General features: G+C 57.2%; 114 protein-coding genes, 4 tRNA genes, 1 CRISPR repeat array and 1 riboswitch (2 of these 120 only partly in view). Of the genes, 77 read left to right on the forward strand and 41 right to left on the reverse strand.

The genetic code is table 11. From position 1 onward, the window contains the following. Window positions 1-1796: the 3' portion of a putative bifunctional diguanylate cyclase/phosphodiesterase gene (locus tag HZS81_RS03040; RefSeq protein ID WP_179929093.1), read on the forward strand. The gene continues 70 nt to the left of window position 1, outside the view; only the last 1796 of its 1866 coding nucleotides appear in the window; its start codon lies off the left edge, out of view; its stop codon occupies window positions 1794-1796. Between the two features lie 10 nt (window positions 1797-1806). On the opposite strand, the gene HZS81_RS03045 is transcribed toward HZS81_RS03040, so the two are convergent. From HZS81_RS03045 to HZS81_RS03085, 9 genes are all read right to left on the reverse strand, one after another. After that, entirely contained in the window at window positions 1807-2322 is a 516-nt protein-coding gene (locus HZS81_RS03045) for a DUF2878 domain-containing protein (protein WP_179929094.1), read from the reverse strand. After that, window positions 2322-3650: an SAM-dependent methyltransferase gene (locus HZS81_RS03050; protein WP_179929095.1), complete on the reverse strand. Its 1329-nt coding sequence runs from the start codon at window positions 3648-3650 to the stop codon at window positions 2322-2324. The genes HZS81_RS03045 and HZS81_RS03050 overlap by 1 nt, the downstream gene beginning before the upstream one ends. Continuing rightward, window positions 3650-4438 carry a DUF1365 domain-containing protein gene (locus HZS81_RS03055; RefSeq protein WP_179929096.1) on the reverse strand — a complete coding sequence of 263 codons (789 nt, stop codon included), beginning with the start codon at window positions 4436-4438 and terminating at the stop codon, window positions 3650-3652. The genes HZS81_RS03050 and HZS81_RS03055 overlap by 1 nt, the downstream gene beginning before the upstream one ends. Next, on the reverse strand, window positions 4435-5808 hold the full coding sequence (locus HZS81_RS03060; protein WP_179929097.1) for an NAD(P)/FAD-dependent oxidoreductase: 1374 nt from the start codon (window positions 5806-5808) through the stop codon (window positions 4435-4437). The genes HZS81_RS03055 and HZS81_RS03060 overlap by 4 nt, the downstream gene beginning before the upstream one ends. Next, window positions 5805-6590, reverse strand: a complete 786-nt coding sequence (locus HZS81_RS03065) for an SDR family NAD(P)-dependent oxidoreductase (RefSeq protein ID WP_179929098.1) — start codon at window positions 6588-6590, stop codon at window positions 5805-5807. Before HZS81_RS03065 ends, HZS81_RS03060 begins: the two co-directional genes overlap by 4 nt. A gap of 29 nt (window positions 6591-6619) precedes the next feature. Beyond that, on the reverse strand, window positions 6620-7051 hold the full coding sequence (locus tag HZS81_RS03070; RefSeq protein ID WP_179929099.1) for a nuclear transport factor 2 family protein: 432 nt from the start codon (window positions 7049-7051) through the stop codon (window positions 6620-6622). Window positions 7052-7089: 38 nt separating this feature from the next. After that, a complete protein-coding gene (gene phrB / locus HZS81_RS03075) occupies window positions 7090-8499 on the reverse strand; it encodes a deoxyribodipyrimidine photo-lyase (RefSeq protein WP_179929100.1) in 1410 nt (469 codons plus the stop codon). A 41-nt stretch (window positions 8500-8540) separates the two neighbouring features. Continuing rightward, window positions 8541-9461: a MerR family transcriptional regulator gene (locus tag HZS81_RS03080; protein WP_179929101.1), complete on the reverse strand. Its 921-nt coding sequence runs from the start codon at window positions 9459-9461 to the stop codon at window positions 8541-8543. Window positions 9462-9596: 135 nt separating this feature from the next. Next, window positions 9597-10697, reverse strand: a complete 1101-nt coding sequence (locus HZS81_RS03085; protein WP_179929102.1) for an NAD(P)/FAD-dependent oxidoreductase — start codon at window positions 10695-10697, stop codon at window positions 9597-9599. 134 nt (window positions 10698-10831) lie between these two features. Between HZS81_RS03085 and HZS81_RS03090 the strand changes: the two genes are divergently transcribed. Further along, entirely contained in the window at window positions 10832-11737 is a 906-nt protein-coding gene (locus HZS81_RS03090) for a TIGR01777 family oxidoreductase (RefSeq protein ID WP_179929103.1), read from the forward strand. Here the strand turns inward: HZS81_RS03090 and rapA are convergent. Both rapA and HZS81_RS03100 read right to left on the reverse strand, forming a co-directional pair. Beyond that, window positions 11734-14691 carry an RNA polymerase-associated protein RapA gene (gene rapA / locus HZS81_RS03095; protein ID WP_179929104.1) on the reverse strand — a complete coding sequence of 986 codons (2958 nt, stop codon included), beginning with the start codon at window positions 14689-14691 and terminating at the stop codon, window positions 11734-11736. The genes HZS81_RS03090 and rapA overlap by 4 nt on opposite strands. A gap of 125 nt (window positions 14692-14816) precedes the next feature. Then, entirely contained in the window at window positions 14817-15620 is an 804-nt protein-coding gene (locus HZS81_RS03100; protein ID WP_179929105.1) for a redoxin family protein, read from the reverse strand. A gap of 74 nt (window positions 15621-15694) precedes the next feature. On the opposite strand from HZS81_RS03100, the gene HZS81_RS03105 reads away from it, so the two are divergent. The 3 genes from HZS81_RS03105 (at window position 15695) to HZS81_RS03115 (ending at window position 18739) form a co-directional block, all read left to right on the forward strand. Further along, window positions 15695-15928, forward strand: a complete 234-nt coding sequence (locus HZS81_RS03105; RefSeq protein ID WP_179929106.1) for a hypothetical protein — start codon at window positions 15695-15697, stop codon at window positions 15926-15928. Next, window positions 15925-17388 carry an SLC13 family permease gene (locus tag HZS81_RS03110; protein ID WP_179929107.1) on the forward strand — a complete coding sequence of 488 codons (1464 nt, stop codon included), beginning with the start codon at window positions 15925-15927 and terminating at the stop codon, window positions 17386-17388. The genes HZS81_RS03105 and HZS81_RS03110 overlap by 4 nt, the downstream gene beginning before the upstream one ends. Window positions 17389-17530: 142 nt before the next feature. Further along, the gene (locus tag HZS81_RS03115; RefSeq protein WP_179929108.1) at window positions 17531-18739 is read left to right on the forward strand and encodes an ABC transporter substrate-binding protein; all 1209 of its coding nucleotides are present in this window, start codon (window positions 17531-17533) and stop codon (window positions 18737-18739) included. A 146-nt stretch (window positions 18740-18885) separates the two neighbouring features. Here HZS81_RS03115 and HZS81_RS03120 read toward each other — a convergent pair whose 3' ends face one another. The 6 genes from HZS81_RS03120 to typA all read right to left on the reverse strand — a co-directional run bounded on the left by HZS81_RS03120 (window position 18886) and on the right by typA (window position 26314). Then, window positions 18886-20193, reverse strand: coding sequence for a branched-chain amino acid ABC transporter permease (locus HZS81_RS03120; RefSeq protein ID WP_179929109.1), 1308 nt, complete (start codon window positions 20191-20193; stop codon window positions 18886-18888). After that, window positions 20193-21197 (reverse strand): ABC transporter permease subunit, encoded by a 1005-nt coding sequence (locus HZS81_RS03125; RefSeq protein WP_179929110.1) that lies wholly within the window; start codon window positions 21195-21197, stop codon window positions 20193-20195. Before HZS81_RS03125 ends, HZS81_RS03120 begins: the two co-directional genes overlap by 1 nt. 16 nt (window positions 21198-21213) lie before the next feature. Continuing rightward, window positions 21214-21918: an ABC transporter ATP-binding protein gene (locus HZS81_RS03130; protein ID WP_179929111.1), complete on the reverse strand. Its 705-nt coding sequence runs from the start codon at window positions 21916-21918 to the stop codon at window positions 21214-21216. Between the two features lie 44 nt (window positions 21919-21962). Then, a complete protein-coding gene (locus tag HZS81_RS03135; protein WP_179929112.1) occupies window positions 21963-22733 on the reverse strand; it encodes an ABC transporter ATP-binding protein in 771 nt (256 codons plus the stop codon). Between the two features lie 28 nt (window positions 22734-22761). Continuing rightward, window positions 22762-24204, reverse strand: a complete 1443-nt coding sequence (locus HZS81_RS03140; RefSeq protein ID WP_179929113.1) for a sodium-dependent transporter — start codon at window positions 24202-24204, stop codon at window positions 22762-22764. Window positions 24205-24487: 283 nt separating this feature from the next. Beyond that, window positions 24488-26314: a translational GTPase TypA gene (gene typA, locus HZS81_RS03145; protein ID WP_179929114.1), complete on the reverse strand. Its 1827-nt coding sequence runs from the start codon at window positions 26312-26314 to the stop codon at window positions 24488-24490. A 144-nt stretch (window positions 26315-26458) separates the two neighbouring features. Here typA and HZS81_RS03150 point away from each other — a divergent pair, with 144 nt between their 5' ends. From HZS81_RS03150 to HZS81_RS03385, 48 genes are all read left to right on the forward strand, one after another. Further along, window positions 26459-27445, forward strand: a complete 987-nt coding sequence (locus HZS81_RS03150) for a biotin--[acetyl-CoA-carboxylase] ligase (protein WP_179929115.1) — start codon at window positions 26459-26461, stop codon at window positions 27443-27445. Next, entirely contained in the window at window positions 27442-28281 is an 840-nt protein-coding gene (locus HZS81_RS03155; RefSeq protein ID WP_179929116.1) for a type III pantothenate kinase, read from the forward strand. The genes HZS81_RS03150 and HZS81_RS03155 overlap by 4 nt, the downstream gene beginning before the upstream one ends. A 132-nt stretch (window positions 28282-28413) precedes the next feature. Then, window positions 28414-28497, forward strand: a tRNA-Tyr gene (locus HZS81_RS03160). Between the two features lie 89 nt (window positions 28498-28586). Next, window positions 28587-28660: transfer RNA gene (locus tag HZS81_RS03165), tRNA-Gly, on the forward strand. 62 nt (window positions 28661-28722) lie between these two features. Beyond that, window positions 28723-28797: transfer RNA gene (locus tag HZS81_RS03170), tRNA-Thr, on the forward strand. A gap of 173 nt (window positions 28798-28970) precedes the next feature. Continuing rightward, window positions 28971-29046: transfer RNA gene (locus tag HZS81_RS03175), tRNA-Trp, on the forward strand. A gap of 70 nt (window positions 29047-29116) precedes the next feature. Beyond that, complete coding sequence (gene secE, locus HZS81_RS03180) at window positions 29117-29500, forward strand: preprotein translocase subunit SecE (RefSeq protein ID WP_179929117.1); 384 nt, start codon at window positions 29117-29119, stop codon at window positions 29498-29500. 8 nt (window positions 29501-29508) lie between these two features. Continuing rightward, window positions 29509-30042 (forward strand): transcription termination/antitermination protein NusG, encoded by a 534-nt coding sequence (nusG, locus tag HZS81_RS03185; protein ID WP_179929118.1) that lies wholly within the window; start codon window positions 29509-29511, stop codon window positions 30040-30042. A gap of 101 nt (window positions 30043-30143) precedes the next feature. Further along, window positions 30144-30575: a 50S ribosomal protein L11 gene (gene rplK / locus HZS81_RS03190; protein WP_179929119.1), complete on the forward strand. Its 432-nt coding sequence runs from the start codon at window positions 30144-30146 to the stop codon at window positions 30573-30575. Between the two features lie 2 nt (window positions 30576-30577). Next, the gene (gene rplA / locus HZS81_RS03195; protein WP_179929120.1) at window positions 30578-31270 is read left to right on the forward strand and encodes a 50S ribosomal protein L1; all 693 of its coding nucleotides are present in this window, start codon (window positions 30578-30580) and stop codon (window positions 31268-31270) included. Window positions 31271-31569: 299 nt separating this feature from the next. After that, window positions 31570-32073 carry a 50S ribosomal protein L10 gene (gene rplJ / locus HZS81_RS03200; protein WP_179929121.1) on the forward strand — a complete coding sequence of 168 codons (504 nt, stop codon included), beginning with the start codon at window positions 31570-31572 and terminating at the stop codon, window positions 32071-32073. Between the two features lie 97 nt (window positions 32074-32170). Continuing rightward, window positions 32171-32542 carry a 50S ribosomal protein L7/L12 gene (gene rplL / locus HZS81_RS03205; RefSeq protein WP_179929122.1) on the forward strand — a complete coding sequence of 124 codons (372 nt, stop codon included), beginning with the start codon at window positions 32171-32173 and terminating at the stop codon, window positions 32540-32542. 205 nt (window positions 32543-32747) lie between these two features. Then, window positions 32748-36824, forward strand: coding sequence for a DNA-directed RNA polymerase subunit beta (rpoB, locus tag HZS81_RS03210; RefSeq protein ID WP_179929123.1), 4077 nt, complete (start codon window positions 32748-32750; stop codon window positions 36822-36824). A 10-nt stretch (window positions 36825-36834) separates the two neighbouring features. After that, a complete protein-coding gene (rpoC, locus tag HZS81_RS03215; RefSeq protein ID WP_179929124.1) occupies window positions 36835-41052 on the forward strand; it encodes a DNA-directed RNA polymerase subunit beta' in 4218 nt (1405 codons plus the stop codon). Between the two features lie 157 nt (window positions 41053-41209). Continuing rightward, window positions 41210-41584, forward strand: a complete 375-nt coding sequence (rpsL, locus tag HZS81_RS03220) for a 30S ribosomal protein S12 (protein ID WP_009098973.1) — start codon at window positions 41210-41212, stop codon at window positions 41582-41584. A 155-nt stretch (window positions 41585-41739) separates the two neighbouring features. Next, a complete protein-coding gene (rpsG, locus tag HZS81_RS03225; protein WP_179929125.1) occupies window positions 41740-42210 on the forward strand; it encodes a 30S ribosomal protein S7 in 471 nt (156 codons plus the stop codon). Between the two features lie 123 nt (window positions 42211-42333). Continuing rightward, the gene (gene fusA / locus HZS81_RS03230) at window positions 42334-44457 is read left to right on the forward strand and encodes an elongation factor G (protein ID WP_179929126.1); all 2124 of its coding nucleotides are present in this window, start codon (window positions 42334-42336) and stop codon (window positions 44455-44457) included. A 29-nt stretch (window positions 44458-44486) separates the two neighbouring features. Continuing rightward, a complete protein-coding gene (gene tuf / locus HZS81_RS03235; protein WP_179929127.1) occupies window positions 44487-45680 on the forward strand; it encodes an elongation factor Tu in 1194 nt (397 codons plus the stop codon). A 157-nt stretch (window positions 45681-45837) separates the two neighbouring features. Continuing rightward, a complete protein-coding gene (rpsJ, locus tag HZS81_RS03240; RefSeq protein ID WP_009098983.1) occupies window positions 45838-46149 on the forward strand; it encodes a 30S ribosomal protein S10 in 312 nt (103 codons plus the stop codon). A gap of 155 nt (window positions 46150-46304) precedes the next feature. Beyond that, window positions 46305-46943 carry a 50S ribosomal protein L3 gene (gene rplC, locus HZS81_RS03245; RefSeq protein ID WP_179929128.1) on the forward strand — a complete coding sequence of 213 codons (639 nt, stop codon included), beginning with the start codon at window positions 46305-46307 and terminating at the stop codon, window positions 46941-46943. Between the two features lie 14 nt (window positions 46944-46957). After that, window positions 46958-47563: a 50S ribosomal protein L4 gene (gene rplD / locus HZS81_RS03250; RefSeq protein WP_179929129.1), complete on the forward strand. Its 606-nt coding sequence runs from the start codon at window positions 46958-46960 to the stop codon at window positions 47561-47563. Further along, window positions 47560-47856 (forward strand): 50S ribosomal protein L23, encoded by a 297-nt coding sequence (gene rplW, locus HZS81_RS03255; protein WP_179929130.1) that lies wholly within the window; start codon window positions 47560-47562, stop codon window positions 47854-47856. The genes rplD and rplW overlap by 4 nt, the downstream gene beginning before the upstream one ends. A 17-nt stretch (window positions 47857-47873) precedes the next feature. Continuing rightward, window positions 47874-48701, forward strand: coding sequence for a 50S ribosomal protein L2 (rplB, locus tag HZS81_RS03260; RefSeq protein ID WP_179929131.1), 828 nt, complete (start codon window positions 47874-47876; stop codon window positions 48699-48701). A gap of 33 nt (window positions 48702-48734) precedes the next feature. After that, a complete protein-coding gene (gene rpsS, locus HZS81_RS03265; protein ID WP_013330996.1) occupies window positions 48735-49010 on the forward strand; it encodes a 30S ribosomal protein S19 in 276 nt (91 codons plus the stop codon). An 18-nt stretch (window positions 49011-49028) separates the two neighbouring features. Next, on the forward strand, window positions 49029-49361 hold the full coding sequence (gene rplV / locus HZS81_RS03270; protein ID WP_179929132.1) for a 50S ribosomal protein L22: 333 nt from the start codon (window positions 49029-49031) through the stop codon (window positions 49359-49361). 11 nt (window positions 49362-49372) lie between these two features. Then, complete coding sequence (gene rpsC, locus HZS81_RS03275) at window positions 49373-50074, forward strand: 30S ribosomal protein S3 (protein ID WP_179929133.1); 702 nt, start codon at window positions 49373-49375, stop codon at window positions 50072-50074. 15 nt (window positions 50075-50089) lie between these two features. Continuing rightward, window positions 50090-50503, forward strand: a complete 414-nt coding sequence (gene rplP, locus HZS81_RS03280; RefSeq protein ID WP_179929134.1) for a 50S ribosomal protein L16 — start codon at window positions 50090-50092, stop codon at window positions 50501-50503. Beyond that, entirely contained in the window at window positions 50503-50694 is a 192-nt protein-coding gene (gene rpmC / locus HZS81_RS03285) for a 50S ribosomal protein L29 (protein WP_016915779.1), read from the forward strand. The genes rplP and rpmC overlap by 1 nt, the downstream gene beginning before the upstream one ends. 1 nt (window position 50695) lies before the next feature. After that, the gene (gene rpsQ, locus HZS81_RS03290) at window positions 50696-50956 is read left to right on the forward strand and encodes a 30S ribosomal protein S17 (RefSeq protein ID WP_179929135.1); all 261 of its coding nucleotides are present in this window, start codon (window positions 50696-50698) and stop codon (window positions 50954-50956) included. A gap of 50 nt (window positions 50957-51006) precedes the next feature. Continuing rightward, window positions 51007-51378 (forward strand): 50S ribosomal protein L14, encoded by a 372-nt coding sequence (gene rplN / locus HZS81_RS03295; RefSeq protein ID WP_179929136.1) that lies wholly within the window; start codon window positions 51007-51009, stop codon window positions 51376-51378. 14 nt (window positions 51379-51392) lie between these two features. Next, on the forward strand, window positions 51393-51707 hold the full coding sequence (gene rplX, locus HZS81_RS03300) for a 50S ribosomal protein L24 (protein ID WP_179929137.1): 315 nt from the start codon (window positions 51393-51395) through the stop codon (window positions 51705-51707). Window positions 51708-51725: 18 nt separating this feature from the next. Beyond that, a complete protein-coding gene (rplE, locus tag HZS81_RS03305; protein ID WP_179929138.1) occupies window positions 51726-52265 on the forward strand; it encodes a 50S ribosomal protein L5 in 540 nt (179 codons plus the stop codon). A 10-nt stretch (window positions 52266-52275) separates the two neighbouring features. Continuing rightward, window positions 52276-52581, forward strand: a complete 306-nt coding sequence (rpsN, locus tag HZS81_RS03310; protein ID WP_179929139.1) for a 30S ribosomal protein S14 — start codon at window positions 52276-52278, stop codon at window positions 52579-52581. A 33-nt stretch (window positions 52582-52614) separates the two neighbouring features. Continuing rightward, window positions 52615-53007: a 30S ribosomal protein S8 gene (rpsH, locus tag HZS81_RS03315; RefSeq protein ID WP_179929140.1), complete on the forward strand. Its 393-nt coding sequence runs from the start codon at window positions 52615-52617 to the stop codon at window positions 53005-53007. A 9-nt stretch (window positions 53008-53016) separates the two neighbouring features. Next, window positions 53017-53547 (forward strand): 50S ribosomal protein L6, encoded by a 531-nt coding sequence (rplF, locus tag HZS81_RS03320; protein ID WP_179929141.1) that lies wholly within the window; start codon window positions 53017-53019, stop codon window positions 53545-53547. Between the two features lie 9 nt (window positions 53548-53556). Next, entirely contained in the window at window positions 53557-53907 is a 351-nt protein-coding gene (gene rplR, locus HZS81_RS03325; protein WP_179929142.1) for a 50S ribosomal protein L18, read from the forward strand. Window positions 53908-53919: 12 nt separating this feature from the next. Next, complete coding sequence (gene rpsE, locus HZS81_RS03330; RefSeq protein ID WP_179929143.1) at window positions 53920-54420, forward strand: 30S ribosomal protein S5; 501 nt, start codon at window positions 53920-53922, stop codon at window positions 54418-54420. A 5-nt stretch (window positions 54421-54425) separates the two neighbouring features. Then, a complete protein-coding gene (gene rpmD, locus HZS81_RS03335) occupies window positions 54426-54608 on the forward strand; it encodes a 50S ribosomal protein L30 (RefSeq protein ID WP_179929144.1) in 183 nt (60 codons plus the stop codon). Between the two features lie 3 nt (window positions 54609-54611). Continuing rightward, the gene (gene rplO / locus HZS81_RS03340) at window positions 54612-55046 is read left to right on the forward strand and encodes a 50S ribosomal protein L15 (protein ID WP_179929145.1); all 435 of its coding nucleotides are present in this window, start codon (window positions 54612-54614) and stop codon (window positions 55044-55046) included. Continuing rightward, a complete protein-coding gene (gene secY, locus HZS81_RS03345; RefSeq protein WP_179929146.1) occupies window positions 55047-56378 on the forward strand; it encodes a preprotein translocase subunit SecY in 1332 nt (443 codons plus the stop codon). It begins immediately after the preceding gene. 62 nt (window positions 56379-56440) lie between these two features. Then, window positions 56441-56554: a 50S ribosomal protein L36 gene (gene rpmJ / locus HZS81_RS03350; protein WP_009099023.1), complete on the forward strand. Its 114-nt coding sequence runs from the start codon at window positions 56441-56443 to the stop codon at window positions 56552-56554. A gap of 191 nt (window positions 56555-56745) precedes the next feature. After that, a complete protein-coding gene (rpsM, locus tag HZS81_RS03355; RefSeq protein ID WP_179929147.1) occupies window positions 56746-57102 on the forward strand; it encodes a 30S ribosomal protein S13 in 357 nt (118 codons plus the stop codon). A 39-nt stretch (window positions 57103-57141) separates the two neighbouring features. After that, window positions 57142-57528: a 30S ribosomal protein S11 gene (rpsK, locus tag HZS81_RS03360; protein WP_096276490.1), complete on the forward strand. Its 387-nt coding sequence runs from the start codon at window positions 57142-57144 to the stop codon at window positions 57526-57528. Between the two features lie 12 nt (window positions 57529-57540). Beyond that, window positions 57541-58161: a 30S ribosomal protein S4 gene (gene rpsD / locus HZS81_RS03365; RefSeq protein ID WP_179929148.1), complete on the forward strand. Its 621-nt coding sequence runs from the start codon at window positions 57541-57543 to the stop codon at window positions 58159-58161. Window positions 58162-58276: 115 nt separating this feature from the next. Further along, on the forward strand, window positions 58277-59272 hold the full coding sequence (locus tag HZS81_RS03370) for a DNA-directed RNA polymerase subunit alpha (RefSeq protein WP_179929149.1): 996 nt from the start codon (window positions 58277-58279) through the stop codon (window positions 59270-59272). Between the two features lie 39 nt (window positions 59273-59311). After that, entirely contained in the window at window positions 59312-59698 is a 387-nt protein-coding gene (gene rplQ / locus HZS81_RS03375; protein ID WP_179929150.1) for a 50S ribosomal protein L17, read from the forward strand. A gap of 333 nt (window positions 59699-60031) precedes the next feature. After that, on the forward strand, window positions 60032-61288 hold the full coding sequence (locus HZS81_RS03380) for a D-alanyl-D-alanine carboxypeptidase (protein ID WP_338401806.1): 1257 nt from the start codon (window positions 60032-60034) through the stop codon (window positions 61286-61288). 79 nt (window positions 61289-61367) lie between these two features. Continuing rightward, entirely contained in the window at window positions 61368-62243 is an 876-nt protein-coding gene (locus HZS81_RS03385) for a DMT family transporter (protein ID WP_179929152.1), read from the forward strand. Here the strand turns inward: HZS81_RS03385 and thiE are convergent. The 3 genes from thiE to HZS81_RS03400 all read right to left on the reverse strand — a co-directional run bounded on the left by thiE (window position 62221) and on the right by HZS81_RS03400 (window position 64174). Further along, window positions 62221-62871 carry a thiamine phosphate synthase gene (thiE, locus tag HZS81_RS03390; protein WP_179929153.1) on the reverse strand — a complete coding sequence of 217 codons (651 nt, stop codon included), beginning with the start codon at window positions 62869-62871 and terminating at the stop codon, window positions 62221-62223. The genes HZS81_RS03385 and thiE overlap by 23 nt on opposite strands. After that, window positions 62861-63673, reverse strand: coding sequence for a hydroxyethylthiazole kinase (thiM, locus tag HZS81_RS03395; RefSeq protein ID WP_179929154.1), 813 nt, complete (start codon window positions 63671-63673; stop codon window positions 62861-62863). Before thiM ends, thiE begins: the two co-directional genes overlap by 11 nt. Window positions 63674-63698: 25 nt before the next feature. Further along, a riboswitch (TPP riboswitch) is annotated at window positions 63699-63805 on the reverse strand. 24 nt (window positions 63806-63829) lie between these two features. Further along, window positions 63830-64174, reverse strand: a complete 345-nt coding sequence (locus tag HZS81_RS03400) for a hypothetical protein (protein WP_179929155.1) — start codon at window positions 64172-64174, stop codon at window positions 63830-63832. A 163-nt stretch (window positions 64175-64337) separates the two neighbouring features. Here HZS81_RS03400 and gloA point away from each other — a divergent pair, with 163 nt between their 5' ends. After that, window positions 64338-64871, forward strand: a complete 534-nt coding sequence (gene gloA, locus HZS81_RS03405) for a lactoylglutathione lyase (protein WP_179929156.1) — start codon at window positions 64338-64340, stop codon at window positions 64869-64871. Window positions 64872-64873: 2 nt separating this feature from the next. Next, window positions 64874-65239 (forward strand): DUF6164 family protein, encoded by a 366-nt coding sequence (locus HZS81_RS03410; protein ID WP_179929157.1) that lies wholly within the window; start codon window positions 64874-64876, stop codon window positions 65237-65239. Here the strand turns inward: HZS81_RS03410 and HZS81_RS03415 are convergent. The 5 genes from HZS81_RS03415 to HZS81_RS03435 all read right to left on the reverse strand — a co-directional run bounded on the left by HZS81_RS03415 (window position 65236) and on the right by HZS81_RS03435 (window position 68905). Then, window positions 65236-65901: a cupin domain-containing protein gene (locus HZS81_RS03415; protein ID WP_179929158.1), complete on the reverse strand. Its 666-nt coding sequence runs from the start codon at window positions 65899-65901 to the stop codon at window positions 65236-65238. The genes HZS81_RS03410 and HZS81_RS03415 overlap by 4 nt on opposite strands. A gap of 138 nt (window positions 65902-66039) precedes the next feature. Beyond that, window positions 66040-67059: a metal ABC transporter solute-binding protein, Zn/Mn family gene (locus HZS81_RS03420; RefSeq protein WP_179929159.1), complete on the reverse strand. Its 1020-nt coding sequence runs from the start codon at window positions 67057-67059 to the stop codon at window positions 66040-66042. Window positions 67060-67147: 88 nt separating this feature from the next. Then, on the reverse strand, window positions 67148-68038 hold the full coding sequence (locus HZS81_RS03425) for a metal ABC transporter permease (protein ID WP_179929160.1): 891 nt from the start codon (window positions 68036-68038) through the stop codon (window positions 67148-67150). Continuing rightward, window positions 68022-68759: a metal ABC transporter ATP-binding protein gene (locus HZS81_RS03430; protein ID WP_179929161.1), complete on the reverse strand. Its 738-nt coding sequence runs from the start codon at window positions 68757-68759 to the stop codon at window positions 68022-68024. The genes HZS81_RS03425 and HZS81_RS03430 overlap by 17 nt, the downstream gene beginning before the upstream one ends. Further along, window positions 68756-68905 carry a hypothetical protein gene (locus tag HZS81_RS03435; RefSeq protein WP_179929162.1) on the reverse strand — a complete coding sequence of 50 codons (150 nt, stop codon included), beginning with the start codon at window positions 68903-68905 and terminating at the stop codon, window positions 68756-68758. Before HZS81_RS03435 ends, HZS81_RS03430 begins: the two co-directional genes overlap by 4 nt. 228 nt (window positions 68906-69133) lie before the next feature. On the opposite strand from HZS81_RS03435, the gene cas3 reads away from it, so the two are divergent. Further along, window positions 69134-71800: a CRISPR-associated helicase Cas3' gene (gene cas3 / locus HZS81_RS03440; RefSeq protein ID WP_241697353.1), complete on the forward strand. Its 2667-nt coding sequence runs from the start codon at window positions 69134-69136 to the stop codon at window positions 71798-71800. 13 nt (window positions 71801-71813) lie between these two features. Here cas3 and HZS81_RS03445 read toward each other — a convergent pair whose 3' ends face one another. Further along, on the reverse strand, window positions 71814-72245 hold the full coding sequence (locus tag HZS81_RS03445; RefSeq protein WP_179929163.1) for a DUF29 domain-containing protein: 432 nt from the start codon (window positions 72243-72245) through the stop codon (window positions 71814-71816). Window positions 72246-72702: 457 nt separating this feature from the next. Here HZS81_RS03445 and casA point away from each other — a divergent pair, with 457 nt between their 5' ends. The 7 genes from casA to cas2e are packed head-to-tail and all read left to right on the forward strand — an operon-like array spanning window position 72703 to window position 78892. Further along, entirely contained in the window at window positions 72703-74415 is a 1713-nt protein-coding gene (gene casA / locus HZS81_RS03450) for a type I-E CRISPR-associated protein Cse1/CasA (protein WP_179929164.1), read from the forward strand. Continuing rightward, on the forward strand, window positions 74412-75077 hold the full coding sequence (gene casB / locus HZS81_RS03455) for a type I-E CRISPR-associated protein Cse2/CasB (protein WP_179929165.1): 666 nt from the start codon (window positions 74412-74414) through the stop codon (window positions 75075-75077). The genes casA and casB overlap by 4 nt, the downstream gene beginning before the upstream one ends. A 48-nt stretch (window positions 75078-75125) precedes the next feature. Then, window positions 75126-76217 carry a type I-E CRISPR-associated protein Cas7/Cse4/CasC gene (gene cas7e / locus HZS81_RS03460; protein ID WP_179929166.1) on the forward strand — a complete coding sequence of 364 codons (1092 nt, stop codon included), beginning with the start codon at window positions 75126-75128 and terminating at the stop codon, window positions 76215-76217. A gap of 9 nt (window positions 76218-76226) precedes the next feature. Further along, complete coding sequence (gene cas5e, locus HZS81_RS03465; protein WP_179929167.1) at window positions 76227-76979, forward strand: type I-E CRISPR-associated protein Cas5/CasD; 753 nt, start codon at window positions 76227-76229, stop codon at window positions 76977-76979. Then, a complete protein-coding gene (gene cas6e / locus HZS81_RS03470; protein WP_027958941.1) occupies window positions 76979-77668 on the forward strand; it encodes a type I-E CRISPR-associated protein Cas6/Cse3/CasE in 690 nt (229 codons plus the stop codon). Before cas5e ends, cas6e begins: the two co-directional genes overlap by 1 nt. A gap of 9 nt (window positions 77669-77677) precedes the next feature. Next, entirely contained in the window at window positions 77678-78598 is a 921-nt protein-coding gene (gene cas1e, locus HZS81_RS03475) for a type I-E CRISPR-associated endonuclease Cas1e (RefSeq protein WP_179929168.1), read from the forward strand. Next, window positions 78599-78892 (forward strand): type I-E CRISPR-associated endoribonuclease Cas2e, encoded by a 294-nt coding sequence (cas2e, locus tag HZS81_RS03480; RefSeq protein ID WP_179929169.1) that lies wholly within the window; start codon window positions 78599-78601, stop codon window positions 78890-78892. It begins immediately after the preceding gene. 110 nt (window positions 78893-79002) lie between these two features. Next, window positions 79003-81412: direct repeats of the CRISPR family, unit length 29 nt; unit sequence CAGATCCCCGCGCCTGCGGGGATGAACCG. A 542-nt stretch (window positions 81413-81954) separates the two neighbouring features. Here cas2e and HZS81_RS03485 read toward each other — a convergent pair. Together HZS81_RS03485 and HZS81_RS03490 are read right to left on the reverse strand one after the other, a co-directional pair. Continuing rightward, the gene (locus HZS81_RS03485) at window positions 81955-82266 is read right to left on the reverse strand and encodes a hypothetical protein (protein WP_179929170.1); all 312 of its coding nucleotides are present in this window, start codon (window positions 82264-82266) and stop codon (window positions 81955-81957) included. Between the two features lie 15 nt (window positions 82267-82281). Then, window positions 82282-82857, reverse strand: coding sequence for a hypothetical protein (locus tag HZS81_RS03490; RefSeq protein ID WP_179929171.1), 576 nt, complete (start codon window positions 82855-82857; stop codon window positions 82282-82284). Window positions 82858-83408: 551 nt separating this feature from the next. Here HZS81_RS03490 and glnA point away from each other — a divergent pair. The 5 genes from glnA (at window position 83409) to HZS81_RS03515 (ending at window position 89590) form a co-directional block, all read left to right on the forward strand. After that, entirely contained in the window at window positions 83409-84815 is a 1407-nt protein-coding gene (gene glnA, locus HZS81_RS03495) for a glutamate--ammonia ligase (protein WP_179929172.1), read from the forward strand. A 155-nt stretch (window positions 84816-84970) separates the two neighbouring features. Further along, the gene (locus tag HZS81_RS03500; RefSeq protein WP_179929173.1) at window positions 84971-85495 is read left to right on the forward strand and encodes a DUF4124 domain-containing protein; all 525 of its coding nucleotides are present in this window, start codon (window positions 84971-84973) and stop codon (window positions 85493-85495) included. Between the two features lie 285 nt (window positions 85496-85780). Further along, the gene (gene glnL / locus HZS81_RS03505) at window positions 85781-86866 is read left to right on the forward strand and encodes a nitrogen regulation protein NR(II) (protein WP_179929174.1); all 1086 of its coding nucleotides are present in this window, start codon (window positions 85781-85783) and stop codon (window positions 86864-86866) included. Next, window positions 86859-88289, forward strand: a complete 1431-nt coding sequence (glnG, locus tag HZS81_RS03510; RefSeq protein ID WP_179929175.1) for a nitrogen regulation protein NR(I) — start codon at window positions 86859-86861, stop codon at window positions 88287-88289. The genes glnL and glnG overlap by 8 nt, the downstream gene beginning before the upstream one ends. Before the next feature lie 125 nt (window positions 88290-88414). Continuing rightward, complete coding sequence (locus HZS81_RS03515; RefSeq protein WP_179929176.1) at window positions 88415-89590, forward strand: GGDEF domain-containing protein; 1176 nt, start codon at window positions 88415-88417, stop codon at window positions 89588-89590. 4 nt (window positions 89591-89594) lie between these two features. On the opposite strand, the gene HZS81_RS03520 is transcribed toward HZS81_RS03515, so the two are convergent. The 9 genes from HZS81_RS03520 to phnD form a co-directional block, all read right to left on the reverse strand. Then, window positions 89595-90527 carry a ChaN family lipoprotein gene (locus HZS81_RS03520; protein WP_179929177.1) on the reverse strand — a complete coding sequence of 311 codons (933 nt, stop codon included), beginning with the start codon at window positions 90525-90527 and terminating at the stop codon, window positions 89595-89597. A 38-nt stretch (window positions 90528-90565) separates the two neighbouring features. Next, on the reverse strand, window positions 90566-90736 hold the full coding sequence (locus tag HZS81_RS03525; protein WP_179929178.1) for a DUF6435 family protein: 171 nt from the start codon (window positions 90734-90736) through the stop codon (window positions 90566-90568). 116 nt (window positions 90737-90852) lie between these two features. Continuing rightward, window positions 90853-91377: a YqiA/YcfP family alpha/beta fold hydrolase gene (locus HZS81_RS03530; protein ID WP_179929179.1), complete on the reverse strand. Its 525-nt coding sequence runs from the start codon at window positions 91375-91377 to the stop codon at window positions 90853-90855. A gap of 68 nt (window positions 91378-91445) precedes the next feature. Further along, window positions 91446-91985 carry a phosphatase PAP2 family protein gene (locus HZS81_RS03535; RefSeq protein WP_179929180.1) on the reverse strand — a complete coding sequence of 180 codons (540 nt, stop codon included), beginning with the start codon at window positions 91983-91985 and terminating at the stop codon, window positions 91446-91448. Beyond that, complete coding sequence (locus tag HZS81_RS03540) at window positions 91948-93117, reverse strand: glycosyltransferase family 4 protein (RefSeq protein ID WP_179929181.1); 1170 nt, start codon at window positions 93115-93117, stop codon at window positions 91948-91950. Before HZS81_RS03540 ends, HZS81_RS03535 begins: the two co-directional genes overlap by 38 nt. A gap of 98 nt (window positions 93118-93215) precedes the next feature. Further along, window positions 93216-94031 (reverse strand): phosphonate ABC transporter, permease protein PhnE, encoded by an 816-nt coding sequence (gene phnE / locus HZS81_RS03545; protein WP_179929182.1) that lies wholly within the window; start codon window positions 94029-94031, stop codon window positions 93216-93218. 31 nt (window positions 94032-94062) lie between these two features. Beyond that, entirely contained in the window at window positions 94063-94896 is an 834-nt protein-coding gene (phnE, locus tag HZS81_RS03550) for a phosphonate ABC transporter, permease protein PhnE (protein WP_179929183.1), read from the reverse strand. Next, window positions 94893-95768, reverse strand: coding sequence for a phosphonate ABC transporter ATP-binding protein (phnC, locus tag HZS81_RS03555; RefSeq protein ID WP_179929184.1), 876 nt, complete (start codon window positions 95766-95768; stop codon window positions 94893-94895). The genes phnE (HZS81_RS03550) and phnC overlap by 4 nt, the downstream gene beginning before the upstream one ends. 77 nt (window positions 95769-95845) lie before the next feature. After that, window positions 95846-96802 (reverse strand): phosphate/phosphite/phosphonate ABC transporter substrate-binding protein, encoded by a 957-nt coding sequence (phnD, locus tag HZS81_RS03560; protein ID WP_179929185.1) that lies wholly within the window; start codon window positions 96800-96802, stop codon window positions 95846-95848. A gap of 239 nt (window positions 96803-97041) precedes the next feature. Between phnD and HZS81_RS03565 the strand changes: the two genes are divergently transcribed. Further along, entirely contained in the window at window positions 97042-97707 is a 666-nt protein-coding gene (locus HZS81_RS03565; protein WP_179929186.1) for an SDR family oxidoreductase, read from the forward strand. 9 nt (window positions 97708-97716) lie between these two features. Here the strand turns inward: HZS81_RS03565 and HZS81_RS03570 are convergent, their stop codons facing one another. Next, window positions 97717-99093: a CHAD domain-containing protein gene (locus HZS81_RS03570; protein WP_179929187.1), complete on the reverse strand. Its 1377-nt coding sequence runs from the start codon at window positions 99091-99093 to the stop codon at window positions 97717-97719. A gap of 135 nt (window positions 99094-99228) precedes the next feature. Between HZS81_RS03570 and argE the strand changes: the two genes are divergently transcribed. Next, entirely contained in the window at window positions 99229-100407 is a 1179-nt protein-coding gene (argE, locus tag HZS81_RS03575) for an acetylornithine deacetylase (protein WP_179929188.1), read from the forward strand. A gap of 92 nt (window positions 100408-100499) precedes the next feature. Here the strand turns inward: argE and HZS81_RS03580 are convergent, their stop codons facing one another. Next, window positions 100500-100811 (reverse strand): hypothetical protein, encoded by a 312-nt coding sequence (locus HZS81_RS03580; RefSeq protein ID WP_179929189.1) that lies wholly within the window; start codon window positions 100809-100811, stop codon window positions 100500-100502. 392 nt (window positions 100812-101203) lie between these two features. On the opposite strand from HZS81_RS03580, the gene HZS81_RS03585 reads away from it, so the two are divergent. From HZS81_RS03585 to HZS81_RS03610, 6 genes are all read left to right on the forward strand, one after another. Further along, window positions 101204-105226 carry a sensor domain-containing phosphodiesterase gene (locus tag HZS81_RS03585; RefSeq protein WP_241697354.1) on the forward strand — a complete coding sequence of 1341 codons (4023 nt, stop codon included), beginning with the start codon at window positions 101204-101206 and terminating at the stop codon, window positions 105224-105226. Next, window positions 105223-105543: a GIY-YIG nuclease family protein gene (locus HZS81_RS03590; protein WP_179929190.1), complete on the forward strand. Its 321-nt coding sequence runs from the start codon at window positions 105223-105225 to the stop codon at window positions 105541-105543. Before HZS81_RS03585 ends, HZS81_RS03590 begins: the two co-directional genes overlap by 4 nt. After that, on the forward strand, window positions 105521-106561 hold the full coding sequence (locus tag HZS81_RS03595; RefSeq protein ID WP_179929191.1) for a histone deacetylase family protein: 1041 nt from the start codon (window positions 105521-105523) through the stop codon (window positions 106559-106561). Before HZS81_RS03590 ends, HZS81_RS03595 begins: the two co-directional genes overlap by 23 nt. Before the next feature lie 70 nt (window positions 106562-106631). After that, entirely contained in the window at window positions 106632-106949 is a 318-nt protein-coding gene (locus HZS81_RS03600) for a hypothetical protein (RefSeq protein ID WP_179929192.1), read from the forward strand. Between the two features lie 114 nt (window positions 106950-107063). After that, complete coding sequence (thpD, locus tag HZS81_RS03605; RefSeq protein WP_179929193.1) at window positions 107064-108041, forward strand: ectoine hydroxylase; 978 nt, start codon at window positions 107064-107066, stop codon at window positions 108039-108041. 107 nt (window positions 108042-108148) lie between these two features. Then, window positions 108149-108814, forward strand: coding sequence for a fumarylacetoacetate hydrolase family protein (locus tag HZS81_RS03610; RefSeq protein WP_179929194.1), 666 nt, complete (start codon window positions 108149-108151; stop codon window positions 108812-108814). Window positions 108815-108870: 56 nt separating this feature from the next. Here HZS81_RS03610 and speA read toward each other — a convergent pair whose 3' ends face one another. Next, a complete protein-coding gene (gene speA / locus HZS81_RS03615) occupies window positions 108871-110790 on the reverse strand; it encodes a biosynthetic arginine decarboxylase (protein ID WP_179929195.1) in 1920 nt (639 codons plus the stop codon). After that, a complete protein-coding gene (locus tag HZS81_RS03620; RefSeq protein WP_179929196.1) occupies window positions 110787-111746 on the reverse strand; it encodes a homoserine kinase in 960 nt (319 codons plus the stop codon). The genes speA and HZS81_RS03620 overlap by 4 nt, the downstream gene beginning before the upstream one ends. 205 nt (window positions 111747-111951) lie before the next feature. Here HZS81_RS03620 and polA point away from each other — a divergent pair, with 205 nt between their 5' ends. Then, on the forward strand, window positions 111952-112658 hold the 5' portion of the coding sequence (gene polA, locus HZS81_RS03625) for a DNA polymerase I (RefSeq protein ID WP_179929197.1). It continues 2059 nt past the right edge of the window; 707 of the gene's 2766 nt are visible here — the first part of the coding sequence; its start codon is at window positions 111952-111954; its stop codon lies off the right edge, out of view.

Genomic DNA, 112658 nt, shown 5'->3' on the forward strand with positions numbered 1-112658 from the left:
TGTGGATTCCCGATGCGCTTTTACGCTTGGTTGCGACAGTATTTGTCGTGTTGGGTATATGGGATGCGTGGCGCCTAGTGCGCCAGCAGCGCGTATACATGCGGCTGTCGCAAGATGTGATTAGCCTCACCGGCGATGCTGTGGTGGTCAGCGATGCGGAGAATCGTGTGATGGCGGTAAACCCGGCGTTTACCGAAATTACCGGCTTCGAGAGCCCAGAAATAGTTGGGCGAAAGCTCGAAACCTTAGCCGCGCCACGCCACGATAAAGCGTTTTACCAAAGCTTTTGGAGCACATTGAAAAGCACCGGCCGCTGGGAAGGGGAAATGTGGAACCGGCGCAAGCACGGCGACGAATACCCCGAGTGGCTGAAGGTGCGTGCGGTGACCGATAAGCGCGGCGAGATCACGCATTTTATCAGCCTCTTTACTGACATTTCAGCGCAAAAAGCCCGCGAGCAGGATTTACGTCGTATCGGCTATGAAGACCCGCTGACCGGATTGCCCAACCGCCGCCGTCTGCACGATTTAATGGCTTCGCGCCTGCGCCATCTGCGCGCCGGTGAGAGCCTGGATTTGGCCCTGATCGATATCGACGGTTTAAAAACCGTCAACGACGGGTTAGGCGTTGAACAAGGGGACCGCTTGCTGGCGCGTTTCGCTCAGCGCTTGGCAGGTTACGCGGCGGGCGGCGTGGTAGGGCGCCTCGGCGGCGATGAGTTTTTGGTCATCCGCACCACCACCTTTGATGATCACGATAAGTGGGTGGCAGAGCTTCGCGAGCACATGTGCAACCCGTTTGAAATCAATGAACAGTCGCTACGGTTGGGGATTACCGTGGGTAGTTGCCGCGCCCCGGAAGATGGACGCGATTCCGGCGTGCTGTTCCAGCGCTTAGAGTCAGCGCTTTATAGCGCCAAACGCTTGGGGCGTAACCATAGCCTGCGCTTTCGCCCGGCGCTGGATAAGCAGGATAACCCGCAGTTGGCGCTGGTCAGTGATCTGCGCGCGGCATTGGTCTCGGGAGATCAACTGGAGCTGCACTACCAGACGCAGCACAACCCCAGTTCAGGCGAACTCGCCGGGATGGAGGCGCTGTTGCGTTGGCGCCACCCGCGCGATGGCATGATTTCCCCCGGTGATTTTATCCCCCTCGCGGAGCGCCACGGCCTGATGGCGGAGCTCGGCACCTGGGTAATCGAGAAAGCCTGCGCGCAGCAGGCGCACTGGCAAAATAGCGGAATGCCGAATACCACGGTGTGGATCAATATTTCTGCGTTACAACTGTTCCAAGGGGACTTGGAAAGCCAGCTCGCCGGTTGTTTAAAGCGCTACCGCTTGCGCCCAGCGCAAATCGGGTTGGAGCTCACCGAATCGGTGCTATTAGATGAGCGCGCTGGCGATATGGGCCCAAGGCTGAAAGCGCTGTCCGATCAAGGCTTTCCGATTGCGATCGACGATTTTGGCACCGGCTATTCCTCGTTGGGATACCTCAAGCGCCTGCCGGTGGATAAGGTGAAGCTGGATCGCGCTTTCATCCGCGAGCTACCCGAAAGCCAAGCCGACTCGGCGATTGTCAAAGCCGTGCTCGCGATGGCGGAAGGCATGGGGTTGGATGTGGTCGCCGAGGGTGTTGAGACCAAGGAACAGTGCCAGTTTCTGGTCGATGCAGGCTGCGGTATCGTGCAGGGGTTCTATTTTGCTCGCCCCCTGCTGGTACCGGAGCTGGAGGCGCAATGGCTGCGCGATTCGCCAGGGCGCGCTGAGGCTTCGCTGGCCGCCCAGTCAACCTCTTAAGCTTAAGCGTTTACGGTTTGGCAACTAAGCGTGGGAAACCGCGCGCTATCGCCGCGCACATGATGCCCCAAATAACTGCTTGCGTGGGCAACAGCCAGGGCGCGAGCGTCACATCGGCGAGCATCGCGCCGCCGTAATAAGACAGCGGGCCGCTTGTCGCGCCACCCAAGAATGCCAGCAATGGGTAGCGCCATAGCCATCTCAGCGAATGCAGAACCAACGTGGCGAATAGCGGCCACAGCATCCATAACCACAGCGGCATCACGCCAAATAACCGGATATGACCGCTGAAATCAAACCCGCCGAGCAGGCTTAAAACGCCGTCGAGCAGAAGCCCGAGTAGCGCAAAACCCAATAGCAAACGCCACTCCCCCGGCACCGCCATCGTGCGCAAGTGCCAAGCAATCAGCGCGCTGCCGCCAGCAAGGGCTAGCCAAGAGCCGCCTAGCACACACAAGAACCAGCCCGCTTGAAAGCGCAAGATGTTGGCGAGCAGCGCGTGCCACGATGAAGCAGGGCTCGCCATTACAGCGCGCCGGTGAGCGGTGCTGGCTTGGCTTGGGGTTTCGCCAGCAATAAGTGGCAGGTACCAATTGAGCGCTCCAAAAAACCGCCTTCGCAATAACACAGATAATAGCGCCACATGCGCACAAAACGTTCGTCGTAGCCCATTGCGTGGACGGCTTCCAGGCTGGCTTCAAAGCGGTGGCGCCATTCGCGCAGGGTGCGCGCGTAGTGCTGGCCAATCTCATCGAGTGCCACCATATTGAGCGACGTTTTGCGCGTCACGCTTTTAAGCATGGCGTGGTGCGAGGGCAGAAAGCCGCCGGGAAAAATATAGCGCTTGATGAAATCCATCTCGCGTTTTGCCGCTTCAAAGCGTTGGTCACGAATGGTGATGGCCTGCAGCATGGCTTGGCCATCCTCGGCGAGCAGGCTGTCGATTTTGGCTAGGTAGGTATCTAAGTACTGATGCCCCACGGCTTCGATCATCTCCACCGAGATCACGCGGTCGTAGGTGCCGGTGAGTTCGCGGTAATCCTGTTTGAGCAGGGTGATTTTATGTTCTAACCCTTCCGTTTTGATGCGCGCCGCCGTATGGGCGTATTGCTCTTCCGAGATCGTGGTGGTGGTGACGTGGCAGCCACGGGTTTTGGCTGCATGCAGGGCAAGCCCGCCCCAGCCGGTACCGATCTCCAACAACTGGTGCTCGGGGCGAACGTCGAGCTTCTCCAGCATCAGGTCGAGCTTATAGGTGGAGGCCTCTTCTAGGCTCGCATCCGGGTAAGGGAAAACGGCACTGGAGTACATCCAGTGTTCACGATCCAGAAACGTCGAGAATAGGTCGTTGCCGATATCGTAATGGGCGGCGATATTACGCTTAGAGCCTTCGACGCTATTACGTTGAAATCGGTAGGCGGTATTGAGCAGCCAGCGGGTAAAGCGCGCGCTGCCGGTTTCCAGCTTACCGTTGACCTGCTCTAGATTAGCGGCAAAAAGGCGCACCAGCGCGACAAGGTTGTCAGCGTCCCAATCGTGTTCCATGTACGATTCCGCCGCCCCTATGGTTCCACCGAAGGCCAGGCGCTTCCAGGCACGCGGGTGGCGAATGACGACCGTTGCTTGAAGCGGCCCTCCCCGGCCGAGGTGGTGGCGTTTCGTGCCTTCAATCAAGGTGATGTAACCACCCTGAAAGGTGTCGAGCTGCTTGAGCAAGCGCGGCTTTAACCAGCGCGTCACGCGATCCGTTTGCGCGGCGGATGGGCTCGCTGCCGGTGCAGCCGTGCCTTTTTTTGCCAGCGAAGAGGCCGTGGCGGATGCCGTCGACGAGCGGGATGTACGCAGGGTTGTCATTATGGTATCTCCTTGCGTTGAGAATGGTCGTAGAGAGGGACGCGCTTGAGCCACAGCTTGAGCGCTTGGAAGTGAATACCTGCCAGTGTTTTCAGGCTGAGCCACGGTTGGCGTGCCAGCGTGCGCAGCAGCACGCCGCGTGTGGCTGGCGCGGCGGTGAGCGTCAGCGTGGCGTCAAACTGGCGCGGCGGTGTATCGGGAGCCGGGTCGTTGTGCCAATTCTCCATGTGCACGAGCAGCTGCTCGCCCGGGGTGTTGAAGCGCCAGCGGTAGGTCATGTCCATGGGGTTAAACGGCGAGACGTGCATGCGCTTGGCAAATATCGCCGCGTGGCTATGGCGTTTGGGGTCGACCGTGCAGGCGTAGGCGGTACGCTCGCGCCACGGCATGTTGGTGACTTCTCCCAATACGGCGGCGAGCCGGTCATCGCAGTCGTAAACGTAGTAAAGCGTAATGGGATTAAAAACGACGCCGAGAGTCCTCAGCTGGGTGAGGATAAAAATCCGCCCGTCAGGGGCGCTGCCTAGCTGGCGGGTGAGCTCGGCGCGCACGGCGTCTTTCAGCGGGATATCCGTCGGGCCGAGGTAGTCTTCACGGCGAAAGCGCGCTAATGCCGTACGGCGGGCGCTAAAACCGGGCACGCCGTCAAATAGCGCGGGCAGCTCGTCAAGGTCCAGCCATGCCATCCATATTTGGTAACTAAAGGCATGATGGCGCGGCGTAAAACGACGGTGGCGCAGTGTGCCACGATAAATACGCGAGCTAACCGCCTCTGTTGTAATGCTCATCCGAGTCCATCTCCCACGCCTGCGTGGGGCACGAGTTCATGCGCGGGTAGAGCGGTGGGGCCGTTTAGCGGCGGGGCGGCTTCGTCGCAGCCTAAAGCGCGGGCGACGCGCAGCGCGCTCCAAACGCCGTCTTCGTGAAAACCGTTACGCCAGTAAGCGCCGCAGAAGTGGGTGCGGCCAAAAGTGGCGGGCGCGCCGGAAATTTCGCCGTGGCGCTGCTGCGCGGCGTAGCCCCCAAGGGTGAACTGCGGGTGAGCGTAGGTGAAACGCCCAAGCACCTTGGCGGGGTCTATGCTCTCGCTGTCGTTTAAGGTCACACAGAACGTGGTGTCGGCCTCTAGGCGCTGCAGAATGTTCATGTCGTAGGTGACCGAAACGCGCGCTTGCGCGTCGCGCTGATCGAGGCGGTAGTTCCAGCTGGCCCAAGCGCGCCGACGCCGTGGCAGCAGGCGCGTATCGGTGTGCAGCACGACGTCGTTGTCTTGATACGGCATGGCCCCGAGGATATCGCGCTCGGCGGGCGAGGCATCGCTTAGCATCGAAAGCGCCTGGTCGCTATGGCAGGCCAGCACCACCTGATCAAAGCGTTCTTCGCCTGATGGGGTAGTCAGCGTGACCCCGGCGCTATCGCGCTGGATGGCGCTGACCGGTGTGTTCAACCGAATACGCGAGGCGTATGGCGCGGTGAGCGCGGGGATATAGGCCCGAGAGCCGCCAACCAAGGTGTACCACTGTGGGCGGTCGCTAACGCTCAACAGCCCATGGTTGCGGAAAAAACGCACGAAGAAGGTCAGCGGAAAAGCGCGCAGATCAATGATGCTGGCCGACCAAATCGCCGCGCCCATGGGCAGTAAGTAACGGCGCTGAAACGCGTCGCTATAGCTATTGCGGTCCAGGTACTCACCGAGCGTCATATCGGCGTGTAGGTGTTCGCTGTCGAGGTCTCGGGTCGCCTCGCGGTTAAAGCGCATTATATCGCCAAGCAGCCGGTAGAACGCCGGGCGCAGCAGGTTGCGCCGCTGGGCGAACAGTGAACCTAGTGTGTGGCCGTTGTATTCGAAATCGACCTCGGTTTCGTGCACCGAGAAGCTCATTTCGGTGGGCTGCACGGCCACGCCCAGGGTTTCTAGCAGGCGCTGAAAGTGCGGGTAGGTCCAGTCGTTAAAGACGATAAAACCGGTATCGATGGCATACGGCTCGCCGCCCACCGCCACATCGATGGTCGCGGTGTGGCCGCCCAAGCGCTCGGCGGATTCAAAAAGTGTCACTTCGTGCTGCGCTGAGAGATACCAAGCAGCGGCCATGCCGCTTATGCCGCTGCCGACGACGGCGATGCGCTGCGAAGCGTGAAGCGGAGCAGGCTGGATCATGCATGCTCTCCTTGCGAGCGGGCCATGCGCAGGCCAATGGCGTGTCGCAGCCCCGGCGGCAGAATGCCGAGCAGCTTGACCAGGTACGTGAAACGGCGCGGGAAGTGAATATCCAGCCTGCCTTTGGCCAGTCCGTTAAGGATGGCCTCTGCGGCGTGGTCAACGCTTACGCGCATCGGCATGGGGAAGTCGTTACGCTCGGTAAGCGGTGTTTTCACAAACCCGGGGTGAATGAGGCTGACGCCGATTCCTTCTTGATGCAGATCAAGGCGCAGCGATTGCAAAAAGTAGCTCACCGCCGCTTTGGAGGCGCCGTAAGCTTCGGCGCGGGGCAAGGGCAGATAGGCGGAGGCACTAGACGTGGCGGCAAGGCGTGCCGGGCGGCCTTCTTTACGCGCGGCGCGCAGCAGCGGCAGGGCGGCTTCCACCCCGTAAAGCGTCCCGTACAGGTTGGGTGTGAGGACTCGCTCGATCAGCGCCATGTCGAAATCAGGCATGTCCACGTACTCGCAGGTGCCCGCGTTGAGCAGCACCAAATCCAACGCGCCGAGCCGCTCGCGGATCGTTTCGCCAGCGGCAAGTACGGCGTTGCGGTCGCTGATATCCAGCGGCAGCGCAATGGCGTTGGTGTGGTTCGCGCACAGCGCGTCGAGTTTGTCGGCGCTGCGGGCGCTTAACACCACTTGGTGGCCTTCATCGAGCAGTTTTTTTGCTACCGCTTCGCCGATCCCGGAGGTGGCGCCGGTCAACCAAATGCGTTGCGGCGTTTGCCATCGACTCATGTGACACTCCGTTAACTGACGTCTTGCCGTTAATTGACTCGCCGTTTAAGCAGACGGACCAAGCGGCCTAAAACGGGGACGTGCTCGTACAGCATGGCGCCCGCATCAAAATAATCCCGGTGGTGCGCGACGCGCCCGTCATCAGCGAAGGTCAGGTGCGAGCACCCCGCTACCACGATGACCTTGCCGCTTGCCAGTGACGGGTGCGCAAAGTGCATGGTCCACGTCACAAAGGCGGTATCGCCTTGGCATACTTTCTGGTGATAGCTGAAACGACACTCGGTGACGTTTTCGTACATCGCCGTAAAGTAATCCTCCAACGCAGCACGCCCTTCGATGCGGTGCAACGGATCGCTAAAAACGACATCGTCAGTATATACCTCGTATAGCTTTTCTGTACAGGTGTTGTCTAGTTTATTAAAAAAAGCACAGAAGGTCTCTAACGCTGTTTCGTGAGGCATATGGATTTCCTAGTGTCGGCAGGCTCAGGGCGAACGGCCTACTTCAGCGCCTTGAACGCCTCCAGCGCGCGTTGGCGTGCGGCTTTGTGCTCGACAATCGGGGCGGGGTAGTCGAGCTGAGTGAGCAGGTCGCGCGGTGGCGCATGGCGTGCTTTTGCCGGAAGCTCGGCGAGCTCGGGCAGCCAGTGGGCAATAAAGTCGCCCGCCGGGTCGAAGCGGGTGGACTGGGTTGTGGGGTTAAAAATACGAAAGTAGGGCGCGGCATCGGTGCCGGTGGAGGCGGCCCATTGCCAGCCGCCGTTGTTGGCGCAGAATTCGCCGTCGATGAGGTGGCGCATAAAAAACGCCTCGCCCCGGCGCCAGTCGATGAGTAAGTGTTTACTCAAAAACATCGCGGTCACCATGCGCAGGCGGTTGTGCATCCAGCCGGTGGTTACCAGCTGGCGCATGGCGGCATCCACCAATGGGTAGCCAGTGCGCCCTTCGCACCAGGCGTGAAAGCTTTCGTCGTCATCGCGCCAGGCGAGTGCCCGGGTATGATCCTGAAACGGCTGGTGACGGCACACCTTGGGAAAGCCCACAGCCACGTGCTGGTAGAATTCGCGCCAGATCAGCTCATTCACCCAAGTGATTAAGCCCGCATCGCCGTCGGCTAAGTGGCCGCCGTTTTCGCTCATCACCGCCTGTAGGCACTGGCGGTAAGAGATCATCCCTAGCGCCAGATAGGGCGAAAGCCCGCTGGTGCCGCGCACGGCAGGAAAGTTGCGCTGATCACTATAGTAGCGACCGCGAAAGCGTAAAAACCGCTCCAGATGATCCGCGGCGGCGTTTTCACCCGCTGGCCACTGGCGGCCATCGACGGGGGTGTCGTCAAGCTCGGGAAGTGCCGGTAGCGGGTCGCTGTCGATATTGAGCGGCGATTGCGGTGAAGGCGTATCGCGCAGGGTGAGCTGCTCGGGTTGCACGTTTTTATGCCAGGCTTTCGCGAACGGGGTAAACACCCCGTAATAGTCGCCTTTGCCGGTGAGTAGCGTGCCTGGGGCAAAGGCGACGGCGTCGTGGTAGCCGTTGGCGGCAATATCGGCTTGATGAAAGGCGTCAAAGACGGCTTGGTCGCGGCGTTGCTCGTCGAGCGGGTACTCGTAATTAACGTGCAGGGCTGAGATACCTTGCTCGCGGGCGATCTCTAAAAGCGCTTGAGGCGCGTTGTCGAAGGTGCCGATGTCGCGGTGCAAAAGGGGAATGTTCAGCCCTTCCAGGGCCTCTTTTAGCGCGCTAACGCCACGGGCGTAAAAATCGAGTTTATTGGCGCCGTGGTCGTGGGCTTGCCACTGTTTGATACTGCGCAAAAACACTGCAACCACGGGCCCTTTCGCCGCTGCTGCCGCAAGTGCGCTGTTATCGTGAATACGTAAATCGCTGCGAAACCAAACCAGCTGCCGTGCCATATTGCCTCCATTAACGCGAGATAGCGCCGCGAGATGCAGTGCTATAGCACGCCCGACTCGCGCAGCAGCGGACGCAAGCGCGAGATCGCTTGCGGCAGGTCATCGCCTAGCACATGGACCGAATCATCGGTGAACGCTTGCTCACGTAGGCGTGCCACTTCTCCGCACACGCCAAGTGGCACGTTGAGGGTTTTAGCCGCGTGGGGTAGCGCTTCGCGAATGTAGCTATCGCTCTCTTTTTGGCCGCTGGCCAGCAATACCATCGACGAGTGCAGGCGAGCCACGGCTTGGGGGAGGTCTTCTAGCGGAAGGTTGCGGTCTAACAGTTGCACGCGATAACCCTGTTCACTGGCCATCAGGGCGGCCATGAGAATCCACAGCGGGCCGGGATCGTCGGGCATCACATTAAGTAGTATCAGCGGCCCGCGCGTGGCCTGGTTGGCGTAATGCAAGCGGATGCCGATTTGACTGCGCAAAAATGCTTCTAAGGTGCGCCGAACCAGGGCATCGGGTGCGTTGGCCCATTGGGCTTCCAAACTGAGAATCACCGGTTGCCACAGCTCGTTAATCGCCACGCTAACCGGGTAGATAGAGAGACTTTGGTAATACAGTGATTCAAGCTTGGGCAGGTTCAGCGCTTCGATGGTGGCCTGCAACTGCTGGCGCTGGCTCTCCCAGTCACCGCTGGCCGGTGTCGGGGTTTCGACCTTTTCTGGCTGGTCGAGCAGATCGCCGACTTGGCTGACCGGTACGCCACGGTTTAGCCACTGGAGGATACGTTCCACCCGAGTGATATCGTCCTGCGCGTAAAGGCGATGCCCTTTTGGCGTGCGTTGGGGGCGAATGAGACCGTAGCGCCGCTCCCACGCGCGCAGAGTCACCGAGTTCACACCCGTTAAGCGGGAAACTTCCCGGATCGGATAAAGCGGAGTATCGGGTGGATGGGTCGCCTTGTGACTCATGGGCGCGAATGCCTCTTGATTGTCTTAACGATATGTCGTCGTGAAATATTGTCGTAATACGCGATAACTGGCGTAATGTTACCACGTATTATACATGATCCCTTTGTACAACTTGTTGCCCCCGGGTACAACCGCTCAGCGTGGCGACACCGTGGATCCCCTTTCTTCTAGCAGCGCTTGGGCTAGCGTGTAGCCTGAAAGCCAGGCGTCTTCAACACGGCCTCCACGTAAGCTGTCGCCACAAAGCGCCAAGCCATCGCGGCCGATGGCAAAGCCCTCAGTCGGCATATCGACATCCTCGGCGGGCTGAGAGTAACGCCAGCGATGAGCGCCAATGTCGGATACCCTGGGAAACGCCAACAGCGCGGGAAATAAGCTTTTTAGTGCGTCAAATAGCTGCTGTGCGACCGCATCGCTTTGTTCTTCCAAGTGTGCTGCGCTCCAGTCGAGCTGGGCGATGAGGCTTACGCTTTCGGGCTCGGTCTCACGCCCCGGTTTGGTGGCATTGCGCGAGATAAGCCGTAGTGCCGGGTGCTGGGCGCGTGCCATTTGCCAGTCGGGCGCAACGCCGGGCAGCGTCGGGAGGGGAGTCTCAAATACCGCCCAACCCGCCCAACAGCTTTGCTGGGGCAGGTGCTTACAGAGCGAAGACAGCGTGTTATCCCAGGGTTGTACCAGCGACTCGGCTTGCGGCGGTGGTGCGGTGATCACCACCTGTGTATAAGGGCCGAAAACATCGCCATTTTGGCAGCTTAACTCCCAGCCATCCGCCGTTTTGGTTAGCGCTGTGATGCGTGTGGCGCTATACAGGATGGCGCCTTGTGCCGTGAGCGTCTCGGCTAAGTGGCGCGTGATCGCGCTCATTCGCGGAGCGCCGGTATAGCGCGTTTGCCCATCGTGATATGGCTGCCAGCCACTTGGGCTAGCCTGATAAACAGCGTTCGGCCATTCGGCGATACAGCCGGCGCCGCGCCAGCGCTCGACTTCCGCGGCAAAGTCGTCGTCGCGGACGGTAAATGCCTGGGCGCCGAGATCCACCGTGGCATCAGGGCGGCGCTTGCTTGACATGCGCCCACCCGCCCCACGCGCTTTATCAAACAGCGCAACGCGTTGGCCCGCTTGCGTCAGGACGTTAGTACAGGCAAGGCCGGCAATGCCGGCGCCAATTACGGCAACACTGGAAGCGTCGGTGAGAGGGCCAGTGTGAGGGTCTGTATGAGAGTGGTTTGCCGACATGACGAACATCCTTCAATAAACTCACCCTATTGTAACAGTGTGGTATAAATATTGTTCAATAAAAATGTACGACATTTTCGTCATCTATTTTTATCATCTATGGCGCCCAACGCGGTGTGGCCAAGGAGATCTCAATGCGTGTACTAATCACCGGTGGTAGTGGGTTTGTCGGCCAGCGGCTATGTGAGCGGTTAGTGGCTGAGGGGCACGAGCCTCAAGTGGTATCGCGCTCGCCGAATGCGGCGCGCGGCCAGTTGCCGAAAGCATGTGATGTGCGCGAGAGCGCTCAGGCATTTCTTGATTCACCGCCTGAGGTGCTAGTGAACCTGGCCGGCGAGTCGATTGCGGCGAAGCGTTGGAGCGATGAGCAAAAAGAGGCGTTGATCCAATCGCGGCTGAAAGCGACACAGCAACTGACCGTGCTTTGCGAGCAGCTAAAAGATAACGGCCAGCCGCTGCCCAAGGCCATGGTGTCGGCCTCCGCTATGGGCTACTACGGCGATCAAGGCGACAATACCGTCACCGAAGACACGCCGACGAACGATGAGTTTGCCCATCGCTTGTGTGCCAAGTGGGAAGCAGCTGCCAAAGAGGTCGAAGCCTTCGGTGTGCGCTTGGCGATCTTGCGGATTGGCTTGGTTCTTGATGCCGGTGGCGGCAGCCTGCAGAAAATGCTGCCGCCGTTTAAACTCGGCCTAGGCGGGCGCTTTGGCGATGGCACGCAATTCATGCCGTGGATTCACCGCGAAGATCTGGTCGAGGCGATTGTGTTCCTGCTCAAGGAGGAAAGCCTAAGCGGGCCGTTTAACGCCAGCGCCCCTCACCCGGTCACCAACGCCGAATTCACCAAGACGCTGGCCAAAACGCTCAATCGCCCGGTGATATTCCCCGTGCCCGCGTTTGTGCTCAAAGCGATGCTGGGGGAGATGTCGCGGCTGTTGCTAACCGGCGCCGATATGCGCCCGGCTCGCTTGGAAGCAGCCGGGTTCACCTTTCAATACCCGACGCTCGACAAGGCGCTGGGCGCGATTCTGCGCTAACGCTCGGCATCGACGGTAATCACCACCCGCACGGCGTCTAACCGCAGGCGGGTGTTTTCGATGGCGTCGCTAAGAGCGGCTCGCTCGGCTTTTAGCGCTTGAACTTCCGTGTCGCGTACCGCCGGGTTGTGCTCGGCCAGTGCCGTTAAGCGGGCAAGCTCGTTATCGAGTTGGGCGCGCATGCGGGTTTCTGCGGCTTCGATGATGCTCGGCAGCTCGCGCTCGGCTTCACCTTCGCCCTGGGTTAAAAGCGCGCGCAGCTGCTCGTGGCGGCTTTTGATCAAATCCCGCGCCATCGACTTGTTGACTTTCTGCACGTTCTTGGAAAGCCCGGTGAACGAGATTTTGTCGGTCAAGTTGGCGCCGGACTCATCGAGCAGTACGCGCACCGCTGTCGGCGGTAGAAAGCGGTTCAGGTGCAGCCGTTTCGGCGCCGGGCAGTGGGTACGGAACACCAGTTCCGCCATCAGCCGTCCGCTCGGAATGGCCGGGTGGCGAAGTAGCGCCAGCGCGCTGTTACCCATGGTGCCGTCGATCACCCGCCCCATCATCTCGCGCAGCAGCGGGTGCTCCCAGGAGAGGCGCTGAATATCGTCGCGGGCGAGCGCGACATCGCGGCGGTAAGTGGCGGAAAAGCCCTCTTCGCCTTTTGCCAGCCCCGGCAGCCCGTCGAGCATTTGCTGGCTGGGCGAGAGCAGCATGACGTCTCCGCCTAAGTCTTGGCTATCCACGCCGAAAATATCCAGCGCGCGCTCGACAAAGCGCGGTAACGCCTTGTCGTCGTCCAATTCACTAACGGCGTCGATCACCGCTTTGGCGCGGGCTGGGCGGCAGGCGTTAAGTTCGAGCAGGCGGTTGCGCCCGGCATCCCGCTCGGCAAGCTTGGCCGAGAACATTTCGCGAGTTTCTTCGACGATCTCCGTGAGCATCTCGTCGTCGAGCAGCGCATCGGCGAGGGCGTCGCCAAAGGCATCGAACAGGTCGCTACCGACGCCGTGGGGCGCGCTGAACGCGTCCATGCCGTCGTGGTACCAGCGCAGCAGGCGCTCGCCGGGGCTGCCTTCGAAGGTGGGCACGTGAATCTCAATGGCGTGTTGCTGACCAATGCGGTCGAGCCGGCCAATGCGCTGCTCAAGCTGATCCGGATGCTGGGGCAAGTCGAACATCACAAGGTGGCGGCAGAACTGGAAGTTGCGCCCTTCCGAGCCGATTTCCGAGCACACCAGCACCTGGCAGCCGTCCTCTTCGTCAGCAAACGCGGCGGCGGCGCGGTCGCGCTCGATCAGCGAGAGGTCTTCGTGGAACACCGGGGCGTGGTAACCCCCCAGCACGCGCAGGCCCTCGGCGATGCCCTCGGCGGTTTCGCGGTGGTGGGCGATCACCAGTACCTTCTCAAGCCCTTTTTTATTGGCAAAGCCGCTTTCGCTGTCGTCGCTGAGTTTTTCTAGCAACCAGTTGATACGCGGGTCGATGTGCCACCAGTCCTCGGCGTTGAGCGGGTCGTTGGAGAGCTCGCGGTACATGGCGTCCGGGTAGATCAATACATCCGGGTGATCCATACCGGTTTCGATCAGAAGCTCATCGAGGTAGTCCTCGTCGCGCGCCAGGCGGCGCACCACGCGGCGATAGGCCGAAGGCAGCGCCAGCGGCACCGGGTGATAACGCCGCTCGGGGAAGCCGCCCACGTGGCGGCGACTGTTGCGAAACATCACCCGCCCGGTGCCGTGACGGTCGAGCAGGGCATCGCGAAGCTGCACACGGGCGGCGTCGTGTTGTTCCGCGCTGGCTTCGAGGTTGGTCAGCGTTTCGAGCAGCGCTTGGCTATCGCGATCATCCGCGACGGCATCCACTTTGGTGCGCGCCTGCGTATCGCCGGGCAAGGCGTCTAGCGCATCAATGGCGCCGGCGACCTCGACGTAGTGGCGCTCTTCTTGTTTAAAGCGTTCTAGGTCATGGTAGCGCTCGGGGTCGAGCAGGCGCAGACGGGCAAAGTGGCTTTTTAGGCCCATTTGCTCCGGGGTGGCGGTGAGTAGCAACAGCCCGTCGATTTCGGCCGAAAGGCTCTCCACGCATTGATACCCGGCGCCGCTGCCTTCTTCGTGCCAGTCGAGGTGGTGCGCTTCATCGACAATCAATAGATCAAAGCGGCTTGCCAGCGCCTGCTCTTGGCGCGCGGGGTTGGCAAACAGCCAGTCTTGGCTGCCGAGAATCAGCTGGCCGCTGCCAAACGGGTTGTCGCTGCCGTGGGCTTGGCTCTGGCTTTCATCGAGCAACGTGACGCTAAGCGAGAAGCGGCGCAGAAGCTCCACCAGCCACTGGTGGGTAAGGCTATCCGGTACCAAAATCAGCGCGCGCTCGACGCGGCCAACGAGCAGCAGGCGATGAAGAATCAGCCCGGCTTCGATGGTTTTGCCCAGGCCGACCTCGTCGGCAAGCAGTACGCGCGGGGCGTGGCGGCGGGCAACTTCATCGGCAATGTAAAGCTGATGCGGGATCAAATCGATACGCGGCCCGGAAAAGCCTAGCGCGCTGTGCTGTTCGATGCGTTGATGGTGGTGCAGGGTGCGAAAGCGCAGATCGAACCAGTCATTGCGGTCGACTTGGCCGGTCAGTAAGCGATCACGCGCCTGGTCGAACTGCATGGTATCGGCAAGCTTGGCTTCGGGCAGCTCGCGGACCTCGCCGCTGTCGTCTTGGCCGATGTAAGTGATCAGCCCATCATGCTCTTTGCTGTCATCGACAAGCATCTGACAGCCATCGGCAGAGAGAATGCGGTCACCACTGCCAAACTGCACGCGGGTAAGCGGTGCCTGGCGGGTGTTGTAGGTGCGGGTTTCCTGGCTGGCACTGAACAAAATCGTCACACTGCGGGTGTCGCAGTTAAGCACGGTGCCAAGCCCAAGCTCAGCCTCGCCGTCGCTGATCCAGCGTTGGCCGGGAGAAAAGTCGCTCATGGTGCCTCAAAGGATGCTAGAAACGGGTCAACGACCGCCGAGTGGGTGGCCCGGCGGTTAGTGGGGCGGGGGATTCTAACGCAAAGGGGCTGGGGGATTAAGCGCTTGTCGCGTTAATCGGGTTTTCATTCGTTAAGCCACTGATCCAACTGCGCGCGGGTGAGCTCGCCCACGTGCTGGGAAAGCGCGCGGCCGTCGCCGTCAAACAAAACCGTGGTGGGTAAGCCGGGGGCGTCGAATGCCACCATCAGCTGTTGGTTCGGGTCGCGTAGCGCGTAGCGGAAGTCGAGCTCCTGTTCGTCGAGGTAGCGGGTGATGGAGAGTAAATCTTCGCCCTGGTTGGCGACGACGACGGTGATGCCCTCGCGCTCGGCGGCGTCGGCAAGCAGCGGCATTTCGCGCAGGCAGGGCGGGCACCAGGTGGCCCATAGGTTGACGATGATTTTGCCCTGGCCATCGGCAAGCGCGGGCAAGTGCACCGTGTTGCCGTCAAGGTCTTCTAGCGCGACCTCAGGTAAGGCCGTTACCGTGCTGCCACCGCCAAGCGGTGAGAGTGTGACGAGCACCAGCCACAGGCTGGAGGCGCCGATAAGCAGCGCCATCGCCCCGCCCATCGCGATGAGCCGCTCGCGCAGCGCCCAGGCGCTCCAAATAAGCCCCGCGAGCATGCCCCATAGGCCATGATACCCCGGCTGCCAGAGCTTTATGGCGTCCCACGGGGCGGCGGCATAGCTCTCGGCGTTGAGGGCGATATGCCCCACGCGGGCGCCAATGAGCCAGGCAATCATTAGCCCGGTAAACCAACGCTGGTAAACCGGCTTGGGTAGGCCGAGTAAATAGCGCGCAGCGATGATCAGCAAAAGCGCACTGGCAAAGGCGTAAAGGCGCGGTAGAGACAGCAGCACAGGGCCTAAGGCGATAGCATTCATGGTTATCCTAAATAATCGTTACACTAGAGGCTGATACAAACCCTATCACGCCATCACATACATTCGGAGACATTATGCCCCAGCCAACTTTTGATCCGTTGCGGGCGCTGGCGATTGGCTCGCAGGCGATTGGGCTGATGGTGATCATCACCTTAGATACCGTGCTACGTGATGCCGCCCGGCCCTGGCAAGGCGTGACGCTAGCCGTGATGTTGGCATTTGCGCTGGGTATTGCGCTTATGCGGCTTTACCGGCGCAACAAAGCACGCAAACGCCAAGCCGAACGCGCTCAGGAGGAGGACGGATGAAGGATGTCGCACGGACAAAAGTGACGCTAGGGCTCTTTCTAGGGCCGCTTATGGCCGTGTTGCTTTTGCTGATGGAGGCGCCCGCGGATATGCCGCCTGCCGCCTGGAGTGTGGTCGCGCTGACGGCATGGATGGCGGTGTGGTGGATTCTGGAGCCGGTCCCGATGGCGGTTACCGCGCTGCTGCCGGTAGCGCTTCTGCCATTGCTGGGCGTGGGTGATATCAGCGAGGCGGCGGTGCCTTACGCTAATCCGCTGATTTTTCTCTTTCTGGGCGGCTTTATGCTGGCGGAGGCGATCCAGCGCTGGAATTTGCACCGGCGTATCGCGCTGGGTGTGCTGTCGGTGGCGGGTAAGCGGCCCGATCACTTGGTGGCGGGCTTTATGGCGGCGACGGCCTTTCTCAGCATGTGGGTGAGCAATACGGCCACGGCGGCACTGATGGTGCCGATTGGCATGTCGGTGTTGGCGCTTTTGGAACGTGACGAAGAGCTAAGTGTCGAGCAACAGCGTGCGCTTTCGCTGTGTATGCTGCTGGGGATTGCCCTTGCGGCAAATATCGGCGGCATGGGGACGCTGATCGGCACGCCGCCCAATGCGTTATTGGCCGGGTTTATCGGCGATAACTACGGCATCCAGATCGGTTTCGCCCAGTGGATGCTGGTCGCCATTCCCCCGGCGCTGCTTATGTTGGTCGCGGCCTGGTGGCTTTTGACCTTTAGCATTTTTCCGGTATCGCACGCCCCGCTGCACGGTATCAGCGCCATGTTGAGCCAGCAGTCAGAAGATTTAGGCAAGATGAGCAACCCCGAAAAGCGGGTAGCCGCGGTGTTTGCGTTAGTCGCGGTGGCGTGGATTACTCGCCCACTGCTACAGGACGTGACAGGGCTAACGCTCAGCGACGGTGGCATTGCCGTGATGGGGGCGCTGCTACTCTTCGTTGTGCCGGCGCGCTGGCGTCAGCGCCAGTTCTTGCTTGATTGGGATAGCGCGAAGAATTTGCCCTGGGGCGTGCTGCTGTTGGTGGGGGGCGGCTTGAGCCTGGGAACCGCGATTGAAAGCTCAGGGCTTGCGGCTGTGGTCGCCAACGGGCTGGCGGTGTTCGGCAGTTGGCCGACGTGGGCGATGATTTTGATGGTGGTGGTGATCGTGATGTTGATGAGTCACGTCACCAGCAATAGCGCTACGGCTGCGGCGATTTTACCGCTGACCGCCGCGCTCACGGTGAGTCTCGATGCGAGCCCGTTGCTGCTGGCGATACCGGTGGCGATGGCCGCCTCGTGCGCCTTTATGCTGCCCGTGGCCACGCCACCTAATGCGGTGGTGTTCGGCAGCGGCAAAGTCAGTGTGATGGATATGCTGCGCGCCGGGGCGGTGATGAGCGTTATCGCTGTGGTGATGATTTGTCTGGCCATGTTTGCGCTTGCCATGCCGATCTTGGGCTTTGGCTGGGCGGCATAGCGCGTGAGCATGGCAGACGATAGCGTTAAAAGCGGTGATTTGTATTTTTGCCGGTTTGGTTCCAAATTGTAAGTGGGTCTTTTTATTATAAAGCCCTAATGCGGGACATTTAGGGGTCCATTTATCGGGAGTACCAAATAACATGATCAATAAACGCATACTCGCCAGCGCCGTGGCCGTGTCTTCGCTGGCCTTAGCGGGGGTGGCCAACGCTGAAGTGAAAGTGGGGTTTTTAGGGGGCTTCACCGGTGGGATTGAAAGCTTAACCCCGCCGATTTTCGATGGCGCGCGCTTGGCCGTGCAGCAAATCAACGCGCAAGGCGGCATTTTAGACGGGCAAGAACTGGTCATGCCGTCGGGGGATACGACCTGCTCTGACGCCTCGGCAGCCTCGAACGCCGCTGACCGTATGGTGAACACCGAGCAGGTGACGGCTATCGTGGGCGCGCTGTGTACCGGCGCCACGATTGCGGCGGCCAACAACGCCGCCATCCCTGGTGGCGTGCTGATGGTATCGCCCGCCTCGACGGCGCCAGCGGTCTCTGAGCTAGACGATAACGACCTTGTCTTTCGCACCGTACCCTCGGATGCGTTTCAGGGCGAAATGCTAGCGAAGCTTTTGTTGGATAAAGGCATCGATTTCGTCGCTGTCACCTACGTCAATAATGATTATGGCCGTGGTCTTTCCGAGGCGTTCGTTGACGCGTTTGAAGCCGGTGGTGGCACCGTGGCGGATAACCTCGGCCACGAAGATAATCGGGCTGACTACCGCGCGGAGCTCGGTTCCCTTTCGGCGACCGGTGCCGATACCTTAGTGGTGCTGGCGTATGCCGATACTTCTGGGCAAACGGTGATGCGCCAGGCTTATGAGAGTGGGATGTTCACTCAGTACGTCGGCGCAGACGGCATGGTAGGGGATAGCCTGGTCGACGCGATTGGTGCCGATGTACTCGACGGTATGATCGCAACGCGGCCGGGTAGCCCTGACCTGCCGGGCTCCGATATCTTCAACGCCGCCGCAGAAGACGCCGGTTTTGATCCTAGCGCGGTATTTGCCGCCCAGGCGTATGATGCGGCGTTTCTAGTGGCTCTGGCGATTGAACAAAACGGCAGCGCCGAGCGCGAAGGCCTGAGTGATGCCCTGCGGAGTGTAGCAACCGCCCCGGGTGAAGTGATCTTGCCCGGTGAGTGGGAAAAGGCCGTCGAGTTGATCGCTCAAGGCGCTGAGATCAACTACGAAGGCGCTTCGGGCACCCACGAGTTTGATGACAACGGCGATGTGCCAGGCGTTGTGGTGGAAATGACGGTGGAAGACGGCAGCTTTGTCAGCAAGGGCTTGGTCGATCTCTGATTACGGCCTGCGCCGTGGTTATTAACCGCGTTTAGCACACTAAAAACCGCTCCCACATGCCACTCCCACACACATGGCATGGGGAGCGGTTTTTTACGTGGCGTCATTGCCGATGGTGGCTGATAGCCAAGACGGTCACAAGTGGCTCAATCGTGGTGGCGTATCTTTTCCGGTAGCAGCCCTTTGGGCGCGAAGCGCAACACTGCGGTAATCAACACACCAATCACCAATACCCGTGCCTGCAAGGCTCGGCTATCCATATTGCTAGGGGCATCCCAGCCGAAGGCGCCTTCACCAAACGTGACGATCAGCTGCATCAACCAAAGCGCCATTGGCCCCGACATGATCCAGATGATGTACACAGCCACCGCGCCGAAAATTGTCCCCAGGTTGTTGCCCGGTCCGCCGAGGATCACCATGACCAGCACCAGGAAGGTGTGGTTGAGGGGCAGATAGCCGTTAGGGTCAAACAGGCTGTTGAACGATGTCAGCATGCCGCCGCCGAGGCCCATCAAAATACAGCCGAGGACGAAGATTTCCAAACGCCGCCGGTTGATATCCTTCCCCATGGCCGCTGCGGCGACTTCGTTATCGCGAATGGCGCGGATCATACGCCCCCATGGCGCGTGATAGGCGCGGTGGAGCAAAAAGAAGAGCACGGCAATCACCACCGCAGTCATCGACAAGTAAAGCGCACGCGCAAGCGTAAACCCAACCTCAGAGGGGCCGGGGGTTGGCCACGGCAGCGGTGATACGGTGGCGGTGCCGCGGGTCAACCAATCAGAGTTTTTCAAAAACGCTTTGATGATCTCAGCAATGCCCAAGGTGGCAATGGCGAGATAGTCGCTGCGAAGCCCCAAACAAATATGGCCGATGAAATAACCCACACCGCCGGCGAGCGCCCCACCGACGATCCAGCCGACCCATGCAGGTAAGCCAAAACCCCCGATAAAGCCAGCGCGTGACTCAATCTCGCCGGTGACCTCACGCAGCAGGCTAATCACGACGAGATAGAGGATCAGCCCCACCACCACAGCAATCACCGTGCGCAGCGTCTTTGGAACACCCAGGCGGTCTAACCGCGTGACGCCTATCACCACCAGCGTGGCGGCAATGGCGTAAAGCAGTACGCGTCCGAGCTCGCCGGGCAGCTCAGTTCCCCAGAAAGCATCGTTGATCGGCACGCTAAAGAGCATGGCGCAGAAACCGCCTAAGGCCACAAAGCCCATCACACCGGCGTTGAACTGCCCGCCATAGCCCCATTGAATGGTCAAGCCCAGGGCTAAAATGGCGTAGCAGGCCGCTTCGACCAGCATCCGCGTGCTGTAGGCCGCGCCCATGGCCGCATAGACCCCCAGAACGGCGAGCATCAGCGCGGCAAAAAGCAACACTTCGCGTAGCGGGAAACGCGAGGGAGCGGCGACCAGATCTTCTCGTTTAGGCTGTGTGCTCATCAGATCACCTTACCTTTGAACAACCCGGTGGGGCGCCATATCAAGATAGCGACAAGAATAAAAAATGGCACCACAATTTTGTACTCGGTGCTGACGAACGCGAGGTCGGTAGGCAGCTCAAGCCACGCAGGGAAGCTATCGCGGAAGGGGCGCAGGAGAATATTCCAATTGAATACCGCTAGTGATTCGGCAAAACCCACCACGAAACCGCCGGCAATGGCTCCATAAGGGTGGCCGACCCCGCCGACAATCGCTGCGGCGAAAATGGGCAGTAGCAGAAAGAAGCTCAAATCCGGTTTGAAGGTGACATCCAGCGACAGCAGCGTACCGGCAATGGCCGCGAGCCCCCCGGCAATAACCCAGGTAACGGCGACGATTAAATTGGTGTTGATGCCTGACGCTTGAGCGAGTTCGGGGTTATCCGACATGGCCCGCATGGCTTTGCCCAACCGCGAGCGGTTTAAGAATAGATGTAGGGCAATCACGGCCACCAGGGTAATAACGAATAGGTAGAGTTGCGGCTCGGTGATTACCACCGGCACACGCACATCTTCAAACGGCAGCGCCAGGCGAAATATCTCTTTGCGATCATCGACATACAGGCTTTGTCCGCCAGTGCCAGCGAACAGACGAATCAAGCCCTGCAGAATCAGCGTCACGCCAAGCGAGCCAATGACCATGACAATCGGTTTGACGCCATGGGCGCGCAGAGGCTTATAAAATACCTTATCGATACCGACGGCGAGGGCGGCGGTAAGCACCATTGCCAGCGGCAGCATGATAAGCGCAGTAGGTATGCCGATGCTGGCCCCGGCGGCAGGAAACGCCGTGGAGAGCAGCAGCACCATCAAAGCGCCGAATGTCATCACATCGGCATGCGCGAAGTGGGCGAATCGCATAATGCTGAAGATCAGCGTCACGCCCACCGCCCCGATGGCGTAGATGGAGCCGGACACGCTGCCAGCGACCACCACGTTATTAATAAAGAAAACCAGTTCGTTCACGCGTTTCTCCCTCGGGCTAGCCGCCCAAAAAGCTTTTCGCTACCTCAGGGTCGGCCAGCAAGGCTTCCCCGGTATCAGTAAAGCGGTTTTGACCGGCGGCGAGGACAAAGCCCTTATCGGCAATCGCCAGCGCCTGCTTGGCGTTTTGTTCGACCATCAAAATGCCCACCCCGGCAGCATTGATCTCTTTTACCCGGTCGAAAATGTCGTTCATGTAAAGCGGCGAAAGCCCGGCAGTCGGCTCGTCAAGCAGCAGAAGGCTTGGCTCGGCCATCAGCGCACGGCCCATGGCGACCATCTGACGCTGGCCACCGGAGAGCTCGCCGGCGGGCTGGCGGCGCTTCTCATAAAGCGGCGGGAAGAAGTCATACACTTGGGCGAGCATCCGCTTGACGTTGTGCGGCTTGAGAAACGCGCCCATTTCCAGGTTCTCCTGCACAGAGAGGCTGGGGAAGATGTTTTTCTCTTGAGGAATAAACCCCATGCCGCGCTGTACCAGTTTGTTAGGCGGAAGGTTATGAATTGGCTCGCCCAACAACAGGATCTCGCCCTGGTTGACGTGCAACTGGCCAAAAATGGCTTTCAGCATGGTCGACTTACCGGCGCCGTTGGGGCCAACGATCACCCCGACTTCATCGGCTTCCAGCGTCATGTTGACGCCGTTGAGAATGTTCATGCTGCCGTAACCGCCGTGCACGTCGCGTGCTTCAAGTAGTGGCATGGTCGTGGTGTCTCAAAGTGGTATCGCAGAATGGTTTTTTGGCGTTAGGCAGCGCTGCCGCCGAAGTACGCTTCTATCACCTCGGGATTATTCTGAACGTCATCAATGTGGCCCTCCATCATCACGCTACCTTGGGCCAGCACGATTACCGGGTCGCATAGCTGCGCGATCATGTCCATATCGTGCTCGATGACCAAAAAGGTATAGCCCATCTCCTGATTTAGGCGCTTGATATTGCCAATTAAGTCACCCAAAAGCGTGCGGTTAACGCCGGCGGCGATCTCGTCGAGCAGCACAACCTTGGCATCGGTCATCATGGTGCGGCCAAGCTCAAGAAGCTTTTTCTGACCGCCGGATAGGTTACCGGCGAGCTCGTTGCGCACGTGATAGAGGCCGATGAAGTCGATGACCTCAAGCGCCCGGCGGCGCACCTCGGCATCGTGCGCCCGGACGCGCCCCGGCTTGAACCAGGTCGTAAATAAGGTCTCACCGGGCTGGTCGGGGGGCACCATCATCAGGTTTTCCAGTGCGCTCATGTGGCTGAACTCATGGGCAATCTGGAAGGTGCGCAACAGGCCCTTATGAAAACGCGCGTCAGGGCTGAGTGCAGTGATGTCTTCGCCTTCGAGCAAAACGCGGCCGCTATCGGGCATTAGCGCACCGGCAATTAGGTTGAACAGGGTCGACTTACCCGCGCCGTTTGGGCCAATCATGCCGGTGATGGAGCCTTTAGCGACCTGTATCGAGCAGTCATTGATCACCCGCAGGCCGCCAAACGCTTTGTTAACCTGTTGCACCTCGATAATGGGTGTCATGATGCGACCTCATTGGTATGGATGAGAATTATGGACGCGCGCTATTGGCCATAAAGGTGCGTCCGGCGGCAAAGGCACCCACGATAACGACAGCGCCAATCGCCGGGATCCAATAGCCTTCCACTTGCGGCAGGGTGCGCAGGAACACAAACGCCACGGCTGCCGGCGCGATAAAGCGCACGAGAAAACGCCAGACGCGGAACCAGGTATCGTGCCCGCCGAGTTCTTTGGCCACTTCGCTTTGTGTCAACGCCCAGCCGGCGAACAACGCAATCAATAACCCACCGAGCGGCATAAAGATATTGGTCAAAAGCTCAATAAACTCAAAGGCGCTGCGGCCAAAGAGCGCGTGGAAAATCGTGCCTTCCGCCCACACATTAAAGCTCACCACGGTAAGAAGCCCCAGCGTCCAGCTGGCAATGACCATGATGGTGACGGCCTGCGGGCGGGTGAGATCAAAGCGCTCGACCAGAAAAGCGGCCACCGGTTCAATCAACGAGATAGACGAGCTAAGGGCGGCACCCAGCACCAGGATAAAGAACACGCCGCCTACCAGGGCACCAAAAGGCATCTCGGCAAATGCCATGGGTAGGGTGACAAACATCAACCCCGGCCCTTGGCCGGTCTCAAGCCCCGCGCCAAAAACCAGCGCGAAAATGGCAAGCCCGGCCACCAAGGCAACGGCAGTATCCACGAACGCTACCGACAGGGCCGTGCGGGTGAGCGAGGCATCGCTCGACATGTAAGCGCCGTAGGCCATGATCGCGCCCATACCCAAGCTTAAGGTGAAGAAGGATTGCCCCATAGCCTGCAACCAGCCTTCTAGGCTCAAATCGGCAATATTGAAGGTAAACAAAAAGCGCGCTGCCGCGCCGATATCGCCATTGACAACGCTATAGCCCAGTACCACCAGCAAAATGACAAAAAGCGCCGGCATAATGATGCGCAGGCCCGCTTCAATGCCCTTGTGAATCCCCAAGCCGACAATGAGCGCGGACAGCGCGATAAACAGGGTGTGGTAGAGCGTCATCAGCCCGGGCGAGGCCAGCAGGTGACTAAACCCAGCATTGATGGTCTCGGCATCGGCGCCGGCGAGCGAGCCGCTGAGCATCTGCCAGGTATAGTGCAGTGACCAGCCGGCGACCACCGAGTAAAAGCTCAAAATAAGAAATGCCGAGGCGGCACCCAGCCAGCCAATGGTTTCCCACGCCCGCGACGTTTGGTGGGTTTTGGTCAGATGGCGCATGCCCATGATTGGGCTTTGACGGCTCGTGCGGCCGAGCATGATTTCCGCGATTAAAATAGGGATGCCCACGGCAAAAATCGTTAAGGCGTAAACCAGGATAAAGGCACCGCCGCCGTTTTCGCCGGTAAGGTAAGGGAAGCGCCAAAGGTTACCCAAGCCCACGGCAGAGCCAACCGCCGCGAGTAAAAATGTCCCCTTGTGTGTCCAGACGTTGTGACCGCTCATGTAAGGAGTATCCGTGTTGATTCGGTGTATGAGTGCTTGCCAAGCAGCGATTAAAACACCCGTATTGCACGCTACTTTGCGTGACTCGCGCGCGGCTTTCTAGCTGTTTTGCGTTTAGGCTGCGTTTAGAGGCAGGGCTTGGCAAATGGCTGCGGGAGTATCATCGGGAGAAAATTGCTGGCTCATAAAAAAAGCCCGCATTAAGCGGGCTTCTTGGCGACGTTTGCACCGGCGTCGACGACGCCGTTTATGCTGCGGTATTTACGCAGCGCTGCAAAAGCGCTTACTTTTTGTTGGAGCGTTTGCGTTCGTTTTCTTTGAGCAGCTTCTTGCGTAGACGAATATGGCTCGGCGTGACTTCGACTAACTCGTCGGAATCCAGGAACTCGATGGCCTGTTCCAGGGTGAAGTTAATCGGTGGCGTCAGCACGATGTTTTCATCGTTACCCGTCGAGCGCATGTTATCCAGCTTTTTACCCTTGGTCGGGTTAACCACCATGTCGTTGGCACGGTTGTTAATGCCGATCAGCATGCCTTCGTAGACCTCGGTAGCGTGATCGATGATCAGCTTGCCGCGTTCCTGAAGCGCAAAAAGGGCGTACGCCAGGGCCTTACCGTCGACCATCGACACCAAGACGCCGTTACGGCGCTCGATAGAGGCCTCTGGCTTCAGCGGGCCGTAGTGGTCAAAGCGGCTGGTCAAAATGCCGGTACCCGATGTCAAGGTGAGGAACTGGCCGCGGAAACCAATCAAGCCGCGCGCCGGGATGATGAAGTCCAAACGAACGCGGCCTTTGCCGTCCGGGTTCATGTTGGTCATCTCGCCCTTGCGATAGCCAAGCTCTTCCATGATGGCGCCTTGGTGCTGCTCCTCACAGTCGATAATGACTTCTTCGTAGGGTTCCTGCTTCTCGCCGTCGATTTCTCTAATGATCACTTCGGGGCGGCCCACGGCCAACTCAAAGCCTTCACGACGCATGGACTCGATTAAGACCGACAGATGCAGCTCGCCGCGTCCGGAAACGGTAAATTTCTCCGGCGTTTCGCCCTGCTCAACCCGCAATGCCACGTTGTGAATCAGCTCTTGTTCCAGACGGTCTCGAATGTTCCGGCTGGTAACGAACTTGCCTTCTTTACCGGCGAACGGCGAGTCGTTGACTTGGAACGTCATCGATACGGTGGGTTCGTCAACGGTCAGCGGCGGTAGGGCTTCAACCGCAGAGGGGTCGCAAAGCGTATCGGAAATCGCTAGGTCTTCGATGCCGGTGATGCAGATGATATCGCCCGCGGTGGCTTCGTCGGTTTGGACCCGATCTAAACCCATGTGGGTCATGACTTGGCCAATTTTGCCTTTGCGGGTATGACCTTCTTTGGACACCACAGCAATTTGCTGATTGGGTTTCACGCTGCCACGGGAAATGCGGCCTAGGCCGATAACGCCTACGTAGCTATTGTAGTCCAGCGCCGAGATTTGCATCTGGAAAGGACCGTCGCTCTCGACCTTGGGCGCGTTAACGATATCGACGATCGACTGAAACATGGGGGACATGTCGTCAGCCAGTTCGTCGGGATCGGGGCCGGCGATGCCGTTGAGCGCCGAACAATAAATGATCGGGAAATCGAGCTGCTCATCAGACGCGCCGAGGTTATCGAACAGGTCAAAAATTTGGTCGATAACCCAGTCAGGGCGTGCACCGGGGCGGTCGATTTTGTTGACCACCACAATCGGCTTCAAGCCGCGGTCGAAGGCTTTTTGCGTCACAAAGCGGGTCTGCGGCATTGGGCCGTCAACGGCGTCAACGAGCAATAATACCGAGTCCACCATGGACATCACGCGTTCAACTTCGCCGCCGAAATCGGCGTGTCCTGGCGTATCCACGATATTGATGTGGTAGTCAGTGCCTTTAGGGTCTTGCCACTTAATCGCCGTGTTTTTGGCCAGGATCGTGATGCCACGCTCTTTCTCCTGGTCGTTGGAGTCCATAATCCGCTCTTGGCCTTCGGCCTTACGGTCGAGTGTTCCAGACTGGCTTAACAATTTGTCGACCAAGGTGGTTTTACCATGGTCAACGTGGGCGATAATGGCAATGTTGCGAAGATTCTCGATCACGAAGCGATCCTGCTAAAAAAATAGGGCAACATTATAAGGGCTGGGGGCGGTCGACTGCCAGTGTTGTCTTGATTATGGTGCAGGTTTGTTTTCGCGCCGTGAATGCTTCCGGTAAGATGTGGCTTTTCCCAGGTGGGGCAGACTATGACCATCGGCAATCTGATGCGTTTATTAAGCGATGGCGATGTCCACTCCGGCGAACAGTTAGGTGGGGCGCTGGGTATCTCTCGCGCGGCCGTATGGAAGCAGCTGAAAAGACTAGAGGCGCTAGGCGTTGAGGTGGAAGCGGTCAAAGGTCGCGGCTACCGTCTGTCACAGCGGTTAGAGCCGCTAGACGGCGCGAGCGTGGTGGCGCATCTGCCGGCAAGTGCTCGGCATCATTTATCACGGCTGTTCGTCGAAGATCAGCTGCCCTCAAGCAATGCGTATCTGCGCGAGCGCTTTCAGCAAGGCGCCGGTCACGGTGAAGTGTGTTTGGTAGAGCTGCAAACGGCAGGCCGCGGACGTCGTGGGCGCGCCTGGACGACCCCTTGGGGGCAAAGCCTGATGCTTTCCGTCGGGTGGCGCTTTGAAAGTGGCGTGGTTGCGCTTGAAGGGTTAAGCCTTGCCGTTGGGGTGGTCGTGGCGCAAGTGTTAGAGCGGCACGGGGCAGCGCCAGCACTCAAATGGCCCAACGATGTACTGCTTAAAAATCGCGACGATGAGGTGGCGAAGCTAGCCGGTATTTTAGTGGAAGTCACCGGTGATGCGGCTGGTCCCTGTGAGGTGGTGATCGGTATCGGCATGAATCTTTGGCTGCCTGACGCGCTACGCGAAGCGATTGATCAGCCGGTCGCCGCTTTAGCGGACACCTGCCCGCATATTTCGCGTAACCAGTTGGCGGCCGATATGGTGGCGGGGCTTTTGGATATGCTCGCGACATTTGAGGCGCGCGGGTTTGGCGCTTGGCAGGCGGCATGGAACCAGCGTCACGCCTTTGCTGATCAGCCTATCTATGTGCTTCAGGGCGAGAAAAAGCATGAGGCGACGGCCGGTGAAGTAGATGCTAGCGGCAATCTCTGGATAACAGAAGCAACAGGACAGTCTCGGCGTCTTGTCGGTGGTGAGATCAGCATACGCAGGCGCTTATGATTCTGGATCTGGATATTGGTAACACGTTGTCTAAATGGCGTCTCAAAGAGACGCAAAGTAGTGAGATTCGCTCACGCGGGGCTGTGTGGACGCGTGAAGAGTGGCGCCCTGGGGCGGATATTCCCGACCTGGATGTGGTGGAGTCGGTACGTATTTCCAGCGTCGCGCGGGCAGCGGTGCTCGATGAAACGGTCAACCTATTGCGTCACCGAGTGCCTCATGTCTACGTGGCGCGTTCAACGCGGGAAGCGCTCGGCGTAGTTAATGGCTATGACGAGCCAGGGCGCCTGGGAGTTGATCGCTGGATGGGGGCGCTGGCTGGATATCAATTAGTCGGCGGTTGCTGTGCGGTGGATTGCGGTAGCGCGATCACTGTGGATTTTGTCCTTCCCGGCGGCAGTCACCTGGGCGGCTATATTATCCCCGGCTTGCGTTTGATGAAGGAGAGCCTAAAGCTAGGTACTCGCAACGTGGCCATCGACCCTGAAAGCGAGGCCGAAGAGCTTTTAGAGCCGGGGAGGCGGACCGTCGAGGCGGTGAATCACGGCATTTACATGGCGGCAGTGAGCGCCATCAATCGTATCTACAGTGAGGTGTGCGACCAACAAGGCGTGGCGCTACCCATGCTGCTAACCGGTGGCGATGCGCGAGTCGTATCCCGAGGCGTGCAGGTGCCGCACGCGGTATGGCCGGATATGGTCTATGGTGGGCTGGAGGCGTGCTTTCCATTAACGCTTGCCGAGCGTGCCGGGAAAATGTCGGGTGCGCCAAATGTGCCCGAACCGGTATCGCTAGAAAAAATACGGGCAGGGCTTGCATTCTCTATGCTGCTTTGACAGAATGCAGCGCGTTCCAAGGCGGAAGCGCAGGTGCGTCCTGTATAGCAAGTTGATGATTTAATTGCTTAATGTAAATTCAATCTTCGCTTGACACTGCTTTGGAGGCTGGCATAATGTGCCGCCACAGACGGAGGGGTTCCCGAGTGGCCAAAGGGAGCAGACTGTAAATCTGCCGCGAAAGCTTCGAAGGTTCGAATCCTTCCCCCTCCACCAGATTTATTGATTAGCAGCCGTAAGTTGCTGAGCGGGTAACGGGTCTGGTTTTGAAAAGCTCTGCGGGCATATTTTGCGGCCATGGTTCAGCGGGCATAGTTCAATGGTAGAACCTCAGCCTTCCAAGCTGATGATGCGGGTTCGATCCCCGCTGCCCGCTCCAAATAAGTTTATGTGCAGTTTTGTGTGGTGGGTGGTTTGTATGACAAGGCTGTACAGCAAGTTGCTCATGTAGCTCAGGGGTAGAGCACACCCTTGGTAAGGGTGAGGTCGACGGTTCAAATCCGTCCATGAGCTCCACATTGCGATAAAGGCGAGCGAAGCTCGCTTTTTTTGTCTCTGCTTTTAGGTAAAGTGGTTTAATGTCTAAAAGTAGGAAAAGGGTTGTCAAGTAGAGGTGTTTTCGCTACTATGGCGCCCGCTGTTGCGTAGAGCCAAGCAAATTAATGCTAAAGGCAGCGTAAACACGATACAGGCCAGTAGCTCAATTGGCAGAGCAGCGGTCTCCAAAACCGCAGGTTGGGGGTTCGATTCCCTCCTGGCCTGCCAACCTTCCCCAGGTTGGTGTGCCCTCTAAGAATTCCTTTATCGTTCGCTGCACCCTGAGGAGTCTCGTTTTATGAAGCCTAGTCCTGTAAAGCATGGCGCTGAAGTACAACAGTCGCGCCATGACGGGCTCAAGTGGGCAGCGGTCGTAGCGCTATTGGTTGTTGCTGTTGTTGGTAACACCTATTTTGCCGATTTGGCTCTTTTGTATCGCGTATTAGGCGTGGTTGTGCTGTGTATCGTTGCCGGCGCGATTGCGTTGGTCACCACGAAAGGGCGTAATCTGGTTATCTTGGCGCAAGAAGCTAAGAAAGAGATTCAGCGTGTCGTCTGGCCGACTCGTCCCGAGACAGTGCAGACCACGGCGATTGTGCTGGCGGCTGTTTTTATTGTTGGTTTGGCGTTGTGGTTGATTGACACGCTTCTCAGCTGGGCGATGTCCGGCGTCATTGGTTAGGAGTTTTCATGTCCAAGCGTTGGTACGTCGTACACGCCTACTCCGGTTTTGAAAAGCATGTCATGCGCTCGTTGCTTGAGCGCGTGAAGCTTTATGGTAAAGAAGATCGCTTTGGCGAAATTCTTGTGCCGACCGAAGAAGTGGTTGAAATGCGTGACGGCAAGCGCCGCAAGAGTGAGCGCAAGTTCTATCCTGGCTACGTGTTGGTCGAGATGGAAATGGCCGACGATACATGGCACTTGGTCAATGAAACGCCGCGTGTCATGGGTTTTATCGGCGGTACTAAAGAGAAGCCTGCGCCGATCACTACCCGCGAGGCAGAAGCTATTCTGCGCCGGGTGAAAGATGGCACCGATAAGCCGCGACCCAAGACCGTTTTCGAGCCGGGTCAGTCCGTTCGAGTGGTCGATGGTCCGTTCGCCGACTTTAACGGTGTCGTTGAAGAAGTTAACTATGAGAAGAGTCGCCTTCAGGTGAGCGTGCTGATCTTTGGTCGCGCAACGCCTGTCGAGCTTGAGTTTGCTCAGGTTGAGAAAGAATAGTCGTTAAAAAGTAGTCATTAATCGTATTTCGCGAGTCGGTTATATGCCGGCTGGTTGTCACCGGGGAGCCGTAAGGCGTTACCACCCAATTGGAGTAAAACATGGCCAAGAAAGTACAGGCTTACATCAAGCTGCAGGTTGCTGCAGGTAAAGCCAATCCAAGTCCGCCCGTTGGCCCTGCGCTGGGTCAGCACGGCGTGAACATCATGGAATTCTGTAAGACGTTTAACGCTGAGACTCAAGATATTGAGCCTGGCCTGCCGACGCCGGTTGTGATTACCGTTTATTCGGATCGCAGCTTCACCTTCGTCACCAAGACGCCGCCAGCGGCCGTGCTGCTGAAGAAAGCAGCGGGCATCAAGTCCGGTTCTGGTGAGCCGAACAAGAAGAAGGTCGGTACGGTAACTCGTGAACAGCTCGAAGAGATCGCCCAGACTAAAGAGCCGGATCTAACGGCTGCTGATCTCGATGCCGCTGTGCGTACCATTGCCGGTAGCGCTCGTAGCATGGGCTTAAACGTGGAGGGTCTCTGATTATGGCTAAACTGTCTAAACGCGCTCAGCAAATTCGCGCAAAAATCGACCCGAACAAAGCCTACACGGTAGAAGATGCCGTGGCGCTGCTGTCCGAGCTGTCAACGGTTAAGTTTAAAGAGTCTGTTGATGTGTCGATCAACCTGGGTGTTGATCCGCGTAAATCTGACCAAGTTGTACGTGGCGCTACCGTAATGCCGAATGGCACCGGTAAAGACGTTCGTGTAGCGGTTTTTACCCAGGGCGCAAATGCCGATGCGGCGAAAGAAGCCGGTGCTGATATCGTCGGCATGGAAGATTTGGCTGAGCAGGTTAAGAAAGGCGTGATGGATTTTGACGTCGTCGTTGCCTCGCCTGATGCCATGCGTGTCGTGGGTCAGCTGGGTCAGATTCTGGGTCCGCGCGGCCTGATGCCGAACCCGAAAGTGGGTACCGTCACGGCAGACGTGGCGACCGCCGTGAAAAACGCCAAAGCCGGTCAGGTGCGTTTCCGCACAGACAAAAACGGCATTATCCATACTACTGTGGGTAAGGTGGATTTCGATGCCGACGCTATTAGAGGTAACCTTGATGCGCTCGTTGCTGACCTGAAAAGGCTCAAGCCAAGCACTTCAAAAGGTATCTACTTTAAGAAAATGACACTGTCCACCACGATGGGGCCAGGTCTGACTGTCGATCATACTGCCTATATTTAAGGCGTGATCGAAAAGAGGCGCAACTTCTTTGCGAGTGCGCCTATACAGAGCAAGAACTTTGCGGTCCCCGCGCAGATGAGACATCAGGGCGGGGCGCCGTCAAAGACCGCAGGTGCCGAGCCCATAAGCCCGGCTTAATGAATAAAACGCCTGCGCAGATGGTGTCGCCGCCAGTTGGTTGAATGTCTAGCTTTCTGGTGAGCACCATCCCCTAGGCTTCTTGGCAGCAGTTATCGGCCAAGAAGAGATGGTAACCACCGGGACCTGACTTTAGGTTTCGGCACGAAGGAGTGATCACTGTGCCACTAGCACTTGAAGGCAAGAAAGCGATTGTTGCCCAGGTCAGTGAAGCGGCTAAAGACGCTCTCTCCGTCGTAGTTGCCGATTCTCGCGGTGTGGCGGTCAGCAAAATGACCGATCTGCGTAAGCAGGCACGTGAGAATGGTGTAGAGTTGCGTGTTGTTCGTAACACGTTGGCTCGCCGCGCTTTGGAGGGCACGAAGTGGGAGTGCCTGAACGAAAGCTTTGTTGGTCCTACTCTGCTGGCCTTCTCTAACGAAAACCCGGGCGCTGCCGCGCGGTTGTTCAAAGAGTTCGCAAAGCAAGATCAGAACTTCGAAGTAAAAGCGCTGGCCTACGAAGGTGAGCTGATTCCGGCTGCTGACATCGACCGTCTGGCAACGCTGCCGACTTACGACGAGGCAATTGCCAAGCTGATGTCGGTCATGAAAGAAGCCTCTGCTGGCAAGCTGGTTCGTACTCTGGCCGCACTGCGCGACCAGAAGCAAGACGAAGCGGCATAAGCCTCTTCACTTGTTGGCAGCGTGAAGCTGCCTAATACGAGCAATGAATCCTGAGTCCTCGGGCGACCGAGACTCCCGCAAAGTTAGGAATGAAACAATGGCACTGACCAAAGACGATATTATCAACGCCGTCTCCGACATGACCGTGATGGAAGTTGTCGAGCTGATCGAAGCGATGGAAGAAAAATTCGGTGTTTCTGCCGCCGCAGCCGTTGTGGCTGGCCCAGGTGGTGGTGAAGCTGCTGTTGAAGAAGAGCAGACTGAATTTGACCTGGTGCTCACAGGCGCTGGTGACAAGAAAGTTAACGTCATCAAAGCCGTTCGTGAAATTACCGGCCTTGGCCTGAAGGAAGCGAAGGGTGCTGTTGACGGCGCTCCGGCGACCATCAAAGAAGCAATGTCCAAGGAAGACGCTGAAGCAGCGAAGACAAAATTGGAAGAAGCAGGCGCAAGCGTCGAGCTCAAGTAATTCTTGTGCCGATGGCTTTACGCGCTGCGTAAGCTTCCACGGCTGGCGGCGGGCAATTCCCGCTGCCGGCCTTTTTCTGTTGAAACAGATCAAAGAATTTTGACGGCGAGCTGCCCATTCAGGAGCTTGCTGTCTGCGTCTGACACGCCCGCGGGGAAGATGACCATACATCGGTCACCCATGGTGAACAAGCTGGGGAAAACAGATGGCTTACTCATACACTGAGAAAAAACGCATCCGCAAGGATTTCGGCAAACTGCCCCAAGTGATGGATGTGCCTTACTTGCTGGCCATCCAGCTTGATTCCTATTACGACTTTCTCCAGCAAGACCGTTCGCCCGATGAGCGCCACGAAATTGGCCTACACGCGGCGTTCAAGTCAGTGTTCCCGATTGAGAGCTTCTCCGGTAACGCGGCGCTGGAATATGTTAGTTATCGTTTTGGCACACCTGCGTTTGATGTGAAGGAGTGTCAGCTTCGCGGCGTGACCTACTCTGCACCGCTGCGCGTTAAGGTGCGTTTGATTATTTATGATCGCGATTCGTCGAATAAAGCGATCAAAGATATCAAAGAGCAAGAAGTCTACATGGGGGAGATTCCCCTGATGACGGAGAACGGTACCTTTGTGATTAACGGTACCGAACGCGTTATCGTGTCGCAGCTGCACCGCTCGCCGGGCGTGTTCTTCGACCACGATAAGGGCAAGAGCCACTCTTCTGGCAAGCTGCTCTACTCGGCACGCGTCATTCCTTATCGCGGCTCCTGGCTCGATTTCGAGTTTGATCCCAAAGACAACGTCTTTGTGCGTATTGATCGCCGCCGTAAATTGCCGGCATCGGTATTGATGCGTGCTCTGGGCATGAGCACCGAAGAGATCCTCGACGAGTTCTTCGAAACTAGCGTGTTCCACATTGAGAAGTCTGGCTTCTCTGTGGAGCTCGTGCCTTCGCGCCTGCGCGGTGAAACCGCTACGTTCGATATCAAGGACGGCGACGGTAACGTCATTGCGGAAGAAGGTCGACGCATCACCCAGAAGCATATTCGTCAGCTGGAAAAAGCCGGCCTTGAGCGTCTGGATGTGCCGATGGAATACCTTTTCGGCAAAACGCTAGCCAAAGATCAGGTGGATACCAAAACCGGCGAGCTAATCGTCCCGTGTAACACGGAGATCACTCCGGAAGTGTTAGAGCACATGGCGCAGGGCGGCATCCAGCGCGTTGAAACGCTCTACACCAACGATCTCGACTGCGGTTCGTTTATCTCCGACACCTTGAAGCTCGATACCACGGGTTCGCCGCTTGAAGCGTTGGTCGAGATTTACCGCATGATGCGCCCCGGTGAGCCGCCGACCAAAGAAGCCGCCGAGACGCTGTTCCACAACCTGTTTTTCACCGAAGACCGCTACGACTTATCCAACGTCGGCCGGATGAAGTTCAACCGCCGCTTGCGCCATGAGTCGGATACCGGTTCTGGGGTGTTGGACAAGAAAGACATCCTCGATGTGCTGCGCGAGCTAATCAATATCCGTAACGGTTTCGGTGATGTCGACGATATCGACCACCTGGGTAACCGTCGTATTCGCTGTGTCGGTGAAATGGCGGAAAACCAGTTCCGCGTCGGTCTTGTGCGCGTTGAGCGCGCGGTGAAAGAACGTCTGTCCATGGCCGAAAGCGAAGGCTTGATGCCGCAGGATTTGATCAACGCCAAGCCGGTCGCGGCAGCGGTGAAAGAATTCTTTGGTTCCAGCCAGCTGTCCCAGTTCATGGACCAGAACAACCCGCTGTCTGAGGTCACGCACAAGCGCCGTGTCTCAGCACTCGGTCCGGGTGGTTTGACCCGTGAGCGTGCAGGCTTTGAAGTGCGCGACGTACACGCGACGCACTACGGCCGTCTGTGCCCGATCGAAACGCCGGAAGGCCCGAACATCGGCCTGATCAATTCGCTTGCGACCTACAGCCATACCAACAGCTACGGTTTCCTGGAAACGCCGTACCGTAAGGTCAATGCCGGTCAGGTGACTGACGATATCGTGCACTTGTCGGCGATTGAAGAAGGTGACTTTGTTATCGCTCAGGCGTCGGCCGCGGTTGATGAGTCCAACAAGCTAAGCGATGATCTGGTACAGGTGCGCCACCGTGGTGAAACCACGTTTATGCGCCCTGAGCAAGTGACGCTGATGGACGTGTCGCCGCGCCAGGTAGTGTCAGTGGCGGCCGCGCTGATTCCGTTCTTGGAGCACGATGACGCCAACCGTGCCCTGATGGGGGCTAACATGCAGCGCCAGGCGGTGCCGACGCTGCGTGCGGACAAGCCGCTGGTAGGGACGGGCATGGAGCGCTTCGTGGCACGTGACTCCGGTGTTTGCGCCGTGGCGAATCGCGGTGGTGTGATCGACTCGGTCGATGCGCGTCGTGTCGTGGTCCGGGTCAATGAAGATGAAATCATCGGCGGTGAAGCCGGGGTGGATATCTACAACCTGACCAAGTACACCCGCTCGAACCAAAACACCTGCATGAATCAGCGTCCGATTGTGCGGCCTGGCGATAACGTGGCGCGTGGCGATATTCTCGCTGACGGCCCGTCGGTGGATATGGGTGATCTGGCCCTGGGTCAGAACATGCGCATCGCGTTTATGCCCTGGAACGGCTACAACTTTGAGGACTCGATTCTGCTCTCGGAGCGTGTCGCGCAAGAAGACCGTTTCACCACGATCCATATCCAGGAACTGACCTGTGTGTCTCGCGACACCAAGCTTGGTTCGGAAGAGATTACCTCGGATATCCCCAACGTGGGTGAGTCCGCACTGGGCAAACTGGACGAGGCCGGCGTGGTCTACATTGGTGCCGAAGTCGGTCCAGGCGATATTCTGGTGGGCAAGGTAACGCCGAAGGGTGAAACCCAGCTAACGCCGGAAGAGAAGCTGTTGCGTGCCATTTTTGGTGAGAAAGCGTCGGACGTGAAAGATACCTCCCTGCGTGCCCCTACCGGCATGAAAGGAACGGTCATCGACGTTCAGGTCTTTACCCGTGACGGTGTCGAAAAAGATTCGCGCGCGCTTGCTATCGAGCAAATGCAGCTTGATGAGGTGCGTAAAGACCTGCAAGAAACCTACCGTATCGCTGAGGAAGCCACCTTTGAGCGCCTTAAGCGCACGCTAGATGGCCAGGTTGTGAACGGTGGGCCGAAGCTTAAAAAAGGTGACGCTCTCGACGAAGAGTACCTGGACGAGTTACCGCGTCAGCAGTGGTTCAAACTGCGCATGCAGGATGAAACTTACAATGAGCTACTGGCTCAGGCAGATGAGCAGCTGGAAAATCGCCGTAAAGAGATGGACGAGCGCTTTGAAGATAAGAAGCGCAAGCTGACCCAGGGCGATGACCTCGCGCCGGGCGTGCTCAAAATCGTCAAGATCTACATGGCGGTTAAGCGTCGTATCCAGCCGGGCGACAAGATGGCCGGGCGTCACGGTAACAAGGGTGTTATCTCGGCGATTATGCCGGTGGAAGATATGCCGTTCGACGAGCAAGGCGAGTCGGTTGATGTTGTTCTCAACCCGCTGGGCGTACCGTCGCGTATGAACGTCGGTCAGGTTCTGGAAACCCACCTGGGAATGGCAGCACGCGGGTTAGGCTTCAAGATAAATGCCATGCTGCGCGATGCTCGCGAACAGCAAGTGGCGGAAATCCGCGACTTCCTCGGCGAAATTTACAACACACCAGGCACTCGCGTAGAGGACATTAGTTCGCTGTCAGATGACGAAGTTATCGCGCTGGCAAAAAACCTGAAAGGCGGTGTGCCGATGGCGACGCCGGTGTTTGACGGTGCTCAAGAGCATGAAATTAAGCACTTGTTGCGCTTGGCGGATATACCGGACTCCGGCCAAATGACGCTTTACGACGGTCGTAGCGGCGATGCTTTTGATCGCCCGGTCACCGTTGGCTATATGTACATGCTGAAGTTGAACCACTTGGTAGACGATAAGATGCACGCGCGTTCTACCGGCTCTTACTCGCTGGTTACCCAGCAGCCGCTGGGCGGTAAGGCGCAGTTCGGTGGTCAGCGTTTCGGTGAGATGGAAGTGTGGGCGCTAGAAGCCTATGGTGCCGCGTACACGCTACAAGAGATGCTTACCGTCAAGTCGGACGACGTTGAAGGCCGCACCAAGATGTACAAGAGCATCGTGGATGGCGACCACACCATGCAGGCAGGCATGCCGGAATCCTTCAACGTACTCGTGAAGGAAATCCGCTCGCTGGGCATCGATATCGAGTTAGAGAGCTAGGAGCCGTCCAATGAAAGATTTGGTGAAAGTCCTCAAATCGCAGTCTCAGACCGAAGAGTTTGACGCGATTAAGATTACCCTGGCATCGCCGGATATGATTCGCTCCTGGTCTTTCGGCGAGGTGAAGAAGCCCGAGACCATCAATTACCGTACCTTTAAACCGGAGCGGGATGGTCTGTTCTGCGCCAAAATTTTTGGCCCGGTGAAAGACTACGAGTGTTTGTGCGGCAAATATAAGCGCATGAAGCACCGCGGTATCATCTGCGAAAAGTGTGGCGTAGAAGTGACCAAAGCCGCCGTGCGCCGTGAACGCATGGGGCACATCGAGCTCGCTTCGCCGGTGGCACACATTTGGTTTTTGAAGTCACTGCCGTCGCGTATCGGCATGTTCCTCGATATGACCCTGCGTGATATCGAGCGCGTGCTGTACTTCGAAAGCTTTGTGGTGATCGACCCCGGCATGACCACGTTAGAGCGTGGTCAGCTGTTGAACGACGAGCAGTATTTTGAAGCGCTGGAAGAGTTTGGCGACGACTTTGACGCTCGTATGGGGGCTGAAGCCGTTCAAGAGCTACTCAAAGACATTGATCTGGAAGAAGAGATTAACCACCTGCGCGAAGAGATTCCGCAGACTAACTCCGAAACCAAGATCAAGAAACTTTCTAAGCGCTTGAAGCTGCTGGAAGCCTTCTACAACTCCGGTAATGCGCCGGCGTGGATGGTCATGGAAGTGCTGCCTGTGTTGCCGCCGGACCTGCGTCCGCTGGTACCGCTGGATGGTGGCCGCTTTGCGACCTCTGATCTCAACGATCTTTACCGTCGCGTGATCAACCGTAACAACCGCCTGAAGCGTCTTTTAGACCTCAATGCGCCAGATATCATCGTGCGCAACGAAAAACGCATGCTTCAGGAAGCGGTCGATGCGCTGCTGGATAACGGCCGTCGTGGCCGCGCAATCACGGGCTCCAACAAGCGCCCGCTGAAATCGCTCGCCGACATGATCAAAGGTAAGCAGGGTCGTTTCCGTCAGAACCTGCTGGGTAAGCGCGTCGACTACTCGGGCCGTTCGGTCATCACCGTGGGTCCGACCCTGCGTCTGCACCAGTGCGGTCTGCCCAAGAAAATGGCGCTGGAGCTGTTTAAGCCATTTATCTACTCCAAGCTGCAGTCGTTGGGCTATGCCTCGACGATCAAAGCCGCCAAGAAGATGGTCGAGCGCGAGCTGCCCGAAGTGTGGGACATCCTCGCCGATGTTATCCGCGAGCACCCGGTACTGCTTAACCGCGCGCCCACGCTTCACCGTCTGGGTATCCAGGCGTTCGAGCCGCTGTTGATCGAAGGTAAAGCGATTCAGCTTCATCCGCTGGTGTGCGCTGCCTATAACGCCGATTTTGACGGTGACCAGATGGCGGTCCACGTACCGCTGACCCTGGAAGCTCAGCTCGAAGCGCGCACGCTGATGATGGCGACAAACAACGTCTTGTCACCGGCAAACGGCGAGCCGATCATCGTGCCGTCGCAAGACGTTGTGCTGGGGCTTTATTACATGACCCGGGAAAGGATCAATGCGCCTGGGGAAGGCATGGTGTTCTCCGGTCTCGATGAAGTCGAGCGCGCCTTTGGTACCCAGTCAGTATCCCTGCACGCCAAAGTCAAAGTGCGCTTTGACGAAGTGGATGTCGATGAAGAAACCGGCGAGCGCACTGAGCATCGCCGCCTCTACGACACCACGGTCGGTCGTGCTCTGCTGTTCCGCATTCTACCGGATGGCGTGCCGTTTGACTTGATCGATCAGCCGATGAAGAAAAAGGCGATTTCGGGTTTGATCAACGAAGTGTATCGCCGCGCCGGGCTTAAACCGACCGTCATCTTTGCTGACCAGTTAATGTACACCGGTTTCCGCTGGGCAACTTGGTCGGGTGCCTCGATCGGTGTGAATGACTTTGTTATCCCAGACGCCAAAACCGAGATCGTCGATGCGGCGGAAGCGGAAGTCAAAGAGATTGAAGACCAGTTCTCCTCGGGCCTTGTGACCGCGGGCGAGAAATACAACAAGGTCATCGATATCTGGTCCAAGGCCAACGATAAAGTCGCCAAGGCAATGATGGCCGGTATCTCGAAAGAGAGCGTGATTGATCGCGATGGCAACGAAGTTGAGCAGGATTCGTTCAACAGCGTCTTCATCATGGCTGATTCCGGCGCGCGTGGTTCGGCGGCCCAGATTCGTCAGCTCGCCGGCATGCGTGGCCTGATGGCCAAGCCGGATGGCTCGATCATCGAAACACCGATCGTGGCCAACTTCCGTGAAGGCTTGAACGTGCTTCAGTATTTCATCTCGACTCACGGCGCGCGTAAAGGCCTTGCCGATACGGCATTGAAAACGGCCAACTCGGGTTACTTGACGCGTCGCCTCGTTGACGTGGCGCAAGACTTGGTGATTACCGAGAGCGACTGTGGCACCGAAAATGGTTTGACACTGCACCCGATTATCGAAGGCGGCGATATCATCGTACCGCTTTCCCAGCGTGTGCTAGGACGTGTTGTCGCGCAGGATGTGATCGATCCGGGTAGCGAAGAGGTGCTGATTCCGCGCGGCACGCTGCTGGATGAAAAATGGTGCGCTGAGCTGGACACCATGGGTGTCGATGAGATCATCGTACGTTCGACCATTACCTGTGATACACCGCACGGTGTCTGCTCGGCCTGTTATGGCCGTGATCTGGCGCGGGGTCATCAGGTCAATATCGGCGAGTCTGTCGGTGTTATTGCCGCGCAGTCAATCGGTGAGCCAGGTACCCAGCTGACCATGCGGACGTTCCACATCGGTGGGGCGGCATCGCGCTCATCAGCAGTGGATAGCGTGCAGGTCAAGCACGGCGGCAAGGTGCGCCTGCACAACATCAAGCACGTCGAGCGTACTGACGGCAAGTTGGTCGTGGTATCGCGCTCTAGTGCGCTAGCCGTGGCCGATGATCATGGTCGTGAGCGTGAGTACTACAAGCTGCCCTACGGTGCTGAGCTTGCCGTACGTGATGGCGACGTGGTCGATGCCGGTGCGACGGTAGCGAAGTGGGATCCGCACACCCACCCGATCGTCGCCGAAGTCGAAGGCCAGGCACAATTCCTCGATCTCGACGAAGGTGTCACCATGCACCGTAGCGTTGATGAAATGACCGGTCTCTCGTCTATCGAAGTGATTGAATCAGCGGCGCGCCCGATGGCGGGTCGCGACAAGCGCCCGATGATCATGCTGAAAGACGCTAGCGGCGAGTATGTCGCGGTGTCAGGCTCCAATACACCGGTACAGTACCTGTTGCCGGGTAAATCGATCATTTCCGTGGATGACGGAGCGACCATTGGCGTCGGTGAAGTCGTCGCGCGTATTCCGGTCGAGGCCTCGGGCAACAAAGATATTACCGGTGGTCTGCCGCGTGTAGCGGACCTGTTCGAAGCGCGTAAGCCGAAAGAGTCCTCGATTCTGGCGGAAATCAGCGGTGTGCTCAGCTTTGGTAAAGAGACCAAAGGCAAGCGTCGTTTGACGATCACGCCGGAAGATGGTGATCCGTTTGAGATGCTGATTCCGAAGTGGCGTCAAATTGCCGTCTTCGAAGGTGAAACCGTCGAGAAAGGCGAAGTCATTTCCGATGGGCCGAGCAACCCGCACGATATTTTGCGCTTGCTGGGTGTCGCGGACTTGGCCAAATACATCACCGCTGAAGTTCAGGACGTTTATCGCCTACAGGGTGTTGGCATCAACGATAAGCACATCGAAGTCATCGTGCGCCAGATGCTGCGTAAGGTCGAGATTACCGATTCGGGTGATTCTGACTTTATCACCGGCGATCAAGCCGAGCTTGTCCGCGTGCTGGAGCAGAATGAGCGCTTGGAAAAAGACGGCAAATTCCCGGCCAAGTATCAGCGCCAACTGCTGGGTATTACCAAAGCAAGCCTCGCCACCGAGTCGTTTATTTCCGCGGCCTCCTTCCAGGAGACGACGCGTGTACTAACTGAAGCGGCGGTAACCGGTAAGCGTGATTACCTACGCGGCCTGAAAGAGAACGTGGTGGTGGGTCGATTGATCCCTGCGGGTACCGGTCTTACTCACCATGCCGAGCGTCGTCGTAAGCGAGATGACGTTGATAGACTGCTCAACCCATCGGCGATGGAAGTCGAGCAGGAGCTTGGAGCTCAGCTAACGGCGTTGGATTCCGACGACGAAGAGCTCTAACCCTCGTTAGCCCCAGCGTTAGGCCATGGTGATAAAACCGTCGCCATGACTTGACGATGGCTGGGGCAAACTATTAGAATGCGCAGCCTTTAACAGTGGGGCGGGTGCGCCCGCATCCATTGGAAGGTAAGGCAACCATTGGAGTCAGCTACAGACTATGGCAACGATTAATCAGCTAGTGCGGAAGCCGCGCAAGCGCCCCGTCACCAAGAGTGACGTGCCAGCGCTGCAGGCCTGCCCGCAAAAACGCGGCGTATGTACGCGCGTTTACACCACTACCCCGAAGAAGCCGAACTCGGCGTTGCGTAAGGTTTGCCGTGTGCGCCTGACCAACGGCTTTGAAGTGTCTTCTTATATCGGCGGTGAAGGCCACAACCTGCAAGAACACTCAGTCGTGCTAATCCGCGGCGGTCGTGTGAAGGATTTGCCAGGGGTGCGTTACCACACTGTTCGCGGTGCCCTGGATACCTCAGGTGTTCAGAACCGTAAGCAGGGTCGTTCTAAATACGGTACCAAGCGTCCGAAGTCTTAATTCGGTTGCGTTGGTTCGAGTAGTGCAGCTGCGTAAGTGCTGCCAAGCGGTCAACACGAATATGATGGTCTGATAAGAGTAAGGTCGAGCGGCGCTGTGGTATCACGGGGCGAGTCTTGGGTTTACCTGAAGGATCCTTAAATTGAGGGCTTATCATGCCTAGAAGAAGAGTTGTAGCGAAGCGCGAGATTCTGCCGGATCCGAAGTTCGGAAGTGAGCGCCTAGCCAAGTTCATGAACCACCTGATGTTCAGCGGTAAGAAGTCCGTAGCTGAGCGCATCGTGTATGGTGCGCTGGACAAGGTTGCCGAGCGCAGTAAAGAAGAGCCGCTGGAAATCTTCGATAAAGCGCTGGAAGCGATTCAGCCGATGGTCGAAGTGAAATCGCGCCGCGTCGGCGGTGCGACTTATCAGGTGCCGGTAGAAGTTCGTCCGTCTCGTCGTCAAGCGCTGGCTATGCGCTGGTTGGTTGACGCGGCGCGTCGTCGCGGTGAAAAAACGATGGTGCAGCGTCTGGCGGGTGAAATGCTGGACGCCGCAGAAGGTAAGGGCTCTGCGGTTAAGAAGCGCGAAGACGTACACCGTATGGCAGAAGCCAACAAGGCGTTTTCTCACTATCGTTTCTAAGCTCGAATGTTCTTGAGGTGCTGCTTGGATGGATGGTGTTGGTTGTTTCACAATCGGTACGCCTGAGTTCGAGCACACCTCTTCGTGCATTTCGCGCATTGCCAACTAACGGGAGTTACCACCGTGGCACGCAAGACTCCATTAAATCGTTACCGTAATATCGGTATCGTCGCTCACGTTGACGCGGGTAAAACCACGACAACAGAGCGCGTATTGTTTTACACCGGCCTTTCGCACAAGGTAGGTGAAGTACATGATGGTGCGGCCACCATGGACTGGATGGAGCAGGAGCAGGAGCGTGGTATTACCATCACCTCGGCTGCGACGACCTGTTTCTGGCAGGGTATGAGCAAGCAGTTCCCTGAGCACCGCATCAACATCATCGACACCCCGGGGCACGTTGACTTCACCATTGAAGTTGAGCGTTCTTTGCGCGTACTTGATGGCGCGGTCGTTGTGCTGTGCGGGTCTTCCGGCGTTCAGCCGCAGACCGAAACCGTATGGCGCCAGGCCAATAAGTACGAAGTCCCGCGTATGGTCTTCGTCAATAAGATGGATCGCACCGGTGCTGATTTCTTCATGGTGGTTGACCAGTTGAAGGAGCGCTTGGGTGCTAATGCTGTGCCAATTCAGATCAATTGGGGCACGGAAGAAAACTTTAAGGGCGTTATCGACCTGATTCAGATGAAGGGTATCCTGTGGGACGAGGATAACTTGGGTATGAATTACGACTTGGTCGATATCCCCGAAGAGCTGCAAGAAACCGCTGAGAAATACCGCGAGCAAATGGTTGAAGCGGCTGCCGAAGGCACCGACGAGTTGATGGATAAGTATCTCGAAGGCGGTGAGCTGACGGTCGAAGAGATCAAAGCGGGTCTTCGTGCACGTACACTGGCGAACGAAATCGTTCTCGTAACCTGTGGTTCTGCGTTTAAGAACAAGGGCGTTCAGGCTGTTCTCGATGGCGTTATCGAGTACATGCCGTCGCCGACAGAAGTTAAGGCGATTGAAGGCGAGCTTGACGATAAAGACGGCACCGTCGATACCCGTGAAGCGGATGACAGTGCGCCCTTCTCAGCGCTGGCGTTTAAGATTGCTACTGACCCCTTCGTGGGTACCTTGACCTTTATTCGCGTCTATTCTGGCGTGTTGAACTCCGGTGACGGGGTGTACAACTCGGTCAAGAGCAAAAAAGAGCGTGTGGGTCGTATCGTTCAGATGCACTCCAACTCGCGCGAAGAAATCAAGGAAGTCCGTGCCGGCGATATCGCCGCTTGTATCGGTCTGAAAGATGTTACCACCGGCGATACGCTGTGTGATATCAACCACAAGATCGTACTTGAGCGCATGGAGTTCCCGGATCCGGTTATCTCGGTTGCCGTTGAGCCGAAGTCAAAAGCCGATCAGGAGAAGATGGGTGTTGCACTGGGCAAACTCGCTCAGGAAGATCCGTCCTTCCAGGTGAAAACCGACGAAGAGACTGGCCAAACGATCATCTCCGGTATGGGTGAGCTTCACCTGGATATTCTTGTTGACCGTATGCGTCGCGAGTTTAAGGTGGAAGCCAATATCGGTAAGCCGCAGGTGGCCTACCGTGAAACTATCCGCGGCAGCGTCGAGCAGGAAGGTAAGTTTGTACGCCAGTCCGGTGGTCGCGGTCAGTACGGTCACGTTGTGATGCGCATCGAACCGCTGACTTATGAAGAGAAAGGCGAAGGAGACGACGAAATCTTCTTCAAGTTTATCTCTGAAATCGTGGGCGGCGTGGTTCCCAAGGAATACGTCCCGGCGGTAGAGAAAGGGGCTTACGAGCAGCTGAAAAACGGCGTCATCGCGGGTTACCCGATGATCGACGTTAAAGTCACGCTGTTTGATGGCTCCTACCATGACGTAGACTCCAACGAGACTGCGTTTAAGATTGCTTCTTCTATGGCAGTGAAAGAAGGTGCCAGGAAGGCCAAGGCCGTGCTGCTGGAACCGGTGATGAAGGTCGAGGTCGTGACCCCCGAAGAGTTTATGGGTGACGTCATGGGCGACCTGAACCGTCGTCGCGGTCTGGTGCAGGGCATGGATGACTCTTCTTCTGGCAAGGTCATCCGCGCAACGGTGCCGCTGGGTGAGATGTTCGGTTATGCAACCGATCTTCGCTCTCAGACCCAGGGCCGTGCGAGCTACTCCATGGAGTTCGCGAAGTACGACGAGGCGCCCTCCAGCGTCGTAGAAGCCGTCATCAACCAAAACGGTTAACCGTTAGCTAACGTAAAGAGGTTATAGCAGTGGCTAAGGAAAAATTTGAACGCTCCAAACCGCATATCAACGTCGGTACCATCGGTCACGTTGACCATGGTAAAACGACCCTGACTGCGGCCCTGACTCGCGTTTCCGCTGAAGTGTTCGGCGGTGACTGGAGCGAGTTTGACGCCATCGACAATGCTCCGGAAGAGCGTGAGCGCGGTATTACGATCGCCACCTCGCACGTTGAGTATCAGTCCGAGACGCGTCACTACGCTCACGTCGACTGCCCGGGGCACGCCGACTACGTCAAGAATATGATCACCGGTGCTGCGCAGATGGATGGCGCGATCCTGGTATGTTCTGCCGCAGATGGCCCGATGCCGCAAACTCGCGAGCACATCTTGCTTTCTCGCCAGGTTGGCGTTCCGTACATCGTCGTGTTCCTGAACAAAGCGGACATGGTAGATGATGAGGAGCTGCTCGAACTGGTAGAGATGGAAGTTCGCGAGCTTCTCGACCAGTACGACTTCCCGGGCGACGACACGCCGATCGTTACAGGTTCTGCGTTGATGGCGCTTGAGGGTAAAGATGACAACGGCATGGGTACGACTGCTGTTGCCAACCTGATCAAAGCGCTGGACGAGTACATTCCGGAGCCGGAACGTGCTATCGATCAGCCGTTTTTGATGCCGATCGAGGACGTATTCTCTATCTCTGGCCGTGGTACCGTTGTTACCGGCCGTGTAGAGCGTGGTGTTATCAAGGCGGGTGAAGAAGTGGAAATCGTGGGTATGCGCGATACCACCAAAACCGTCGTGACCGGTGTTGAAATGTTCCGTAAGCTGCTCGACGAAGGTCGTGCAGGCGAGAACGTTGGCGCGCTGCTTCGCGGTACCAAGCGTGACGACGTTGAGCGCGGTCAGGTTCTGGCGAAAACTGGCACCATCACGCCGCACACCGTCTTCGAAGCTGAAGTCTATGTGCTGTCCAAAGAAGAAGGTGGTCGTCACACGCCGTTCTTCAAAGGCTACCGTCCGCAGTTCTACTTCCGTACTACTGACGTAACCGGTACCTGTGAACTGCCGGAAGGCGTTGAGATGGTCATGCCGGGCGACAACGTGAAAATGGTTGTTACCCTGATCGCTCCGATCGCCATGGACGACGGTCTGCGCTTCGCAATCCGTGAAGGTGGACGTACTGTCGGTGCTGGCGTTGTCGCCAAGATCGTTAAGTAAGTCGATCCATTAGGATCAAAGGGGGCTCTTAGAGCCCCCTTTTCTACGCATCAGCGAGAAGTGTTTGACATGCTTCGCTGGCGTGCCTATAATGCGCATCCTTTGAATGCGTGGGTAGACGGCTCGCGCCGTCGACATCCATTGGAGTTTAGGGCAAATGCAGAACCAAAAGATTCGCATTCGGTTGAAAGCATTCGACCATCGCCTGATCGATCAGTCCACTGCGGAGATTGTAGAAACCGCAAAGCGTACTGGTGCTCAGGTTCGTGGGCCGATTCCGCTCCCGACCAATCGCGAGCGCTATACCATACTGATTTCACCGCACGTCAACAAAGATGCGCGCGACCAGTATGAGATTCGCACTCATAAGCGTGTGCTCGATATCGTTGAGCCCACTGAGAAAACAGTTGACGCGCTGATGAAGCTCGATCTCGCTGCTGGCGTAGACGTGCAAATCAAGCTCGACTAATCACACTAGACACTCGCGGCCTAGCGCTTTTCAGGTTTTAACAGAGAAAAGCAGCAGCCGCCGCGCCGTGAGGCGCCACACAATGTGCTAGTGGAATGCTCTGGAAAGGGCAGCCATAGCGGGTGATAGCCCCGTACACTATAGGAGAACTGAGAATGACTATCGGTTTGGTCGGTAAAAAGGCCGGGATGACCCGTGTCTTTACCGAAGACGGAGCATCCGTGCCCGTAACCGTTATTGAGGTTGATCCTAACCGTGTTACACGCGTTAAGTCTGTCGAGTCTGACGGCTACGCGGCGGTTCAGGTTACAACTGGCTCTCGTAAAGCTAAGCACCTCACCAAAGCGCAAGCGGGTCAGTTTGCCAAGGCAGGTGTTGAAGCTGGTCGCAAGCTGATGGAGTTTCGTCTGGAAGAAGGCGAAGAGGCTCCTGAAGTAGGCGGCGAACTCACCGTATCCCTCTTCGAAGCTGGTCAGATGATCGATGTGACCGGCACCTCTAAGGGTAAAGGTTTCCAGGGCGCTGTTAAGCGCTGGAACTTCCGTACCCAAGACATGACCCACGGTAACTCTCTGGCGCACCGCGCACCGGGTTCCATCGGTATGTGTCAAACTCCGGGTCGCGTATTTAAAGGCAAGAAAATGGCCGGTCAGATGGGCAACGCCCGCTGCACCGTGCAAAGCCTTGAAATCGTCCGTGTCGACGCCGAGCGCAATCTGCTGCTTATTAAAGGTGCCGTTCCGGGAGCAACCGGTAGCGACGTTGTCGTTCGCAGCGCCGTGAAAGCTGGCTGAAGGGGATATTACCAATGAATCTGAATCTTGCTGCAGGCGCGGGTACCGTTGAAGTAGCCGACGCCACCTTTGGCAAAGAATTCAATGAGGCGCTGGTTCATCAGGTTGTCACCGCTTATTTAGCCGGTGGTCGCCAGGGAACACGCGCACAGAAAAACCGTTCTGAAGTACGCGGCGGTGGTAAGAAACCGTGGCGTCAGAAGGGTACCGGTCGCGCACGCGCCGGCACGATCCGTTCTCCGCTGTGGCGCAGCGGCGGCGTTACCTTCGCGGCTCGTCCGCAAGACTACACCCAGAAGGTAAACCGTAAAATGTACCGCGCGGCGATGCGTTCCATTTTGTCAGAGCTAGTGCGTCAAGAACGCTTAGTGGCAGTGGATGAGTTTGCCGTTGAAGCGCCGAAAACCAAGCAGGTCGCTGCCAAGCTCAAAGAGCTGGATCTGGAAAAAGTGCTGATCATCACTGAAGAAGTTGATGAAAAGCTCTACTTGGCCGCGCGCAATCTTCCCCACGTTGACGTGGTGGATGTTGCAGCCGCTGATCCGGTGAGCCTGGTTGCCTTTGATAAGGTGTTGGTCACCGTCTCCGCCCTGCGTAAATTCGAGGAGAAGCTGGCATGAACCAAGAACGCGTATTCAAGGTTCTGCTTGGGCCGCACGTGACCGAGAAGGCCGCGATGGCAGCAGAGCGCAATCAGTACGTTTTCAAAGTCGCGAGCGACGCTACTAAGCCCGAGATTAAAAAAGCAGTTGAAGCGCTGTTCGGCAAGAAAGTCGATCGCGTTCAAGCGCTAAACGTCAAAGGTAAGACTAAGCGTACCGCAAACGGCGTTGGCATGCGTAAAGGGTATCGCAAAGCGTATGTCACCCTCGCCGCAGGTGAAACGCTCGAAGACTTCTCTGGCGCCGAATAAGGGCAGGAGTACGGATAATGGCAATCGTCAAGACCAAACCCACATCCGCCGGTCGTCGCCACGTCGTTAAGATTGTTGGCGAAGCGCTTTACAAAGGCCGTGCCTATGCACCGCTTTTGGAAAAGCAGTCCAAGTCCGGTGGACGTAATAACTACGGTCGTATCACTACCCGTCACATGGGGGGTGGTCACCGTCAGCACTACCGGTTGATCGATTTCAAACGCACCAAAGATGGCATTCCGGCCACCGTTGAGCGTTTGGAGCATGATCCCAACCGTAGCGCGCACATCGCGCTGTTGAAGTATGCCGATGGCGAGCGTCGTTACATCATTGCGCCGAGAGGCGTCAGCGCGGGTGACGTGCTGGAATCTGGTGTTAACGCGCCCATCAAGAAAGGCAATGCCTTGCCGCTGCGCAACATCCCGCTGGGTTCTACCGTTCACGGTATTGAACTCAAGCCGGGTAAAGGCGCGCAGATTGCTCGCAGTGCCGGCACAAGCGCCCAGCTGGTCGCTCGTGAAGGTAACTACGCGACCCTGCGTCTTCGCTCTGGCGAGATGCGTAAAGTCCTGGCGGAATGTCGTGCGACCTTGGGTGAAGTGAGCAACTCCGAGCACAGCCTGCGTCAACTTGGCAAGGCCGGTGCGAAGCGCTGGAGAGGCGTGCGCCCAACCGTTCGCGGCGTTGCAATGAACCCGGTGGATCACCCGCACGGTGGTGGTGAAGGTCGCTCTAGCGGCGGTCGTCACCCGGTTACACCTTGGGGTGTGCCGACTAAGGGTCATAAGACGCGTAAGAACAAGCGCACCGACAAGCTAATCGTCCGTCGCCGTAAGGCACGGTGATTAAAATCGCCAAGATATTAAGGGGTAACGGCTGTGCCACGTTCACTTAAGAAAGGTCCCTTCATTGACCTTCATCTTTTGAAGAAGGTCGAGGTAGCAGTGGAAAAGAACGATCGTAAACCGATCAAGACCTGGTCGCGTCGTTCGATGATCCTGCCGAATATGGTAGGTCTGACCATTGCAGTACATAACGGTCGCCAACACGTCCCGGTGCACGTCTCCGAGGAAATGGTTGGTCACAAGCTAGGCGAATTCGCTGCCACCCGCACTTATCGTGGGCATGCGGCGGACAAGAAAGCCAAACGGTAAGCCAAAGAGGATTGAGAGATGGAAGTCACAGCTAAGCTGCGTGGCGCTCGTTTATCCGCCCAGAAGGCCCGTTTGGTGGCTGACCAGGTGCGCGGTAAACCTGTCGCCGAGGCACTTGACCTTCTGACCTTCTCGCCGAAGAAGGCTGCTACGTTGGTCAAAAAAGTGCTGCAGTCCGCCATTGCAAACGCGGAAGAAAACGAAGGCATGGATATCGACGAGCTGCGTGTCTCGACCATCTGCGTCGATGAGGGCATGACGCTCAAGCGTATCAAGCCGCGTGCCAAAGGGCGTGCGGATCGTATCTTGAAGCGCACCTGCCACATCACCGTTAAGGTAGCCGAGAAGTAGGAGTCGACCAGATGGGTCAGAAAGTCAATCCAACAGGCATTCGACTGGGCATCGTTAAAGACCATGCTTCTGTCTGGTATGCCGAGCGCGGCGCTTACGCCGATAAGCTCAATAATGATCTCGCAGTGCGTAGCTTCTTGGAGCAGCGTCTCAAAAACGCCTCCGTAAGCCGCATTAACATCGAGCGTCCAGCGAATAACGCCCGCATCACCATTCACACTGCCCGTCCGGGTATCGTGATTGGTAAAAAAGGGGAAGATGTCGACCGTTTGCGTCGTGATCTGACCGAGATGATGGGTGTCCCCGTGCATGTGAACATCGAAGAAGTTCGCAAGCCGGAGCTGGATGCCAAGCTGGTAGCTGCTAACGTTGCGGGTCAGCTAGAGCGTCGCGTCATGTTCCGTCGTGCGATGAAGCGCGCGGTACAAAACGCCATGCGTCTAGGTGCCGGCGGCATCAAGATTCAGCTGTCAGGTCGCTTGGGTGGTGCTGAAATCGCACGTACCGAATGGTATCGCGAAGGTCGCGTTCCGCTGCACACACTGCGTGCGGATATCGACTACGCCACTTACGAAGCTCACACCACCTACGGCGTCATCGGCGTCAAAGTGTGGATCTTCAAGGGTGAAATCCTCGGCGGTATTGAGGAAGTTCGTGCCAAGGCTAAGCAACAGCCTTCCGGCAACGCACCCAAGAAGAAAGGTTCCAGGTAAGGGGAGAGCGAGTCGATGTTACAGCCCAAGCGTTTAAAATTCCGCAAGGTGCAAAAGGGCCGCAACCGTGGCCTAGCACATCGCGGAAGCAAGATTAGCTTTGGGGAGTATGGCCTCAAAGCGACTGGCCGCGGACGTATTACCGCGCGCCAGATCGAAGCAGGCCGTCGTGCGATCACACGTCACGTAAAACGTGGCGGTAAGATTTGGATCCGCGTATTCCCGGATAAGCCGATCTCTAAAAAGCCGCTCGAAGTTCGTATGGGTAAGGGTAAAGGTTCCGTCGAGTACTGGGTCGCCCAGATCCAGCCGGGTCGGGTCTTGTACGAGATTGAAGGTGTGTCCGAAGAGCTTGCGCGTGAAGCGTTTGAGTTGGCCGCCCAGAAAATGCCCATATCCACCACCTTTGCGAAACGGACGGTGATGTGATGAAAGCCCAGGAAATTCGTGAAAAGTCAGTCGGCGAGTTGCAAGAGCAGCTCCTCGAACTCCTCCGCGAGCAGTTTAACCTGCGCATGCAGAAGGCCACCGGCCAACTGAGCCAGACTCATCTGCTCAAGCAGGTCCGTCGGGATATCGCCCGCGTGAAGACTGTGCTTAACGAGAAGGCAGGTGATTGAGATGGCCGAAGAAAAGAAAACTCGTACGCTCACCGGTAAAGTGGTGAGTGACAAGATGGATAAATCCATCGTCGTAATGATTGAGCGTCGTGAACGTCACCCGATCTACGGTAAATACGTAAAGCGCTCCACCAAGCTGCACGCCCATGATGAGGCGAATCAAGCGAAGGCTGGCGATACGGTCTCTATTGAAGAGTGCCGTCCGCTGTCCAAGATGAAAGCTTGGACGCTAGTCGAGGTGGTCGAGCAGGCCAAGGGTTAATTCCTGCGTCTGTTCAACCAGTGCAGTCAGATTAGGTTTGGAGAAAACCGATGATTCAGACTCAGACAATGCTGGATGTCGCTGACAACAGCGGAGCGCGCCGGGTGCAGTGCATCAAGGTGCTAGGCGGCTCACACCGTCGTTACGCTCGCGTTGGTGACATCATTAAAGTATCGATAAAAGAAGCGATTCCGCGTGGCAAGGTCAAAAAAGGCCAGGTCATGAAAGCGGTAGTCGTTCGTACAAAGAGCGGCGTCCGTCGTCCTGACGGTTCGCTGATCCGTTTCGACGGAAATGCGGCGGTTCTGTTGAACAACACCAACGAACAGCCGGTCGGCACCCGTATTTTCGGGCCGGTCACTCGTGAACTACGTAATGAAAAGTTCATGAAGATCATTTCCTTGGCGCCTGAAGTGCTGTAAGGAGCGAGGCGGATATGCAAAAGATCAAACGTGACGATGAAGTCATCGTCATCGCCGGGAAGGATAAAGGCAAGCGCGGTACGGTTAAGCGTGTGTTAGACAATCGCTTCGTCGTATCCGGTGTGAACATGATTAAGCGTCACACCAAGCCAAATCCCATGGCGGGAAATCAGGGCGGTATCGTGGAGCGTGAGGCTCCGATTCACGCGTCCAACGTAGCCATCTTCAATTCGGAGACCGGTAAGGCGGATCGCGTCGGCTTCCAAGTGAGCGAAGACGGTACCAAGGTACGTATCTACAAGTCGACGCAAACGCAGATCGACGCCTAACGTGAGTCGGGTAGCAAAATGGCGAACTTGAAAGAACGTTATCAAAACGAGGTAGCAGCTCAACTCAAAGAAGAGTTCAGCTATGCCAACGTAATGCAGGTGCCGCGGATCACAAAAGTGACCCTGAACATGGGCATCGGCGATGCGGTCAGCGATAAAAAGCTGATCGATAATGCCATCGGCGACCTGGAGATGTTGTCCGGTCAAAAGCCGTTGGTGACCAAGGCACGCAAGTCCATCGCGGGCTTCAAGGTTCGCGAAGGTTGGCCGATCGGTATCAAGGTGACCCTGCGCGGTGAGCGCATGTGGGACTTCCTTGACCGCCTGGTCAACATCGCGATTCCTCGTGTGCGTGACTTCCGTGGTCTCAACCCGAAGTCTTTTGACGGTCGCGGCAACTATTCTATGGGTGTGCGTGAACAGATCATCTTCCCGGAGATCGAGTATGATAAAATTGATCGCATCCGTGGGCTCGATATCACCATCACCACTACCGCCAACACCGACGAGGAAGGCCGTGCGCTACTGCGCGCGTTGAGCTTCCCGTTCAAAAAATAGGGCTGAGATCATGGCAAAGAAAAGCATGGTAGAGCGTGAGCTCAAGCGCACTAAGTTGGTCGAGAAGTACGCGGCCAAGCGAACTGAACTCAAAGCGGTCATTTATGATGTGAACGCTTCCGACGAAGAGCGCTTCGAAGCGCAGCTTAAGCTGCAGCAACTGCCGCGCGACTCAAGTCCGGTACGTCAGCGTAACCGCTGCCGCATTACCGGCCGTCCGCACGGTTTCTACAACAAGTTCGGTCTCGGCCGTAACAAGCTGCGTGAAGCCGCCATGCGTGGCGACGTCCCTGGTCTGAAAAAGTCCAGCTGGTAAGTGCCACGTAGCATCATCAGGAGCGCACATTAAATGAGCATGCAAGACACTCTGGCGGATATGTTTACCCGTATCCGCAATGCGCAGATGGCCACCAAGGAGACGGTCACCATGCCGTCCTCCAAGTTGAAAGTGGAAGTGGCCCGCGTGTTGAAAGAAGAGGGCTATATCACCGATTTCGCGGTGGCTGAAAGCACCAAGCCCGAGCTGACTGTGACTCTCAAGTACTTTGAGGGTAAGCCGGTTATCGATCACATCCAGCGGGTTTCCAAGCCGTCTCTGCGCCAGTACAAAGGCAAAGACAATTTGCCCAAGGTCGCCGATGGTCTGGGTATCGCGATTGTCACTACCTCCAATGGGGTAATGACTGATCGTGCCGCGCGCCAGGCGGGTGTCGGTGGCGAAGTCATCTGCACCGTATTCTAGGAGGCTGGAATGTCCCGCATAGCGAAATATCCGGTTAAAGTGCCTGCCGGCGTCGACATCAAAATTGATGCTGACCAGCTGACCGTAAAAGGCAGCCAAGGCACGCTGTCGATGACGATCCACGCGGATGTCGTGGTGGGTCAGGAAGACGGCCAGCTAACCTTTGCCCCGAGTGAGTCGGCGAAGAGCTGGGCGATGGCCGGCACTACCCGTGCGTTGGTTCAAAACCTGGTCACGGGCGTATCCGAGGGCTTTACGAAGTCCCTCGAAATTGTTGGCGTCGGTTATCGTGCTCAAGCGAAGGGCCAGACGCTCAATCTTTCACTGGGCTTCTCGCACCCGGTCGACTACCAACTGCCTGAAGGTGTCTCAGCGGAAACGCCGAAGAACACCGTCATCGTGCTGAAAAGCGCGGATAAGCAGAAGCTCGGTCAGTGCGCCGCGGAAATCCGCGCCTTCCGTCCGCCTGAGCCGTATAAGGGCAAGGGTGTTCGGTACGCCGACGAGCTGGTGCGTCGCAAAGAAGCCAAGAAGAAGTAAGGCAGGGTTATGAACGCGAAGAAAGAATCTCGTCTCCGTCGTGCCCGCCGTGCTCGCGCCAAAATTCGCGAGCTAGGCGCGTTCCGCCTGTGCGTCAACCGTACCCCGCGTCACATCTATGCGCAGATTATCTCGCCGGATGGTGGCAAAGTGCTTGCCAGCGCTTCTACGCTGGATAAGGCGCTTCGCGAGGGTGCAACCGGTAACACAGAGGCAGCCACGCAAGTGGGCACCCTGATTGCCGAGCGCGCAAAAGAAGCAGGCATCACCCAGGTGGCCTTTGACCGTGCTGGTTTTAAGTATCACGGTCGCGTCAAGGCTTTGGCCGACGCCGCGCGTGAAGGCGGCCTGGAATTCTAAAGGGTTTTTACGATGGCGAAGAACGAACAGCAAAACGGTGATTTGCAAGAGAAGTTAGTGCAGGTCAACCGTGTCGCCAAGGTGGTCAAAGGTGGTCGTGTTTTCGGCTTTACCGCACTGACCGTCGTTGGTGATGGTAAAGGTCGTGTCGGCTTTGGTCGTGGTAAGGCGCGTGAAGTGCCGATTGCGATTCAAAAGGCGATGGATCAAGCACGTCGCAACATGGTCAAGGTGAACCTCTCAGGCCACACGCTGCAGTACCCGGTGAAAGCCCGTCATGGCGCTTCTAAGGTTTACATGCAGCCGGCTTCTGAAGGTACCGGTATCATCGCTGGCGGCGCTATGCGCTCTGTACTAGAGCTCGCTGGCGTCCACGATGTACTGGCCAAGTGCTACGGTTCCACCAACCCGGTCAATGTTGTACGCGCTACCGTAAACGGTCTCGCGTCCATGCAAGCACCGGAAGACGTGGCCGCTAAGCGCGGTCTGTCTGTCGAAGCGATCACGGGGTGAGCACCATGGCAGCAACGATCAAGGTTACCCAGATCCGCAGCACCATCGGCGTTCTACCCAAGCACAAGGCTAATATCCAAGGCCTGGGTTTGCGTCGCATCGGTCACACGGTTGAGCTGGAAGACACCCCCGCCGTACGCGGCATGATTCACAAGGTTAACTACCTTGTGCGCGTTGAGGGAGAGTAATCCATGAAACTCAATACCCTGAGCCCGGCACCGGGCTCCAAACAGGCTGAAAAGCGTGTTGGTCGTGGTATCGGTTCCGGTCTAGGCAAGACCGGTGGCCGTGGCCATAAAGGCCAGAAGTCACGCAGTGGCGGTAGCGTTAAGCCAGGTTTCGAAGGCGGTCAGATGCCGTTGCAGCGTCGCCTGCCGAAGTTTGGTTTCACGTCTGCCAAGTCACTGGTGTCTGAAGAAGTACGTCTGGCGGAACTGGCGAAAGTTGCCAGCGACGAAGTTACTATGCAGACGCTGAAAGATGCCAACGTGCTGAAGGATGGGACGCGTCACGCGAAGATCATCCTTTCTGGCGAATTGAACAAGGCAGTTACTGTTCGTGGTATTAAGGTCACCAAAGGTGCCCGTGCTGCGATCGAAGCTGCTGGCGGCAAGGTAGAGGACTAAATGGCCAAGTCAGGAAATATGCCGGCGACGGGCAGCGGTCTGGGTGAACTTTGGGCGCGGTTGCGCTTTGTGCTCATCGCCATCGTGGTGTACCGCATCGGTGCCCACATCCCCGTGCCCGGTATCAATCCTGACCAGCTTGCTGCCTTGTTTAGGGAGCAACAGGGCACCATCCTGGGCATGTTCAACATGTTCTCAGGCGGTGCTCTGGAGCGCATGAGTGTCCTCGCCCTGGGTATTATGCCCTACATATCGGCGTCGATTATCATGCAGCTGATGACTGCGGTTTCGCCCCATCTTGAGCAGCTCAAGAAGGAAGGCGAGGCCGGCCGCCGCAAGATTAGCCAGTACACTCGCTACGGCACGGTGCTACTGGCCCTTGTACAGGCCACCGGCATGTCGGTGGGCCTGGCTAGTCAAGGTATCGCTTACAGCGCTGACTTTAGCTTCTTTTTCACTGCCGTGGTGACATTTGTCGCCGGCGCAGTGTTTATGATGTGGCTAGGTGAGCAGATCACCGAGAAGGGGATTGGCAACGGCATTTCGCTGCTAATCTTCTCGGGGATCGTCGCTGGGCTACCCAGCGCCGTGGGGCAAGCGTTTGAGCTTGCTCGCAATGAAGGGGCTTGGAATGTTCTGCCGCTGTTAGCGTTGACCGTGCTGGGTGTTGCTACGGTGGCGTTTGTGGTCTTCATTGAGCGTGGCCAACGCCGGCTCAAAGTGAACTACCCACGTCGCCAAGTTGGCAACAAGATGTATGCAGGTCAGAGCAGTTATCTGCCGCTGAAAGTCAACATGGCCGGTGTTATTCCCGCCATCTTTGCTTCCAGCATTCTGCTCTTCCCTGCCTCAATCGGCCAATGGGTCGGTGCAGGGGACGGTATGGAGTGGCTCCAGCGCGCCTCACAGGCGTTAGGGCCCGGTCAGCCGCTTTACATCTTGCTTTTCGGCGCGGCGGTGGTATTCTTCTGCTTCTTTTACACAGCGCTGGTCTTCAACCCCAAGGACGTAGCTGACAATTTGAAAAAGTCAGGTGCTTTCTTACCGGGTATTCGCCCTGGTGAGCAGACCGCTCGCTACATCGACAAAGTCATGACGCGTTTGACGTTGTTCGGTGCACTGTACATTACTGCCGTCTCCTTGATGCCTCAGTTCCTGATCGTGGCGTGGAACGTACCGTTCTTTTTCGGCGGGACCTCGTTACTGATTGTGGTGGTGGTTATTATGGATTTCATGGCACAGGTGCAGTCGCATCTCATGTCGCACCAGTATGACTCGGTGATGAAGAAGTCCAACCTGAAAGGCTATGGTAGCGGCGGTATCATGCGCTGACGCGCGCCGTCCACTCCTATCAAGGGAAGGGCGCGCCACGAGCCGTTTTTGGAGAAAGAACGATGAAAGTTCGAGCTTCCGTAAAGAAGATGTGCCGTAACTGTAAGATTATTCGTCGCAATGGCGCTGTCCGCGTCATTTGCATCGAACCGCGGCACAAACAGCGCCAGGGTTAATCTCTGGGCTGACGTTTAAGCCGGTGCTGGCATATCCCTAGCACAGCATGCAAAGCAGTTCTTACGAAACAGTTCTTATGAACTAGCTCGTATGTATATATGTATTTGCATCTGTGCGCTGAAAGGGATATGCTGTTGCGCCTTTTGTAGATGAACACACGAGCAAGCCGCTCAAACTTCGGAGTAAGCTGATGGCCCGTATTGCAGGCGTCAATATCCCGGATAACAAGCATGCGGCGATCTCGCTGACCTATATCTTCGGAATCGGTCGTACCCGCGCTGAGCACATCTGTGCTGCTGCTGGTATTGCACCGACTGCCAAAGTTCAGGACCTGTCTTCTGAAGAAGTTGACACACTACGTTCTGAAGTTGGTAAGTACACCGTAGAAGGTGACCTTCGTCGTGATGTGACGCTTAACATTAAGCGTCTCATGGACTTAGGTTGCTACCGTGGTCTGCGTCATCGCCGTAGTCTTCCGCTGCGTGGTCAGCGGACTAAGACTAACGCGCGTACCCGTAAGGGCCCGCGTAAGCCGATCCGCAAATAACACGCACGTTCTGGCGTAAAGACAGGAATAGACATCAACATGGCTAACCCGCGCAGTAACCGTAAAAAGGTTAAAAAGCAGGTAGTGGATGCCATCGCGCATATCCATGCCTCTTTTAACAACACGATCGTGACGATCACAGACCGCCAGGGCAATGCTCTTTCTTGGGCAACTGCCGGTGGTTCGGGTTTTCGTGGTTCTCGTAAGAGCACCCCGTTCGCTGCTCAAGTGGCAAGCGAACGTGCAGCAACTGCTGCAGCCGAGTATGGTGTGAAAAACGTCGACGTGCTGGTCAAAGGCCCCGGTCCTGGCCGTGAATCCGCCGTGCGCGCACTGAATGCCGCCGGCTTCCGCGTGCAAAGCATCACCGACGCGACGCCCATTCCCCATAATGGTTGCCGTCCGCCGAAGAAACGCCGCGTTTAAGGAGACAGATTCATGGCCCGTTATATTGGACCGAAGTGCAAATTGTCTCGTCGTGAAGGCACCGACCTCTTTTTGAAGAGTGGTGTGACTCCCTTCGAGAAAAAGTGTAAATCCGAGCAAATCCCGGGTGTACACGGCCAGCGTCGTCAGCGTCTTTCCGACTACGGCTTGCAGCTTCGCGAGAAGCAGAAAGTACGCCGTATGTATGGCGTACTCGAAAAGCAGTTCCGCAACTATTATAAAGCCGCTGCTCGCCTGAAAGGCGCTACCGGTGAAGTATTGTTGCAGTTGCTCGAATCCCGACTGGACAACGTCGTCTACCGGATGGGCTTCGGCTCGACTCGCTCTGAAGCGCGTCAGCTGGTCAGCCACAAGGCGATTGTCGTGAACGGAAAAACCGTTAACGTGGCTTCTTATCAAGTGAAGCCGGGTGACGTGGTTTCTATTCGCGAAAAGGCGAAGAACCAAGCTCGCATCCAAAACGCATTGGCACTCGCTGCCAACCGCGGTGATGTGGTGTGGATTGAAACCGACGCCAAGAAGATGGAAGGCACTTTCAAGGCTCTGCCTGAACGCGGTGACCTGTCTGCCGACATCAACGAAAACCTGATCGTCGAGCTGTACTCGAAGTAAGCCTTTAATAGCTTCTTCAAGCCCGGGCGGAGTAGCGCTGCTTCCCGCCCGGTTACTCTTGAGTTAAACCCTCTTGAGTACTCAGTATCCGTTTGGCAGCCTGAAAGGTGTTCTTATGCAGCGTTCAGTGACCGAGTTTCTCCGTCCTCGCGACATCAAGGTCGAAGAAATCAGCGCACATCACGCCAAAATCGTTCTCGAACCGTTCGAGCGCGGCTTTGGCCACACCCTGGGGAATGCACTACGTCGCATTCTGCTTTCATCCATGCCCGGCGCTGCCGTGGTAGAGGCTGAAATTGCTGGTGTCGAGCACGAATATAGTGCGCTCGAAGGGGTGCAGGAAGATGTCATTGAAATCCTCCTGAATTTGAAAGATGTTGCGATCAAGATGCACAGCCGCGATGAGGCGGTGCTCTCGCTGAACAAGCAGGGCCCAGCCGTCGTCACCGCTGGCGACATTGCGCTTGATCATAGCGTCGAAATCGTTAATCCGGACCATGTGATTGCCCACGTCAATGAAGGTGCCGAGCTGAAAATTCAGCTAAAGGTAGCGATGGGTCGTGGTTACGAGCCGGCAGACGTTCGTGGCTCTGACGAAGAGTCTCGCACGATTGGGCGCCTGCAGCTGGATGCCACCTTCAGTCCTGTGCGTCGTGTTTCCTACGCGGTCGAAGCCGCTCGTGTTGAGCAGCGTACCGATCTCGATAAGCTGATTATCGATCTGGAAACTGACGGTACTTTGGATCCGGAAGAGGCTATCCGCCGCAGCGCGACCATTCTGCAAGAGCAGCTGGCCGCCTTCGTCGACCTGGAAGCGGATAAAGAACAGGAAGTCGAAGAAGAAGAAGATCACGTTGATCCGATTCTACTGCGCCCCGTAGACGATCTTGAGTTGACCGTTCGCAGCGCTAACTGCCTAAAAGCCGAGAATATCTACTATATTGGCGATCTGATCCAGCGCACAGAAGTTGAGCTGTTGAAGACCCCCAATCTCGGTAAAAAATCTTTGAATGAAATCAAAGACGTTTTGGCAGCGCGCGGCTTGTCCCTCGGCATGCGGCTAGAGAATTGGCCGCCCGCTAGCCTGAAGGACGACAAGGCCTCTGCGTGAGCGTCGACTTGAGTCCCAGTTTGGTAAGGAATCACAACCATGCGTCATCGTAAGAGTGGTCGTCAATTAAATCGTAACAGCTCGCATCGTCAGGCCATGTTCAAAAACATGTCCGTGTCGCTCGTCGAGCACGAAGTGATTAAGACAACCCTACCCAAAGCCAAAGAGCTGCGTCGTGTCATCGAGCCGTTGATCACTTTGGCCAAGCAAGACAGCGTTGCCAACCGTCGTTTGGCGTTTGCCCGCACGCGCTCTAAAGAAGCCGTCGGCAAACTGTTCAACGAACTAGGACCGCGTTACGTCGAACGTCCGGGCGGTTACGTCCGTATTCTCAAGTGCGGTTTCCGCACTGGCGACAACGCGCCAATGGCATACGTTGAGCTTGTGGATCGTCCGGTAATTGAAGAAGCTGTTGCTGAAGAGTAATTTTTAGCAACACGTCTTCACTGCCGGTAAAACCGGCCTTATCCTTTTGCGTTAACAGCGCTTGGGTAAGGCCGGTTTTTTTTGCTTTATTGATTAGTTGAAACTTATTTAAGGTTTTATTTTGTGCTAAATCATAATCCGCGTATTTACGCTTGCTTTGTTATGGCATTTAAGGCGAAGCTGACCATAATAAAAAATTGAGCCGTTAAATTGGCATCGTTACGGGGGCATCACATGCAAGGGGCATCGGCATACGCATCCCAGCTACGCGTTTATCCGCGTAGCTTGTGTTTGGTCTGGCTAGTTTTATTTGTTTCATGCTTGGCACTTTTTGTGTCTTCAAACGCCCACGCGAATCCGCGTTATGCTGGCATCGTAGTTGATCTTGAAAACGGCGAAGTGCTCTACGCAGAAAATGCCGATGCGCGGCGTTATCCTGCCTCGTTAACCAAGATGATGACGCTCTACTTAGCATTTGAAGCGCTGGAAGACGGTACCCTTCGTTTAGATCAAGCTCTGCCCGTCTCGCGTTATGCAGCCGCTAAACCTGCGGTAAAACTATGGCTTGCCGCGGGTAGCTCGATTCCGGTCGACACCGCTATTCGGGCGCTGGCGGTACGCTCGGCGAATGACGTCGCTGCGGTGGTAGCCGAAGCGTTAGGCGGCAGCGAAGTGCGTTTTGCGCAAATGATGACCACTAAAGCGCGCGAGCTGGGCATGCACGCCACTACCTTTCGCAATGCCTCAGGCTTACCAGATAACGCTCAGGTTACGACGGCGCGGGATATGCTGACGCTCTCAGTACGCGTCATGCAGGACTTTCCCCAGTATTACCATTATTTTGGCCTGCAAGAATTTACCTATAGAGGAAAACGTTACACCAGTCACAACCGATTGGTGAGTGACTACCCGGGTGCCGATGGGTTAAAGACCGGCTTTATTCGCGCCTCGGGTTTTAACGTCGCCACCACGGCTAAGCAAGGCGGACGTCGGTTGGTGGGTGTGGTGATGGGCGGGTTTAGCTCCCAATCCCGCGATACGCACATGGCGGATTTGCTCAATCGCAGCTTTATGCGCGCCGATTTGCGTGACCAGGGCACATGGTTAGCCGATGCCAACTTCTCGCGTGAATTTATGCGCTTTGGTCAGCCGCAGGTATCTGAGCCCGTAGAGCCCGCGCCTGCCGCGCACTCGCCTCAGCTGCTAGCGTCGCTGGAAACGTCTGTTAATACGGCTCAAGGTAGTCGTGCTGATATAAACGCGTTTGAGACCCCGATCATTGAGCGAAATGACCCGTTGCGTGCGTTGATTGAGCGCGAAACGACACTTCCCGACCCACCTGCGGCGGGGACTTGGGGAATTCAGGTGGGGGCCTTTAGCTATATTGACCAAGCGCAGCAGTTTGCACGGCTTGCCGCTGAGCGTTTGCCCCATGAGATGAATGGCCGTATTGCGGTTGATACGCTGGACAGTCAGCGCTCACTTTTTCGCGCCCGGCTGATGGCACTACAAGAAGGCCAGGCGCGACAGGCTTGCCAGCAGCTCAAGGCCCAAGGGATGGATTGTATGGTGGTTAACGCAAGCCTCTAAACATCGCATCGTCACGACACCTCGTCAGGGCAACTTGGCGGGGTGTTTTTTGTAACAATCAACACCTGCGGGGGAGACGATGAGTTCATCGTTAAAAGGGATCGGCTGTATGTGCCTGGGTGTGCTATTTCTCGCCTTAGGGGATGCCGTTTCGAAGTGGTTAGGCGAGGTACATTCGCCACTGCAAATCATCTTTTTTCGTACGCTTGTGTCGCTGCCGTTAATTGCGCTATTGGCTTACTTTGCTGGTGGGATGCGTAAGCTACACACCAAAAGGCCTAAAGTTCACTTGCTGCGTGGGATAATCTATACCGGCACAATGGGGTTTTTTGTGTTGGGGCTGACGATGCTACCGCTGGCGGAGGCCACGGCGATTGCGTTTGTCGCGCCGCTTTTTGTCACGCTGCTGTCGGTGCCGCTGTTGGGTGAACGCATCGAGCGGCCCGTGCTGGCGGCGTCGCTGGTCGGTTTTCTCGGGGTGATCATCGTCGTGCGACCCGGCGGCGATGCCTTTGGTATGGGCGCTTTGGTATTGATAGCCGCTGCTCTGTGCTATGCCTTGATGATGATTACCGCCAGGCGCTACGGTGGCCGCGAGCATCTTTGGGCGATGGTGTTTTATATGACCGTGGTGCCGCTTGTATTAACCGCCGCCGCCTTGCCGTGGGTGTGGCAAACGCCGCAGCCGTGGCACTGGTTGGGGTTTCTCGGCTCGGGGGTGTTTGGCGTCGGCGCGACGGCGTTTATTACCTTGGCGTTTCGCTTTGCGCCGGCGGCTATCGCCGCACCGTTTGACTATAGCGCGATGCTTTGGGCAGTGCTCTTAGGCTGGTGGTTCTGGGGCGAGCTGCCCGACATTTGGGTATGGGTGGGGAGTGTGCTGATTATCGGCAGTGGTTTGGCGATCGCCTATATGGAACGCCGCACCAGCCTCAAGCGCCGCCCGAGCGCATGACCTCGCGTTGGCGCCATCGCGTCGCAAGTTCCCGCGCGGCATTTTGTGGCGAGGCCTGGCCGCAAATGGCTGAAATGACGGCCATGCCGTGCGCGCCACTGCGTTGCACTGCGTCAATATGCTGAGCTTTTAATCCGCCAATCGCCACGCTAGGAACAGCGCTTGCCTCTACCAAGGCGGCCAAGCCATCAAGACCCAGGGGCGCGGCGTGATCCTGTTTGCTAGCGGTGGCAAACACAGGCCCTAAGCCAACGTAATCCAGCCCTTCAATGGGAATACTGTTGAGTTGTTCCAGCGTATTGATCGACAAGCCGACAATGGCATCCGGTCCAAGCGCGTCTCGCGCCTCGCGCGCGGTGGTGTCGCTCTGGCCGACGTGCACGCCTTCGGCGCCGCTGGCGAGGGCAACTTCTAAGCGGTCGTTGATGATCAAAGGAATACCCTTTGGCTTCAGCATCGCGTTAAGCCGTTTGGCCTGCTCAATCATCGCTTTGTCGCTAGCGTGTTTATCGCGCAACTGCACCATTGTCACACCCCCGGCCACGGCGTCTTCCACGGTGCGCTCGAGGCCGTAAGATTGGCACAATGTGGCGTCGGTGACGAGATAAACCGAGAGGTCAAAGCGCATTGATAAGCTCCAGCGAGAGATGTTGGTCAAGGTCTTGCGGGGTTAGCTGGTAAAGGGCATCCAGGAACGCGGGCATAAAGCTGCCGGGGCCCTCGGCCTTGGTGCCCGCACGTGCACCCGCCAGCGCAAAACAGCCAAAAGCGGCGGCAGTTCCTTCAAGCGGCTGTTCTTCAGCTACGGCCGTAAACGCGGCCACGGTGGCACTTAGTGCGCAGCCGAGTGTCGTCACCCGGGGCATCAGCGCATGGCCGCCGGTCACGCGCAGTGTGCTTTCGCCGTCCGTAATCAGGTCGATATCGCCACTAACCCCCACGATACAGCGCTGTCCGCGCGCTAATTGACTGGCGGCCGCGTGGGCATGTTCGGCGCTTGCCGTGCTATCAACGCCGCGCCCGGGATTGGCGATGCCGTTAAGAGTGAGGATCTCGGATGCATTCCCACGGATGACGCGGGGTCGATGCTTCAGCAGGTCAGCGCAGAGACGCTGACGGTATGTCGTGGCACCGACGGCTACCGGGTCGAGCACCCAAGGGGTGTTGTGTGAGTTGGCAGTGCGCGCGGCACAATGCATGGCGCCTGCCCAAGGGGATGAAACGGTGCCGATATTGATCGATAATGCATCGCTAAGCGAGACGAATTCGTCGACTTCTTCTATGGCATGCAACATGGCCGGCGAGGCGCCGAGCGAAAGCAAAGCATTTGCGCTACTGTTCATCGCCACGTAATTGGTGATGCAGTGCGTCAGAGGGGTGCGTTGGCGCAGGCCGGTTAAGTAGTGACTCAAAGTGGGTGCTGGTGGCATGACATCCTCCCGGACGGGAGGCAATGGGGCGAGACCCACGACTCCCTACGCCGGTATTATCCAGTTCAGGTGATGAGGGTGCGTCTCAGCCCGGTTTTCCGCAGAAAAACACGAGCGCCCCTGTCGTATTCGATAAGCGCTATCGTAGCGGATCTGTTAGCGAAAGGCGATCCGCGTGCCGTAGGCAAGCATTTCGTTAGGCGTTAAAGCGTGCCCGGGAACGCCGATCATTTCATCCCCGCATTGATCGCTGAAAGTCAGAATGCCGTGTTTCAAGCCTAGATGACCCAGCTTGTCGCGAATTTCACCGGTGCCAAGGAAGGTGCACGTCTTGCCCTGTTCGTCGCTCAATTCGGAAACCCCTTGCGGGTGGTGAAAGCGCACCGTGTAGATGCCATCCATCGACTCCACTTCCACAAGAGGCGAAAAGCCATTGTGAATCGCATGGGAAAGTTGTTTGTAGGTAATACGATCACTCAGGGCATAATCATTGTTTGACATGACATTATCCTCGCCAGATTCGCTGCTTGTATAGCCTGCGATATTTAACTGTAGAGGGTTTGTGACATTTTTCCATCCTGGAACATGCGAAAGCGACGTTTGTACCAAGGGCGTAGACTGATAAAGTCATAACTCTCGACGCATCATAAAAGGAGCTACCACGATGACTTTTCAAGGAGAGCAGTACCCCGGCGTAAAAGCCGCCCCCGCCGAGACACAGGGGTTTCGTCTTAACCATACGATGCTGCGGATCAAAGACCCCGAGCGTTCGTTGGCGTTTTACTCGCGTGTATTCGGTATGCAGGTGATGCGGCGGCTAGATTTCGAAGAGATGAGCTTTTCACTCTATTTTCTCGCCAAGCTGGAGGATAGTGACAATGTGCCGGAGGAGACCGAGGCACGCACGGTCTGGACATTCAGCCAAAAAGGGCTGTTAGAGCTAACGCATAACTGGGGCACGGAGGATCAGGACGACTTTGCCTATCATGACGGCAATGCCGAGCCGCAGGGCTTTGGCCATATTTGCTTCAGTGTCCCGAATGTCGAAGCGGCTCAGGCGTGGTTCGACGAGCACGATGTCACCTTCGTCAAACGCGCCGATCAAGGCAAGATGAAAGATGTCATTTTCGTGAAGGACCCCGACGGCTACTGGATCGAAGTGATCCAAGCCGACCGCATGGCGACCATGGGCGACTAACAATGGCGCATCTGCTGTTTCGCCTGCGCCATGTGACCGAGGAAGAGGCCATGGAAGTTCGTCAGCTGCTAGCGGCCCATGGCATGGATACCTACGAGACGCAGGCAGGTTTTTTCCGGCTGGGTGTGGATGCCATTTGGTTACGCGATTCAGGCCAGCTTGATGAGGCGAAGGCACTGCTTGCTGATTACCAAACGCAGCGCCTGGCGAACGCGAGGCGTGAGCACCAAGCCGCCATTGAACGTGGTGAGGCGCCGAGCCTATGGAAGCGCTTCGCCGCTCACCCGTTACAAGTCATCTTGGTATTCGTGGCGGTGGTGGTAATTGCCCTCCTCACGCTGCTGCCGTTCATCGGCTTGGGGCGTTAAGCCGCCGCTAAATGTCCACGCTTTAAATAGAACATGACGCCCTCTTTGCCGGCGCGAAGTTGAGGCGATGCGCCCACGGGGTAACGACACCAACTGCCCGCCGGGTACTCGGCGTCGTTATCCCATAGCGTCCCTTCCAGCACGAAAACTTCTAACCCCCCGCTGAGCGGCGGATATTCGACCGTCACATCTCCTTCCCAGCGCTCTAGGCTCACCCGCTCCTGGCCAAAGGTGTGCAGCATTTTATAGGTGACGCCGAGGCGCCGGTCGGGCTGCCAGGGCAAGCGATGGGCGGGAACGGCGAGCTGTAACTTATCGTTCGGATCGAACTGATGAAGTTTGACCAGGATTAACGCCCCCTCCTCGCCAATGCGCGGTGTGTGGCCGGTGCCGATGGGGTTGCGGAGGTAACTTCCCGCCGGGTAGGCGCCATGCTCATCGGCGAAGACGCCCTCCAACACCAGAATTTCCTCGCCACCATCGTGAGCGTGGCGGTCGAAATGGCTATGCGGGGCATAGCGCACCAAGCTAGTCGCACGCGCCACTTCATCGCCAATGCGGTCTAGCATCATGCGTTTCACGCCGGGGCTAGGGGAGTCCACCCAACGGTATTCGTCGGGCGTGATGGCTGCAAATTGAGAAAAATCTGCGTTTAAACGCATAAGTGCGGCTCTTGCTAGGAAAGTGGAGACCCTTAGTTTCTCTGATCGGTGGTTCAAAATGCAATGCAAACAGCGCTTTGACACACCGCCGATAAAAAAATACCGCCTATACGGCGGTATCGATTTGGCCAAGCAATATCAGTGAGAATGATCGTCGTGGTCGTGGTCGTGGTCGTGGTCGTGGTCGTCGTGATCATGATCATCGTGCCCGGGCTGTGCCAAAGCGTCGTTCAACGCGTGGGCATTGTGGCGCATCATGCCTAAGTAAGTGCTTGCTTCGCCTTCCGCTTCTAGAGCATCCGCATAGAGCGTGCCGGCAATAGGGATGCCGGTTTCTTCGGCTAGCTGTGTGATCATCGATTGGTTAGTCATGTTTTCATGAAATAGCGCTTTGACGTTTTCTTCGTCGATCACATCCACCAGCCTAGCCATATTCGCGGCGCTGGGTTCGGTTTCAGTGGATAAGCCAGTGGGCGACAGAAAACGCACGCCGTACGCATCAGAGAAGTAACCAAAGGAGTCGTGACCGGTAATTACACTGGTGGAGGCAGGGATCTCGTCAATGAGCGCGCGAATCTCTGCGTCTGTCTGGTCAATTTCCGCTAAATAGCGCTCGGCGTTATCGCGATAGGCATCGGCGTTGTTCGCATCAGCGTCGATTAGGCCGTCGCGGATATTGGTGACGTAAACCTTGGCTTGACGCAAATCCTGCCAAGCGTGCGGATCATCGCTTCCATGGTCGTGTCCGTCATGTGCATCATCATGTGAGGGCTCATCATAGCCATGATCCTCGTGCCCGTGAGCATCGCGGCGGCCTAGCTTCTCGATACCGTCGGTGGCGGTGACGAGTACGCCATCGTAGTCGCTGGCATCAATCAAGCGCTCCATCCAGCCCTCAAACAGCAAGCCATTAAAAATCACCACATCCGCATCGGACAGGGCGCGGGCATCGCCGGGGGTGGGCGAATAAACATGCGCGTCGCCATCGGCGGCGACGAGCGATGCTACCTCAACGTGCTCGCCACCCACGTTTTCCACCATATCGGCGAGAATCGAAAAGCTGGTGACGACCTGAACGCGCTCATTTGCCATGGCGGCGGGCAGCGCGAGCAGGGCGGAAACACCGACTAGCCAGCGGGAAGAGGATGGCAATAGCATCACAAGGCTCCTGTTAATTAAGACTGCTGATAAAGACAATTGATTAAAACGGCACGAGAGTAAAGCGACACAAGAGTAACACCACGCATTACGTACTCGGGTCTGCCGAGAGTGGTGCCGTTTTGCGCCGCCACTTTGCTGCCAGGCTGTGGTAACGGCCAAACAGCGCCGAAAAGAAGTAACCCGCCCCCGCGAGTAAAATAATGCTCGGCCCGGACGGAATATCGAGATGAAACGACAGCAAGAGTCCACCGGTGCTGGCGATCATAGCCAGCACCACCGCAATGCCAATCAAGCCTTCCAGCCGCTTGCTCCAAAAACGTGCCGATGTCGCGGGTAGCATCATCAGCCCCACCGCCATCAGCGTGCCGAGCGTTTGAAACCCAGCGGTCAGGTTGAGCACCAAAAGCCCTAAAAACACACTATGTACCCAACCGCTGTGGCGGCTCTGGCCGCGTAAAAAAAGCGGGTCCAAACACTCCACCACCAAAGCGCGGAAAATCACCGCCAGCGTGATCACAATCAGCGTGCTGATGCTGGCAATTAACAGCAGCGCGGTGGAGTTAATGGCCAACACCGAGCCAAACAGCACATGGGTGAGATCGACACTACTGCCGCCAATCGAAATCAGCATGACGCCCGCCGCCAGCGAAATAATAAAAAAACTCGCCATCGCCGCATCTTCGCGCTGGCCGCCCATCTTGGACACCGCCCCGGCCAGTAGCGCGACCAATATGCCAAACACCACGCCGCCGATACTCATCACCGGCAGTGAAAAACCCGCGAGCAAAAAGCCCAGCGCTACCCCAGGCAGAATGGCGTGGGCCATGGCATCGCCGATCAAGCTCATCCCGCGCAGCACCAGAAACACCCCAAGTGGCGGAGCAGCCAGCGAAAGCGCCAGACCGCCCACCACCGCGCGGCGCATAAAACCGTAGTCAAACGGCGCAACCAGCCAGGCATTAAGCAGTTCCCACATGGTGCTCTCCTAACGTAAATGGCACCACGTGGGCAGGAGCCTGCGAGTGGGTGAGGGCGCTCGGCGCCATCCAGCGGCAGTGCCCCCCGGTGAGCATTAGCACGTCATCGGCCAAGCGCTGTAGGTGGTCCATATCGTGCAGCACCACAATAATCGTCGCGCCTTCATCCGCCATCTGACGCAGAATGCGGATCAAAATCTCCACGGTCTCGCTATCCACGTTGGCGAAAGGTTCATCGAGCAACAAAAGCTCGGCTTCCTGCATCAGCGTGCGGCCAATTAACGCGCGCTGGCGCTGCCCGCCGGAAAGCTCGCCCAGTGGGCGGTGAGCCAAGTGTGAAATCCCCAGCCGCGCCATGATCTCGCGGCCTTTACGATAATGGGCCGCACAGTAGCCCTTCAGCGCCCCGTGGCTTGGCCAGCTGCCGGTCATCACCAGCTCTTCGACACTCATCGGGAAGGTCAAATCCAACGCCAACTGCTGCGGTAGCCACGCCCGGCGCTTTTTGGGGACGGTACACACCACCTCCCCACTGATCGGGCGAAGCTCACCCATCAAGGCCTGAATTAGAGTGCTTTTACCCGCGCCGTTAGCGCCAATCAGCGCTGTAATCGCGCCGGGCTGAAAGCTGCCGTCTACATGCTCCAGCACCGTGCGCTCGCCTTGGGCCAGGTGCAGGTTATGTAGCTGCAAGCGTGCCGGTGATGTTTCTTTCTTCATAGCGACCACCCACCGGCCCAAACCACCAATAGCCACAGTGCGGCCAGCGGCAGCATCACAAGACACAAGCGTTTTACCGCCGACAGCGACATCAAGGAGAAATGACAAGGACCTTCCTTGTTATGGCGGTGCGTATACTCACTCATAAAGCGGCCTCGTTTAATATAAAATAGGTTATAACATAACAACTGGAAAAACCGAAAGTTTGCGAAATATTTTACTCGCTCAGAGGCATAGGGCAACGCTGAGAACGCCGCGGCGCGTTCAAATGTGCTGATGCATTCATCCTGGAGAAAACTGATGAGTGTCAATGGTCATTATTAATGAAGAATGCTTAGATGGGTTAGAGACAACTGCGCAGGGATACAATGGTGATGTACTACCACTACTGGGGCAAAGCGCAAGCTAAGGGTGGGGCTGTAGAGTGCCATTTATTGCCGTATCACAACCTGGATGTCGCCGCCGTGGGCTGGCTGCTGCTTTCGCCTGATAGGCCGCTAACACAACGCCTGGCGGCGCAACTCAGTCTTGAGCCCAAAGCACTGCGTCAGCTATTGGTTTTTTGGCTGGGGCTGCACGATATTGGCAAATTTGCTAGATCTTTTCAGGGGCTCTTTCAATCAACAAACAGCGACTTGGTGCCTCCAGTTTCACAATATGCTTATACCGTACGCCACGACTGCTTAGGTGATGTGTTATGGCAGCGCAAGTGGACTGCGTGGTTTCGCGACGGCACCGTGCAGTGGCCCTGTGAATTCACCAAGGTTGAAAGCAGGGCCCTGAATGAATCTAAAGCGCTTGCTGTGCTTACGGCACCCTTTTTTGGCCACCACGGCCAACCCGTGGCGGCAGGAACGCATTCGCTAGATGAGTTTTTTGCTAATGACGAACACGCTGATGATGTGGAAGCGGCGCGGCAGTTTATTGCTGATTGGGCCAAGGTTGTTCTGCCAGAGTGGCCGGTAGAGCAGCTACTGTCTGAAGAGTGGGTTTATGCGTTGCAAACGCTAAGCTGGTCAATCGCTGGATGGGCGACCTTAAGTGACTGGTTAGGCTCCAACCAGGATCACTTTCCCTACCGTCAAAAGAGAATGCCACTCGCAGATTATTGGAAAATAGCGTTAGCCAAAGCTGAAAGTGCGCTGCAAGAAACGGGGTTTAATCAACTTCCCGAACCGCTCCCTTACGCTGGCATGGCAAGCTGGTTTGGTCAACAATCCATCACACCTACGCCCCTGCAGCAGGCTGCAGAAACAGTAGAAATCATGGATGGGCCGCAGCTGTTTATATTAGAAGACGTAACAGGTGCAGGGAAAACAGAGGCCGCTTGTATTCTTACCCAGCGCCTATTAGCAGCAGGCCATGGCGATGGGCTCTATTTTGCACTGCCCACGATGGCAACCTCTAACGCCATGTATTCACGGCTGGGTAATCTGCATCGCCGGTTTTATACCGCTGAATCCTCTCCCTCTTTTGTCCTCGCCCACGGAGCCAGAGACTTAAACGACGATTTTATCGCCGCCGTTGCCGCACCTCAGCCGTCCGATCTTGATTACACCGCTAGCGAACTTTCGGCCACGAGCAGATGTAACCAATGGCTAGCAGACTCGCGTAAAAAAGCGCTGCTGGCGGAGGTAGGCGTAGGCACCATCGACCAAGCCTTAATGGCCATTTTACCGTTTCGCCACCAGTCGCTGCGCTTGTATGGGCTGGCGCGCAAGGTATTAGTGATTGACGAGGTTCACGCCTACGACAATTACATGCAGACCCTGCTGAGCCAACTGCTGAGCTATCACGCTCGGCAGGGTGGCAGCGCGATTCTGCTAACGGCCACGCTGCCCCGTGCGATGCGCAGTGCTTTGATGGCTGCTTGGCAAACAGGGCTTGGGCAGTTGGAAACGAAACCACAAAAAGATGATTTTCCGTTACTGACCCATGTGAGCCAAGGTCAGCCGTTGGAGTTGCCGTTAGGCTCACGCGCGGAAGTTTCCAGAAGTGTCGATATTGATTGGTTTACCGAAGAAGAGCAGGCCATTGACGCGGTATTGGAAGCGGTAGAAGCCGGTGAGTGTATCGCCTGGGTGCGCAATACCGTGGATGATGCCATTCGCGCGTTCGAAGCCATCGCTGCCCGCCACCCTGACCCCGAGTGTTGTCTGCTGTTCCACAGCCGCTTTGCCATGGTCGATAGGCAGCGTATTGAGTCCCAGGTCATTGAGCGATTAGGCAAAGATTCGACCCCTGAAGTGCGCAAGGGACAGGTGTTGATAAGCACTCAGGTGTTCCAAGAATCTCTGGACTGCGATGTAGATGTGATGATCAGCGATATAGCGCCCATTGATCTGCTTATCCAGCGGGCCGGACGTTTGCAGCGTCATGAGCGTGGGCCGCGCGACCTACCGCGTCTGCTGGTGCTGGCACCACCCTGGGCGGATGATCCCGACGAAAAGTGGTTGCAGCGCACAATGCCGGGCACCCAAGCGGTTTACCGCGACACCTCGCTTAGCTGGCTAACCCACCGAGTATTGCGCCGCCTTGGCGCGATCCGTATGCCCGAAGAGGCGCGGGCTCTTATTGAAGGCGTTTACGGCCAGGGTATCGACGATATTCCCGATGCGTTGCAACAAGCTCGCATTGAACAAGGCAGTATACGGAGAAGATCTGGTTCAGTCGCAACGTACAACGCGCTCGATCTGAAAGAGGGTTATACAAAAAGTGATCAGTGGCAGGAGGAGCAAGAAATAGGCACAAGGCTGATGGATGAGCCAACGCTCAATGTCGTTCTGTTGGCGTGCTCTGCTGAGGGCGAGCTGGCGCTATGGGCAGGTGACCGTTGGCATGCCGATATGCTCAGCCAAGTAAAGCTTCGCCAGAGCCAAGCCGCCAAACTGACACCGCTTCCGAGCCGCTATGAAAGCCGTTGGCTTGCCCTTCAAGAGCGCTATAAAGCACTGAAATATACCCAGCCCTGGCTGCCCAGCGATGACCCTGACTGCGGCTACGATACCCAGTGGGGCGTTCGGCTTAGCAATAAGGAGTAATGCCGAGATGCGTTCAATGTTCGCTGGGCTGAAAGCTAATGGCTTCCTCAATGCTATACAGGCACTGGTCAGGAAATTCCTGCGGTTCCCGGTCTGTTTCGATGGCCGCCGCACGGCGAGCATCCTCGTAAGCCTCATTCATCAGATCAGGCAGCGATGCTTTCAAGCTAGGGTTATCGTTGAGCAAGCGATTCACCTTGGTTTGAGCATCTTCAATCGTCAGCCGCCAGCTGCGCGAGCGGCGTTCCGGCTGGTGATCCCATTTCAGGAGGTGCATCAGCAAGCGGGCCAGTTGGCTAATCAAGGCGCGTCGCTCGCTTTTCCCCATGCTTTCAATCTCCTCGGCGAGATGCTCAATATCCAGTTTATCCAGTTTGCCGGCCCGCAGCAGCCCCGCCTGTTCAAGCGCCCAGGCGTAGGCATCCTGCTCATAATGAATTGCCATTGTCTTATACCTCCCAACCAACTGGCTGATTGCCTGTATATCAGTAAACGGTGCGCTGGTGCTGCAAATGATCGGCTAGGAAATCCCCGCTAGCGCGGGGAACTGATCCAGGCGACTTGTTGAGTCAGCCTAGTTTACGGTTCATCCCCATGTGTATGAGGAGCTAGAGACTTAATTGTGCACTGCAAGTTGGTTTATGCCTAGCGTATTGCGAGGTGATAAGTTTGGCTTGTTTACTTTAATTGGTAAGTTAGGATTGTTTACTTGTAATTTATTTTTCATGCTCCTATGCTCAGCTTCAGCAAGCTTTGAATGCTCTGTATTCTCGGCGGGCTAAAAAAGCTGTTTGAAAGATTGGGTGAGTGGGATTGGGTCAGCATCGTAGAGCGTTTGGCATGGCTGTTCCTTTGAAAGCTCATTAAACGGATAGCTCACATGCTGAGCAGGAGGTAAATGCTTGAACCTACTAACAGACCCTTGGCTACCGCTTCTGCTGAAAAACGGCAAGGTGGACTACCGCCCGCCTTCGGCGGTGGCTGACCCTGATGTAATTAACCTCGCTCTACCGCGAGCGGACTTTCAAGGAGCTGCCTACCAATTTCTGATTGGGCTTCTGCAAACCGCGCTGCCGCCAAAGAGCCACGGCGATTGGCTGGATCAACTGACTGCCCCACCCAGCGCCGAAGCACTTAACACGGCGTTCGCTCCTTTTAGCAGTGCCTTTGAGTTGGATGGCGACGGCCCGCGTTTTATGCAGGACCTTGATCCACTAGACGATGTGCAAAACGCCACCATTAGCGGCCTTTTGATTGATGCCCCTGGCGCTAACGGGATTAAAAACAATACTGATTTTTTTGTGAAACGGGGCCGCGTTGAGGTGATGTGCGAGTCCTGCGCGGCGATAGCGCTGTACACCATGCAAATCAACGCCCCGGCGGGCGGTGCGGGTATCCGGGTGGGCCTGCGAGGTGGTGGCCCCTTGACCACGCTGGTCATGCCCGAGTCATCTACCGCAAGTCTTTGGCAGCGGCTATGGCTGAATGTCGTAACAACGAAGCGGGTTACTCAGAAAGGTCAGCAGTGGTCGACGCCGCACCCTGAAGAACCCTCGCTGTTTTTCTGGATGGCCAATACGCGGGTGAGCGACAAAAAAGGTACCGAGGTACTGCCTGAAGACACTCACCCGCTGCATGCGTACTGGTCAATGCCGCGCCGCTTCCGGCTGCAATTTGAAAACACCCAAGATTGCCAGTGTGATATTTGCGGACGGAAAACGCAGCGGGTGGTGCGCGAGCTACGGGCAAAAAAACAGGGGGCCAATTACGACGGCCCATGGCTGCACCCGCTAACGCCTTATCGGCGCGACCCTAAAAAGCCCAATGAGTTGCCGCTTTCCAGTAAAGGGCAGCCGGGCGGGCTGGGTTACCGCCATTGGGCAGGCTTTGTGCTAAGCGATGCCGATGATAGCGGTGCTGTCCCCGCTGCTGTGCTACAGGATTATGTCAGCGACAAGCAACGCATCGCAGCGGATGAGCGCAGCCTGGGCGAGGACGTTCCCGCGCTTTTAGCGCATGCCCGTGTATGGGCATTCGGCTACGATATGGACAACATGAAACCTCGCGGTTGGTACAGCACCGAAATGCCCCTGGTGGATATTCCACAAGGTCAGCAGGAAAAGTTACGCAAGTGGGTTCAGCAGTTGACCGAACTGGCACGCAACATCGCTTGGATGGTGCGCACCCAGGTGAAAAATGCCTGGTTCTCCCGCCCAGCCGATGCCAAGGGCGATATGAGTGCGATTGATATCCAGTTTTACGATGCCACTCAGCCGGCGTTTTTCAACGCCCTGCTGGGCATTCAGCACGCACTGCAACACGATCCTTCTAAACCCCATATTCCTTCCCACGTTGCTGAGGATTGGTACTTCGCCCTAAAGCGCGAAGCTATGCGCGTGTTTGAAGACCAAGCGCTAAGCGGCGCGCTAGAAAGTGTTGACCTTGAGCGCGCTACCGCCGCCCACCGACAGTTGCAACGTTATTTAGGCGGCAAAAGCAAAGGCAAAGGCAGCAACGTGGTGAGCGACTTTATTGAGCAGGGAGCTTTTGACCCATCCGGGCAGGCCAAGCGCAACGCCGCCTCTGCTGCAACAACGACAGGAGACGCCCGATGAGCGATGTGGAAACGCCGGAAACAGCCGAAAAAGAAGAGTTATTGACCGAGGCGGAGAAAAAGGCGCTGATTGCTTTGAGGCGTGATGAAGCCGCCGCCTTGCGCCGTTGGTGGCAGCGATTAACGCTTACACCACACGAGCTGGAAAAATTAACCAAGCAGCGGTCGTTGCCCCGTGGCGTCCGTGCAGTACTGCGCCGCTGTGATAGCGCCGAAGCGGCGATGTTAACCCAAGGCTTTCGCGAGCTGTGGGCGATGCTGCCAGAGTCGACGAAGCAAACCGACTACCGTGATGAACAGCTGCAAGTCTGGTCGTGCATCGCGCTGGTCGCCGCGGAATTACGTAAAGAAGAGAGCGGCGTTTCGTTAGCAAAACGCCTTGGCCAGCAAAAAGAGCAAACCGGCAAACCCTTGATGAGTGAGCTTCGCTTTCAGCAGCTTCTTTCTTGTCGAACGCCCGAGGAGTTTATCCAACGCTTACGCCGAGCGCTGGCGCTTGCAGACAAGAAGGGTGTCAGTGTCGTCTTGCTAGCCAGTGTGATTGCCCTGTGGTGGCGCGAGCACCGTGGGCGCTTATCTGCCAAGCCTACCCAGCGGCTTGGCTTCGTCTTGGCGAACGACTATTTCGCCGCAACGTCTGGCTACAGCCACCGTAAAGATTAATCGCTGCCAACTTCATCGGCACTTTCTACACGACTAACGGAGTTAATAATGAGCCACTTTATTCAATTACACCTGCTGACCTCTTATCCGCCCGCCAACCTGAACCGCGATGATTTGGGCCGCCCCAAAACCGCTTTGATGGGGGGGGCGAAGCGTCTGCGAGTTTCATCGCAAAGCCTCAAGCGCACTTGGCGTACTTCTACATTATTTGAAGAGGCGCTGGCCGGGCATGTGGGCACGCGCACCAAGCGTTTAGGCAAAGAAGCTTACGATCAGCTGGTCGAGAAGGGCGTTGATCAAAAAATGGCGGGGGCTTGTGCAGAAAAAATAGCGGGCGTATTTGGCAAACTGCGTAAAGTCGAAAAAGGTGAAGCCAAAGAGTTTGAAATTGAGCAGCTAGTACACGTTGGCTTAGAAGAACGCCAAGCGATTAGCGACCTGGTCGATAAGCTGGCAGAAGAAAAACGCGAACCCAACGATGATGAGCTGAAGCTTTTGCGCCATAAACCTGCTGCGGCTGACGTAGCACTATTTGGCCGCATGCTGGCCGCCGTTCCCGAATATAACGTCGATGCCGCCTGCCAAGTAGCCCATGCTATCACCGTGCATGCCGCCGAAGTGGAAGACGATTACTTCACGGCGGTAGACGACTTAAATAGCGGCGACAAAGACCGTGGTGCTGCGCATATCGGCGAATCTGGCTTTGGTGCCGGGCTGTTCTACCTCTACATCTGCATCGACCGCCAGCAGCTGGTGGAAAATCTGCAAGGTAACAGTGAATTAGCCGACCAAGCGATTGCCGCACTGGTGGAAGCGGCGGTTAAAACGTCTCCCAAGGGCAAACAAAACAGCTTTGGTTCCCGCGCTCATGCGAGCTACGTACTGGCGGAAAAAGGCAACCAGCAGCCGCGCTCACTCTCCACCGCTTACCTGCGCCCGGTGACGGGTCAAGACCAAGCACTCGATGCCATTAAGCGTATCGAAGAACAGGCTAATGCTTTTGATAGCGCCTATGAAGTTGGCGCAGACAGCCGCTTTGTCACCAGTGCCGAGCCCGCCTATGAAGAACCGCAGCTAAAAGGCAATGTTAAAAAAGGCAGCCTAACGGAACTGATCGCTTTCTTAAAAACCGACCAGTAAGGGGGCAGCATGACCGACTATGTTATTTTTCGGCTCTATGCGCCCCTAGCTAGTTGGGGGGAAGCCGCCGTGGGTGAAACGCGCCCTACTGCGACTTATCCTGGCAAAGGGGCTGTTTTGGGGCTGCTTGGGGCCGCACTAGGTATTCGTCGCGACGACGATGCAGGCCAAACGCAACTGCGTGACAGCATTGCCATAGGCGTAAAGCAGTACACGCCGGGCTTACTGATGCGCGACTACCACACGGTGCAGATGCCCGCCTCTCAGTCAAAAGTGAGCTATCGCACCCGTAAGGAAGAGCTAAGTGCGCCGCGCGATACGCTGAAAACGATACTTTCCAGCCGCGACTATCGCTGCGATGGCCTATGGACGGTGGCCGTATGGCTAACGCCTGCGGCAAGCCTCACGCTTGGCGAGATTGAGCAAGCACTGAAAACGCCCCATTACCCGCTTTATTTAGGGCGCAAATCCTGCCCGCCTGCTGCGCCGCTTGCACCCCAGCGGCGCGAATGCAGCACGCTTAAAGAAGCGCTCGATATTGACTTCCCCTCTTTAGACGAACGCTACGGCAATGACAAAGTGGCGCTGCGCTTTCCCGATGAAGCGCTATACGCCTGGGAAGGAAAAGCCAGCACGTTAGATGGCGATGACCAAGCGGCAGAGTACAACGATGTGTGGGATTTTCCGCTGAACCGCCGACGCTGGCAGTTTGGCCCCCGGTTAGAGTTTCGCCGGGCCATAGCAGCAGAGGAGGCGCGCTAATGTATCTCTCACGCGTACGCGTTGACCTGAACGGGCTTTCCCGCGAAAAGTTGTTTGATGTGATGAACGCCGAAGCCTACGCGGGTCATCAGCTTCTATGGCAGCTATTCCCCGACTATGAAGGACCAAGGCCGTTTATTTTCCGGCAAGAACTGGAAGAAACCGAGGAAGGGCGAGGCCCCAAAGGACTACCGCTGTTTTACCTTCTTTCAGACCGTGAACCCACCTCGGTGCCGGGCCTGCTTGAAGCCGAGTGTAAACCCTTTACACCCGAGCTGAACGTGGGCGATAGGCTGGCGTTCCGCCTGCGTGCTAACCCCACCATGGCGGTTCCGGTGCCGGGAAAACGCGGCCAGCGCGCCGATGTGCTGATGGCGGCCAAAAAGCCATTTCCACCAGGGCAGCGCACCAGCCAAGCCTGTGTTGATGCGATGAATGGCAAGGCCCGTGAATGGCTCGAAAGTCGCGCTGAAACATGGGGCTTTAGCTTGCCGGTTACGCCAGAGCTGGGTGCCTACCGCCAGCATGTGCTGAATAAAGGGAGAGGCAAGCCGGTTCAGTTCTCAACGGTGGATTACGAAGGCCTGCTGGAAGTTACCAATCCAGGAAAGCTGATCGAAACAATGGCCCACGGCATCGGGCGGGCCAAGGCATTTGGCGGTGGTTTGCTACTACTGCGCCGACCTTAGGAGACCAACATGGGCTTTATTCCGCTAAAGCCCATCCCCGAAAAAGATCGTATGTCGATGATCTTTATCGGGATGGGGCAGATAGATGTACGCGATGGTGCCTTTGTTGTGGTCGATGATGTGAACGGCGAGCGCATGCACATTCCGGTGGGTTCGGTGGCGTGCCTGCTGCTGGAACCGGGCACCCGGGTTTCACATACCGCCATTAAGCTGGCTGCTGCGGTAGGTACGCTACTGATTTGGGTCGGGGATGCGGGCGTACGGCTATATAGCGCTGGCCAACCCGGAGGCGCGCGGTCAGACAAATTACTCTACCAAGCGCAGCTGGCGCTGGATGAAAAGCTGCGCCTAAAAGTGGTACGCAAAATGTTTGAGCTACGTTTTGGCGAAGAGCCGCCTTCTCGTCGCAGCATTGAGCAACTGCGGGGGATGGAAGGTGCCAGAGTTCGCAAAACTTACCAGCTGTTAGCCAAACAGTATGGCGTTAAATGGAACGGACGTCGCTACGATCCTAAACAGTGGGATGCCTCTGATGTGGCCAACCAATGCCTGTCGGCAGCCACTGCCTGCCTATACGGAATTACCGAAGCGGCTATTTTGGCGGCAGGCTACGCCCCGGCGATTGGGTACCTGCACACCGGCAAACCGTTGAGTTTTGTTTACGATATTGCCGACATCGTGAAGTTTGAAACGGTGGTGCCCGCGGCTTTTCGAGTTGCGGCACGCAATCCGCCTATGCCGGAAAGGGAAGTCCGTATCGCCTGCCGCGATGCCTTCAAGCAATCCCGCATACTCCAGCGCTTAATTCCCATGATCGAAGATGTACTTGCCGCTGGCGATATTCAGCCGCCACCGCCAGCCCCCGACGCAGTGCCACCTGCGATTCCAGAGCCACCATCGGTCGGCGATGCCGGGCACAGGAGCGGATAAATGGCGATGCTCGTAGTTATTACAGAAGCTGTACCACCGCGCCTACGCGGTAGATTAGCGGTATGGCTTTTGGAGATTAGAGCTGGTGTCTACGTGGGCGACGTTAGCAGACGCATCCGTGAAATGATCTGGGAACAGGTAGAAGCGTTAGCCGAAGATGGCAACGTGGCAATGGCCTGGGCCAGTAGCCATGAATCCGGTTTTGAATTCCAGACTTACGGCGAAAATCGCCGAGAACCCGTAGACCATGACGGGTTACGTTTGGTGCGCTTTTTACCGCCACAAGTTAACTAGCTGATTTTATTGGATCTTTAATAATTTAGCTTGATTAAAAAGTAAGCAAAATAGCTGGTAGATTTTTTATCTGCTATTTTCTTCTTGTAGATCAACTGTCTACAACAAGTCAGATCCCCGCGCCTGCGGGGATGAACCGCCGGTCTGTCCGGTGCCAGCAGTTGCCGCATTCAGATCCCCGCGCCTGCGGGGATGAACCGGTTCCAGCCGCGAGCTAACCGCCATTTGGGAACAGATCCCCGCGCCTGCGGGGATGAACCGTCATGGTGATCTGGCCCGAGTTCACCGGCTGGCAGATCCCCGCGCCTGCGGGGATGAACCGCGACCCGCTGAGCGTAGCCCCAAACACCAGACCAGATCCCCGCGCCTGCGGGGATGAACCGCTTTCATCAGGGCTTGTCTCCACCAACTCCGCCAGATCCCCGCGCCTGCGGGGATGAACCGAATTGGAACACCTGAATAGCTGGACTGGGCATCAGATCCCCGCGCCTGCGGGGATGAACCGCTTCCATTCCTTCCGCTGATTCGTTGCTTACGCAGATCCCCGCGCCTGCGGGGATGAACCGCGATGACCCGCCTGTGCGGTGGTAGCCTGCACCAGATCCCCGCGCCTGCGGGGATGAACCGCATCTACGGCTTTTGGGGCACCTCTGTTCCATCAGATCCCCGCGCCTGCGGGGATGAACCGATAGACTTTGACTACATAGCGGCCAACAGCAGCCAGATCCCCGCGCCTGCGGGGATGAACCGTACGACGACATCGGCGAAGAACTAACTGAGCTCAGATCCCCGCGCCTGCGGGGATGAACCGTCGGCATCATCCAGAGTAAACGGCGGCAAGCCCAGATCCCCGCGCCTGCGGGGATGAACCGCTACTACCAGAACTACTTTACCGAAGCCGAGCCAGATCCCCGCGCCTGCGGGGATGAACCGCGAAAGGACTGAAGATCATGACGCAAAGATGACAGATCCCCGCGCCTGCGGGGATGAACCGACGATTGGTAAACACCACACCCGCCCACCGAGCAGATCCCCGCGCCTGCGGGGATGAACCGTACCAATTGATACCCTCGCCCGCGAGTGGAATCAGATCCCCGCGCCTGCGGGGATGAACCGCGTTTGCATCTGCGTGTTTGCAGCTCAGCGAACAGATCCCCGCGCCTGCGGGGATGAACCGGGAGAGCGTTTGCCCGCCAGACAGACGAACAGCAGATCCCCGCGCCTGCGGGGATGAACCGCTCGATACCATCAATATCGGAATAGACAGGGCCAGATCCCCGCGCCTGCGGGGATGAACCTGCCGGCGTGCAAACCACTTATGAGCATCGTTATCAGATCCCCGCGCCTGCGGGGATGAACCGGATGGCTACGTGGTCGCATTTTGGTCGCAGATCAGATCCCCGCGCCTGCGGGGATGAACCGAATGGGGCCAGCTACAAGAAGAATTGATGATGCAGATCCCCGCGCCTGCGGGGATGAACCGGCGATGTCGATATCCCGAAAAAGGTCAACGGTCAGATCCCCGCGCCTGCGGGGATGAACCGGCAGCGGTACCGATAACCAGCCGTTAGGGCTGCAGATCCCCGCGCCTGCGGGGATGAACCGTGACGGCAATAAGCGCAACGGTGACATTAGCTCAGATCCCCGCGCCTGCGGGGATGAACCGCACTGGGTACGGATCGGGATAGGCGCCTTCATCAGATCCCCGCGCCTGCGGGGATGAACCGCTGATCCACAAAATCTTTGAAGAAGCTGAATACAGATCCCCGCGCCTGCGGGGATGAACCGCACAAAGGGCCTGTTCTACGCTCCGACAGCGACAGATCCCCGCGCCTGCGGGGATGAACCGTGGGTTACTGCGAATCCAAGGTTTACGCCATGCAGATCCCCGCGCCTGCGGGGATGAACCGACCCGGCAACTGACCCTTACGGCAACCCATCGCAGATCCCCGCGCCTGCGGGGATGAACCGAACTGGCTGTTAAGACCCAGCAGGATTATGAACAGATCCCCGCGCCTGCGGGGATGAACCGATCACAGGCGCCCAAGGCAATACCGGGCTGTTCAGATCCCCGCGCCTGCGGGGATGAACCGTTCGTCAGCCAGTGGGGCGCGTTCGATGAAACCAGATCCCCGCGCCTGCGGGGATGAACCGCGGCGGGCGGGCGCTGATGTATCGCCCCGATTCAGATCCCCGCGCCTGCGGGGATGAACCGATCATCGAAGGCGACTACCTCGGAAAGCAGACCAGATCCCCGCGCCTGCGGGGATGAACCGCCTTTGAAGAGCGTCAGCGGCAGATCAGTGAACAGATCCCCGCACCTGCGGGGATGAACAGCTCGCGGTACAGCGCCCGGCTTTGCTTATAGACCGATCCCCGCACCTGCGGGGGTGAACCGCCGAAGCCCTGCGAGGCACCGCCCACCACGGCCCGATCCCCGCACCTGCGGGGGTGAACCGGCGTTCGAGATTCTTATGCCGAGAACGGGAACCCGATCCCCGCGCCTGCGGGGATGAACCGTTTACGAACCTTGAAAAGCACAGCGAGGACGTCTTTAATCAGTGCTTTTTAGAACCTTAACAAAGTCGAAAGTGGCAATGCCTATACAGTTTGCGCCAACGCAACTGGATGTCTCCGCTGACTATTGCGCTGCTTGGTATCTAACAGTCAAGATCGGAAGGTTAATATGCGGGACCCTTTGTCGCTGATCGCGTGTTTGCTAGAGACGTTCCTGGCTATCCTCTACGCCCTCCCGCGTAGACACGGTTGGCTCATAGGCGGTATCGAAATATTCCTGATGGCCGCGTCAGTTATCCTTGTCGTCTCGTATCTTCTGCGATGAAATTGAAATCCGCGCCCGACTTAGATGGATCGCCTTAATAAGAAAGGGCATAAACATGTTGTGTTCTGGATGCGTATGCCGCAGAAAGGCGGCGAGAGAGCGTGATTAAAGCGCAAGAAATCCCGCCATTGAGCGGGTTTTTTTATGGGTGATGAGATGACGAAAAAAGGCTGCAACAAGACGGCTCTAGCCCTCGGTTGGGGCTGAGTGGTGTCTTTACCTAATCCTCGTCGTCTTCGGGCGAGGGTTCGAAGGCGCGCTTGTCATCAGGTAGCCGGACGTAGTCGTTCAATGTGAGCTTGCCGAGTTGCTCTAGCCTTTGGCCATTGGCGTCGATAATGGCGATGACTTTGCCGATGCTGAGTTCGTCATCCTCGCGGTAGGCTTCTACTTCCACGCGTATGATGTGCTGTTGGTAGCGTGCGGAGAGAACGTCGCCCGGGCCTGTTTGAGCATGTTGGGCGTCGTCGTTGGAAAAAAGCGCCATCACGCTTAGTTGGCCGGGGTCGTCCCATTCAATATGTTGATGCATCGTTTATCTCCTTGCTTACGAAAGAATATTGTCGTTGGCGTGGTTTTTACGCGGGTTTAAAGGATGCCAGCGCGTTGGGCAGGCATTGAGCCGATGGAGGAAATCGTTGATCGCATCGTCATCGAGCTCGGGGTCAAAGCCGCCCAACTTCTCTAACCAGCTGCGGCGAATGACGATATAGGGCGGGTGCGCCTGGGCAGAGGTGAGAAAACGCTGCAGTAGTCGCGCAGGCAGCGCGGGCGGCGTGAGCCCAACTTGCATGGCATCGAAAAAGTAAGCCTCTAACTTTGGGGTTAATCCCGCCCATGTGTCAGGTGCTAACGACTTTGTCTGCAGCGCGATAATCACCCATTCGGTTTTTAATTTGGCAATGGCGTAGTTAAAGCGCGCCCCTAGTGTAAGCGTAGGCGTTACCAAAAATTGTGCGTGATAATGATGTTGAAGGCGCATTGAGCGCGGGTCAGGCTGTAACGCGGTAATCACGATGGGGGCATTTGCCATTTCATTGTAGGGCGAGCGTATATTCGCCAAGTGGCGTGGTAGCTGGGCACCGGTCACTAGAGCATCAAGGATAAAGCAAGCAGGCCCCATTAACCGATCCTCTCAAAGGCATTCAGCCTCTACGAATGTTTTAAGCAGCTATGTTTTAAGCAGCCAAGTTTTCAGCGGTTAGCCGCGATGTTAGTCGCCGTGGCGTTTATCACGAGAAAATGAGCCCTCATAGTCTATTTGTAATCAAGTGTAGTTGTTAGTTCATTTTTGTATCAATCGCATTTTAGTGTGAAAATACGCAGCGTTAGCGTTGGATGCTCTTATTTGGTGCATATAGTTTTGCTGTTGCGTTATTTCGGTGCAGATTATGTGTATAAGCGACGGCTGTGGCGGATATATCGCCTCCCTGCAACATAAGGGCGCATAATGGTATGAAATTAAATATAATAAAAACAGGTGTTTGCGTTTTTGTTTTCTTTTGTGGTGCAAGGTTGGCATATTCCCTGCATGGTTGTTACCAGCGGCTAATGACGTAGGCAGGCGCTGCCTTGACGTGCTAAAACAGTAGCCGATTTACCCTTTGCGCCAAGTCATTGCCTCGGCAATTCGGGCGCGCAGAAATGCTAATTACGTTTACACCGGAGGACACCATGTCAGCCAAGACGCTTGCACTGATCGAAGAACACGACATTAAGTGGGTCGACCTACGCTTTACCGATACCCGCGGTAAAGAGCAGCACGTCACCATCCCGGCGCGCGATGTCGATGAAGAATTTTTTGAAAACGGCCAGATGTTCGACGGCTCTTCCATCAACGGTTGGAAGGGTATCAACGAGTCTGACATGATCCTGAGCCCGGAAGACGGCAGCGCCTATCTCGACCCCTTCACCGAAGACGCCACGCTGGTGCTCCGCTGCGATATCATCGAGCCAGCGACCATGCAGGGCTATGATCGTGATCCGCGCTCCATCGCTAAGCGCGCAGAAGCGTACTTGCAGTCGACTGGCTTGGGCGATACCGCTTTCTTTGGCCCAGAGCCTGAGTTCTTTATCTTTGACGAGGTGCACTGGAAGTCGGATATCGAAGGCTCCATGTACAAAATCTCCTCGGAAGAGGGCGCTTGGTCGACGGATCGTCAGGTCGAAGGCGGCAACCTAGGCCACCGTCCGCGCGTGAAAGGCGGCTACTTCCCGGTGCCGCCGGTCGATAGCTTCCACGATATGCGTGGCGCGATGTGTAACACCCTGGAAGCGATTGGTCAGTCCGTTGAGGTTCACCACCACGAAGTGGCGAATGCCGGCCAGAACGAAATCGGCGTCAAGTTCAACACGCTGGTGAAAAAGGCCGATGAAGTACAGGAAATGAAGTATGTGATCCACAACGTGGCGCATGCTTACGGCAAAACCGCGACCTTCATGCCGAAGCCGATTGTGGGCGATAACGGTTCGGGCATGCACGTTCACCAGTCGTTCTGGAAAGATGGCCAAAACCAGTTCGCTGGCGATGAATACGCCGGTCTGTCTGAAATGGCGCTTTATTACATCGGCGGTATCATCAAGCACGCCCGTGCGCTGAATGCGTTCACCAATGCCTCGACCAACTCTTACAAGCGTTTGGTGCCGGGCTTTGAAGCGCCGGTTATGCTCGCCTACAGCGCCCGTAACCGTTCGGCGTCGATTCGTATCCCTTATACCGCAAGCCCGAAAGGCAAGCGTGTGGAGCTGCGCTTCCCTGATCCCACCGCTAACCCGTACCTGTGCTTCTCGGCGATGCTGATGGCGGGTATCGATGGCATCAAGAACAAGATCCACCCGGGCGATGCGATGGATAAAAACCTCTACGACCTGCCGCCGGAAGAGGGTAAGTCCGTACCGACCGTGGCTCACAGCTTGGATCAGGCGCTGGAAGCGCTCGACGCTGACCGCGCCTTCTTGACCGAAGGTGGCGTGTTCTCCGACGAAATGATCGATGCCTACATTGAGCTTAAGATGGAAGACGTGGACCGCCTGCGCATGGCCACGCACCCGCTTGAGTTCGATATGTATTACAGCTGCTAAGTACCGGTTGCTAAGTACCAGCTGTTAAGCACTGCGGTTAAAATCTCTCATCAAAGGTGAGACGATCAGAAGCCCCGCCTTGGCGGGGCTTCTGCATTTTAATGGCGGTGTTTATGACCAGTCGCTTTTCACGCGTCTGATGTAGGGAGATAGCCATGCAACATATACAAGCGGTAAGAATAGCGGCTCTCCTGTTAGGCGCGCTGCTGGCCGCTCCGCTGTCGGCGCAGACCGTCTACCGCGTGGTGGACGAGCAAGGGCGTGTGACCTATACCGATAACCCCGCTAGCGGCGGGGATGAAGTGGAGGTGGCACCGTTGCCGAATGTGTCCTCCTCGCGCGCTGTTACGCCAAAAGCGTCGACCGAGGCGCCTAAACGTAGCGCCCCTGGGCGACCGTTTATGCCCTACGACCGCTTTATGATCGAAAAGCCCAGCGACAACGCGCGCTTGGCGAGCCCGACCACGGCGGTAGAACTTTCGGTGAGCCCGAGACTGCGCGATGACCATCAGGTGCGCCTGCGTGTTAACGGTGAGGTAAGCCAGTCGGCGCTGCACAGCGAGGCGTTTTGGTTGGCGAATTTACCCGCCGGCACTCATCGGTTGCAGGCAGAGCTACTCGATAGCCAAGGGCGCGTGCGCCATCAAACGCCACCGGTGCATCTCACGATTGAACCTTAATGCACACTATTGGTGCATTATGAGTTAGGCAACGTAAGGGCTATGCGCCGTCAGTGCGCAAAGGCATCGGCGTCGTGCGCGCCAAGCGTGCAGCCTGGATGCGTTTTTTCACCCCCATCGCGATAGCTGGCGTACTTTTTGCAGGTACTTTTACAAGTACTTTGACAAGTGCTTTGACAGGTACTGCTTGCAGCTATTTTTGTCATCGTTTTTGTAAATACGTTTTCGGGTAGCCTATCGATGCGTTGATAAGGCAATTTTTCCGGCGAAGGCCCAGGACACTTCATGTATCAGCGTTTACTCGAACATCTCACCACAGCGGTGCTGCTATTGGACGGCAAACTCACCGTGCGCTGGATGAATCCGGCAGCAGAGGCGCTTTTGGCCGTGAGCATGAGCCGCGTGAAGGGCGCAAGCCTGGATGCCTTATTGGGCGGCGGCGCGAGTGCTAGCGCGGGCGTCGGTGACAGCATTGATAGCGTGCTCGCCAAAGCCCGCGATGCGTTCCACCCCTATACGAAGCGGGAGGCGCGCATTGTGCCGCTTAACGGTGAGCCGTTAACGGTGGATTACACCGTGACCCCGCTCTCCGCCGATGAGCTACTGTTAGAGGTAGAGCCGCGCGACCGGCTGATGCAGATTTCCCGCGAGGAAGCGCTTACGACGCGCCAAGAGACCATTAAAGTGCTCGCCCGCGGGCTGGCGCACGAAGTGAAAAACCCGCTCGGTGGGATTCGCGGCGCCGCGCAGCTTCTAGAGCGCGATTTGGATGACCCCGCCCTCAAGGAGTTCACCCGCATCATCGTCGAAGAGGTCGACCGGCTCAAAGACTTGGTTGACTCGATGCTAGGCCCCAACCACATCGTCAGGCACGAGCCGGTGAATATCCATAAAGTGCTGGAGCGGGTGCGTTCGTTGCTCATCGCCGAACATCCGCAGGTGGAGATGATTCGCGACTACGATCCGAGCCTGCCGAATCTCTACGGTGATGAAGCGCAGATGATTCAGGCGGTGTTGAACGTTGCGCGTAACGCCGTGCAAGCGATGACGGATGCTGGCACGCAAGCGCCAACGTTAATGCTGCGCACCCGCGCGAAGCGCCAATTCACCCTGGGGGCGGAGCGCCACCGGCTGGTGAGCGAGGTCAGCATTATCGATAACGGCCCCGGGATCCCCGAACCGCTGCAGGAGACGCTGTTTTACCCCATGGTCTCCGGGCGCGCTGAGGGCAGTGGGCTGGGGCTTTCGATTGCGCAGTCGATCCTGCATCAGCACCAGGGGTTGATCGAGTGCGAATCGTACCCCGGCCATACCGAATTCCGTTTATTGATCCCCTTATTTGTTGATTCATCGGAGACGCGCGATGACTGAGTCAAGCCGTAACGACGTTGCCCGCGTGGTGATTGTCGATGATGACCGTGCCATTCGCTGGGTGTTAGAGCGCGCCCTGGCGCAACCGGATTTAGCGGTTGAGTGCATCGAACGCGCCGACACCGTACTGGAGCGTTTGATCAATGACCCGCCCGATGTGCTGGTGACCGATATCCGTATGCCGGGTATCGACGGGTTGGATCTTATGGCGCGTATCCGTGAGGCGCACCCGGATTTGCCGGTCATCGTGATGACCGCGCACTCGGATCTGGATAGCGCCGTGGCTTCTTACCAAGGCGGCGCCTTTGAGTATCTGCCCAAGCCGTTCGATGTGGATGAAGCGCTGGCGCTGGTGCGCCGGGCGGTGGCGCATGCGCGTGAACGCCAGCGGCCCATCACCGCCCCGGAGGGGATCAACGCTGAAATCATCGGTGAAGCCCCGGCGATGCAGGAGGTGTTTCGCGCCATCGGGCGGTTGTCGCATTCGCACATTACGGTGCTGATCAACGGCGAATCAGGCACGGGGAAAGAGCGCGTGGCGCAAGCGCTGCACCAGCACAGCCCACGCGCGGGCAAGGCGTTTATTGCGCTTAATATGGCGGCCATCCCACGGGATTTGATCGAATCCGAGTTGTTTGGCCATGAGAAGGGCGCCTTTACCGGCGCGACCGCGCAGCGCCAAGGGCGCTTTGAGCAGTCCAACGGCGGCACGTTATTTCTGGATGAGATCGGCGATATGCCCGCCGAAGCGCAAACGCGCTTGCTGCGGGTGCTGGCCGATGGTGAGTTTTATCGCGTGGGGGGCCATACGCCGGTCAAGGTGGATGTGCGTATCATCGCCGCAACGCACCAAAACCTGGAATCGCTGGTGGAGGAAGGGGGCTTTCGTGAAGATCTGTTTCATCGCTTGAACGTGATTCGTATTCACCTGCCGCGACTTTCCGAGCGACGCGAGGATATCCCCCGGTTGTCCCGCCACTTTCTCGCCGAAGCGGCCAAAGAGCTTTCCACCGAGATCAAAGTGCTCACCCCTGAGGCCGAAGCGCACTTAACGCGGTTGCCGTGGCCGGGTAACGTGCGGCAGTTGGAAAACATCTGCCGCTGGCTGACGGTCATGGCGTCTGGGCGCGAAATTCTGGTGGAAGACCTGCCCCCCGAGCTTCGAGCCGTGAGCCCCGCCGAAGGCTCAGCGTTCGGCGATTGGCGCAGCGCTTTTCGCGAATGGGCCGACCATGCCCTGGCGGAAGGCCATACGCACTTACTGGAAGAGGCGGTACCGGATTTTGAACGCATTCTGATCGAGACGGCGCTCAAGCACACCGGCGGGCGCAAAGGCGAAGCGGCGGAGCTTTTGGGGTGGGGGCGCAATACGCTCACCCGCAAACTTAAAACGCTGCTGCCAGCGCTGGCCGATGATGTCTAGCGGGTGCGCCATTGTTCGCCGTTGGCATGACAGTATGACGTATATCATGACGCCATAGAGGAAAGCGCGTTAGCGTATCGCTCTTGTTTAGCCCCCGTCCGTTAATGACAAAAAGAGCCAACGATATGCCAAGCCCGATGCCAGCACACTCCGAACGTCGAAGCGACCCGAGTATTGCTAAGCCGGCCGAGACATCATGGGTTTCCAACACTGTAAGTGCCTTAAGCGATACGTTGACGACCCGCCACCATAGCCGCGATTTTATCTTTGCCCATGGTCATTATCTGCGCAGCCGCGTGATGGCCGTGGGGTTTATTTTTTTACTCCTTTCGCCGCTTTGGCTATTAATTGATACGTTGATGCTGCCCCGAAGCGTACAAAGCTACACGCTGACCGGGCGTGTCGTGATGATGCTCGGCTTTGCCGCTGTGGTGTGGTGGGCTTGGCGTAGCGAAGAGAGCATTCGTCGCATCCGCTTTAGCGCCGGCGCTTTGATCGCGCTGCCCGCGCTCTTTTATGCGCTGGTGTTGAGCGTCCTCCCCAGCGGCGCGAATCAAGCGCTGGTGGGCTACGGTTTTATCCCCTTTTTGCTCGTCGCCGCATTAAGCGTGTTTCCGTTTACGCTGTTGGAATCGCTGCTGGCGGGGCTTCTGCTGCAGGTGCTGTTGGTCTTTGCTCAGCACGTTAACGGTAGCTGGCTGACGCCGGCGGGGCTTGAAGCCCAGTGGCTATTGGCGACGTTGCTGATCGTGGCGTTAACCGCTAACCATTTTCAGCTCAGCCTATTGCTGCGGCTGTATCGTCAGGCAACCCACGATGCGCTGACAGGCCTTTTAAACCGCGGGGCGATGGAGCGGCGACTGGCCGAGATCGAGCGGGAAGAAGCGCGGACCGGCAAACAGGTGCCTTATGCGCTGTTGATGCTGGATATCGACTACTTTAAACGCGTTAACGACACCCATGGCCACTCGGTGGGGGATAAAGTACTGCGTGAGTTTGCCCGCCTGATTGCCCTGCAGGTGCGCGCCGGAGATTTCGTTGCCCGCTATGGGGGCGAGGAATTTGTGGTCGTGCTGCTGGGTGCGGACATCGAAAACGCGACCTACGTGGCAGAGCGAATTCGCCAAGCGGTGGAAGGCGCTACGCTGTTCGACCACGACGGCAACCCCGTCCCGGTCACCACCAGTATCGGCGTTGCCTGCCCGGAAGAACCGCTAAGCAGCGAGGCAACACTGAAAATTGCCGATGAGCGCCTTTACTTCGCCAAAGAAGGCGGTCGCAACCGCGTGAATAACGGCTAGCGGGTTATGGTTCATTTACGGATTGTGGCTCATTTAAAAGATATGGTTCATCTAAAAGATAAAGCGCATCGGCGAGTGTGGTATCCGGCGGATCGCACTCAAGTGTGCTGGGCATGAGGGCCATGTGCACATCAACCCCCAGCGCGCTGAGTTGGTGCGGCACGCCATCGCCGTAGGCTAAGTGCCCAACGCCCATTAGCCCCACGGCCAGGTAACCCGCCCGTGTGGCATCCGCAAGGGCGCTGGCCATTGCGACATCCCACGTCAGCTGGGCATTGAGAAAGCGTTCAAACGCCGCTTCGGGCGGTTCATCATCGCCGTGCCCCATGGGGTGGGCGTCAAACGTCTCTTTTAGCCGCTGACGGTAAGCGTCGCTTGGGTTAGCCGGCGCTGGGATATAGTGGCGGTTTTCTGCCGCCACCGCGTCAAACCCTTCCGATGCCAGCGTTTGGCGGAGTGCCGGACGAATATTGAGCGCCAGTAGCGGGATTTGCTCCATGCGCGCGAAGTGCAAAATGGGCCAGTAAAGCTCAGCATTAAACCCCCAGGCGTTGTGCCAATCGCTTTCGGCGAGAAAGGCCTCCTCACTGAGCTCCCCCGCGACCCAGGCGTCTAACGCGGGCTGGGCGTCGCGCGGTAGCATCTCTAACCCGATCACCAAGTTGTCGCGATGGGCAGCAAGCCCTGCCAGCGTATGCAGCTGCCAGCGATGATGCGTCACTTGGTCATGGTGCTCGCCGAGTAACACTACGTCTTGCCGCGCCGCTTGCGCGAACAGCGCTGGGGCTGAAACCGTCACGCCGTTTTGCCACCAACTGCCAGGCATTAAGGTCTCCGCCGATGCCTCAGACGATACGCATTCGCTGGCCTGAGCGGTCGATAAAAAACTTAGCGCCAATACGGCGAAAGCGGGCGTTAAGGCGCGGCTAAAGAGCATGGCATCGTCCTGGGGTGATGGTTTAGCGGTCCTAGGGGTTAATTGGCCTCAAGTTTCTGAATCTCTGCAAGCAGGCCTTCCGCTTCTTCGGTCAGCGTGGCGTTAGCGCGCATATCGCCGTTACGCGATGCTTCCATCGCTTGTTGTAGCTTGCGCTCGTAATCCTGCTGCAGTTTCTTTTTGGGGTCGCGCTTAAATATACCAAACATGGGGGAGGCTCCTCTGTTGTGTATACTATTTGTAGAGGTTTTGTTTGCCTGTGTCCAATGTTGCCGCCCGATCATTACGCGGTAACAGCCTTGGATGCCGTTTCGGCGCTGCGCTTTCAGGCCGATGGAGGCTTGAAAAAGCCCCGTAGGAAATGCTCAAAGTCGTTCAAAATGACAGGTAGGCTGGCATGCAGGCGGTGATCATCGTCGATAAGGCGTAAAGAGAGGCGTTGGCGCTGGGCAAAATCGATGACCGGCCCCGGCGGGACGACGTCGTCCCGCCAGCCGTGGACGATATGCGTCGCCCGTGCGTGCAGGGTGGGAGAGGTTTCTGGGTAGTCAGGTAGGCCAATGGCGGGGGCAATCAAAAAACACCCCCGGGTGGCGTGCTGGGCACTGACCATGGCGCTTAGCCAGCCGCCGAGGCTTGAGCCTGCCATGACGCATTCAGCCGGGTTGTCACCGCGGGCATTCAGCGTTTTATTAAGGTGCTCAAGCCGGGTTTGCGGTTCGGGCATCTCGCGGTAATCCATCACCACCGGTTCGCAGTCGTCCAGTTTTTCCACAATGCCTTTTAGGGCCTGCATTTTTAACGCGCCAGGGCCGCTTTCCAACCCGTGGGAGAGATATACCGTGATCATGACAAACCCCGATTAATAGTAGTCATCAACCTACAGTAGCGCCTTCTCTCCTGGCTTGCCAAGCGACGTCAACCCATCAGCGCCAAGCTCAACAGCGCAAAGGCGTAGCCAATGGCGGCACCGGCTAGCACGTCGCTGACGTAGTGCAGGCCAAGCCCCACGCGTGAGATGGAAATCAGTAGCGCTAACGGAATCACAATAGGCAAAAGCCACGGCGTGTGGGCCGCAACCAGCACGCTAAACATCACCGCGTGCATGGTGTGGCCACTCGGAAAACTGTAGCGGTCACGGGCGGGCTCACTGCACTGAATGCCATGGCGATAGGTAATAAACGGACGCTCACGGCATAACCGAGTTTTCACCAAGCGGTAGACGAAAACGGCGAGAAGCGCGGTAAGCGTGTATTGCATCAAGCGCATGCCGCCTTCGGGCAGCAAAAATGGCTGGGCTAAAATCAGCGCCACCCATACCGGCCAATCACCGATCCGGCTAGCGGCCTGTAGCGTGACCCGCCAGGGCCGATAGAGCGAGTAGCGCGTTATGCGCTGACAGAATTGCCATTCGAGCAAATCAAGACGATCGAATACGGCAAGAGGGCGTGGTCGCATGATATGCCTCCTGGGCTTGATGAAGATACGTAAGTAGCTGCCGGGCAATGCCCGACCAGCTCTGTTCTAGCGCGCGAAGACGCGCCAAACGGCCAAAGCGGGCGTAATCGGCGGGGTGTTGGCACAGCGATACCGCCGCTTGGCGAAAGGCATCCCTGTCACCGGCGGTGAGGGTAAGGCCGTTATGACCGTGTTGAATTAGCTCGGCGCTGGCGGCGTGTCGATACGCCACCACGGCTAAGCCGCTGGCCATGGCTTCTGTCACCACATTGCCCCACGTTTCTGATAACGAGGGAAAGAGGAAAATATCGGCGCTGGCGTAGTGTCGGCTTAATGCCTCGGGCGACAAAAAGCCGGTAAAGTGGACGTCAGGCATCGCTTTTTGCAATTGGGCGCGCGCCGGGCCATCGCCGACGATGACATGAGCCATATCCGGGCGCACGCTGCGCATGGCATGCAAGGTTTCTTGCAGTAGCGCTAAGTTTTTTTCTGCCGCGAGACGGCCCACATAAAGCGCCACCGGCTGGTGGTCGTTTACCCCCCACTGGTGGCGAAGAGTAGCGTCGCGATGCTCGGGGGAGAATTTATCCCCCTCGATCCCGCGTGAGAGCACGTGGACGTGCTCAATGCTGTCGCCGCGTAAGGTGTCTGCCTGTGCTTGAGTGGGCACCAGCGTCAGCGTGCAGCCGTTGTGAAAGTAGCGTAGATAGCGCTTGGTGGTGGCGGCTAAAAAGCCCATGCCGTAGCTGTGGCAGTAGTGATCAAAATTGGTATGCCAGCCGGCCACGATGGGAATGTGTAGTTGCAAAGCGGCTTGGCGCGCCGCCCAGCCCAACGGCCCCTGCGTGGCCAAATACACCACATCGGGGCGCTGGGCGAGAAAGAAACGCCGCATCTTCGTCGGTGTCGTCAGGCCGATTTGCACATCGCGATAGCCCGGTATTGGCATCCGCGGTACGTGACGCTCGGCGTGGATTGCCCCCGTTTGCCCGGAAGCGGTGCTTTGCGGTTTTGGGCGAACGAGATCAATCGTGACACCCAGACGCGTAAGCTCGTGGCTTAAACGGCGAAGCGTATGCGCTACGCCGTTGATTTCCGGCGCCCAGGTTTCACTAACAATACACAGCCGCATCGCGAAGCCACCCTTAAGTTTAATATGAGGCTAGTGTGGCGGGCGGCGATGACAATGCCACGACAGGTAGGTGAAGAAGTGATGACCATGGACGCCGTTCAGATAATCGCGTGACGCACTTTGGCGGATACCCATTCGGAGACCAGCACCGTGGCAAAGATCATGATGAAAATCACGCTGACTTGATCCCAGGCCAGGGTGTTGATGGAGGCGTTAAGCTGCAAGCCGATACCCCCCGCGCCGACTAGCCCCAGCACGGTGGATTCGCGAATATTGATATCCCAGCGGTACACGCTGATACCGGCAAACGCGGGCATCACCTGGGGCAGCACACCGTAGCTCATCACCTGCATGTGACTGGCGCCGGTGGCGCTGATGGCCTCTACGGGCGTCGGGTGAATCTCTTCAATCGCCTCGTATAAAAGCTTGCCCACAAAGCCAATCGAGCGCAGCGCAATGGCGATAATCCCCGCCAGCACGCCAGGGCCGAGAATCGTCACCAGCAGCATGGCCCAAATCAACGAGTTGATGGAACGCGATGAGACGATGATCACCAGGGCGGCGCTACGAATTAGCGGATGCGGCGTGGTATTGCGAGCGGCCAAGAAGGCCACTGGAAACGCCATCATAATACCGAGCGCCGTGCCCAAGGTGGCGATGTTGATGGTATCCCACATGGGCTTCCACAGCTGAGAGGCGTAGCCCCACTCGGGTGGGGTCATACGGCTAATCAGGTCGGCGCCCTGGCGACCGGCATCTTCGACAAACACCCACATGGTGTTATCGGAAATCATCTTCCAGCAAAGCAGAAATAGACTGACGCCCGCCAGCCAAGCCAAGTACTGCAACCATTGCGTGCGCGTCGTGCGCCGCCGCCAGATCGGCAGGCCCTGGGGTGTGGTGGAAACAGGCATGTAAGTTCTCCAGGGGGTACGGGTTTATGAGTTACTGGGTCCAGCGGCGGACATGGCTTGAGCTGTACTCGCACAACAGCACGATGGCAATGATAATTAGCAGGATGGCCGCAGAGGTATCGTATTCGTAGCGGCTCAGCGAGGTATTGAGCGTGGCGCCGATACCCCCCGCCCCGACAATGCCGATCACCGATGACTCGCGAAAGTTGATATCCAGGCGGTACATGGAAAGCCCAATCAAGCGCGGCATGACTTGGGGTTGAATCGCGTGATTCATGGTCTGCCACCAGCTGGCGCCGGTGGCGCGCACGGCTTCTACCTGACGCCAATCCAGGTCTTCTACATCCTCGGCTAGCAGCTTGGCCATAAAGCCTATCGTGGCAAATGCCAGGGTGATCATGCCCGCAAAGGGGCCAAAGCCAAACATCACCACAAATAAAATCGCGATGATGACCTCTTGGAAGGTGCGTGACACCGCAATAATGGCCCGGCAGATAAAATACATCGGCAAGGGGGAAATATTGCGCGCTGCGCCTAACCCCACGGGGATCGCCAACAACACACCCAGCACCGTGGAGGTGAGCGTCATGGTCAAGCTTTCCAGTAAGCCCGTGACGATATCGTCATAACGGCTAACAAAATCGGGCCTCATAAACGCGCCCAGAAAATTCAACGCCCGGCCCGCGCCTTCGGCCACCCGCTGCCAATCCACTTCAACTGAGGCCAACGCCAACACCAAATAGACCACAGCGCCGATAGCGAGCCCCCAGCGCATTCGCTGGCTATCAATCAGCGGCAGCCGCCGCCATTGGCCGCGCTGCGCCGCTTGTTGGCGGGCTGGTAGTGCGTCAATCTGTTCACTCATCGCGCACCTCCACCCGCTACGCTTGCCAGCGGTCGCTGCTCCCGAGCGGCGCGGGGCTGGCGGCGATGCGTTTCGTCAGCTTCAGTCTCTGTGTCCGCATCAGCCCCGTCGGCTGGCTCAGGTGTTGTATCCCAATCCTCTTCACCATAAATAGTGGTAAGAATCTCGTTGGTGAGCTCGCTGGGTGGGCCGTCAAACACGATCTCTCCGGTGCGCAAGCCGACGATGCGGTCGGCAAACTGTTGCGCCAGGGCGACGTCGTGGATATTAATGATCGCGCCAAGCTCGCGTTCAGCGCATAGCTCGCGAATCAAACGCATGATCTGGCGTGAGGTTTTTGGATCAAGGCTGGCGGTGGGCTCGTCAACCAGCAGCAGCTTCGGGCTCTGCAATAACGCTCTAGCAATACCGACACGCTGGCGTTGGCCACCCGAAAGCGCATCGGCACGTTTATCAAGCGCGTGGGTAAGCCCTACCCGCTCCAACAGCCGGAATGCTTCGACAACCGCTTCCTGTGGGTAGCGGCGTAGAAAACTACGCCAAAAGCCCACGTAGCCGAGCTGGCCGGAGAGTACGTTTTCCATCACGGTAAGACGATCAACCAGCGCATACTCTTGGAAAATCATGCCCATAGAGCGGCGGGTGTGGCGTAACCTATGCCCTGAAAGCTTGGTGAGTTCGGTGTCTTCCAGGCGGATGCTGCCTTGGGTGGGTTCAACCAACCGGTTCACACAGCGAATCAGCGTGCTTTTGCCCGCACCGGATGGCCCAATCAACGCCATCACCTGGCCCTTGGGCAGCGTGAGATCGATATTCGTCAGCGCCCGGTCACCGGTGGGGTAGCGCTTGTCTACGCCGCTTAATGTCAACATTGTGCTACCTCGTGTACATAACGCAGCGGCCAGGAAGGGAGGCCTTCCTGGCCGCGCAAAGCCTGCTGATTAAATGATCAATCGCAGTCGTACGTCACACCATTGGCATCGGCGATGGTGCGAATCACTTCCCAGTTTTCCTGATAGGTAATTGGAATAAACTGCGCTTCACCGGAGTTGGCGAACTCTTCCTCTAGCGCTGTGCCTTCCCAGTCGTAGCTGAAGAACGCGTCCTGGATGTCTTCTGCCAGTTCCGGGTCAAGGTTATGCGCTAACCCATAAGCGGTGGTCGGGAAGGTTTGTGAGGTATAAACCACCTCGTAATCGCCCTCTTCCACGACGCCACGCGCCAGCATACGGCGGGCCACTGAGTTGGCGATGGCAGCCGCCTCGTAGTCTTCGTTGACCACCCCTAAAACGGAGTTGTCGTGGGAGCCGGAGAACGCAGTCTCGAAGTCTTCACCCGCTTCCATGTCGTACTCGGAACGCAGCAGCGCTGAAGGCGCGCGGAAGCCCGAATTGGAGGTCTCGGAGGTAAACGCCAGCTGGCGGCCTTCCAGGTCTTCAACGGACTCAATGCCGCTGCCAGGGTAGGTAATGATCTCCATTTCATAACCAAAGCTGCCGTCTTCGGCGGCCATCATGGCAAACGGGCGGAAACCGCCGCAGTTGACCGCCACCGGTACGCCACCGGTGTTAAACCCGGCGACGTGAAGGCGACCGGCGCGCAATGCCTCCTGCTGGGCTGCGTTGGACTGAACCGGGAAGAACTGTACGTCTTTGCCAGTAGCTTCGCTTAGGTGATCCAGAAAGTCAGACCAAACGTCGGCATAAACAGCGGGGTCTTCTACCGGCGTATAGGCAAAAATCAGGGTATCCGGGTCGACCTGCTCAGAAGCGTCGGCGGGGATATCGGCGAGCAAATCGCCGTCGTTATCGCTGTAGCGCGACGACAGATCGGCACTGGCGGCACCGCTTGCAGTGGCAAGCAGGCCAACGATGGCGCTATTCAATAGGGTGCGTTTTAACAGCATGGCAAAGTGCTCCAAAACAGGTGGGCAATAATCGAGTCACAATCGACACCTTGGCCTGATTAGATGACACTGCGGCGTCAATGCTGTGACGAATCAATGAAGGTGTGGTTACACGATGCCTTGTACCTTTCACATGCCTTTCACAATAGGCCGTTACGTCATCTGATTTCGGCGCTGGGCAAACGCGGATTGCCCCTCTACCCTGAGGCGTGCGAATTTCACAGGAATGAGGGTAAAAAATGACCAACACGGTACTGATCACCGGTGCGAACCGGGGTGTGGGTTTGGCATTAGCTGAGCACTATCATCAAGCTGGCTGGCGCGTTATTGGCGTGTGTCGCCAGGGCTCGGATGCGCTGAAGGTGGTGGCCGAGCGCGTGATTGAGGGCATTGACGTGACGCAGCCAGAAGGCGTGAAGCGACTAGCGCAGGAACTTGCAGGCGAAACGCTTGGCGTGCTGATCAATAACGCTGGCCTGTTGCGCGATGAATCGCTTGGTGAAATCGATTTTGACACCATCCGTGAGCAGATGGAGATCAACGCCTACGCGCCGCTACGGGTGTGCGAGGCGCTGCTGTCGAACCTGGCGGAAGGCAGCAAGATTGCTAACGTCACCAGCCGCATGGGTTCGATTGCCGATAACGATTCGGGCGGACGCTACGGCTACCGTGCATCGAAAGCCGTGCTTAACGCCTTCGGCAAATCGCTGGCGATGGATCTCAAACCTAAAGGTATTGCCGTGGCGCAGCTACACCCCGGCTTTGTGCAAACGCGGATGGTTAATTTTGGCGGTTTGATCTCCCCGGAAGAAGCCGCTCGGGGTATCGCAGCACGCATTGAGGCGCTTACCCTCGATACGACCGGCGGCTTCTGGCACAGCAACGGCGAGCCACTGCCCTGGTAGTCTTCTTTTTTACAGCGCGAGTGGCGCGAGCTGGCAAACCTGCTCACGCTGATGCTCTTGACGTGTGATTAGGGTTTGCCGCCAAGCGTGCAGTTCTGCCTTGGCGGCATCGGGCAGCGGCTGCTCACGTTCAAAAATATCGAGCCAGGCAAGCTGTACGGTGCAGTCTTGAAAATCGCCTAGCAGTTTCTGACGCGGTTTTAAGCGTTTGAGGAAGTCGCTGTACTGCTCGGGCATTAGCTCGGCAAGATAGCGAATGCGTTTGACGCTTTTGCGCAGCTCGTGCAGCGCTTCGTCCGGCGCGTCGGGCTTAAGCTCGGCTAGCTGCTCGTCGTGGCGTGCGATACGCTCTTCCAATACTCGCGTGATCTGCTTCGGCTTGAGCGTATTGAGCGCGCGGGCGAAGGCGTCGCTTGCGATCAGTGTTTGCCAGCGCTGCATGTCGTCTTGGTAGGCCTCGCTTGCCAGTTCCTCACACAGCGCCTGCTGGCGTTGACGCGCGGCATCGCGCAGCCACTGGCGCAGTGGTACGCCAAGCTGCGGTAGGTCGGGGGTATCGCTGACATCCAGCAAAAAAACATCCAAATCGCGCAGCTCGCTCGTGGCTTGAGCGCGCTTTTTGATGCGCTTAAGCGCCTTTTTCAGCTTGGGCACTTTTATCACAGCGCGCACGGCTTCCGCCACCGCGCGGCTGCGGCGCAAGTTGACGCGGTACTGGTGTAAAAACTCAGGGTCCTCGCCTGCGATCACGCCCGGCTCCAATGCGCGCACCAAGCCATAATGATGCTGCAGCATGGTTTGCAGTCGCTTGGGCAGTTTTTTATTTTTTAACCTCTTTTTTCGCTTCGGCTGGGACGACATTTTGTGTTTGAAAAGCGCGTAGCTTGCATCAATAGGCGTTAGGCTATCGATGAGCTCGCCACCTGTTTTCACGTTTTCTATTTCTTCCCAGCTATCAATCGGCAGTGCCAGGTGCAGCATGCCCAGGGTGGGTAGCTTTGCGGCGGCCTTGGGCGCTAACTGCTGCGCTAGTTGCTTCAATGCCGGGTTGTGGCCGACGAGCGTAATGCGCTCTGCACGAGGATTTTCGACAACGAGCCAGTGCATAATCGCTTTGGCTTCAAAGTTGTAAAGCGCAGGTTCGTTATGCGCGCGGCTTTTTAGCGCCAACCCTGGCAGTGCCCGGCTCAGCTCGGTGAGGGTCTGCTGCGCGCGTACCGCGGGGCTTGCGTATACCGTGCCGACAAATACGCCGCGGCGTTGCAAGCCGGCGGCGATGGCGGCCGCTTGCGTTTCACCGTGCGAACTGAGTGGCCGCTCGTGGTCGGCAAGCGTCGGGTCTTCCCAGCTTGATTTGGCGTGACGGAGTAGAAATAGGTGTTTCACTGTAGTCCTCCTTGCGTGATGGCATGTGTTTATTGGTGTTTTCGAACGCGTAGTAGGCGTAAGCGAAGGTGAGTGGTAGGGTTTTGGCCATGTTTTGCCCATTGAGCCAGGATAACGCGGGGAGCAACCCATTCCATGAGCGATGTCGTTACATTACTCGGTAAGTTGGTGTCTTTCGACACGACCTCAAGCCGCTCCAATTTGGCCTTGATTGAATTTATTGAAGCGTATCTGGCCGATTACGGCGTCAAGAGCGAGCGGGTGATGAGCCCGTGCGGGCAGAAGGCTAACCTGATCGCACGGATCGGCCCCGATGCCCCGGGCGGGGTAATGCTTTCCGGCCATACCGATGTGGTGCCGGTGGCGGGTCAGCCGTGGTTAAGTGACCCCTTCTCCCTGCGCGATGGCGACGACGGTCGACTATACGGGCGGGGAACCTGCGACATGAAGGGGTTTATCGCCTGCGCGCTTTCGATGGTGCCTGCCTGGGTGAACGCGCCGCTAAAGCAGCCGATTTATTTGGGCTTTTCCTACGATGAAGAGATTGGCTGCGTTGGCGCGCCCGATTTAATTCGCCGTTTTTATCAGCACTACTCCAACACGGCGCATGTGATCGTAGGCGAGCCGACGAGTATGCAACCGGTGGTGGCACAAAAAGGCGCGACCAATCTGCGCACCACGGTGATTGGCCGCGAGGCGCACAGCAGCCAGGTTTACCAGGGCACGTCGGCGATTCACGTGGCTGCCAGGCTCGTCACGTTTATCGAAGATACCATGGACGCCTTGGTGAAAGAGGGCCGCGTGGATGAGGCGTTTAACGTGCCGCACACCAGCCTGCACGTGGGCAAAATCCACGGTGGTACGGCGATCAACATCATGGCGCGCGAGTGCCAGTTCGAATGGGAAATTCGCCACCTGCCTACCGATACCTTCGATGAGATCTATGCCCGCGTTCAAGCGTATGGCGAGCAGTTGAAGGCAGCGCTGGACGCCCAAGGCAAGCACGTGGAGATTCACACCGAAGCGCTCAACGTGACCGTTCCCGGGCTTGCCGACCGGGATAATACTCACGTGCTGCGGTTAGCCAAGGATCACCTGCCCGAGGCCTGTTGCCACCACGCCGTGGCGTATGCCACCGAGGCGGGGCAGTTTCAGCGCGAAGGATTGCAAACCATCATCTTGGGGCCGGGCAGTATCGCCCAAGCGCACCAGCCGGATGAGTACATCGATAAAAGTGAACTTGAGGCGTGTGAGGCCTTTATGGCGCGGATGGGCAACGCCTTAGAGCAGCCGTTTGAAGCGCAGAAGTCGTAGAGGTTAACAGTAGGCATACAAAAAACCCCACGCGCGTAAGCGGGTGGGGCATCTAACGGTATTGCTTTAACGAAGCGTCGAAGGGAAAAGTGCTACGACGATTGATGCTCTTCGTACAGTTCGGCTTTCGCATGGCGCATAACATCTTCACAGGCTTGCTGGTGGGCCAGCTGCGTAAGCAGCCGCTGAGTCAATTCAAACCCTTTCCCCAAGCAAGTATCCACTTCATCACGGCTAACAATAGGGGAAACGTCATAGTTGATTTTCAACGTTCGGCCGCCGCCTTCAAGCCGGTCGGCGATCCCTCTTAGCCGCCACGCGATTCGCTCTTTCCAGTTGGCTGATTTTTCTGCGGTTTCGTTTACGCTAAACGTGCACTGCCATTGCGGTTTGTAGACCTTCATGGGAGAACCTCCGCTATTTATTTTGGAAAGAATGATCGATCGTGATGCGTACTCCGTGTAAAAAACATACTGCCCTTCCATTGTACCGAAATTGTCGCCTAAGCTAAACAAACTATACGAGACGTTAACGGGGGAATCGATTAGGCTAGCTTTCATGCCGGTAATGCAGTGCGAATAAGCATTCAAGAACAAGATGAAAAACGCTTTAAAAACAAGTGCTCGGTCGAAGGAAGGAACCATGAACCCATCACCTGTCAGCCATCAACGCTTTTCTTTTGCCCGGCATGAGGAAGAAAAAATATTCTTCCTTTTGTCAGAAAAGCGGTTTTGCACTCAGGCGTGTGGCCTTTTTGCCCCAGCTCGCGAGCGGTACGGCAAGAGCGGGGACGTTAATGCCGATTAAAACGCGCGACTTAGTACAAGAAAGCTTACTCCTTTTGGTGGCAGCGTCATTGCTTTGCTTGGGCGCTGCCGGGTTGGCGTTGAACCTTTGGGATCGCCATTATGCGCTCGTCGCCAATGTGCTCGTTCCTGATGCGGCGCTTAGCGCGATGCTCTTTGGCGCGGGGCTTTTGGCCTCACTGCAGGGGTGGCGCTGGGCGCGTTATAGTGCCATGGTCACGCTCATTTTGCTGCTGCTGTATACCCTGATGCACAACGTGATGGCCGGGGGCGTCTCTGCATCGTGGGTTACCCAAGGGCGTCGTATGGCGACGCTTTCGACGTTGACCATGTTGCCGGCGGCGGTGAGTTTGCTCTGCGGGTTAACCTCGCACTGGCACCAACGGCTATGGCGGTTTTCCGGCGTGTTGCTGTTGGTGTTCGGCGTGCTGTCGTTTGGCACGTCATCGGGCTTGTGGCTGCAGAATGTGCTGGGCGCGGGTACGTTGGGGAGCTCTTCGCCATTGGTCGTTGTCTTCTTCGCCTTTTTGCTGGGGATGGCAATGCTGCTCGCAAGCCAGCGCGAAAGCGAAAAAGCGCTTAACCTCGGGTCGCTGACGGTGGCGGCGTGTGTGGGCGGCGTAGCGCTGAGCAGTTTGGCGTGGCTGGTGCTCAGCCAGCAACAGCATGCCAATACGCAGCAGCAAGCGAGTTATTTGCTGGACAATATTCAGCTCAATGTTGAACAGGTGGTGGAAACCAAATTGCGCTTGATGGGTCGGATGGCCGCGCGTTTGGAAGCGGCTGAAACGCAATTGGACCCCATCGTCATGGCGCAAGATGCGCGAAACTATCTGCGTGATACGCCTAGCATCGACGTCATTACGTTATTGGATGCCACCACTCGGCAACAAGAGTGGACGTTTGAGCGCACGCTTGCGCATACGCGCTGGCTGGAAGCGCAGCTAGGCCGGGATGTGATCAAGGCGTGGTTGAATGTACCGTTTGAACAGCCGCGGCTGTTGCTGCCAGATGCCAATCGCCCGGCCGCCGCGCTACTGCTGATTCATTTGCCCGAGCACAACCAACAGCTGGTCACGGTGTTCGACCTCGCGACCTTGTTACACAGCGAGTTGAGTTTGGAGCTTGGGCCATTCCATGTCGGTGTTATCCGTCAGGATGAAAGCCTATTCTTTCTGCACCCGACTGACATGGCAAATGACACTTCCCGTGCATTCCATTATCCGCTGGCTTCCCAAGCGGTGGGGTTGCCGGGAGGCATCCATTTACGATTAGAGGCGTACCCCGGGGGCCACCATAACTGGCAAACGGTCAATTTTGTGCCGATGGGGATTACCTTTGGCGGGTTGACGCTGAGTTGGCTATTGGCGTTTAGCCTCGGGGCGGTGAGCTTGACCTCAGCGCGCAGCCGAGAACTGGCCCAAGCGCGTCAGGCGCTCGAAGATCAGCAGCGCACGCAGCGCATGATTGCCCAAGATGCGCCGCTGGAAAGCATTTTGGAGGCGATTTGTCAGATGCTGGAGCGTCAGCTGCCAGGAGCTATCTGCTCGATCATGCTCGCTGATGGCGAGAAAAACCACTTGTACTTGGCCGCGGGTGAGGGGCTGCCTGCCCCTTATCGCAAGGCGATGACGTCCATTCGCATTGGCATCGACTCCGGGGCCTGTGGCAGCGCGGCCTTTCTCCAAGAGCCGGTCATTTGTGCCGATATTGCTAGTGATGAGCGTTGGCAAGGCTACAAAGATACCGCGTTGAAAAATGGCCTAAGAGCCTGCTGGTCGTACCCGGTACTTGGCGGTGATGGAAAGCTTTTGGGCACGTTTGCCACTTACTACCCAAGCGTTGCCGAACCGGATACTTTCCACCAAGTACTCATCGAAAAAGCCGCCGGGTTGGTGGCGCTAGCCGTCGAACGTGCCCAAGTGCGGCGCTCACTTCAGGAGAGCGAACAGCGCTATCGTTCGCTGTTTGTGCACCATCCGGATGCGGTATTCTCGCTTGATTTAGACGGGCGTTTTCTCACCGCAAACGCGACTTGTGGCGCGATTACCGGCTACGCCCCCGAAGAGATGTTGAGCCGCTCTTTTGTTGATTTTGTTCAGCCCGATGATATTGAACGGCTGACGCAGAACGTCAATGCCGCCAAGCGAGGGCATGTTGAACGTTATGAGTTTGTGCTGCACGACCGCGACGGCCAAGCCCATGTGATTTCCATGATCAACACGCCGATCATCGTCAATGGCAAAATCGAGGGTGTTTATGGCATTGGCCAAGACATCACCGCGAATCGTGTCCAGCAAACGCAGCTACGCACGCTAGAACGGTGTGTTGAGGCGAGCGTCAACGGTATTGTGATTGCGGATGCCACGCAGCCGGACCAGCCGATTATTTACGCCAACAGCGCTTTCAGTCACATGACCGGCTACTCCCAAGATGAGATTATCGGTCGTAACTGTCGGTTTTTACAGGGGGAAGAGAGCGACACTCAGGTAGTGTCGCGCATCCGAGGGCACGTAAAAGCACAGCGCGATATTCATGTCACGCTGTGTAATTACCGCAAAGACGGCACACTATTCTGGAACGATTTGTACATTGCGCCGGTGCGTGACGACGCGGGGCTCGTCACCCACTTTGTTGGGGTGCAGCATGATATTACCGAGCATAAAGCCTTTGAGGCGCGCTTGGCCCATCTTGCTTCCCACGACGCCTTGACGCGTCTGCCCAACCGCTCGCTGTTTGAAGAGCGCTTGTTGGCCGAGTTCAGTGCCTCTCAGCGTCGCGGTAAACAGGTTGCCGTGTTATTCGTGGATCTGGATGAGTTTAAGCCGATCAACGATAATTTAGGCCACGCGGTTGGTGATCAGTTACTGATTGAGGTGGCGCAGCGACTTCTCACTGCGGTGCGGCCAAAAGATACCGTGGCACGCCTAGGCGGTGACGAGTTTGTAATCTTGCAGGCCGATGTTCACGACGACATCCATGTCATGGGCGTTGTCGAGCGCATGTTGCCCGCCCTGGCACAGCCATACTGCATTGATGACCAAGAGCTTTATCTCACCGCGAGCATCGGCATTGCCATGAGTCAGCCCAGCACAATACATCCGCAGGCGTTGATTCAGCAGGCTGACATGGCGATGTATCAGGCCAAGCAGCAGGGGCGTAACGCGTACCATTGGTTTAACCACACGCTAACCGATAGCGTGAGTGAGCGCATGGTGCTGCGTAATGACCTGCAGGAGGCCATTGATAATGAAGGCTTTGAGCTCTACTACCAGCCGCTGATTAACCGCGAAGGGCAGCTCTCCGGGGTGGAAGCGCTGTTGCGCTGGCCGCATCCGGAAAAAGGCTTTATTCCCCCGGCGCGTTTTATTCCGCTGGCGGAGGCGACGGGGCAAATTATGCCCATTAGCGAGTGGGTGCTAACGCGCGCCTGCCGGGATATGCAAACGCTTGCTGATCAAGGTTATGGCGCGGTGAAAGCCGCGGTCAATTTATCGCCGCTGCAGTTTCACCGTGCGAACTTCTTGGCCACGCTACGCGCCACCTTGGATGCCACAGGCTTGCCCGCCGAACAGTTGGAGCTTGAGCTGACCGAAGGCATTTTGTTGGATAACACCGAAGCGGCGATTGATACGCTGCACGCGCTACGTAGTATGCATATTCCCGTGGCGATTGATGATTTCGGTACCGGGTTCTCTAGTCTCAGCTACCTGAAAAACTTGCCCATCAGTACGGTAAAAATTGATCGTAGCTTTATCAAAGAGTTACCCCATAGCGGTGATGACGCGGCGATCGTGCAGGGGATTATTTCCATGGCACACCACCTGGGATTGAATGTCGTGGCAGAAGGCATCGAAACGCCGCCGCAGCATGAGCGTTTGATGGAATATCAGTGCGATATTTTCCAAGGCTTCGGTTTGGCCAAACCCATGCCGCTGGACAAGCTAAAACACTTTCTGCAGGGCTTGGAACACACGCCTATCACGCTGGAAACAAAGGTTTCGTCACCGTGACAGCGGTAAAGCAGACGTGGTACTTGTATTTATTGGAATGCCAGCGTGGCACCTACGTGGGCATTACCAATGATCTTGCCAGGCGTTATCGGGCCCACTGCGAGGGCAAAGGCGCGCGTTATACCCGCGCCAACCCACCCCAAGCGTTACTCGGTGCGCAGCCGTTTGCCGACCGCGCTGCGGCGAGCCGCGCTGAGTATGCGCTGAAACAAAAACGCCCCGAGCAAAAGCGCCACTGGGCCGCCGAGTGGCGCTGCCCTAATTTTTTCGATTGCGAGGTGATAAAAGACGGTCATGCTGACGTTTCACAGCGATAAGACAAGCTTACGACAGGCGAATACCGAGCTTCACGATGGCGTGTTGGTCACGCCGTTTGAAAGCCCCGAGCGGGTGGCGTTGATTCTTGCCCATCTCAAACGATCACAGTTAGGCGAGATTCGCGCGCCGCACGCTTACGGGCTGGCGCCGGTGCTTGCCATCCACGATAAGGGCTATGTGGATTTTCTTGAAAGCTGCTGGCAGCGCTGGCAAGCAGCGGGTCACGCCGGCGAAGCGATGGTGAACATCTGGCCCGCACGCACAATGTGCGGTGATCGCATCCCCGAGGCAATCAGCGGGCAGTTGGGCTACTATGCGCTAGCGGCGGAAACCTCAATCACACAAGGCACGTTTGACGCCGCCATGGCGAGCAAAGACGTGGCGCTGGCCGCTGTCTCGCATACGCTTTCAAGCGGCAAGCCAAGCTTTGGCCTCTGCCGCCCGCCGGGCCATCACGCGGCGTCGGATCAGTTCGGCGGCTACTGCTTCTTCAATAACGCGGCCATCGCCGCCCAGCACGCGCGGGACGCTGGCAAAACGCGCGTGGCGATTCTGGACGTCGACTTTCACCACGGCAACGGTACCCAACAGATTTTTTATGACCGTGAAGACGTGCTGTTTGTGTCGATTCACGGCGACCCGGCCGTGACGTTCCCGTATTACGCGGGCTATGCTGACGAGATCGGCAGCGGCGCTGGCGAAGGTTTTACTGTGAATTATCCACTGCCGCCGGGTACCGATGTGACCACGTGGCTGGCAACGCTGGATCAAGCGATGGCGCGTATCCAAGCGTTTGATCCTGAGCTTTTGGTGGTGTCGCTGGGCGTGGATATCTTCGAGGGCGACCCCATTAGCGCTTTCACCTTCAAAAGTGAGGATTTTGTGACGCTTGGTGAGCGCCTTGCGCAGCTGAAGCAGCCCACGACGTTCTTGATGGAAGGCGGCTATGCGGTGGAGGATATCGGCGTTAACGTGGTGAACGTACTGCGTGGTTTTAACGGCGAGAAGGCTGAATAGCGCCGCCAGCGGATGACTTTTGCGCCAAATTCGGGCAGGCTAACGTCCTCATTGTTTTAGGGAGAAACAGGTGGCAGTTTATGGCGGTATACAGGCGCGTGAACTGGGGTACTGGCTGGACGCGTTAATCAATGCAGCCTATGACCGGCGCTGCCCGCTTTCAAGCGTGCATGGCGGTTTTGCGCGTGCGCGTACCGCCCGGCAAGACCTCCTGGACATGGCGAGCCGCTACCGCAGCAACCAACAGAGCGCGGATGCCACCGCCGCCGCCCTTGGCCGCTGGTGCCAACTCTATCTTACCGAAGACGAGTGGTATCAGCTGACCGGCGCGCGCCTGAGCCAAAGCGATACGCCAGCGGATTGGTTGCTTCGTCATCACGCTGGCTGAGGTACGTTGCATTATGGGGTTTTTCGGCTACCCTATTGTTCGCAGTCATAATCGCTCGCAGTCACATTGATTGACGTTTAATCATACCTTTTTGTTTTACAGGGAGTTGATTAGATGACATTCAAAAACTTTCCTTTCCGCACCACTACCCAGAAACAGTACAGCGAAATGACCGACCTGCCCTCCGCGCAGCGTGCGCCGGTGCAGGATCTATACCCAACGCGTCTACGCTCAGCGCCGGACGCCCTCTGGCAGCCGCGCCAAGATGCCGTGGTCAAAGGCCGCGAACTTGACGGGCCGCTTACCCAGGCGCAACTTGACGAGTTTGAACGTAAGGGCTTTCTGTTCATTCCCAACCTGATTAGCGGTGAAGAGCTCGATGAACTGCGCCAAGAGATGAAGGCGTTGATGGAACACGACAACTTTCGCGAGCGCGATTTCAGCGTCACTGAGCCGGAAAGCCAGGAAATTCGCTCGCTGTTTGCCGTGCATTTCCTCTCTCAGCGCCTAGGCGAGCTAGCGAAAGACGCGCGACTGGCAGGAGCCGCCCGGCAAATTATCGGCGTCGACCCTTATGTCCATCAGTCGCGCATCAACTATAAGCCAGGCTTTGCCGGTAAGGGCTTCAACTGGCATTCCGATTTTGAGACTTGGCACGCCGAAGACGGTATGCCGCGCATGCACGCGGTTAGCGCTTCGCTGATTCTGACCGACAACCACGAGTTTAATGGCCCGCTGATGCTGATCCCCGGCTCGCACGAGACATTTGTGCCGTGCCTGGGCGAAACCCCGGCGGATAACCACAAGAGCTCGCTGAAAGCCCAGCAGGTGGGCGTGCCTGGCCCCCAAGCGCTAACCCAACTGGTCAACGAACACGGTATTGAGGCGCCGAAAGGCAAGGCCGGCGGCTTGCTGCTGTTCGACTGCAACGTGTTGCATGCGTCTAACGCCAACCTTTCACCGGACCCGCGCAGCAACGTTTTTTTTGTCTATAACCGCCCGGATAACCACTGCCAAGCGCCCTTTGCCGCACCCAAGCGCCGCCCACGCTTTTTGGCGCACCAGCCTGGCGAGCAGTGGACGCCCAAATAAACGGGCGCTCAGCCGAAAACAGGGTGTGGCACCTTGGCAAAGGTGGGGTAGACTATTGCGTCTGTCGTTAAACGGCGGCACGCATTAGGAGAAGGAGACTACCCGCCATGCGCTTTGTTCCACACTTTACCGATGGCCAGGCGTTTCCCCAGCCGCTGGGCAAAATCGTCTGCATCGGCCGCAACTACGCTGACCACGCCAAAGAGCTGGACAATCCCGTGCCCACCGAGCCGCTTTTGTTTATCAAGCCGGCTACCAGCGCGGTAGATCTGAGCCAGCCGCTAAATCCGCCGTTTTCGCGCGGGGAAGTCCACTATGAGATCGAGTTGGCACTGCTGGTAGGCGAGACGCTGACCGACGCTTCCCAAGACGAAGCCGAACGCGCCATCGTCGGCATCGGCCTTGCCATGGATTTGACCCTGCGCGATGTGCAAACCCAATTGAAAGAGAAAGGGCATCCGTGGGAGATCGCCAAAGCCTTCGATGGCGCTTGCCCGTTATCACCATTTTTGCCGCTTGAGCGCGTTCCCAACTGGAACGCACTGGCGTTCACGCTGGACATCAACGGCGAAGAACGTCAACGCGGGGAAGGGGCTGACATGCTTTTCCCGGTGCCCACGTTGGTATCGGAAATGAGCCGCCACTTTACGCTCGAACCCGGTGACGTGATTTTAACCGGCACCCCCGTCGGCGTCGGCGAGTTACCCCGCGGCGCTTCCTTGCGCATGACGCTTACCGGCGGGCTGGAAGTCACCGGCACGGTGGTCGATTAAGGCGAATGTAAAAGCCGATATTCGAGGTCGTTATTCAAGAACGTTATTCAAGAACGTTATTCAAGATAGGTATAGCCGCTTAGGCCTTCGCTTAAGCTTTGGGCAAAGTGGTCCTGCTCGTGCTCGGTGAAATCGCCGGCAGCGAGCTGGTCCATTAGCTTCTTTTTCAGCACTTCGGCGTCGAAATTGACGTAGGCCAGTACATCGGCCACGCGGTCACCCGCCAGCGGGTTCGAAAGCACCCACTTGCCGTTTTCATCGAGCGCGGCATCGACCGAATCGGTATCGCCGAACAGGTTGTGCAAATCCCCCAAAATTTCCTGGTAGGCACCCACCAGGAAAAACCCTAGCCAGCGCTCGTCGTCGTTGACCCACTCGGGCAGCGGCAGGGTGCTCTCAACCCCTTGGCCATCCACGTAGTGATCGATACGCCCGTCAGAGTCGCAGGTGATGTCTTGAATCACCGCACGGCGCGTAGGCGCTTGATCGAGCCCCGTTAATGGCAATACCGGAAAAATCTGCTCGATGCCCCAGATATCGGGCACCGACTGAAACAGCGAAAAATTCACAAATAGCTTATCGGCGAGTTTTTCCGCCAGCTCATCTTGAATCTCGCGATGGGCGCGATTGCGGCTATCCAGTTGTGCTCTTAGCCGCACGCAGGCGGCGGTGTAAACGCGCTCGCCTTCAGCCCGGGTACTAACGCTGCTTAACCCCATGACAAAGCGGTCTTGCAGCTCGCCAAGGGCCTGAAGCAAGTCGTGCCACGCTTCAACCAAAACCCGCGGCTCCTGCGAGGCTTCTAGTCGCTCAAATACCCGCCACAACGCTTCAACGTGTGGGTCGCTCTGGCTTTGCCGCTCAGGCGGTGTGGCGTCGATGCGTTCCTCATCGATCACGTTAGTGATCAGCACCGCGTGGTGGGCGGTCAGCGCACGGCCAGACTCGCTGATCAGGTGCGGCTGCACTAGGCCGCGCTCCCGGCAAAGCTGGGCGAAGGCATTGACCACATTATGGGCGTACTCGGCCATGGAGTAGTTGGCCGAGCAGAAGCTACGCGAGCGCGTGCCTTCGTAATCGATCCCCAAGCCGCCGCCGACATCGACGGTATCCACCGGCGCGCCAAGCTCCACCAGGCTCTGATAAAAACGCGCGCATTCGCGCAGGCCGCGCTGAATGTCGCGGATATTGGCGATCTGCGAGCCCAAGTGAAAGTGCACCAGTTGCAGGCTACCCAGCGCCTCGTGTTTGCTTAGGGTATCGACCACCTGCAAAATTTGGCTTGCCGTCAGGCCGAATTTGGATTTCTCACCACCGGTATTTTGCCATTTGCCTTTACCCACCGAGGCGAGCCGCGCCCGCAGGCCGATACGCGGGCGCACATCCAGGGCCCGGGCTTCTTCCAAAATCATCTCAAGCTCGGAGAGTTTTTCCACCACCAGGTAAACGCGGTGGCCGAGCTTCTCGCCGAGCAGCGCCAAGCGCACGTACTCGCGGTCTTTATAGCCGTTGCACACGATCAGCGATGAGCCGCTATCGGAAAGCGCCAGCACCGCGAGCAGCTCGGGCTTGCTGCCGGCTTCGAGTCCCACGCGACCGTGGCCGCGCTCAGCGGTGGCAAGAATCTCTTCCACCACGCGGCGCTGCTGATTGACCTTGATCGGGTACACGGCGGTGTAGCCGGCGGTGTAATCCGCCTCCTGCATCGCTTGGTCAAAAGCGCCACACAGCTGCTCAACGCGGTCGTGCAGAATATCGCTAAAGCGCACCAGCACGGGTAGGCGCAGTCCGGCGTCACGCAGCTGATGCACCAGCCCCGTCAGCGGCAGTGCAGGGCCTTGTGCGTCGCTGCCGTGGGGGCGCACCAGCGTTTGGCCGTGTTCATCAACGTCGAAGTACCCGCTGCCCCACTGGTCGATATTCCACGTGCGCCGCGCGCGTAGGGCCGGGCTGCTGGCGGATGCCATATGGCTCATCGGTTGACCTCGGGAATCGGCAGCGCGCCGTGATTGATGCGCGCGTGCAAAATGGTGCGAAAACGCTCGGGGTCATGGGGCGTTAGGTCGTGCGCCGGCGGGTCGACATACACCACCAACAGGCGCGAGAGCCAGTAGCGCAACGCAGTCATGCGCAGCATTAACGGCCAGAGCTCACGCTCATCCTGCGTTAGCGGGCGGCGCGCTTGATAAGCGCAAAGCAGCGCGTCGTAACGCTCGGGGTTTAAGCGGCCGTCGGCGTCCGAGGCCCAATCGTTAACCACGATCGCCAGATCAAACAGCAACTCGCCGGTGCAGCCGTTGTAAAAATCAATGATGCCGCCGAGTCGGTCGCCATCAAACAAGGTGTTATCGCGGAACAAATCGCCGTGGATCGCGCCCTGAGGGAGTTCGGCGTGCTGACTAAACGCGCTTTCGAATTCATCGACTTCGTTTTTCATCAGCGTTTGATCGCTCGGGCTGATGTAGGTCAGCACTTTGTGGTGCTTGACCCGCAGCCAGTGCAAATCGCGCGGGTTGGGGCGGTGACCGGGGAAGTGCTGCGACACCACGTGCATGTGCCCTAGCGTATCGCCCAGCGCGCGGCACTGGGCGATATTAGGGGATTCCGGGTAGCGGCCTGGCAAGCGCGGAAACAGCAGCGCCGGCTTATCTGCCAAGCTATGCAGTGCCACACCCTCGCGATCATGTACCGTGCCGGGCACCGGCAGGCGATGCTCCGCAAGGTAATCGAGTAGGTCGACAAAGAACGGCAGTTCTTCGTGTTCCCCCTGCTCAAAGAGCGTCAGTACCAGCTTGCGGCGGTCGGTGGTGACAAAAAAGGTGGAATTTTCCGTGCCGCCGGCCACGCCCTGAAGGGCGGTAAAGCGGCCAACGTCAAACGTGTCCAAAAACGCTGCGACCTGTGCGTCGCTAAGCGGAGTAAATACAGCCATGAGAATCTCGCCCAGGTTGCTAAGCCCACTATTGTAGCGGCTTGAGGCGATAGTTGGCAGCGTTGATCGGGGTGACTTTCGCCAACAAGGCACGCTGGATCGTGCGTTTGCATTCGGCACAGCGCCAGCGGCGCGCTATCATAATGCCACGACTTTTTTTGTCGCCGTAGCTAACGGTGGATTTTTCTTGAACGGTGAATTGTGTATGGCTCGCGCTCCGATCGTGCTTGTGGATGGCTCTTCTTATTTATATCGCGCGTTTCACGCGTTGCCGCCGCTGACTACCTCCCAGGGGCAGCCAACTGGTGCCGTGAAGGGCGTACTCAATATGCTCAAACGGCTGATCAAGGACTACCCCGATAGCCCCATGGCGGTGGTGTTTGACGCGCCGGGTAAGACCTTCCGCGATGATATGTATGAAGCCTATAAGGCTCACCGCCCACCGATGCCGGATGACCTGCGAAGCCAGGTCAAGCCGCTGCACGACTGTGTAACATCGCTGGGGCTGCCGCTTTTGTGCATCGAAGGGGTCGAGGCGGATGACGTGATCGGCACCTTGGCGCACAAGGCCACGCAGTCCGGGCGCGACGCGGTGATCTCCACTGGCGACAAAGACATGGCGCAGCTGGTTAACGCGCATATCACGCTGGTCAACACCATGAAGGATGAAACGCTGGATGAAGCCGGGGTAAAAAACAAATTCGGCTTACCGCCAGCGCTGATCATCGATTACCTCGCGCTGATGGGCGATAAAGTCGACAACATCCCCGGCGTGCCGGGGGTAGGGGAGAAAACCGCTATCGGCCTGTTGCAAGGCATGGAAGGCGGGCTGGATACCATTTATGGTGATCTGGAACGAGTCAAAACGCTCAGCTTTCGCGGTGCCAAGACGTTGCCCAAAAAGCTAGAAGA

Origin of the sequence: Vreelandella salicampi, from assembly GCF_013415105.1 — a bacterium.
Lineage (GTDB): Bacteria > Pseudomonadota > Gammaproteobacteria > Pseudomonadales > Halomonadaceae > Vreelandella > Vreelandella salicampi.

What these genes read in the sequence shown, in the direction of transcription:
- HZS81_RS03045 (WP_179929094.1), bottom strand. Translation starts at nt 2,322, where the DNA reads ATGGCGAGCCCTGCTTCATCGTGGCACGCGCTGCTCGCCAACATCTTG.
- HZS81_RS03050 (WP_179929095.1), bottom strand. Translation starts at nt 3,650, where the DNA reads ATGACAACCCTGCGTACATCCCGCTCGTCGACGGCATCCGCCACGGCC.
- HZS81_RS03055 (WP_179929096.1), bottom strand. Translation starts at nt 4,438, where the DNA reads ATGAGCATTACAACAGAGGCGGTTAGCTCGCGTATTTATCGTGGCACA.
- HZS81_RS03060 (WP_179929097.1), bottom strand. Translation starts at nt 5,808, where the DNA reads ATGATCCAGCCTGCTCCGCTTCACGCTTCGCAGCGCATCGCCGTCGTC.
- HZS81_RS03065 (WP_179929098.1), bottom strand. Translation starts at nt 6,590, where the DNA reads ATGAGTCGATGGCAAACGCCGCAACGCATTTGGTTGACCGGCGCCACC.
- HZS81_RS03070 (WP_179929099.1), bottom strand. Translation starts at nt 7,051, where the DNA reads ATGCCTCACGAAACAGCGTTAGAGACCTTCTGTGCTTTTTTTAATAAA.
- phrB (WP_179929100.1), bottom strand. Translation starts at nt 8,499, where the DNA reads ATGGCACGGCAGCTGGTTTGGTTTCGCAGCGATTTACGTATTCACGAT.
- HZS81_RS03080 (WP_179929101.1), bottom strand. Translation starts at nt 9,461, where the DNA reads ATGAGTCACAAGGCGACCCATCCACCCGATACTCCGCTTTATCCGATC.
- HZS81_RS03085 (WP_179929102.1), bottom strand. Translation starts at nt 10,697, where the DNA reads ATGTCGGCAAACCACTCTCATACAGACCCTCACACTGGCCCTCTCACC.
- HZS81_RS03090 (WP_179929103.1), top strand. Translation starts at nt 10,832, where the DNA reads ATGCGTGTACTAATCACCGGTGGTAGTGGGTTTGTCGGCCAGCGGCTA.
- rapA (WP_179929104.1), bottom strand. Translation starts at nt 14,691, where the DNA reads ATGAGCGACTTTTCTCCCGGCCAACGCTGGATCAGCGACGGCGAGGCT.
- HZS81_RS03100 (WP_179929105.1), bottom strand. Translation starts at nt 15,620, where the DNA reads ATGAATGCTATCGCCTTAGGCCCTGTGCTGCTGTCTCTACCGCGCCTT.
- HZS81_RS03105 (WP_179929106.1), top strand. Translation starts at nt 15,695, where the DNA reads ATGCCCCAGCCAACTTTTGATCCGTTGCGGGCGCTGGCGATTGGCTCG.
- HZS81_RS03110 (WP_179929107.1), top strand. Translation starts at nt 15,925, where the DNA reads ATGAAGGATGTCGCACGGACAAAAGTGACGCTAGGGCTCTTTCTAGGG.
- HZS81_RS03115 (WP_179929108.1), top strand. Translation starts at nt 17,531, where the DNA reads ATGATCAATAAACGCATACTCGCCAGCGCCGTGGCCGTGTCTTCGCTG.
- HZS81_RS03120 (WP_179929109.1), bottom strand. Translation starts at nt 20,193, where the DNA reads ATGAGCACACAGCCTAAACGAGAAGATCTGGTCGCCGCTCCCTCGCGT.
- HZS81_RS03130 (WP_179929111.1), bottom strand. Translation starts at nt 21,918, where the DNA reads ATGCCACTACTTGAAGCACGCGACGTGCACGGCGGTTACGGCAGCATG.
- HZS81_RS03135 (WP_179929112.1), bottom strand. Translation starts at nt 22,733, where the DNA reads ATGACACCCATTATCGAGGTGCAACAGGTTAACAAAGCGTTTGGCGGC.
- HZS81_RS03140 (WP_179929113.1), bottom strand. Translation starts at nt 24,204, where the DNA reads ATGAGCGGTCACAACGTCTGGACACACAAGGGGACATTTTTACTCGCG.
- HZS81_RS03150 (WP_179929115.1), top strand. Translation starts at nt 26,459, where the DNA reads ATGACCATCGGCAATCTGATGCGTTTATTAAGCGATGGCGATGTCCAC.
- HZS81_RS03155 (WP_179929116.1), top strand. Translation starts at nt 27,442, where the DNA reads ATGATTCTGGATCTGGATATTGGTAACACGTTGTCTAAATGGCGTCTC.
- secE (WP_179929117.1), top strand. Translation starts at nt 29,117, where the DNA reads ATGAAGCCTAGTCCTGTAAAGCATGGCGCTGAAGTACAACAGTCGCGC.
- nusG (WP_179929118.1), top strand. Translation starts at nt 29,509, where the DNA reads ATGTCCAAGCGTTGGTACGTCGTACACGCCTACTCCGGTTTTGAAAAG.
- rplK (WP_179929119.1), top strand. Translation starts at nt 30,144, where the DNA reads ATGGCCAAGAAAGTACAGGCTTACATCAAGCTGCAGGTTGCTGCAGGT.
- rplA (WP_179929120.1), top strand. Translation starts at nt 30,578, where the DNA reads ATGGCTAAACTGTCTAAACGCGCTCAGCAAATTCGCGCAAAAATCGAC.
- rplL (WP_179929122.1), top strand. Translation starts at nt 32,171, where the DNA reads ATGGCACTGACCAAAGACGATATTATCAACGCCGTCTCCGACATGACC.
- rpoB (WP_179929123.1), top strand. Translation starts at nt 32,748, where the DNA reads ATGGCTTACTCATACACTGAGAAAAAACGCATCCGCAAGGATTTCGGC.
- rpoC (WP_179929124.1), top strand. Translation starts at nt 36,835, where the DNA reads ATGAAAGATTTGGTGAAAGTCCTCAAATCGCAGTCTCAGACCGAAGAG.
- rpsL (WP_009098973.1), top strand. Translation starts at nt 41,210, where the DNA reads ATGGCAACGATTAATCAGCTAGTGCGGAAGCCGCGCAAGCGCCCCGTC.
- rpsG (WP_179929125.1), top strand. Translation starts at nt 41,740, where the DNA reads ATGCCTAGAAGAAGAGTTGTAGCGAAGCGCGAGATTCTGCCGGATCCG.
- rpsJ (WP_009098983.1), top strand. Translation starts at nt 45,838, where the DNA reads ATGCAGAACCAAAAGATTCGCATTCGGTTGAAAGCATTCGACCATCGC.
- rplC (WP_179929128.1), top strand. Translation starts at nt 46,305, where the DNA reads ATGACTATCGGTTTGGTCGGTAAAAAGGCCGGGATGACCCGTGTCTTT.
- rplD (WP_179929129.1), top strand. Translation starts at nt 46,958, where the DNA reads ATGAATCTGAATCTTGCTGCAGGCGCGGGTACCGTTGAAGTAGCCGAC.
- rplW (WP_179929130.1), top strand. Translation starts at nt 47,560, where the DNA reads ATGAACCAAGAACGCGTATTCAAGGTTCTGCTTGGGCCGCACGTGACC.
- rplB (WP_179929131.1), top strand. Translation starts at nt 47,874, where the DNA reads ATGGCAATCGTCAAGACCAAACCCACATCCGCCGGTCGTCGCCACGTC.
- rplV (WP_179929132.1), top strand. Translation starts at nt 49,029, where the DNA reads ATGGAAGTCACAGCTAAGCTGCGTGGCGCTCGTTTATCCGCCCAGAAG.
- rpsC (WP_179929133.1), top strand. Translation starts at nt 49,373, where the DNA reads ATGGGTCAGAAAGTCAATCCAACAGGCATTCGACTGGGCATCGTTAAA.
- rplP (WP_179929134.1), top strand. Translation starts at nt 50,090, where the DNA reads ATGTTACAGCCCAAGCGTTTAAAATTCCGCAAGGTGCAAAAGGGCCGC.
- rpmC (WP_016915779.1), top strand. Translation starts at nt 50,503, where the DNA reads ATGAAAGCCCAGGAAATTCGTGAAAAGTCAGTCGGCGAGTTGCAAGAG.
- rpsQ (WP_179929135.1), top strand. Translation starts at nt 50,696, where the DNA reads ATGGCCGAAGAAAAGAAAACTCGTACGCTCACCGGTAAAGTGGTGAGT.
- rplN (WP_179929136.1), top strand. Translation starts at nt 51,007, where the DNA reads ATGATTCAGACTCAGACAATGCTGGATGTCGCTGACAACAGCGGAGCG.
- rplX (WP_179929137.1), top strand. Translation starts at nt 51,393, where the DNA reads ATGCAAAAGATCAAACGTGACGATGAAGTCATCGTCATCGCCGGGAAG.
- rplE (WP_179929138.1), top strand. Translation starts at nt 51,726, where the DNA reads ATGGCGAACTTGAAAGAACGTTATCAAAACGAGGTAGCAGCTCAACTC.
- rpsN (WP_179929139.1), top strand. Translation starts at nt 52,276, where the DNA reads ATGGCAAAGAAAAGCATGGTAGAGCGTGAGCTCAAGCGCACTAAGTTG.
- rpsH (WP_179929140.1), top strand. Translation starts at nt 52,615, where the DNA reads ATGAGCATGCAAGACACTCTGGCGGATATGTTTACCCGTATCCGCAAT.
- rplF (WP_179929141.1), top strand. Translation starts at nt 53,017, where the DNA reads ATGTCCCGCATAGCGAAATATCCGGTTAAAGTGCCTGCCGGCGTCGAC.
- rplR (WP_179929142.1), top strand. Translation starts at nt 53,557, where the DNA reads ATGAACGCGAAGAAAGAATCTCGTCTCCGTCGTGCCCGCCGTGCTCGC.
- rpsE (WP_179929143.1), top strand. Translation starts at nt 53,920, where the DNA reads ATGGCGAAGAACGAACAGCAAAACGGTGATTTGCAAGAGAAGTTAGTG.
- rpmD (WP_179929144.1), top strand. Translation starts at nt 54,426, where the DNA reads ATGGCAGCAACGATCAAGGTTACCCAGATCCGCAGCACCATCGGCGTT.
- rplO (WP_179929145.1), top strand. Translation starts at nt 54,612, where the DNA reads ATGAAACTCAATACCCTGAGCCCGGCACCGGGCTCCAAACAGGCTGAA.
- secY (WP_179929146.1), top strand. Translation starts at nt 55,047, where the DNA reads ATGGCCAAGTCAGGAAATATGCCGGCGACGGGCAGCGGTCTGGGTGAA.
- rpmJ (WP_009099023.1), top strand. Translation starts at nt 56,441, where the DNA reads ATGAAAGTTCGAGCTTCCGTAAAGAAGATGTGCCGTAACTGTAAGATT.
- rpsM (WP_179929147.1), top strand. Translation starts at nt 56,746, where the DNA reads ATGGCCCGTATTGCAGGCGTCAATATCCCGGATAACAAGCATGCGGCG.
- rpsK (WP_096276490.1), top strand. Translation starts at nt 57,142, where the DNA reads ATGGCTAACCCGCGCAGTAACCGTAAAAAGGTTAAAAAGCAGGTAGTG.
- rpsD (WP_179929148.1), top strand. Translation starts at nt 57,541, where the DNA reads ATGGCCCGTTATATTGGACCGAAGTGCAAATTGTCTCGTCGTGAAGGC.
- HZS81_RS03370 (WP_179929149.1), top strand. Translation starts at nt 58,277, where the DNA reads ATGCAGCGTTCAGTGACCGAGTTTCTCCGTCCTCGCGACATCAAGGTC.
- rplQ (WP_179929150.1), top strand. Translation starts at nt 59,312, where the DNA reads ATGCGTCATCGTAAGAGTGGTCGTCAATTAAATCGTAACAGCTCGCAT.
- HZS81_RS03385 (WP_179929152.1), top strand. Translation starts at nt 61,368, where the DNA reads ATGAGTTCATCGTTAAAAGGGATCGGCTGTATGTGCCTGGGTGTGCTA.
- thiE (WP_179929153.1), bottom strand. Translation starts at nt 62,871, where the DNA reads ATGCGCTTTGACCTCTCGGTTTATCTCGTCACCGACGCCACATTGTGC.
- thiM (WP_179929154.1), bottom strand. Translation starts at nt 63,673, where the DNA reads ATGCCACCAGCACCCACTTTGAGTCACTACTTAACCGGCCTGCGCCAA.
- HZS81_RS03400 (WP_179929155.1), bottom strand. Translation starts at nt 64,174, where the DNA reads ATGTCAAACAATGATTATGCCCTGAGTGATCGTATTACCTACAAACAA.
- gloA (WP_179929156.1), top strand. Translation starts at nt 64,338, where the DNA reads ATGACTTTTCAAGGAGAGCAGTACCCCGGCGTAAAAGCCGCCCCCGCC.
- HZS81_RS03410 (WP_179929157.1), top strand. Translation starts at nt 64,874, where the DNA reads ATGGCGCATCTGCTGTTTCGCCTGCGCCATGTGACCGAGGAAGAGGCC.
- HZS81_RS03415 (WP_179929158.1), bottom strand. Translation starts at nt 65,901, where the DNA reads ATGCGTTTAAACGCAGATTTTTCTCAATTTGCAGCCATCACGCCCGAC.
- HZS81_RS03420 (WP_179929159.1), bottom strand. Translation starts at nt 67,059, where the DNA reads ATGCTATTGCCATCCTCTTCCCGCTGGCTAGTCGGTGTTTCCGCCCTG.
- HZS81_RS03425 (WP_179929160.1), bottom strand. Translation starts at nt 68,038, where the DNA reads ATGTGGGAACTGCTTAATGCCTGGCTGGTTGCGCCGTTTGACTACGGT.
- HZS81_RS03430 (WP_179929161.1), bottom strand. Translation starts at nt 68,759, where the DNA reads ATGAAGAAAGAAACATCACCGGCACGCTTGCAGCTACATAACCTGCAC.
- HZS81_RS03435 (WP_179929162.1), bottom strand. Translation starts at nt 68,905, where the DNA reads ATGAGTGAGTATACGCACCGCCATAACAAGGAAGGTCCTTGTCATTTC.
- cas3 (WP_241697353.1), top strand. Translation starts at nt 69,134, where the DNA reads ATGTACTACCACTACTGGGGCAAAGCGCAAGCTAAGGGTGGGGCTGTA.
- HZS81_RS03445 (WP_179929163.1), bottom strand. Translation starts at nt 72,245, where the DNA reads ATGGCAATTCATTATGAGCAGGATGCCTACGCCTGGGCGCTTGAACAG.
- casB (WP_179929165.1), top strand. Translation starts at nt 74,412, where the DNA reads ATGAGCGATGTGGAAACGCCGGAAACAGCCGAAAAAGAAGAGTTATTG.
- cas7e (WP_179929166.1), top strand. Translation starts at nt 75,126, where the DNA reads ATGAGCCACTTTATTCAATTACACCTGCTGACCTCTTATCCGCCCGCC.
- cas5e (WP_179929167.1), top strand. Translation starts at nt 76,227, where the DNA reads ATGACCGACTATGTTATTTTTCGGCTCTATGCGCCCCTAGCTAGTTGG.
- cas6e (WP_027958941.1), top strand. Translation starts at nt 76,979, where the DNA reads ATGTATCTCTCACGCGTACGCGTTGACCTGAACGGGCTTTCCCGCGAA.
- cas1e (WP_179929168.1), top strand. Translation starts at nt 77,678, where the DNA reads ATGGGCTTTATTCCGCTAAAGCCCATCCCCGAAAAAGATCGTATGTCG.
- cas2e (WP_179929169.1), top strand. Translation starts at nt 78,599, where the DNA reads ATGGCGATGCTCGTAGTTATTACAGAAGCTGTACCACCGCGCCTACGC.
- HZS81_RS03485 (WP_179929170.1), bottom strand. Translation starts at nt 82,266, where the DNA reads ATGCATCAACATATTGAATGGGACGACCCCGGCCAACTAAGCGTGATG.
- HZS81_RS03490 (WP_179929171.1), bottom strand. Translation starts at nt 82,857, where the DNA reads ATGGGGCCTGCTTGCTTTATCCTTGATGCTCTAGTGACCGGTGCCCAG.
- glnA (WP_179929172.1), top strand. Translation starts at nt 83,409, where the DNA reads ATGTCAGCCAAGACGCTTGCACTGATCGAAGAACACGACATTAAGTGG.
- HZS81_RS03500 (WP_179929173.1), top strand. Translation starts at nt 84,971, where the DNA reads ATGCAACATATACAAGCGGTAAGAATAGCGGCTCTCCTGTTAGGCGCG.
- glnL (WP_179929174.1), top strand. Translation starts at nt 85,781, where the DNA reads ATGTATCAGCGTTTACTCGAACATCTCACCACAGCGGTGCTGCTATTG.
- glnG (WP_179929175.1), top strand. Translation starts at nt 86,859, where the DNA reads ATGACTGAGTCAAGCCGTAACGACGTTGCCCGCGTGGTGATTGTCGAT.
- HZS81_RS03515 (WP_179929176.1), top strand. Translation starts at nt 88,415, where the DNA reads ATGCCAAGCCCGATGCCAGCACACTCCGAACGTCGAAGCGACCCGAGT.
- HZS81_RS03520 (WP_179929177.1), bottom strand. Translation starts at nt 90,527, where the DNA reads ATGCTCTTTAGCCGCGCCTTAACGCCCGCTTTCGCCGTATTGGCGCTA.
- HZS81_RS03525 (WP_179929178.1), bottom strand. Translation starts at nt 90,736, where the DNA reads ATGTTTGGTATATTTAAGCGCGACCCCAAAAAGAAACTGCAGCAGGAT.
- HZS81_RS03530 (WP_179929179.1), bottom strand. Translation starts at nt 91,377, where the DNA reads ATGATCACGGTATATCTCTCCCACGGGTTGGAAAGCGGCCCTGGCGCG.
- HZS81_RS03535 (WP_179929180.1), bottom strand. Translation starts at nt 91,985, where the DNA reads ATGCGACCACGCCCTCTTGCCGTATTCGATCGTCTTGATTTGCTCGAA.
- HZS81_RS03540 (WP_179929181.1), bottom strand. Translation starts at nt 93,117, where the DNA reads ATGCGGCTGTGTATTGTTAGTGAAACCTGGGCGCCGGAAATCAACGGC.
- phnE (WP_179929182.1), bottom strand. Translation starts at nt 94,031, where the DNA reads ATGCCTGTTTCCACCACACCCCAGGGCCTGCCGATCTGGCGGCGGCGC.
- phnE (WP_179929183.1), bottom strand. Translation starts at nt 94,896, where the DNA reads ATGAGTGAACAGATTGACGCACTACCAGCCCGCCAACAAGCGGCGCAG.
- phnC (WP_179929184.1), bottom strand. Translation starts at nt 95,768, where the DNA reads ATGTTGACATTAAGCGGCGTAGACAAGCGCTACCCCACCGGTGACCGG.
- phnD (WP_179929185.1), bottom strand. Translation starts at nt 96,802, where the DNA reads ATGCTGTTAAAACGCACCCTATTGAATAGCGCCATCGTTGGCCTGCTT.
- HZS81_RS03565 (WP_179929186.1), top strand. Translation starts at nt 97,042, where the DNA reads ATGACCAACACGGTACTGATCACCGGTGCGAACCGGGGTGTGGGTTTG.
- argE (WP_179929188.1), top strand. Translation starts at nt 99,229, where the DNA reads ATGAGCGATGTCGTTACATTACTCGGTAAGTTGGTGTCTTTCGACACG.
- HZS81_RS03580 (WP_179929189.1), bottom strand. Translation starts at nt 100,811, where the DNA reads ATGAAGGTCTACAAACCGCAATGGCAGTGCACGTTTAGCGTAAACGAA.
- HZS81_RS03585 (WP_241697354.1), top strand. Translation starts at nt 101,204, where the DNA reads ATGCCGATTAAAACGCGCGACTTAGTACAAGAAAGCTTACTCCTTTTG.
- HZS81_RS03595 (WP_179929191.1), top strand. Translation starts at nt 105,521, where the DNA reads ATGCTGACGTTTCACAGCGATAAGACAAGCTTACGACAGGCGAATACC.
- thpD (WP_179929193.1), top strand. Translation starts at nt 107,064, where the DNA reads ATGACATTCAAAAACTTTCCTTTCCGCACCACTACCCAGAAACAGTAC.
- HZS81_RS03610 (WP_179929194.1), top strand. Translation starts at nt 108,149, where the DNA reads ATGCGCTTTGTTCCACACTTTACCGATGGCCAGGCGTTTCCCCAGCCG.
- speA (WP_179929195.1), bottom strand. Translation starts at nt 110,790, where the DNA reads ATGAGCCATATGGCATCCGCCAGCAGCCCGGCCCTACGCGCGCGGCGC.
- HZS81_RS03620 (WP_179929196.1), bottom strand. Translation starts at nt 111,746, where the DNA reads ATGGCTGTATTTACTCCGCTTAGCGACGCACAGGTCGCAGCGTTTTTG.